Below are 115,343 nucleotides of genomic sequence, written 5' to 3' on the forward strand. Positions count from 1 at the left end.
ATTTATTTGGTTGGTTTCAACGTTGTTGAAACCCGCACTCTGGCTATGTTCATTTCGTTAAAAATGATTACCTTACATTGTTCAGTTTTCAAAGATCTGCTCGCTTAATCATCATTGCACTTCATGCATTTCAAATTTTCGATTCAGTCGCCGTCATCTCTGACGGTTTTTATATTGTAGCATCTTTAGTTTTTTATGTCAACAACTTTTTTACAAGTTATTTACAAGTTTTAAACATTGATACCACTCACAACACGCTGCCGCGTTGTGTTATCGTCAACTGACGACTTGACTATTCTAACAAAAATTCGGCGAGGCCGTCAACCCCTATTTTTAACTTTTTTTAGAAATTTGCGAGAAATTTATTTTGATGTATATTCGGCATATTTCTCTATTCACATTATATGCTCTTATATGCACTTATATATGGCATGAGTTATATATGCTTTATATGCTCATACACTCTACATACTCATATACTCTATGTATGCTATCTCCCTGCGAGGACAATATAAAGGCCCCCCCTGTGAATACAATATAAAAGGAGAGCCATGCCAAAGGACGGCTCTCCTCATAAATAACTACACCTGTACTTTCATCAATATAGTCTTCATTGCTATATGTCAATTAATAGCTTAATAATGTAATCTTACTGAATCGTAATACCATGAATTTCTTCAGCTAAACGTTTCAACGCTTCTACTGTACGAACACCCGGTGTAATTTCAGATAGTTTTACGCGAATAAAGTGATTGTTCTTAATCGCATTAATATCCTGTAACTGCGGATTGCTCTTTAATTTTTGGATTTTTGCTTGGAAGTCATCATCATTACGAATGGAAGTTCCGTAATCGGCGATAATGATATAATCTGGATTAGCTGCAATTACAGTTTCCCAAGAACCTTTTGCCCAAGTCTTGTCGACCCCTAAACCACTCATAACATTGTCGGCACCGATAAGTTTAAGGATGTTAGTCGTATACCCTTCAAAAGCAGTAAACGGTTGACCATCTTCCGAGTCATAGATAAATACGCGTTTGCGCGGTAAGTCTTTAATTTTACCTTGAACACCGGCTAACAAATCACGCTGTGATTTAACCCATGCTTCAGCTTTATCTTCTACGCCAAAGATTTTACCTAACATCAACATATCATTGAAGTTCGTTTCCAAATCAGCCTTAGTGGACAACATGGATTCAGGCACCCAAAGATTTACTTTTTGCGAGATTAGCTTTTCAGCCGGAATAGCTCGTTTGCTGAAGGAGTCAGGCCAACCGGTAGCAAAATCAGGTTTAGCTGCCATAAATACTTCATAGGCTGGCCACTTTTCTGCCAACACAGGCACTTTATCGTACTGTGCCTGTAATGGCGGATAGATTTCTTCCTCTTTAAAAGCAGTACCTACCATCTTATTTTCCAAGCCTAATTGCAACATCATTTCTGTTGTAGCCTGAGACATAGATACGGCACGTTTCGGCGATTCGGTCACTTTAAAATCTGTTGTTACACCATCATAAGTGCCTTGCCAACTGATGGCTTTACCTGCTCCTGCTGCTGCATCACTTACTTTATCACTACCGCAACCGGCAATACCGAGCACTCCTACTGCCACTGTCAATAAAGCTAACGCTTTCCACTTCTTTGTAAATTTCACAATTACACTTCCTTTCAAAAAACCAATAAAAAACAATGAACATGCAACGCATGCTGATTAATAATATAGATACAATATGCCGTCATGATGCTCACTATGGAACGGAACCTCAAACACCGATGACAACTGATCGACTTGCATCACCTTTGCCGGCTCACCGTAGTCCACAACCCGCCCGTTTTGCATGAGAATTACATAATCACAATAACGAGCCACTAAGTTTAAATCATGCAGCACTACAACTGTAGTCCCCTCAAATTGTTTTAAAATCTCCATAAGAGCAATTTTATATTTCATATCCAAATGATTGGTCGGCTCATCCAGCAATAATACTTCCGGTTGCTGTACCAATGCTTTGGCAATAAATACGCGTTGCCGTTCACCACCTGACAGATCACTTAAGCTAGTCTCCGCATAATGCGCGATACCTATTTGTTTCATCACATCGGCCACCATTTGATGGTCGGTGGTATTATAATTGCCGAATTGCGGTTTATACGGATAGCGCCCCATTAACACCAAATCTTTTACTAAAAAATCCTCCACCATGTTGCTTCGCAATTGCGACAACATGGCCACTTTTTGCGCATAGGCCCGCGCCGAATACTCTTCAATATACTTATCATCTAATCGAATAATCCCATGTGAAGGTTTTAAGCGTCCCAAATGAGCCAACAAAGTGGACTTGCCGCAACCGTTTGGACCGATGATACCTATAATTTTATTTTTGGGCAACATTAAGGAAATATGTTGCAACGTATCAGTCGTGCCATAACGAAATGATAAGTCTGAAATTGTAAAACTAGTTTTCATATCGATACCGTTTCATAATAATCCAAATAAATATAGGCGCCCCCAATAATGACGTTAAGACACCAATCGGAATTTCCTCCGGACTGTACAATGCCCGTGAAAACACATCAGCCCAAATCATTACAATCCCACCTATCAGGGTAGAACAGATGATGGTATGCCCATGTTTAGGGCCACCCATAATTCGAGCTAAATGTGGAATAATAAGCCCCACAAAACCTACTATGCCTACTTTGGCAACCAAGGTAGCAATGACAAAAGATGAACTTAACACAATGCCAAGCTGAATCTTTTTAATAGACAACCCCATTTGACTCGCTTCATTATTCCCCAACAATAAAATATCCAAATCATGGCGGAAAATAAAAATAGCCACTAAATACAATCCAACTACAACGGTCGAAAATGGCAAATCATTCCACTGAATACCGGCAAAACTGCCGAGCATCCAAAACATAGCGCTACGCACCTGTGCTTCATGCTTGGCACCGTAAATAATAATCATGGTTAAGGCGGAAAAAATACCGCTCATCCCCATACCGATTAAAATCAACTTAATAGGACTATTGCTTTTACCGACACAAATGAGCACCATTACAATTGATAAAGCAGCCCCGAAAAAAGCAAACAGGGGCACATTAAAACTGCCCAAAAAAGCCAAACCACCGGTAATAATCGCAAACACGGCGCCGGCACTGGCACCGGATGAAACACCAAGTACATACGGATCGGCTAATGCATTACGAGTTACTGTCTGCATCAATAAACCAACTAAAGCTAAACCGATACCCGTTATTATGGAATAAATCAAACGAGGTGCTCTGATCTCCCATAACATGGTATTCGTCATGTCAGAGATAACAACACCGGAAGCTTGAGCTGCGTGCAAACTATCACCGGAAACCAAGCCAAATTGATTTAGTACAGTCAACATATTTTGCCAAATGCTTGCAAGAACCGTTTGTAAAGGAATATATATAGCACCAAACTGAAATGCCAAAATAAATGACACAATAAGAAGTATCGCCAAAAGCCCTACTTTAACTAAAAATTTCATTGCGATGACCTTTTTATATAAAATTAGAAAATAAATATGCATCAAATTAATTTTTTTAGATATTATACCTAATTTGATAATAACAAAACATACTCAAGTTAACAAATAACCAAATGGAATATGTATGCATAAAAAAAGAGACGTTAATTATTTTATAGCAATTAAAGCCATATACCATTAACGTCTCTGGTGTTCCATATATTATTTATTTTCCCACAGCAAATGGTACAATTCTTCACCCATACTGTCAGGCGGAATCGAATCTACGGAAGTGTCAAAATAATATTCATCTTCAGCATACGGTGTTCCGTCAGAATAAAACGGTTTCACATCCAATGTTTGTATGGTGAAATTATTTCGATTCAAACGAACGCGTTCTAAGTAATACTCGCCATTCGGATTATTTACGCGAATCCATACCACTGCTTCTTTGTCATCTTTGACCACCGAGCTGTTATCTACAGAGTATTGCTCCCCATCATAGCTTTCCCCCAAATAATACCAGTCCGCTGCATTTACCTCAAATATGCCACCGAAATTTAATGCCCCTAACACACCTAATGCAAAAATTGCACTCTTCCAAAGTTTCATACACTCCACCCCTTTTTTCAAAAAACTATACACTAACAAAGAACCAAAATTATTCTCTACTCAATATAATATAGTAAAAAATCAACTCTATCAACTATTTTTATAAATTTTATCTTAAAAAGTGATCGCACATAATGTGTAGTTATAAAAAAAGAAGCCATAACTGCTATAAAGCTTAATGCTTTATATAGTTACAGCCTCTTAATCCTGCTAATTGTTATGTTTCTTAATAGTCAGCAATTATTTACCACTATTATTTCTTTAAACCTAATTCTTCTTCCTGTACATTCATTCGTTTAATTTCTTTTTTCAAAAGTTTGTCGTAAACAACATTACCGGTATCAACTTTTACAGCTTCTTCTTCCGGCTGTTTTTCACCCAAATTCAAAGAATCTTTAATATCGTTTAAACGTTCAGTTTTCTTTTCTAATAAATGTTCTTCTACTTTTTTAATTTCAGACATAAGAACGCCCCCCCATTTCATTAATAAAAAAGTATACTCGCTACCATAATAATAGCAACTTCTTCTATTTTTTTCAATATAAAAAATGTTATTTATTATCTCTTATGAATTAGATTTTTCATAACCCAATTGAATCAATGTCAATGTCATTTCATAAGATTTGTAAAATGAGTTTATTGGCAAAAATTCAAACCTAGAATGAAAATTATGAGCACCGGTGAAATAATTAGGCGTCAATATACCTTTTGTCGAAATAAAAGATCCATCTGTACCACCGCGCATAGCAATAGTTTTAGGTGTAATCCCTAAACGCGCCATAGCTTCATACACCTAATCGATTGCTTTTTTATTTTCATCCGTAATCGCCTCCGCTATATTGCCGTAAACATCACTTATTTCACAAGAAACCGTTGCTCGAGGATATTGCTGTTGAAGTTTTGCCGTATTTTTTCGATCAACTCTTTTTTTGCTTCGTATTTTACCTTATCATGGTCTCTGATATTCAGGGTCACAATGGCTGTTGATTGATTGGATTGAACACCTTTGCACCAAATATAACCTTCTTTGCCTTCAGTACATTCCGGAGTTTCCTCTCTATTAAACATATTAATAAAATCCACTGCCAGCAATGTGGGATTAACCAAAACACCTTTAGCACTCATAGGGTGGGCACTCACTCCATGAATTGTTACCGTAGCGGTTCCGGCATTAAATGTTTCATACACAATTTCTCCCAATTCACACGAATCAATCGTATAAGCAAAATCAACCGGAAACTTTTTGTAGTCTATATTTTTGGCACCAATTAATCCCACTTCTTCATCGGGCACAAATGCCACATATATATCACCATGATAGCGTGAAGGCTCTTTTATTAATGTATTCAAAGCAGTCATTATATTAGCAATAGCTGATTTATTATCTGCCCCCAAAACACTGGTTCCATCAGAAACAATGATATCCTGTCCTTCATACCGGGGCAATTCCGGATGTTCCGTCCGCTTCATTATAATACCGAGTGCTTCATTCAGGATAATGTCCCCACCATCATAATTACGTATAATTTGCGGATGCACTTCAGGTGATAAGCTCACATCCACCGTATCTACGTGTGCACAAAAACCGATTACCGGCACAGTCCCGCAAAACCATCAGGTAAATGAGCAGGCAAGCGTCCCGTGAGGACTGCTTTGCTACTGACATGTAAGTCCGTTAAGCCAAGCTCTTCACACTCTTCACGCAATAAATGAATCATATCCCATTGTGATTCTGTACTAGGTATTTGCTTACCGCCATTACCTTTACTTTGCGAAGGCACCTGAGCATATTTAAAAAACGTTCCACCAATTCATTTCTTTTTTCTGACATGAAATACCTCCTTAAAATATTTATCCCGAAGATACATAGTCAACCGTAAATTTCTTTTAGGATTTAAGTCATCAGTATATTAGTACTATACTATCAACCCGCCCAAATAGTGTCAACTGCATTACACATTTATCTTCTCTTACACAACAAAAACCGCAACTATCAGTGATATAAATATCATCTAATGTTGCGGTTTATTGATTTTGACTATTATAATTTTACGCCACGCGTTGATAGAAACGTTTCACATAGAAGTGATAAATAAACAATCCTATCAAAGCAATAGCTGCATTAAGTTGATACATCAGTTCAAAGCCAACCCAGCCTATGACTAAACTCAAAATAGCGGAGCCCAAACCTACGCCGATATCCAACGATAAAAAGTACGTTGCATTGGCTGCACCGGCACGTTCAGCGGCAGCAGCTTGCACGCCCAATGTCTGAAACGCCGGACTGATAGCACCGTAACCCAAGCCGATAATCGGAGCCGACGCAATAATCCACCAAGGCGTCGTGGCAAAGCTCAAAATGATGATACCGATGCCATAGAGAATAAATCCCGGATAAATTAATATATTCGCCCCTAAATGATCAAAAGCATGACCTACCCATGGTCGGGTTACCACTATGGTCAAAGCAAACAAGACGAAGAATATGCTGGCCATTGTGCCCTCGCCCATATTAGTCATCATAATCGGTACAAAGACCAATACACCGGAATAGGTAAAACTGATAAAAACACCGATAACAGCCCATGGCAAGGTAGTACGTTCAAAGAAACGATCAAAATTCCATGGTCGCTTTTTAGCCAATTGCGGCAACGCCAAGGAATCGTCTAACTGTTTGCGATTTGCCACATAAAAACTTAATAAGGCACAAAGACTTAAAAAGATAAAATAACCGTTCTTATCCCATAAATCAAGAATCGTCAGGCCGAGGAACGGCCCGATAACCATGGCCACATTCACGAATACCGAAAAATATCCGATGCCCTCCCCTTTACGATGTTTTGGCAATACCAAAACGGCCACGGCTGCCACGGCCGTTGTACCGATAGCAAAAATCATGCCGTGAAGCAAACGTAAAAAGAATATGAGATCCATGGACGTAGTAAAATTAAACGCAATCATGATCAGCAAAAAATACCCGTCGTAGAAAATAATACTTTGCGCTTATCAAAGCCATCAATAATTTCACCGGCGAACGGACGGCAAAGAATTGTACCGATTTGAAAGTATGTCATAGCCATACCAGCCTGAAAGGCCGTACCACCATATACACCGGTAATAATCAAAGGCAATCCGGCAATTAATATATACTGACTCATATAAAACAGACAGCTGCTCAAACCGCAGCCCAGAAATTCGGCGGACCAAATTTTACCTTGTTCAGGTTCTGCCACTTCATTAGCCCCTATTGTATGGTCGTCATTATATTCCCCATCATTACCCCTACGGTATGCATCATCTTTTTGCTCGTCGTATACCATAGACGACTCCTTTCTCTTTTTATTAAATCCTACACCAGCCAACATTAATTATTATTGACTCTGAAAACTTCAATATATATTACCGTGATTCTTTATATCACAACATTTTGTACCATTACTCTTATAATATCTTATTATCCGTTGGATCAATCCCATCACATGAATGAAATGAAAGATATATCGATTAATAGGTTAAATACAAACAATCTAAAAGTACAATATAAAACATACAATATAAAAACCACAAAGAAAACACAGTAGCCTCGAAAGACTACTGTGCTTTTAAACTGCGTATTTAATTATACTACTATTCGAACGTTACTGCCATAGTAATTATTCAAAGCACAACTACTTTGACAATACATTTAGCAGCAGCTCTTAATTAAGCCTTAGCTGTTGCGTTACGAATATCTTTCTTATTGCGACATTTCCAAATAGCCCATAAAGAGGTAGCTACGCAAATGGAAGAGTATGCACCGCTTACGAAACCGACGATCATGCAAAGAGCAAAGTTTTTAGTCGTATCGCCACCGAAGAAGTACAAAGAACAACAAGCAAACAATACGGTTGTCAATGTATAGCAACTGCGATGAATACTTTGCGCAATACTTGCATTCGCCAAATCGGCAAATGTATCGGAACGTTTATGAGTATGCGTGTTTTCACGAATACGGTCAAAGATAACTACCGATTCATTCATGGAGTAACCGATAACCGTCAAAATAGCGGCCAAGAAGGACGCATCAATTTCCAACTGGAAGAAGGAAAATACGCCAAGTACCATAATCAAATCATGGAAAATAGCAGCTAAGGAAGAGAAAGCGATTCGATATTCAAAGCGGAAAGAAATGTACGCTGCCAAAACAACGAACGCAATGGCCAAGTTAATAAGCGCATGTTCCGTAACTTCAGAGCCGATAACAGCCCCTACGGATTCCACACGTTTAACTTCATTATGGCCTACATTTTTATTTAAGCTTTCCACAATGGCTGCGCTTTCATTAGCATCGAGATTACGGGTACGAATAATAACATCCTTGCCGGACGTTTCGTTACTTTCCCCGGATAACTGAATGATGGCATTTTCCAAGTTGAACTGTTTCAAATCTTCACGTACTTGAGCTACCTGTACAGGTTGATCAAACATAACTTCTACGATTGTACCGCCGGTATAGTCGATACCGAAGTTAAAGCCACGCACAAAAATAGATACAAGACTGGCAATTACCAAGATAGAAGACAAAGTGAACCACCAACGATGGTGTTTAATAACGTCAAAACGCATTATTTTTTGCCTCCTTTCTTGTAAAGTTCCATAGTCGCGGTTGGCGACACATTAGCACCATACCAGAATGGATGATTGGTCAAATTACATTCAATCAACATCCTGAGTAAATAACGGCTTACGAATACGGCGGTAACCATACTGATGGCAACACCGAGACCAAGTGTGATAGCGAAACCGCGCACCGGACCTGAGCCGAGGATGAACAAGATTGCTGCCGTAATCATAACAGACATGTTCGCATCGACGATTGTCGCAAGAGCACGGCGGAAACCGGATTCCATAGACATGCGCAATGTTTTACCGATTTGAACTTCTTCTTTAAAACGTTCAAAGATAAGAATGTTCGCATCGACCGCGACACCCATGGAGAGGATAATACCGGCAATGCCCGGCAGCGTTAAGGTAGCCTGCAAGAAATGCAATACTGCCAATAACAGCAATACATAGATTAATAAGGCTGTAGTGGCTACGAAACCGGATACACGGTAAAGTACCAACATGAACGCTACGATAAGTCCGATACCTACGGCAAAAGCTGTTACCGATTTATCTTTGGAGTCCTGACCGAGCGTAGGACCTACGGTACGAACTTCCAATACATTAACTTTTACAGGCAACGCACCGGAACGCAGCAAGATAGCAAGATTTTTAGCTTCATCTAATGTCTTACTGCCTGTAATTACCGCTTTACCGCCGGTAATCGGTTCATTAACTACCGGATTAGTCAACTGTTCGCCGTCAAGATAAATACCGATGTGACGACCTACGTTCTGAGTTGTCAAATCGGCAAATTTCTTAGCTCCTTCATCGGTAAACTCAATAGCTACCATGAACTGCTTGTTCTGACCGATTTGTTCTTTCGCATCTTTTAAATCATTACCGGTTAAATGAACTACGCCGTTTTCATCCTTGAATTCCATAACCGCTGTTTTACCAATGGTTTTAATGGCTTGATCAGGATCTTTAACACCCGGTAATTCAATAATAATACGTTTTTTACCTTCACGCTGAATTAATGGTTCAGCCAAACCCATTTCATTGATACGACGTTCAAGAATCTGTCTGGCTCGTTCTACCGCATCATCAGTTACTTTATTCTCGCCTGCATCTTCAGCTTCAAGAACAATGTGAGTACCACCTTGTAAGTCAAGACCTTGTTTTATCGATTGTGCCAAAGGCCCGATAAAATAAATAAAGGCCGCAAAAATCAAGGCAATAACCGCAAGAAACTTTGCAAGTGCCTTCCCGTTCAAAAAAATTCCCCCTCCTTAAATCGCCAGGGCTTATAAAATGATTGCAGAAAAATTATATAAATGTAAGAACGCGCTCGTCGGTAATCAAACCGCCGAGTCGTTTATCATGTACTTCCATAGGAATTGTATCAGGCACAACTTGTATATCCCAAGCAACGCCCCATAAGCGTTCCCTGGCAACCTGCGCCAAAAACCGATCATAATAACCGGCTCCCATCCCCATGCGTCCCCCTTTTGTGTCAAAGGCTACACCAGGTACCAAGATTAAATCCAAGTCGGTCGGTGCAGCACATTCATAAGGTTCATTAGGAATGCGTATATGGAGAACACCCGTTTTTACATCGTCAAGGCGACGTAAACGTGCCGCCACCATTTCGGTCTTGGACACGCAAACCGGCACATATACCGTTTTGCCGTCCGCTAACGCCTGTGTAACTAAGGCATCAAGATTTGCTTCTTTCGGCATAGCTAAATAGGCCATAACGGATTGAGCTTTTTGATACGCCTCCGATTCAACAATGCGTTTGCACAAAGCATTAGCCCGCATTTTGCATTCTTCTTCAGACATGGCTTGGCGCCTTGCTTTAAAAGCAAGGCGCATTGTGTGCTTATCCATATTATTTTTCATCTTTGCCAAGCACATGAGCTACGCTGGAACGAGCCAATTTGATTTCAACTTTTTCTGCGATTTGAAGCATAATTGCATCGTCAGTCAAAGCATTAATCGTACCGTAAATACCACCGATAGTTACGATTTTCTGACCTTTTTTCAAACTGTTCAAAAGTTCGTTACGAGCTTTCTGTTGCTTTTTCTGCGGACGATATAAAAGGAAATAAAAAATTACAACCATTAATAATATCGGCCAACCGGCTTGAAATAACTGTTCTAAATCTGCCACTGTCTGTTCACCTCCATAAAAACATGTATATCTTTCAACGTCCTGTGTCCCCTATTTTTTGTAACCGGCCCAAAATTCATCACGAAAAGCCGGGAAACGGTCTTCCAAAATAGCAGCGCGCATTTGACGCATGAAATTCAATAAGAAATATAAATTATGGTACGACACCAAACGGAATGCCAAGATTTCTTCCGCTTTGTACAGATGTCTTATATAAGCCCGTGAATAGTTGCGACAAGTATAACATTCACAACCGTCTTCAAGCGGACCCCAATCATGAGCATATGTGGCATTTTTAATGACCACACGGCCGTTATGCGTCATAGCCATACCGTTACGAGCTACACGAGTCGGGAATACGCAGTCAAACATATCTACACCACGGGCTACACCTTCCACCAAGCAGTCCGGTGTACCTACGCCCATCAAATACCGTGCTTTATTTGTCGGCAATAACGGTGTGGTATGTTCCAAAATATCGTACATCAAATCATGCGGTTCCCCTACGGATAAACCGCCGATACTGTAACCGTCAAAATCCATGGCTACCAATTCCTTGGCACTGCGAGTTCGTAAATCTTTATACATACCGCCTTGAACAATACCGAACATGCCTTGCGTCGGCGATGTGTGGGCCTTGCAACAACGTTCCGCCCAACGCGTTGTGCGTGCCGTTGAACGATCGGCATATGCATAATCCGCCGGATACGGAATACATTCGTCAAATGCCATAGCTATATCAGCTCCTAATTGCTCCTGTACTTTTGTAGCAATTTCAGGCGATAAAAACTTTTTCGAACCGTCAATATGTGAACGGAAAGCTACCCCTTCTTCGGTAATTTTACGCAAATCACCGAGACTGAATACCTGGAAACCGCCGCTGTCGGTCAAAATACCGCCATCCCAATTCATAAAACGATGTAACCCGCCTGCTTCTTCTACGAGTTCGGGACCGGGACGCAAGAACAAGTGATAGGTATTGCTCAAAATAATCTGAGCACCCATTTCCTTCAATTCTTCCGGCGACATGGTTTTAACCGTTGCTTGTGTGCCTACGGGCATAAACATAGGTGTTTTAAATGTACCGTGAGGCGTATGTAAAAGCCCCGCCCGAGCACCGGTATGGGGACATTCTTTTTGTAATTCATAGGTAATAACCAAGCATATCCTCCTATCTAAATGCAACCTGTCAAGTACATATTATAACACAAATCAGTTAACGAATAAACATAGCATCGCCAAAGCTAAAGAAGCGATATCGTTCTTTAACAGCCTCTTGATAAGCGGCTAAACAATGCTCTCTGCCCGCCAAAGCACTGATAAGCATGAGCAAAGTGGATTGCGGTAAATGAAAATTCGTTATAAGCGCATCAACCATCTTATATTCATAACCCGGATAGATGAAGATTTGCGTCCAATCGTGACCGGCTTTTAAAACGCCGTTCTTCGTGGCTGATTCCAATGTTCGTACCGAAGTCGTTCCTACGGCTACGATACGTTTGCCGGCTGCTTTGGCATCATTAATAATTTTAGCGGTTTCCGCTGTTACCACGTAATACTCACTGTGCATTTCATGGTCTTCAATCGTTTCTTCGGAAACCGGACGGAATGTGCCAAGTCCTACATGTAAAGTAACAAAGGCCAAAGTAACGCCCTTAGCTTTTATGCGTTCCAATAATTCCGACGTAAAATGAAGTCCCGCAGTCGGAGCCGCAGCGGATCCTTTTTCACGAGCATAGACCGTCTGATACCGATCCTTATCTTCCAATTTTTCATGAATGTATGGCGGCAACGGCATTTCCCCGATTTCTTGGATAATATCATCAAAAACGCCTTGAGCCGTGAATTCAATAATTCGACCGCCAAAGCTGGTTTTATCAATAACTTTACCGGTTAAACGATCATCAAATACCAGTTCCTGACCAATCGGACATTTCTTGCCCGGTTTAACCAAACATTCCCATTTATTTTCACCGCATGGCGTTAAAAGCAAAACTTCAACTTTGCCGCCGCTGCCTCGACGATGTCCGTATAAACGAGCGGGAATGACTTTAGTATCGTTAAAAACTAAAACATCATTGTCGGTTAATTCATCAACAATATCGTAAAAATGTTCCTTGTGAGCCACTTCACCGGTCACCTTATCAAGAAGCATAAGGCGCGATGTATCTCGCGGTTCTACCGGATACTGAGCAATCAGTTCTTCCGGCAATTCATAATCAAAATCTGTTACCTTCATGGTAAAACTTCCTTCTTTCAAACTTAGTTTAATGCGTTTTATTTGTGCTGACACGTATTTGCACTTGCACATATTTATGCCGACACGTATCTGTGATTACACGTATTTAATATTTTATCAATACGCTTTATCGATAGTAACACCCGTATAATAGTGCATTAAAATCGTCTTGTAATAATCCTTAGCCGAGGCAGGTGCCTTAGCGGCCATGCCTTCAGCCCCCCACTGGGACAAGCCCAAACCGTGCCCCCAACCGTAGCCGCGAATCGAAACCGTATCGGTCGCTTTTTTAAATGTATGATAGGCTTTCGGATTTTTAAAACTATCGGCTGTAGACGGTGCATTTACATTGACGTAAAAATCAAATAAAGTTGATTTCAAACCGAAAATCTTCTTAATCGTATCGCCGGTCAAGGTAATTGTCTTTTTATCTCCCACAAAGTCAGCGGTCAAAACACGACCGGACACACCGCGATCCGTAAATTTCATTGGTCGTGCGCGTAACGTACTGAGCTTAATTTCTTTAAGAGTGCCTACATCTTTGCCGGCGGCCTTCAATTTAGTCTCCATTTCGGCACGTGTAAGCTTAACGGTCCAGGCAAAACTGTCACCGCTCTGTGCGTAATCGGTATAATCTTTAACACCGCGCAAATACGGTAAATTACTGCCCCATACATTTTCACTGTTTTCCGTATAACCGCCCGCATTTGAATGGAACACGGCCAAAATCGGTTCACCTTTATATTGGATAACCATACCTTTCGTGTCATCCACGGCTTTATTAGTACTGCTATATTCAGCGGCCTGGCCCCGATATGATTGGAAATTTGAATCCACCTCGGTATCATACGCTTTAGCCGCACTTTGTTTCATATTATATAAAGCATAAGTACGAGCTGCCACCGCCTGTGCTTTTATGGCTTCTTGCGGCCAGCTTGGGGATACTTCAACAGGTACTACCCCGTATAAATAGTCTTCCATAGTCACTTCGTTAATCAGCATCATACCGCCCGTTGCGGTAGGTACAATTTTAATGGCACCGCGATACGGTTTATTATTAATCGTAATCGTCCCCTCCGTATTGCCCTGCCAAGCTCTGACATAAGCAACGCTGTCGATAACTTTACCGTTCACCGTAACCTTATTGTTTTTAACGCCCATAGTGACGGTCTCATTGGCAGCAAACTTAGCAACCGGTGATTTATTACTCGTATAGACAGCCACCTGACCGTTACCGGCCACCGGCCAGGCATTGCTTCTGGTAGCCAATAATATGCGAATAGCCGGGACATTGGATTCTTGCGGTGTATAAAAAGCAGGTGCTTTCCCCGCCTTGGCAGCCACCGCCGTTGAATCCTTTGCTGAATTTACTGTCTTTTTATCATTCTTGCTTTCAGCTTTAGTCGTGATGGTCGTCGTTGGTTTACTGTCTTTTGCCGGCTTAGTAACAGTTGTTATTGCAGCTTTGCTGTCAGCACCTTCTTTGGTAACCGCAATCGGCGCCCCCCATACAGGCACTATAGACGACATGAGACAACTAAACACGGTAAGTAACAAAACACGATTTACAGCTTTTAATTTCATATATCCCCCTGATTGGCAGCATTGGCATTTGGATTAATAATACCCAAATGGTCGTAAGCTAACTGCGTAGCCATGCGCCCGCGACTGGTTCTGATTAAAAAACCCAATTGCATTAAATACGGTTCATACACATCTTCGATGGTATCCCGTTCTTCACTGGTGGCCGCCGCTATCGTATCGATACCGACCGGACCGCCGTTAAATTTCTCTATAATCGTTCGTAAAATAACGCGGTCTACCCGATCGAGCCCCAACTGATCAATATCAAGACGTTGCAAGGCATCATCGGCAATCACATTCGTAATTTCACCATTACCGAGCACCTGTGCCACATCACGTACCCGCTTCAACAAGCGGTTGGCAATACGCGGAGTCCCACGGGAACGGCGAGCAATTTCAGCTGCACCGGTAGCGGTAATCTTAGTATTCAAAACTTCGGCTGCCCGTTTAACAATAAATTCCAATTCATCTTGTTTGTAATATTCCAAATGATTGATAATGCCAAAACGATCGCGTAACGGACCCGATAAAGCACCAGCTTTGGTCGTGGCACCAACCAAGGTAAACGGTCTTAAATCGATGCGCACGGAACGGGCACTCGGCCCCTTGCCGACGATAATATCTAAGGAAAAGTCTTCCATAGCGGAATAGAGCACTTCTTCAACCGTACGGGATAAACGATGAATTTCATCGATAAACAAAACATCATGATCCTGCAAATTACTGAGCAACGCCGCCAAATCACCGGCACGCTCAATAGCGGGGCCCGATGTAATTCTGAAATTAACACCCATCTCATTGGCAATAATACCGGCTAACGTCGTTTTACCAAGGCCCGGCGGTCCGTATAACAAGACATGATCAAGCGCTTCTTGGCGCTCTTTAGCTGCCTGAATATACACTTTTAAGTTATTTTTTACATCCGTTTGGCCGATATATTCATGCAAATACCTTGGTCGTAAAGAAAATTGCCAAGTGTCGCCACTTTGCTCTTCCTTACCGACTACGCGCATTTGACTGTCAACCACACGTATTTCTTCTTTCATGACTACCTACCTTTTCCCAATTCAGACAATACATCGCGCAACAGCGTTGCTACATCGCGTTCACCATTATCCAATCGAGTGAGTATATCAATAAATTCCGACTCGCGATAGCCTAACGCCATTAAAGCTTCGGCCACTTCACCCTGTACACCGGTCTGTGAAACCGGTACCGCAGTATTAGCCACTGTCTGAGCAGACGGCGCGGTCGTAAATTTACCGATTTTATCTTTTAATTCAAGCACCAAACGCTCTGCCGACTTTTTACCGATTCCCGGCAACTTGGTAAGCGTACTCAATTCGCCGTTCATAATCGCCACTTTAATACCGTCAACCGATAAGCCGGATAAAATACCGAGCCCTACTTTAGGCCCGATACCGGATACAGAAATAAGTAAGATAAACAAATCATATTCATCCTGAGTGCCGAAGCCATACAATTGAATCGCATCTTCACGAACACTCATATATGTATATAGTAATGCTTCCTGTCCTTCCGTCAAGGCATCACGGGTAGTACCGGATATATATACGCGATAGCCTACGCCATGTACATCGATAAAACAGGAGCCTTGAAAAATTTGATTAACGATACCACGAAGAAAACCAATCATGGATTATTGCCTCCTAAAAAACTGTTTATATATTCACACTACAACTGCAGACGTCGTTTTAAATCATCACCATGCGAGCTGTGCGCCGTGCATATGGCAATAGCCAATGCATCCGCCGTATCATCGGGTTTTATTTTCTCACGAATCCCCAACATATTCATGGTCATATAAATAACCTGCTCCTTAGTGGCGCGGCCATAACCGACCACAGCTTGCTTAACCTGCAACGGCGTATATTCATAAATAGGAATCCGCCGTTGACTGGCTGCCAGCAAAATAACCCCGCGAGCCTGTCCGACGGCAATGGCGGTCGTTACATTGCGATTAAAAAACAATTGTTCCACGCCAAACTTATCCGGTTGATATTCTTCCAAGATATCACTTAAATCATTAAACAGTATTTCAAGTCGCATAGCATCCGTGTCCTGTGGCGTAGTTGTAATACACCCATACGCGACGGGTTGCAATCGACTGCCTTCTACATCAATGATGCCATAGCCGCAAATAGCCGTACCCGGGTCTATACCTATAATTCGCATAACATTCTCCTTCTCAATATATCTATCTTTTTATTATAGCATTTATAGAACTATAGACCAAACAGATTAGCGAATTAATTATTTCATCAGTCCGTACTTAATACGCTCAGCCAGCACGGTTAAAGCAGCGACTTACTTACTTTATTACATGCGTTCTTTAACTTTAGATACAAAAGCTTCAAACAAAGCATACATATCTTCGTGTTCACGCCACATATTTTCAGGATGCCATTGTACACCCACAACCGACGCATCGCTGTTTTCAATGCCTTCCACAATCCCATCAAGGCTTGTGGCCGTAGCTCTTAAAGTCGGCGCTACATCGCGAATTGCCTGATGATGTCGAGAATTAACCAGCGTATTTAGTCCTAAAACAGCATGTAAAAAACTGTCTTTAGCCAAGGTTATACTATGAGTCGGATATCCGCCGGGAGCTTCTTGTGAATGTTTAATATAGGAATTTTCACACTGCGTTTCAATATCCTGATATAAATTGCCGCCTAATGCCACATTAATAATCTGAGCCCCTTTGCAAATACCGAGTACCGGTTTACGCACCTTCACGGCCGCCTGAATCAACTCACGTTCAAATACATCTCGTTTATAATTGACCATGCCGATTTCACGATGCGGTTCTTCGCCGAATAAATGAGGATCTACATCAGGCCCGCCATGGATAATGAGTCCGTCATACAATTCAAAATAATCTTCACCGATAGCGTTTGGCACATCCGGCAATATAAACGGAATACAACCCAATACACTCAGTACCTCCACCAGATCACGCGATACATACGGTGCTCTTCGTAAATTGGTGCTGTTGGTAACATCCATAAAAGTGTCGGCCGTAATAGCAATACGTGGTTTCATAGCAGTCCCTCATTTCTAAATACCTAACTTTGGGCAAACAGGTAAATCAAGTCAACTTATTTACCAAGCGGCTTTAAAGCCTGCCGTCCGTAAAACGTTCATTACATACATTATACAAAAAAGGCCTATGAAATTTCCATATCTTCTTATGGTTTCCATAGACCTTGTTTTTCTAATTCTTTTATTGCCCGTTTTTCATCATCGGTGAGTTCCCGTTCCAATAAGTCCGGACGCAAACGTCGGGTACGCAATAAGGCCTGCTGTAATCGCCATGCGGCTATGTTTTTGTGATGACCGCTACGCAATACCTCGGGAACTTCCCAGTCTCTGAAAACCGGCGGTTTCGTATATTGCGGACCTTCTAAAATAGGTCGGTAAAACGAATCCTCCATAGCCCCCGAAGCGGCTCCCAACACACCGGGAATCATACGCGCTACCGCATCGGCCACAATCATAGCCGGCAGTTCACCGCCGGTGAGCACAAAATCGCCGATAGAGATTGTCTCATCAATCAAGTGTTCTTCCACACGATAATCAACACCTTCGTAATGACCGCAAATCAGCACTAACTGATCATAAGCAGCCAACTCACGCGCTTTTGCCTGATTAAAAGTCGTGCCCGTAGGTCCCAAAAAAATTATCCGTTTTTGAAGCTCTTTAGCCGGTTTGACATCTACAGCTTCAACGGATAATTTGTCCGTTTCACTTCCATCAACCGATTCAACAGTTTTTGCTGTTTTAGCCAATACATGCTCCACAGCTTCAAAAATGGGCGGTGCCATCATGAGCATACCGGCCCCGCCGCCATAAGGCGTATCATCCACTTGATTATGCTTATTATGAGCAAAATCGCGCGGATTTGTCACTTCCATAGCGAGACGTTCAGCTGCCATAGCCCGTTTAATTATGGAATGATTAAAAAAAGCAGCAAAGAACTCAGGGAATAAAGAAATAATGTCAATTCTCATGGTATCACATTATCCTTTCCGGCCCGAAGGCCACTTCACCCAAGTCTCGGCTGCTCTATTAAATCCATTCAGGCGGATCGGCAATAATCTTACCGCCTTCAATATCAATGTCTAAAATTACATGTTCCAAAACAGGTAATAATAAATCAGGCTGACCTTCTTGTTTTACTACATACACATCATTGGCCCCCGGCTGCAATACATCAGACACAGTCCCTAAGACATTGCCCTTCGTATCTTCAACGGTCAGACCGATGATATCAAAAATATAGTAACGGCCCTCCGGCAATTCCACCAATTCGTCACGAGGAACTTGGATTTCCTTGCGAGCCATCAATTCGGCGGCATTACGATCAGGCACTTCTTTAAAGGTGGCCAAAATAAATTGCTTATGATAACGAGCGGATGTGATATGGTATTCTTTACCATCAATGTAGCAGGCATCCATCGTTAAAAACCGATCGGGAAAATCGGTTTGCGGCATTATACGAAGATCACCCCGCACACCGTGCGGGGCAACGATAACACCTATGGTAATCAGCTCATTCCGATCCATTACTGGCGGAAGGCAACAATTTTGCCATCTTCGAGCAAAATTTCAGAACCCATTAAAGCATCGAGGTCATCCCCAACTTTAACTGTAATGGTCTGTTCCATAGTGCCCTGACTAATTTCAGAACCAAGTTCAAGCTTTTCCGCATCCTTTAATTTGGCTGCTACGTCCGCCTTAAAGTTTAAACGTTTCTGCTTTTCTTCTTCAATCTGCTGGCGTAGTTGAATAAGACCTTGTGCATCGATTTTAGCTTGTTCACTAAGTAAACGTTTAGCTTGAAATTCGATTTGCTGTAAGTCTTGATCAACAAGATCTAAACGCTGCTGAAGATCGGCAATAAGCTTAGCTTTGAGCCCTTCTGTAACTTTTGATTTAATCGCTACAGGAACGCGTACCGTCATTTCTTCCATGTTTTCTCACCCTTTAGACAATATCAACGGATATCTTTTTGTTTTCTTTGATAGCTGCTGCTTTTGCGACAGCTCGGATTGCTTTAGCAATTCTGCCCTGCTTTCCAATAACCTTACCCATGTCTTCCGGAGCAACGTGAACTTCATAGACTTCCACATCACCTTTTACGGTCACGGTAACAGAAACGGCTTCAGGCTGCTTAACCAATGACTTCGCAATTAATGTAATTAATTCTTTCATCACAGTATGCCTCTCTATGAATTACTTCTTAGCATCAGCAAATTTCTGCATAACACCGTGCTGTTTGAAAAGGGAACGAACAGTGTCGGTAGGTTGTGCACCATTACCTAACCAAGTCAAAGCTTTTTCTTCATCAATGTTGATAACAGCCGGGGTCTTAGTAGCATCGTACTGACCGATAGTGTCTACCGGACGACCTTCACGAGGAGCACGGGAATCGGCTACAACGATACGATAGAACGGAGCTTTTTTAGCGCCCAAGCGAGTTAAACGAATTTTTAACATGTATACTTCACCTCCTTGTCAGAATATCTTCTATGATCAACCCATAAACGGTAAGTTTGGCAGTTTAGGTAACATACCTTTTTTACCTTTACGCATAGATCCCATTTTTTTCATCATCTTCTGAGCTTCTTCAAATTGCTTAATCAAGCGATTTACATCCTGCACACGTGTACCGGAGCCCATGGCGATGCGTTTACGACGTGAGCCGTTCAATATTTTAGGATTCGTCTTTTCTTGCGGTGTCATCGATTGAATGATAGCCTCAATACGACGAATTTCTTTGCTGTCTAAATCTATATCTTTTAACTGATCTTTAACTTTACCCATGCCCGGAATCAATCCCAACAGATCTTGGAACTTACCCATTTTACGGACTTGGTTCATTTGTTTCAAGAAGTCATCCAAAGTGAATTCATTGCGCCGCATTTTGTCGGCCAATTCCTTCACTTCTTCCTCGTTTACCAGTTCCTTGGTTTTTTCAATCAAAGTACCCAAATCACCGAGGTCGAGGATACGGGATGCCATACCTTCCGGTCTGAATTCTTCGAGACCGTCCATTTTTTCACTGGTCCCCATGAATTTAATCGGACGACCGGTTACGGATTTAATAGATAATGCGGCACCGCCTTTGGCGTCACCGTCAAGTTTCGTCATTACTACGCCGTCAATGCCGAGACGTTCGTTAAATGTCTGTGCCGTCTGTACCGCATCCTGACCGATCATGGCATCCACAACGAGGAGGATTTCATGAGGTCGTACGGATTGTTTGATATTGACTAATTCCGTCATGAGGGTTTCGTCAATCGCCAAACGACCGGCCGTATCGATAATAACTACATCTTTAAGCATAGACGTGCTCGCCGCAATGGCGTCACGAGCTATATTTACAGGATTCGCCCCCGGCGTTTCATCGGCAAACACAGGAATATCTATCTGTTTACCAACGACCTGCAACTGCTTGATAGCGGCCGGACGATATACGTCAGCTGCCACCAACATAGGATGCTTACCTTTTTTACGCAAATAAACGGCTAATTTACCGGCAGTTGTTGTTTTACCGGCCCCTTGCAAACCAACGAGCATAATAATTGTCGGTGGTTTGGACGCAATCGCGATACCGCTCTGAACGCCGCCCAATAATTCGGTCAATTCGTCTTTAACAATTTTAATAACCGTTTGTACCGGGTTCAACGTACCGAATATTTCTTGACCAATGGCTTTTTCTTTAATGCTATTGATGAAGTCTTTAACTACGGCTAAGTTTACGTCCGCTTCAATCAAGGCTAAACGCACTTGACGCAGGGCTTGTTTCAGATCATCTTCGTCAATTTTGCCTTTACCTTTTAGGGATTTAAAAGCCTCTTCTAGTTTCTGGGTTAAATTGTCAAAAGCCATCCTACCCCTCCATCTGTGCAACTAATTGATATAATGTATTTGTAGAAGTGCGAAACTCATCGTTTGCGGCACTTGCTTTTAATCTGTCTAATTCATTGCGCATGGCACTCATCAAACGTTCCCGTTCTTCATACTGAGCTACCAGGTGCAGCTTGCTTTCATACATTTCCAACAATTGTCTGGCGCGTTGCATATTGTCATATACGGCTTGACGCGATACGCCCATTTCTTCAGCAATTTCGGCCAATGACATATCGTCTTCATGGTGCAACACCAAACATTGACGCTGACGCTCCGTCAAAAGAGCGCCATAGAAGTCCAACAGCAAGCTAATCAAAACGCGTTCTTCCATGTCAACTCACTCCTTCACGGTGTCAAGCTAAAAAACTTTACACGTTATTTTAACAAAAGCAGTATACCCTGTCAAGGACTTTTCCTTAACATCTGAAATTTATTGTTAATAACAGAAAAACACCACGATGCTCGCTTCATCGTGGTGCTTTTCTTTCTCGGTAGTGAATATTGAATTTTTACCTTTATTAGCGTACAATTTGCAGCGCTCGCTAATAAGGAGATTAGAAAATCAACTGAAAAACTGCTCGCTTCAGTCCCCCAGCTTCGTTCTCTACGGATAGTATATACCCACTTCCCGTATAAGTAAAATTGCCTCTTTTTATATCTGTTATTACTAAAAGAAATAATGTATTTAATTAAGTAGAACCTTAATCTATATTGATAAATAACGTTGTTTCAGACTTGTCATCTTCTTTTATGTTAACTGAAGGTCCAAAAAGATTGTTAACAAACAATGAAAAATCGAGGTTAACGTTAATTAACCTCGATTCAACAAGTTTAGCCTTTATGTAATTCAGCTTATAGTTAACTTATATGTGACTCATACTCAGTTTATATATAACTCAGATACAACTCACAGCCGATTAACTTAAATTTCATTGACTCAATTCAACTATCCTGCAATCAATTAAGTTTAGCTCTTTTTAACCGAAGGGCATTCGTAACAACCGTAACGGAACTGAAAGCCATTGCCGTACCGGCTACGATTGGTGTTAACATGCCGATAGCGGCCAATGGAATACCAAGACTGTTGAAAATAAGAGCCCAGAAGAGGTTCTGACGAATATTCGTCATAGTCTTGCGGCTTAGAGTTACGGACTGAACCAACGTGTTCAAATCATTACGAACAAGTACGATATCAGCTGCTTCAACAGCAATATCAGTACCGTTACCGATGGCAAAACCAATATCAGCCAAGGTCAAAGCAGGTGCGTCATTAATGCCGTCACCAACCATACCTACTACTTTACCGGCTTTACGTAATTCATCAATCTTACCGGATTTATCCTGCGGCAATACTTCCGCCATAACATGTTTAATACCAACTTTATCGGCAATGTATTGAGCGGTACGACGGTTATCACCGGTGAGCATCCAAACTTCAATGCCACGATCTTGTAAGGTTTTAATAACTTCCGGAACTTCCGGACGCACTTCATCTTCTACAGCCCACAAAGCTCTGATTTCACCGCCTACGGCTAAGAGCGATACGGAAGCGCCGCGTTCTTCTTCGGCAAGCACGGCTTTTTCAATCGTTTCATTCATATAACCTAAGGACTGCATCCAACGGCTGTGACCTAATTGAACCATCTGATTATCTACCACAGCTTCGAGGCCATGGCCTGGAACTTCTTTAAAACCGGTAACGTTCGGCAATACACCATTCCCCAATTCATTAGTACCGTAAGCTGCCATAGCTTTGGCAATAGGGTGAGTAGTCAAACCTTCGATAGCGGTCATGATACCCGTATTTTCTTTGGCATCACCGGCGAAGTTAACGGTTTTACTTACCATCAAAGTACCCTTAGTGATAGTACCGGTTTTATCCAATACGATGGCATCTAATTTGCCGGCACGTTCAAGGAATTCGGCACTCTTAATCAAAATGCCGTGTTCAGCACCCAAACCGGAACCTACCATGATAGAGGTTGGCGTTGCCAAACCTAACGCACATGGGCAAGCGATAACCAATACGGCTGTACCATGCATAAGAGCTACGCCCCAAGTGGCATCAAAACCAAAGTACCATACTAAGGAAGTTAATACAGCTAAAGCAATAACGGTCGGTACGAAGTAAGCGGCTACTACGTCGGCTACACGTTGAATGGAAGCTTTAGAAGTCTGCGCTGCTTCTACGACTTTAATAATCTGAGACAACATGGTATCGGAACCGATTTTTTCGGCACGCATTGTGAATACACCGGTTTCGTTAACGGTTGCACCGATAACTTTGCTGTCAACTGTTTTTTCAACCGGCAAGCTTTCACCGGTCAACAAGGATTCGTTAACAGCCGATTGACCTTCAATGACAACACCGTCTACCGGAACTTTTTCACCGGCACGAACTTGAAGAATATCGCCGACCTGAACTTCAGCGGTAGGAACGTCTACCCATTGGCCGTCACGCTGCACATGAGAAATACTTGGTGTTAAACCCATCAATTTTTCAAGAGCTTCAGATGTACGACCTTTAGCCACTTCTTCAAGAACCTTACCTAATAAGATAAAGGTAATCAACCAAGCGGACGTTTCAAAGTATAAATCGTGGCTGCCCACAGACATATTGTAAATGCTGAATAAGTAAGCTACCGTAGTACCTAAGGCAACCAACACATCCATAGTCAAGGAACCGCTCTTAATAGCACTCCAAGCACCTTTATAGAACACGAGGCCCGGACCGAACTGAGCAACAGTTGCCAATACAAGTTCTACCCACGCCGGTAACATAGGCCATCCGAAGAAATGGCTGCCCATCATGCTGACCATCATTGGGATAGCCATAACAGCGGCAATAATCATACGATACAATTGAGGTTTGTAATTTACTTTTTCAAGTTTTTGAACCCCTTCTTCAGCCAAGGTAGCACCAAAACCGATACCGGTGATAGCTTTAATTACGTCATCAGGGGTTACCTTGCTGTCATCCGTATAGGTAACACTGCCTTTACGGGTTAAAAGGTTAACCTTTACATCAGCCACACCATCCATACGGCTGACTACTTTTTCAACACGACCGACACAGGCTGCACAGTGCATGCCGGTAATGTCAAATTCATTACTCTTTTGACTCATATATAACACATCCTTTGTTCTCTGTCTCTAATACTGCATCTTCTTATCAGAAAATGGCGTTACAATCCATTTATTAATACTATAATTCATATATATTATTTATGTAACGATTTATATACGCCCATCAATTCGGTAATGGCATCATCTTCCTTGCCCTTTTTAATGGCGTCCACTACACATGAGCGGGAATGACTTTCTAACATTAGAAGACCAACTTGATATAAAGCCGCTCTTACGGCACCAATCTGTTGTAACACTTCCACACAATAACGATGATCGTCAATCATCTTTTCGATGCCCTCGACCTGGCCTTTAATACGACGTAAACGACGACTTAATTTTTCCATTTCCATATCTGTCAGCATCTTAATTCCTCCTTACCTCTATCTGAACAGTTACTCTTAAGTAGCTGTACTAACGGAATTCATCGGGGATTTTTATCTCCTCTCGGATACCCCATGGGGGTATCTCATCTGTATATTATGTTAAACCTTCTCATTAAAAACGTCAACAAGGGGGTATTGTTAAATCGGCGAAAATTACGTATCATAAAATAAACGAAAAACATTTGCCCGAATAAGGCTTTACAAGCGGTCTATACGCCGCTACACTATATTGAAAAACATTGTTTTGATAAACTCTATCAATCTTTTTTAAAGATTTTCTAACAGGGGGTATATATGAAATCCTATATTACGGTCGCCAAAGAGCATCGTATTGAATATATTGTCGAAAAATCCCGCTTTATCGCCACCGCTATTCCCTGCGAAACAGAAGAAGAAGCACAGGCCGGTATTGCCCGCATCAATAAAGAGTTTTGGGATGCCACACATAACTGCACGGCCTACGCCTTAGGTCCCGGTCAAGAACAGCAACGCTCCTCGGATAACGGTGAACCGTCCGGTACGGCCGGCAAACCGATGCTCGAAGTTTTGAAAAAAACAGGCATCACCAACACCTTAATCGTGGTGACTCGTTATTTCGGCGGTATTAAACTCGGTGCCGGCGGACTCATCAGAACTTATTCGCACAGTGCGGCGGAAGTTATTCACGACGCGCCGAAAACCTTATATGCACCACGACAAATCGTGTCACTTACTATCAACTACAGCTATTACGGTGCTATCGAGCGCTTCTTGCAGGAACAGAACTTTCACTACGAATCAGAATTTGCAGAACAAGTAAAACTATTGATTTACGTTGATCCCGATGAAGTCGCAGCCCTCGAAACAACCATGACCAACCTAACTAACGGTCAACAGGCTTGGGAACTGTTGGAAGCCAAAATGGTGGCTCTACCCTACACCGAATAAGCTGATATAACTATATACTCACCGGAATAGCCTTGCTTAACACAATACCCACCGGGGGTACTATATATGGCATTTATTACTCGTTTAAACAAGCTTATGTAGCTTTTATACCCACTGGGGTACTGACAAATATATCGTACCATAGTACAATATATATTAAACATATAGTAAAGTAGTACGCCCAAAACTACATGTCATGACAATCTAACTTGGAAACAGGGAGGATTCTCATGGACACATCATATTATTACAATTTCATTATCTTGGTACAAACAGGCAATATGACTCAGGCTGCCAACATTTTACACATCACACAACCGGCCCTGAGCAAACAGCTTAAATATTTGGAAGCCGAATTCGGTACGCCCCTCCTGCACATAAAACGCGGTCAACGAGGGGCTAATTTTCGTCTCACTGAAGCAGGTCGCATCTTCTATGAAAAAGCACAGCAACTTTGTGCCATTGAAGAAGCTGCTTACGAAGATGTAAAACGCTTAAATTCGGCCGTAGAAGGAACACTCCGCATCAGCTCGTCCGCATCACGTTCAACCGGACTAATACAGCAATATTTACAGGCTTTTTCACAAAAGCACCCGTCCGTACGCTACGAGATTTACGAAGGTCTCATGAGTGACGTCACGGAATCACTATTGAACGGACGCACGGAAATCGGTCTTTGCAACTCGCAAATGGTGGATACCAGTCGCTTTGATATCCTCTTTACCCAACCGGAATCACTCTACGCAGTCTTTCGCAATGATGTTTTTTGGAACAGTCAGGAAAAAGAAAGTCTTACGTGGGATGAGATTGCTCGTTGCCCACTGAGCCTATCCGGCGGATCGGTACGCATGCTCATGCAAAGTGCCAGTCGCCTTTTCAATAACCTGAATGTCATTTCCGTCACAACGACCAAAAGCTCAGCCATTGAATGGGCTCAACTCGGTCGCTCGGTGGCTATCATACCGATGGATACGCAGGAAAAAGTACATGGTCGCAAAATATCACGTATTCGCCTGCCCGAATTGTCTACCGGTTTTCACAAAAGTTTTATTATCGTGAAAGGTCATACGCCTTCCCTTGTGAGCAAACAATTCTTAGAGTTCTACCAAGGAATGATGTAAATAAATTAAAAAATGTAAAATTCCATAAATCTTTATATTTCTATATTTATAAAATTGAATATTGTCATATTTTATGATACACTAAGGGTAGTGGTACAGTAACCACTACCCCTTTTTAATATTTCATTTTGTTAATACGAAAAGGATAGATAACTATGAAAGAAATTTTAGGATTCCACTTAAATGGTTGCCCTTATTGCAAAAACGCATTCAAAGCCATCGACGAATTGAAAGCTGAAAATCCACAATACAAAGATATTAAAATTAACTGGGTAGAAGATCAGGATGCTCATGAATTATTCAAAACTCATCCGTATGAATACTATCCAAACCTTTGGTTCGACTTGGATAAACAGTATGAAGCTCATCCGGGCGAAACTTACGAAGAAACTAAGAGCTTGATCAAAGCTGTCTTCGACAAAGCTTTATAATCCTAAACCTATAACAACATATCGTTTAGTAAGCAAAATAAAAGAGTTCATCGGGTCATACGACTCAGTGAACTCTTTTTTGTGCCTTATCAGGCCGTTTTATTTAATTATAATAAATTACTTTTCCCTATAGCTTCTTTGTACCCTATCCTGACAACTAGGCAATTTCCTTCTTCAATTGATAAATCAAGAGCAGCATAATGAACCATACCGGCGTTACGAATAAAGCAACTCTCGTAGCCGGGTTAAAGGCCAAAGTTACGATAACAAAAGCAAAGAACGCCAATACCAAATAGTTCAAGAATGGGAACAACGGCATTTTAAAAATACTCTTAGCCGCCAAATCAGGACGTTTACGGATAAACTTCATGTGACAAATGGTGATGATACCCCAAATGTACAAGAAGCAGAATGTTGCCACACTCGATATAATAACGAATACACCTTCGGCCACAACATACTGTAAAGCAACAACCAAACAGATTACCAATACGGATAAGAACAAAGCATTGGCCGGTACCTGTTTGCTCGTCAAAATTTCAAGAATACCCGGTGCATGATTGCGCTTGGCTAACGAATAGAGTAAGCGACTGGTACTGAACACACCGCTGTTACAAGCAGACGCTGCCGATGTAAGGACTACAAAATTAACCATAGATGCCGCCCCCACAATGCCGACCGCCAAGAAAACTTCAACGAACGGACTGCGGTCCGGATTTACGGAATCCCATGGGAAAATGCTCATGATAACGCCAAGTGCTCCCACGTAGAACAAAATAATACGTACCGGAATACTGTTAATGGATTTAGGAATAACCTTCTGAGGATTTTCCGTTTCACCGGCTGTTAAGCCTACCAGTTCAATACCCGCAAAGGCAAACACAACCATTTGGAATGATTGGATAAAGCCGTCCATCCCTTTCGGGAACCAACCGCCATGACTCCATAAATTACTGAAACTGGCTACGCCTACCGAAGTCGGTTGACCGGTCAATATAAAATACAAACCTAACACGATGAGGGCGATGATGGCAATGACTTTAATACAGGCAAACCAAAACTCCAACTCACCGAATAATTTTACCGTCAACAGATTCATGAGCAGTAAAATTATGAGGGTTATAAGGCTTGGTATCCACGCTTCAATGGACGGGAACCAATACTTAACATAAATCCCTACGGCCGTGATATCGGCCATGGCTACGGAGATCCAACAGAACCAGTAGGTCCAGCCCGTAACAAAGGCTGTTTTCTCACCCATATAATCCTGCACAAATTCAATAAACGTGTGGTACTCCGTGTTCGATAAGAGTAACTCTCCAAGGGCTCGCATCATCAAAAAACAAATGATACCGGTAATGATGTAGGCAAATAAAATAGCCGGCCCCGTCAAGGCTATGGAATGGCCCGATCCCAAAAACAGACCTGTTCCGATAGCGCCCCCGATGGCAATCAACTGCACATGGCGGTTCTTAAGCCCCCTATTGAGGGTTTGCTCTTTTTCCAAGTCACTCACTCCTCTACCTATAATTTTTGTATTTTTATATTATAGCAATTATAGAGTGTCAATTCTATAGAGAATTATGAAAAATACAATATACATGGAAAAACAAACGGCTGTTAATGCATATTTAAAAGCATTAACAGCCGTTTTAAAATATCCGTTGAAGCTACAATGCCGATATCCGAAATAGTAGGTTCGGCTGCCGAAACACCGGCACAGTCGCAGTCAACCGACATACGACGAAGAACATTTAAAAAGACAATATGCTTACCGAAATGATCAACGATAGCTTTACCGAAATCGGCCATGCGTTCCATGAAATGATCTTTCAAAGGCATTTCACCCCAAGCCGCACCGTCCGGTGGCATTGCCCCTTCTAAATAGCCGTGAACCTGGCGTTTCCCTTCCTGCCCGGTAGCGCAACCGATGGCGATATTCTTTAATGATCCGCCGAATCCGCCCATGGCATGGCCTTTGAAGTGAGTCAATACAACTAAGGAATCATAATTATCTAAATTCTTACCTACGGTAACTGATTGTAAATGTTTACCGCCGCGAACCGGATAATCGACACCGCCGTCTTCATCAAGAATATCTACCGGACAAAAATCCCATCCGTTTACTTTTAAAGTTTCTCTATGACCTTCCGTAGTATAACGATCACCGCCATACATAGTATTCGTTTCAACAATTACACTGTCAGGCACATGCTGTTGAAATGCCTTGACCATTTTAGGCGGTAAAATATTAGGTCCGTGTTTTTCACCGGTATGAAGTTTTACCCCTACTTTACCGTAAATACCTTCATTAATACGATCGTAAAGAGCAATCAAATGCTCTGCATCAATATGTTTAGTAAAATATACTTTTGCCTTAGAACCTGCACTATTTGTCGTTGCCATTGCTATGTCTCCCTGATTATCTGCCTTAGTAAAATTAAGAACATTCAGTATTAAAAGTCCACCGGCCGTTATGCCGGCTAATTAAAAAAAGTCACGTCGTGAAATCTTCCCCATAGTCCCTCCTTATTATCCCGGCGATAATAAGCTCTCACTTATTGCTCGTATCTATTGATCAAAATGTCTATTTCAATAGCCTATATGTACATCATAGCACTTGGAGCAGACTTCAAGTCAATACAAAAAAAGAGCTTACTCAAATCTCATATGAGATCTGAGTAAGCTCTTTAATTATAAAATTTAATCACCTGAAGCACGTTATATTCGCATCATAGCAATTTAAATATAGAGTTTTCGTAATCTTATTTACGATCTTTTACTTCAGCTAAGATATCAGCCAAGAAGTCTTCCCATTTAACGGAACCTTTTTCACCTTCAACACGGCTGCGAACAGCTACAGTGCCTTCCTGTTCTTCTTTATCCCCTACTACGAGCATGTAAGGAACTTTTTCCATCTGAGCCTGGCGAATCTTGTAACCGATTTTTTCGTTACGATCATCAAGTTCTACACGAATGTAAGCTTTCTTGAAGGCTTTACGCAATTTTTCAGCATATTCAACATGTTTTTCGCTGATTGGTAAAATCTTAACCTGTACCGGAGCCAACCAAGTTGGGAATGCACCGGCATAATGTTCGATAAGGATACCGATGAAACGTTCCATGGAACCAAAGCAAGCACGGTGAATCATGATAGGTTGATGTTTCTGACCGTCTTCACCGACATATTCCATATGGAAACGTTCAGGCAAGTTCATATCCAATTGGATAGTACCACACTGCCAAGTACGGCCGAGGGAATCGCGGATATGGAAGTCTAATTTAGGACCGTAGAAGGCACCGTCACCTTCGTTGATCTGGTAAGGGATTTGTTTTTCTTCGATAGCTTCACGAAGTGCATTAGTTGCTGCTTCCCAAATAGCATCATCGCCCATGGCATTGTCAGGTTTAGTACTCAATTCAACAGTGTAAGTTAAACCGAACTGGCTGTAAATACGGTCAAACAATTCAATAACTTTAATCAATTCAGATTTAATCTGAGATGGCAACATGAATACATGCGCATCATCCTGAGTAAAGCTGCGAACACGGAACAAGCCATGTAACGCACCGGATAATTCATGACGGTGAACAAGACCAAGTTCAGCCATACGCATTGGGAAATCACGGTAAGAATGTAAATCATTTTGATATACCAGGATACTGCCCGGGCAGTTCATAGGTTTGATTGCATAATCTTCATCATCGATTACAGTAGTGTACATGTTTTCACGATAATGGAACCAGTGACCGGATTGTTCCCAAAGTTGACGGTTCAAAATGATTGGGGTACGAATTTCTTCGTAATCGAAATCATGGTGAACTTCACGCCAGAAGTTTTCCAATTCGTTGCGAAGGGCCATACCTTTTGGTAAGAAGAATGGGAAGCCCGGGCCCTGTTCTTTAAGCACGAATAAGCCCAATTCTTTGCCCAATTTACGATGATCGCGACGAGCTGCTTCTTCAAGAAGATGTAAGTATTCTTCAAGTTCTTCTTTCTTTTCAAAAGCAGTACCGTAAATACGTTGAAGCATTTTGTTCTTTTCATCACCGCGCCAGTAAGCACCTGCCAAGCTCTGCAATTTGAAAGCTTTTACTTTACCGGTGGATGCTACGTGAGGGCCGGCACAAAGGTCAACGAATTCGCCTTGACGATAAGTAGAGATTTCAGCGTCAGCCGGTAAATCTTCAATCAATTCTACTTTGTAGTTTTCATGTTTTTCTTTGAAGAATTTAAGAGCTTCATCGCGGGAGATAACTTCTTTTTCGATTGGGAAGTTAGCTTTTACGATTTTATTCATTTCCGCTTCGATTTTAGCCAAATCTTCAGGAACTAATACATGTTCCATATCGATATCATAATAGAAGCCGTTTTCAATAGCAGGTCCGATAGCTAATTGAGCATCCGGCCAAAGGCGTTTAATAGCCTGTGCCATAATATGAGAAGCACTGTGGCGCAAAGTATCCTTACCGCCCTGTTCGTTAAAAGTTAAGAAACTTACTTTAGAGCCGTCTTTTACTTCTTCACGTAAATCAGTTAATTCGCCGTCCACATCGGCTGCCAAAACTTTTTTAGCCAAGCTGTTGGATAATTCTTTAACAGCTTCCCCTAAAGTAGTGCCCGCTGCATAAGCGCGTTCACTGTTGTCAGGTAAAATGATTTTTACTTCACTCATGGTTATTCCTCCTTAGAAATCAGCTACACCGGCGGGACACGCTGTAACTGCACGCATATAAAAAAAGAGACCTCACTCCCGACAAGGGACGAAGGTCTCGTGGTTCCACCCTAGTTAGTCATCCACTCGGATAACTCACTTTATTGTCGATAACGCATACTCGCGGATCAGCATACTGTAGTTCAGCCAATCGGTTTGAAGGGGGTAATACTTTATCATGTGTAAGACGGTCACAGCCAAGCCGTCTCTCTCTGGAACACAGTGGATTAAATATCATATCCTTCGCTCTACCTGTTTCATTTGATGTATTCACTTTACACCATATTTTAGGTAATGTCAATACTAATTGTGTGCAATTTATAATAATTTTCAAAAATTTAATTTTACACAATTAAAATTTAGTGATTTCGTATACAAATAAAAAAGCCTATGTGGTCGGTGGCCACATAGGCTTACATAGATTTCACTTTATGATTCTAACGTACGTATAAGAGTATTAAACAGCCTCCACCAAGGTCAACTCAATAGGCAAACTGCTCAAAATTTCACGTACCAACGGTGCTGTATCGGGTGTACTGCGTACCATACAAATACCTTCAGTACGATCTACCGTAGTCATGACACCCAAATACTCATAACCTTCTAAAATGCGATTTACGTAATTGGTATGCTCCGGTGAAATCTTAAAATACACATAGGAGTCTTCCATCAATAATCCCCCTCGTTACAGACTTAAAGCCGAGAACGACTGAATGTACTGCCGCTAACGCAGTACAGTGACCCAAAACAGGCCGACCCTATCTTACGCTTTAACCTTGCAACGACGACGCATCATGGCATACTGTTCAAGCGGTGTATCGATATAAAGACGTACTTTCATCTGCGGATGCGGTGCTACCGTGATTTCGTTACCTTCTTCGTCAGTCATTTTTGTAATCACATGATGAACGAGTTCACCGTGCGGTTGACAAAATTCCACTTCATCGCCCACTTTAAAGTTGTTACGCTGTTCTAAGTAAGCGTAACCTTCTTCAGCATTATAACCTTCTACCAAACCGATAAAATCATGGGTCTGCGTATTACTGGATTCACCGTAGTTCTGAGCCGTTTCATCCGGTTTTTCCACGGAGAAACCTTCTGTATACGGACGATGAGAGATTTTTTCCAACTCTTCAATCCATTCCGGTTTTACTTCATAATGCTCAGGATCTGCCAAATAGCTGTCTACTGCTTCACGATATACTTTAGTTACCGTAGCGGCATAGTGAACACTCTTCATGCGGCCTTCGATTTTTAAGCTGTCAACGCCGGCTTCTACCAAATCAGGGATATATTTTAACAAGCAAAGGTCTTTGGAGTTAAAAATATAGGTACCGTGCTGATCTTCTTCAATCGGATAATATTCGCCCGGACGGTTTTCTTCCACCAAGGAATATTTCCAGCGGCAAGCCTGCGTACATTGACCGCGGTTGGCATCACGAGTTGTAAAATAGTTACTCAAGAGGCAACGGCCGGAGTACGAAATACACATAGCGCCGTGTACGAAAGCTTCGATTTCAATGTCAGCCGCTTCTTTCATAGTCTTGATGTCCGCAATACTTACTTCACGAGCCACAACTACACGGCTGGCCCCCTGTTCTTTCCAGAATTCAGTCGTCAAATAGTTGGTTGTATTGGCCTGCGTACTTACATGGCGTTCCAAATTAGGCGCCACACGTTTAGCCAATAAGAAAATCCCCAAATCGGCTACAATAATGGCATCCACATGAATGGATTCCAAGAATTTTAAGTAGTCTTCGAGGCCTACCAAATCTTCGTTGTGCGGAATAATATTACAAGTTACATAGATTTTTTTACCATGACTATGTGCAAATTCTACCGCTTCTTTTAATTCTTCATTGCTGAAGTTGGAGCTGCTGGCGCGCAAACCGAAAGATTGGCCTGCACAATAAACAGCATCGGCGCCATAACGAATGGCCATTTTTAATTTATCCATATTGCCGGCCGGCGACAATACTTCAATATGTCTGTTCATGTATTACTTATTACCTTTCCATATACTGACACTCATACCATCTCCCAAAGGGTAAATGGTCGTATTAAATTTTGTTTTATCTTCAACCATGTCCAAATATTCTCGCAAGCGTTTGACAATAGTTTTATAACGATGCGGAGCTTCTTTATCCCCGCGCACATAACCTCTAAATAGAACATTATCAGCCAAGATAACGGCCTGCGGTGCCAAATGCGGTTCAATGAGCTCAAGCTGCTTACCGTATTGCCCCTTTGGTCCGTCTAAAAATACCAAATCAAAGGTTCCTTCCAATTGAGTCAATACTTCATTAGCATCGCCCAAATGAAGGGTAATTTGATCTTTATACTTGGACTGTTTGATATAATATTGAGCCATACTATGACGTTTTTCATCAAGCTCGACAGATACAACTTCCGCATCGGGTGCCGCATGCTTAGCCAAAAGCAGCGTGGAATAGCCGATAGCTGTTCCCACTTCCAAAACCCGCGACGGCTGATACAAACCGATTAATTCTTCAAATAAATGAACTTCCGATTCACGCAAGATAGGTACTTTATTGAGCACCGCGTAAATCCGTTGCTCATTCAAAATTTCCTTCAATTCCATAACTTACACCACTATTCCCCATAAATAGATTCCACCACTTTTAAATGTTCTGCATATGTTTTAGTGAAGTGGTGATGACCCTCTTTATCTGCTACAAAGAATAAATAATCCGTACTTGGCGCATTAAGTACGGCTTCCATGGATTTCATACCCGGATTGGCAATCGGTCCCGGTGGTAAGCCTGCATGAATATACGTATTATACGGACTTGGAATCTGCGTATCTTCAATAGACAGATGAGATTTAGGGTAGCCTAAAATATATTGGATGCTGGCACAGGATTGAAGTGGCATGCCGATTTGTAAACGTTTTAAAAATACAGCGGCAATAATCGGGCGATCTTCGTCAAACAAGGCTTCTTTTTCTACTAAAGAAGCTAAGGTAATAAATTCAAAAATCGTCATATGTTTAGCTGCAATTTGTTCACGAATTGCCGGTGTTAACTGCTTATTCATTTCGCCGGCCATACGTTTTAAAATCTCCTGCGGCGTACTGCCTACAGGGATTTCATACGTGCTGGGGAACAAAAAACCTTCCACACGGTAGTCAACTTGTGCCGGTCCGTACATATATTGATACGGTACATAGGTCTTAGCCACTTCTAAAAAGGCTTCTTTAGGACCCAAACCGTCTTTTTCGAGTTCTGCGGCAATCTGCTGAATCGTATAGCCTTCCGGAATAGTGACTTTAATCGATTGCACCTTACCTTTTTGCAATAAAGAAATTACCTGACGCAAGCTGGCATTTTGCGGAATCTGATAATATCCCTGTTGCAATTTATCCATTAAACCGGTCAGCCTTAATGCCATACGAAATGTAGTCGGTGAACTGATAATGCCTTTTTCATAGAGCATATCACCGATTTCGGCGCCCGTTTGATCTTTATCAACAGTAAATACAACATTCTGTGGCGTACCGGCCACAGAGTTTGGTTTTAAATACACAGTAAGGATGGCGATGCAAAGGATAAGAACAACGGCTGCAACACCGATCCCTATCCACTTCACACGTCTACTCATAAATTAAAAACTCCTCATGAATCATGCTGTCAAAATCTGATTATAAACATACGAAAGAGGGGCTTGGCCCCTCTTCCCTTTTACCCTATACCTGATTATTCTTCGTCAAAGCTGTCTTCGTATATAGCCAATACTGCTTCAAACTCTTCTTCAGTCGGATCTACATACACGTCTTCGCCGTCTTCCGTATCAATACGAGTCACAATCGCTTGCGGCTCTTCATGACATTTGCACCCCGGTTCACAATCTTCCGATGGTAATTCAACTAATATGGCAAACCGTTTACCATCATAATTAATTTCTAAATCCGATTCATAATGAATTTCTTTGCCATCTTCATCAACAAACGTTACAATGGTCACTTCACCTTCATAACCTAAATCTACCATGGTATCCTCCTTATGACTTCTGTTTCAATATTCCATACGGGAAGCCATATGCCTCACCGTTACCGATAGAGTACCTGACCGTTGAGTTACACACTACAGTAAAACAATTGACCGATTAGCGTTATTTGGTCAAGCGACTGCGACTGTCCAAGTATCCTTGTAAAATAACAACCGCCGCCATTTTATCAATAACATCTTTACGCTTTTTACGACTCACATCAGCTGCAATCAGTGAACGCTCCGCCATAACGGTTGATAAGCGTTCGTCCCAAAATGTAACCGGTACATCAATGACTTCCTGCATTTTGGCGACAAACTCTTCCGTCTTAAGCGCGCGATCACCCTTGGTGCCGTTCATATTTTTGGGCATACCCACCACGATTTCTTCTACTTCATACTCCGTAATCAGTTCCTGTAATCGCGAAAAATCCCGTTCCAAGGAAGTGCGCCGAATAGTTTCGATACCTTGAGCCGTCATGTACAAAGCGTCACTGCACGCCACGCCGATAGTACGACTGCCCACATCTAACGACATAATACGCATTATAATTTCTTAGCCTTTACATATTCATTAACCAATTCTTCAATGAGCTCATCACGATCCAAACGACGAATCATGCTGCGCGCATTGTTGTAACTGGTAATGTAGGTAGGCTCGCCGGAGATAAGAAAACCTACTATTTGTTCCACCGGATTATATCCCTTTTCCTGTAAAGCGTGATATACATCACGTAATACTTCACCGGCGGAAGGAACATCATTTACTTTCTGAAACATCATAGTTTCATCTGATACACTCATGCTAAAGCCTCCTTTATAACAGTGATGCGTCTTAACCGATTAATTAAGCCCTCACCAACAGACTATTACTCTTGTATACTTCTATTTTACCATAGAAAGGATAGTTTCTTTACCTTTTTCTAAAGCAGTTTCTAAAGCACTTGGATTTTTACCGCCCGCTTGTGCCATATCAGGACGTCCGCCACCGTTACCGCCGGCTGCCTGAGCAGTGGCTTTAACAATATTACCGGCATGGAAACCGGCTTTAACGGCATCTTTAGTAGCCATGCAGACGAAGTTTACTTTATCATCATTGGCCATACCCAATAATACGATACCGGAACCGATTTTATCGCGAACCATATCAGCCGTGCTGCGAAGTTCATCCATATCGGCTGCTTTTACATCGGCCACAACGGCTTTAAAGGAATCGGCATCAAAAGCTGTATTCAATACAGCGTCAAGACCGCCGGACATCAATTCTTTACGAGCTGCTGCCAATTCATGTTCCAATTGTTTAGTTTCTTCAACGAGCTGTTGCGCACGAACTACGATATCTTCCGGTTTCGTTTTAAGAAGTGTTGCCACTTCACGAAGTTCAGCCTGTTCTTTTTGAGCTAACTGCAACGCTGCTTCGCCGGTTACTGCTTCGATACGACGTACGCCGGAACCGATACCGCCTTCCGACAAGATGCGGAATGTGCCGATAACGGCCGTATTTACTACATGGGAACCGCCACAAAGTTCGATACTGAAATCAGGTACCGTAACAACGCGTACGCGGTCGCCGTATTTTTCACCGAAAAGTGCCATGGCGCCTAATTTTTTAGCTTCATCCATGGACATTTCCTGAATGTTCAAGCTGACAGCTTTTAAGATTTCACCGTTTACCAAATCGGTGATTTGTTTCAATTCTTCCGCCGTTACCGGGGAGAAATGAGTAAAGTCAAAACGCAAACGATCCGGCATAACCAAAGAACCGGCCTGATTTACGTGATTGCCCAATACTTGTTTCAAAGCGGCATGCAACAAATGGGTAGCCGTATGGTTACGTGCCATAGCGAGACGACGGGTCGTATCTACTTCGAATTGAACCGTATCGCCTACCTGTAAATTACCTTCTACAATAGTACCTACATGATAAGTAGTACCTTCCGGCAATTTCTTGGTTGTATGAACTTCCATTTTCCCCATAGGGCCAACGATGAAGCCTGTATCGCCTAACTGACCGCCCCCTTCAGCGTGGAACGGTGTAGTGCGTACAATGAGGGTTACTTCCATGCCGTCGGATGCATTATCAAGGCGAGTGGCACCTTCACCGAGCATAAGAATTTCAGAAGAAGTAGCCGATTCATCATCGCTCAATTTTTCATCGCGAAGGAAAGTAATGTCCGGTGTAGCCACTTTAGCATCTACATCTTCACGAGCCGCACGAGCGCGGGCACGCTGTTCCGCCATAGCGCTTTCAAAACCGGCCATATCGATAGTAAGACCTGCTTCGCCGGCAATTTCTTCCGTAAGTTCCCAAGGGAATCCGTAAGTATCATATAATTTGAATACTTCGGCACCCGGAACATCCGTAGCGTCAGCTTCTTTTAATTCGTTAATCAAAGCACCGAGCATATCAAGGCCTTGAGCCAAAGTCTGATTGAAACGATCTTCTTCATTAGCTACAACACGTTTAATGAAGTCGTGTTTTTCAATAAGACCCGGTACGCCGGAACCTAAAATATCGATAACCACGTCAACCAAATCGGTTAAGAAACGTCCTTCAATACCGAGTAAACGACCGTGACGTACGGCACGACGCAAGATACGACGCAATACATAACCGCGACCTTCATTGGACGGTAAAACGCCGTCGCTGATGAGTACAGTAATAGCACGAGCGTGGTCGCCGATAACTTTAAGGGACACATCCGTATTGGCATCAGTGTGATACGTTACTTTGGCCATTTCAGCAGCTTTTTCAATGATAGGGAAAATTAAATCCGTTTCAAAGTTGCTTTCTTTATTCTGTAATACGGATGCCAAGCGTTCGAGGCCGGCACCGGTATCAATATTTTTCTTTTCGAGCGGTACATATTCACCGTCAGCGGTACGGTTAAATTGAGTGAATACGAGGTTCCAAATTTCAAGATAACGATCGCAATCGCAACCCGGTGCGCAATCAGGTTCGCCGCAACCGCGAGATTCGCCGAGATCGTAGAAAATTTCACTGTCAGGACCGCAAGGACCTTCCCCGATTTCCCAGAAGTTGTCTTCCAAACGGGTAATGTGGTCTTCCGGCATACCTACTTCTTTATGCCAAATATCATACGCTTCCTGATCATCAGGATATACGGTTACATATAAACGATTTTTGTCGAGTTTAATAACTTCGGTCAAAAATTCCCAAGCCCAATGGATGGCATCTTTTTTGAAATAATCGCCGAAAGAGAAGTTGCCGAGCATTTCAAAAAAAGTATGATGACGCGCCGTGCGGCCTACGTTTTCAATATCGCCGGTACGAATACATTTCTGGCATGTGGTTACACGCGTACGAGGCGGTACCAATTTACCCGTAAAAAACGGTTTTAACGGTGCCATGCCGGCGCCGATTAATAACAAAGAAGGATCGTTTTCCGGAATAAGCGAAAAACTGTCTAAGATTAAATGTTGTTTACTTTCAAAAAATTTTAAATAAGCCTGACGCAGCTCATTACCCTTCATGAGTTTCAGCCTCCTAAATAAATATGAATTCTCTTTATTATAAGCCTTATTGTCTATATTTGTCTATTTCAAATAACAAGGTTGTCTTATTTCTGCCCGCGAGCCACTGTAACCGCAAAGGTAACGGCATAACCGAGAATTGCCATAAGCACAATCGTACCGCCCGGTGCCAAGTCATATTTGAAGGCCCCGATCAGTCCCAGGCTGACACTGCCCAAGGAATAAAGCTCACTGATAAGAAGCGTCTGGCCAAAACCGCGGTGCCATAGATGGGCCGACGCCACGGGCACAATCATCAAGGCACCGATGAGCAAAATTCCCACAATCGTCATCCCCATAACGACCACCAAAGCCGTTAAAATGGCGAAGAGCATATTGATACGGCCCACCGCAATACCGGCAGTTACCGCAATCTGTTCGTCGAAAGCCGTAAAGAGTAATTTAGAATACATGAAGTACACCGTAACGGCCACCACCAAAGCTACAATGGCGATGGTTATAATGTCCGTACTCGTTACCGTTAAAATACTGCCGAAAAGAAAATTCAGAAGCCCTGTGCTCGGCATTTTTGTCATAGTAGCAAAAATAACGGCCAAGGCTAAACCGGTATAAAAGAACAAAGCCAAAATCATATCGGTATATTGGTTCTGACGGCGGCGCACCAACTCAATGCCGATAGCTGTAAGCACCGTCAAGGCAGCCGCCCCCAAAGGCGGATATACGGATAACAACGATGCCCCTGTAACACCCGCAAAGGCTACATGGCCGAGGCCTTCACTGAGTAGCGATTGCCGTTTGATAACAATAAAGGTACCGATTAAAGGACACATTAAAGCTACAATCAAACCGGCAATGAAAGCACGTTGCATAAATTCATAACTAAAAATCTCCACCGTTAACCTCCTATATGCCAAGCAAGCGGCGTGTTTTTATGACTCTTCAAAAAACCTTGGCTGTCGCCGTTATAACAAATATGGCGATCAATACAAATCACCTGGTCGGCCGCCTGACAAGCATCCACAATATCATGGGTAACCATAATAATCGTCATACCCTGATTGCACAAATTACGCAACAGTTGGAATATATGGGCACTGACTTGAAAATCAATACCACTCGTCGGTTCATCAAGAAGCAAATATTTAGGTCCTCTGGCCAGTGCTTGAGCAATCATAACTCGCTGTTGCTGACCGCCGCTTAAATCACCGATACGACGATGGGTAAATTCCGCCATGCCCACCTGAGCCAATGCCTGATGAGCCTTAGCCTTGCGTTCACTGTGCCCCATCCCCTGAATACGGAGCCCCAATTCCACAATTTCACCGCACGTAGCCGGAAACTGAGCGGCATTTTTATTATAAATTTGCGGCACCAAATGAAGAAGACCTTTCTGCTGTGCTTCCGCCACAGAATAACCGTCAATCGTAATCTGACCGTTCGCCGGCTTTAAAAGGCCTGCCACCAGACGTAAAAACGTTGTTTTGCCGGCTCCGTTGGGCCCTACTACCAAGGTAAAGTCACCTTCCGGAATTGTCAGCGACACATCACTTATAATCGTCTCATCTTCATAATTGAACGCTACTTTATCTACAATAATTTGCCCCATCGTAAAACCTCACTTTATAGGCTAAAAGAGGAGACATGAGCCTCCTCTTCAAAGTATCTTAACTTACATTACGCGCTTAGCACCGATATAGCGTTCGCCCCAATAGCTGTCATTAATGTTAGCTATAGCTACGCCGCTGCTCGAAGTAGCACTGATAAATTTACCGTCACCAATGTAAATCCCGGAATGGGATACACCCTGCTCATAGGTTTGGAAGAATACCAAATCACCGGGTTGCAAATTATGTTTCCCGATTTTCTGGCCTACCAAATATTGTTCATCCGCACTACGCGGCAAGGTAATACCCGACTTAGCGAATACATAACGCACATAACCGGAGCAGTCAAAACCTTGCGGTGTAGCACCGCCGAATACATACGGTACCCCACGATAACGTTCCGCTTCCGTTATAATCTCACGAACCGATTTTGGAACATCACCGGTTTTGGTGAAAATAAAATCCGGTGCAATAGGATCAAGTATACCGTCGGTCGGCGTCTTCGATTTTACAACAGCCGTATTTTTCTTAGCGACTGCTTCTACCTTAGCATTGCTATTGGATTTATTACCGTTCTTGTTGCTTTTCACCTTAACCGATTTAGTCGTTTTAGCAGGCTTAGTCGCATCTGTTGCGGTTGCGGTAGATTTTTTCTCTAACGTAGCCTTACGACCGGCTGCCATTTCCGCTGCGATTTTATCATCAGACATACGACCTAAACCGGCAACCACATGTTCATCAAGGTCTTTGCCCATTAACTTTTTGTAAGTAACGGCATCCAACACGCCGTTAACCGGCAAATTATTATCCTTTTGATACAGGCGTACTGCCCATTTCGTATTGGCATCATACTCACCGTTGAGTCGTGCATTATACCCGGCTGCAATCAACTTCTTCTGAATGGCCGGAATATCGCCGCCTTTAGCGCCATACGTATAACCGGTCGCACTTACCAATTGCGTGCTGACCATTAACATTACTGCCGCTGTGATGGCGACTCTTCTTTTAATTGATTTCATAGTACCATCCTCAAACTATTCTCTGAGTACCCATACTTCAACAGATTCTCCTTACGTCAAAACTGTCTTCTTATAATTATACCACAAATAGGTTGCAGATGACTATTACCTAGCCTCAGACAGCTATATTATTTATTCATCGCGCCTCGATCGGATGTATTATTATACCCCCGAGGCTTATTATCTCCGTCAACATTATAGCCGCCGCGGATCCAATATAACGGCCGATGCTTAACTTCTTCAAACACACGGCCCACATATTCACCGATAATGCCCAACCCGATGAGTTGAACACCGCCCAAAAAGAAAATGGCTACTCCCAAAGTGGCCCAACCGCTCACAGCAGAGTCGGTGAAAAAATGCACATATAAAATATGCAAAATCATCAGTAAGCTTAACAAACCGCAAAACAAACCGATGTAAAAAGCGGCACGAAGCGGCACTTTTGAAAAAGCCGCGATACCGTCCAAAGCAAAGTGCAACATTTTGCGCACGCTAAACTTCGATTTGCCCGCAAAACGCGGCGGTGCCACAAAATGGATCTCAGCTTGATTATAGCCGATATCACCTACAATACCGCGCAAAAAACGACCGTGCTCGCGAAAACGCAGCAAGGTATCCAATGCTTTACGATTCATTAAACGAAAATCAGAACCGCCTTCCACGATTGGCACATTGGCCATTATATTCATCAGTTTGTAATAATATTTCGATGTAAATGATTTAGCCCAGCTCGCATCTTCCGTAGAGTCACGAATCGTACGAACTACATCGTGCCCTTCTTCCCAAAGCCGAACTAAATCCGGAATCAATTCCGGCGGATGTTGCATATCACCGTCCATAGTAATGACCGCATCACCGGTAGCATAATCAAGACCGCAGGTCAAAGCCAATTGATGCCCGAAATTACGAGCCAACAAAAGGACTTTAACATTTTTATCTTCCTCAGCAATATGGCTGAGCATTGTTGCCGAATCATCGGACGAACCGTCGTCCACAAAAATTATCTCCTGGTCATAAGGTAGCGTGTTAAGCACTTCTTTGACCGAGTTGTAGAACTTCTTAATATTTGCCTCTTCGTTATACACGGGCACTACTACTGACAATAACATAGGCCGCCTCCGTTTCCTTAATTGCGCCTTTATTGTACTAAAATTCAGAATACTTGGCAAATAAACAAAGTATAAATTAAAAAGTTGAACCCTGCCGAAGCAGAGTTCAACCGATATTCTGCAAACTTATTTAAGCAAATGTTTCAAACTTAAAAACTGAAATCATACACTACATGACCGATAACGTTTTTAATCGGAACCGGCCCGATAAAACGGCTGTCACTGGAATGATTTCGATTATCCCCCATAACAAACACATGACCTTCAGGTACAACTACCGGTGCGGTCTGACTATATTGCATAGTAGGCTCTTTTGTGTACGGTTCTTCCAATTCCTTACCGTTACGCCATACATGGCCAGCTTTAAATTCCAAGGTATCGCCCGGTAAGCCGATAACACGTTTTACCCAAGCATCATGACGTTCCGCCGATTTACTGAAAATAGACATATAATTGGATACTACATCCGTTACATCGTCTTCCCAGGTACGCTCACGATTGACACGGCTGTCGATGATAACAATTTCACCGTACTGCGGCATATTACCGCGAATATGATCCCATTTGGATACCACCAAAAAATCACCGTTGTGTAACGTATCCTCCATGGATTCACCGGATACCCGGGTAATCTGCCCCAAGAATAAATGCACTACAATCGCAATTGCCAAAGCAATAATAATGGCATATAACCATTCGCCGATTTCATGTATAATCTGTTTCCCTATTGACTTTTCTTCTGCCATACAACCTTCCGATTTTCTTACCGCACTCATTGTTTTAAAACTCAAACGGCAATATGGTAACAACCTGTTCAGCTCGTTAGCCAAGTTTGCCTTATGCGCCGAAAATCGGACTCCTTTCTTCAAAGAACTGTGCCCATGATTTAGTGAATCGTCTTCTTACCGAATTGACCGCCAAATACATCATGCACGTCGGAAATAGTAATAAACGCATTTTCGTCATTTTCATATACCACATCTTTTAATTTGGTAATTTCTAAACGCGTCACTACTGAGTATAGCACTTTTTTCGGTTGTTTTGAATACCCACCTTCGCCAAAAAGGACCGTTACCCCACGACCGAGTCGTTTGGTAAGTACTTCACTGATTTCATCCGGATAGTCCGTAATAATCATAACGCCCTTGGATTCTTCAAGACCGGTAATGGTAATATCAATCATCTTATAGGCTACGAAGTACGCAATTAAGGAGTACATGGCACTGTTCCAACTGTATACGAAACCGGCTGCCCCCAAGATAAAGAGGTTAAAAAACATTACGATTTCGCCTACGGAAAAGCTGGTTTTCTTATCAAAAATAATCGCTACAATTTCAGTTCCGTCCAAAGAACCGCCGTTACGAATAATGATACCTACGCCCAAACCAAGAATGATACCGCCGAAAATAGACGCCAAGAACGGATCAATGGTAACCGGCGAAACATCATGCATGAATAGCGAAAATACGGAGATACACATTACCGAAAACAAGGTGGCAATGGTAAAGTTGCGCCCGATGAGGCGATAACCTACATAGAGAAACGGTATATTAATAACTACAACGAACAAACTGAATGATAAACCGGTCAACTCAGACGCCATCAATGATATACCGACAACACCACCGTCGATGATGCTGTTTGGAACGAGAAATACATCCAAACCGAAGGTATAAATGATAGCCCCTATAATCATCCAAATGTAACGAACTGCCATATCTTTCCAAGTTAATTTTTGTATACGCTTACCTGCTGCCATTGTCTATCCCCTTTCTTTTTTACCCAAAATATATTGCTCACCGATTATCCAAGCCGTAAAATCATCGACAGGTACCGGCGGATATAGCATCCCTTTAGGTACCAGCCGTTTCAAGCCGGTTGGCGGGTGAAACTCAAAATAACGTTTGCGCGCCGCTTCCGTCGTGTGGGCTTCTTCAGCCAACGAAACCGGCACCCCCTCGGTTTTGGCCAAGGTCTCCAAAATATGAAATACAAATTTATGATTCGTACCGTTGCCGCAAATTAATTCATTAACAGTCTTAAACTTATTAAGTAGAGCTTTTAAACCATCCGTTAATTCAGCGGTAGGCAAAATATCCTTAAATACCAACGTCGCCGCCGCGGCTGTCATAACGGCCACGCCGCTTTTCTCACGGCCCGGATCGACCGCCAATAATAAAGGTTCGGCAGCAGTGGCATTCAAAGTTTCATTCTGAACTTCATGTTTCAACTTTGTATCTTCCTGCATCTCAATCCTCCTTTACTATTCACTCCGTTGGCCGATCAACCAACAGTACCTAAAAGTTTTCGCAAAAAATGCTGTCGGTAGCTAAGCTATCGGCAGCATTCTATCTGTTCCATCATAGTAATCAAATCGATAACTCAGTTTATAAGCAATCCGACCATTACAATGTCTCGCATAAACTAAGGCTTTATTGCAAAAAAACATCATTGCTTTTCAAACGAATCTTTTCGATATAATTTATTATACCATATAAGTAACAAGGCTTAGTTACTAATTCTTATATAATCTATGCTTTTTTAGCATAATTAAAATCATTGAATCTCAAATTGCATTAATTTTATATACTATCAACACAACTCATTAATCCATAAATTACTCTTCAGCTGTTCGAACCGGTTCAATACGCAATTCTATTTGAATAGGACCGGTCGTATAGATATCTTCAACAGCAACCGCTTTCAAGCGAACCGGACCGCTTAAACGACTCAACTGACGAATAGCATCAAACAATTCGTCCCCCGGCAAAGATCCTACGTCACCGCTCAAAGGATCAGGTAAAATACCTTTTGCTTTGGCTTGAGCGTTTACATCTTTTAAGAAGGAAAGAACAGTAAATTGAGCATTGTCGCCGCCTTGAACATCAGCCGACCAAATCACATCGCCCTTATCATAAACCTTTTGATACGGATACGCATGAATTTCAGCCAAAGCCGCTTCACCGTAAATAATATTGGCTGCTGCCGTAACACGAATTGTCATCGGTTCCGTAGCACTGGCAACCTGTTTGGCCACTTCATCCAAATTACTGCGACTTACATAAATTACAGCACGGTTTTCATCAATGCCGAGGCGACGTAAAATCAAGCCGTTAGTATCATTTAAAATACTGCTGATTGCTTTGGCACTTTCCTCTTCCGACAACCCCGGACGAACTAAAGCACCGCTTAAAACTTCGCCGACACGGAACAGAACGGTCCCTTCACGTACATGGGTAATCCCATCTTCCAGCCGCTTAGTGGTAACTCGCAAATCTTCAATATGTTGTTCCAATTCCTGACGAGTATTTTCAAGGCTTTTAATATCTTTCGCCGATTGTGCCAAACGAGCATCAGCCTGACGATACGCATCCTGTACGGAAACCAGTTCTTCACTCATGGCATTACGAGCTGCCCGTGCTTCTTCCAACTCAGCCTGGGTAGCCTGTACGTCCTGACGCATTGAGTTTAACGCAACCGTCTTCTCACTCAATTCTTTCTTACCTGCTTCTAATTCTTTATTCTTAGCCGCTACATCACTATTAAGTTGATTCATTTCCGCTCTCAATTGTTCCATCCCAAAAAGAGCAATGCGGACATTTTCCGAAGCAATAGCCAACACGCCTAATGTAAATGCAGAAATTAAAATCCCTGTAACAATTGTCATAATAATAGATGTATGTTTAGGTCTGAGGCCGAAAATGGACATACGACGCTTACCGATTTTCGTACCTAATTTATCGCCAATGAAAGCAATGGCGCCGCCCATGATAGCAATAATTAAGATTATATTTAAACCGACCAACATGTCGAGCGCACTCCTTTCTGTCTTATAATCAAATCTGTTGTTGTATACTCAACCTTTATTTTATATAACGGTCTGCTACTTATTTAATTACATTTGCTAATGAGAAACTGAAACTTATAGGTTCCGTTTCTATTGTACTCTATTTTCAAGAAAAGAAAAAGTAAAGTCCATGAAAAAAATCGTCATTTTATAGTCTCGGGATTATCCGACAATAATCGGCAATAAACATGGTCTGTCATCACCTTATAAAAAATGACCTTGGCAAGCAGAGCTACCAAGGTCATTTATCGTTATAAAACTTATTTAGAAACTTTCCAGTTGAGCCATAAGCCCGCTATAATCCCCAACGTATCGGGAATAACTGCCGCTACAAGCGGCGGTAAGGCTCCGCCTTTACCGAGAGCGCCCGTGAATGTCATAATCCCGTAATACACGAAGATAATGATAACACTGAGACCGAAACCGATGGATGAGCTGGAGCGTTGCTTCTGAAGCCCTAAAGGAGCTCCCACCAAAGCGAATACAAAGCTGGCAATCGGAATGGTAAAGCGTTGATACATTTCCATTTCCCACTTCGTAGCCGTTACATAACTTGCATTTAACGCTTTTATTTGCTGACGCAATTCTTTAATCGTCATTTCTTGCGGATCACGCTGTTCCTGCGAAATCTGATCCGGATCTTTAGCTATCGGCAATACCTGGTCTTTAAAACGCATAGTACGTTCCACACCGTTGCCGTCAGCAGCCAAATCATAGATAACACCGTTGTGCATTACCCAATAGGTACCGTTCCAGGTAGCCGTATCGGCATGCTCAATCTGTGTGACTTCACCATTCGTGAAAAGCTGGGCCGTAACACCGTTAATGAGCTTAGTCGTTGAATCATATCGTTTGGCATACATAAGGGTACTGATATTGTCCCCTTCCATCGTTTTCAAAACAATATGCTCTTGAGCCGGCGGTTCTGCCTGTTTTTTAATCTCATTTCGAATAATATTCTGATACGCATGGTTTGACGCCGGGACTACATATTCGTTGAAGGCAATAGCGCCGATAGAAATAAAAAACGCCGCAATATATACCGGCATGGCCAAGCGCAAAAAGCTCATGCCACCGGCACGCATTACGATAATCTCACTAGTACCGCTCAAACGACCGAACGCCAAAAGTGAAGCCAAGAGTACCGCCATCGGGAACGTAAGCACCACAATACTCGGCAAAGCCAAAATAAAGGCTCTCGTTACCGACCATAAGGATGCCCCGTATTCTGTAATGTATTGTGCAATACGGAATAAGGTACCGGTCCCTACGAAGATACTGGTAAACGCGAAAATACCGAAGAGAAAGGGGCCTATAAAGCTTTTTAAAATATATTTATCTAATATTCGCATGTTCTTATATCACCAGCCCCTACATGTTAAAACTGTCACCTAAATAATGTTTACGCGCCACCGGACTGTTGGCAACTTCATCGGCCGAACCTTCTAAAAGAATCTTGCCATTGCTCAAAATATATGCTCGGTCAACGATGCCCAATGTTTCACGCACATTATGGTCCGTAATCAATACACCGATGCCACGGGCCTTCAAATGACGAATAATCGACTGAATATCGGCCACGGCAATCGGATCAACGCCGGCAAACGGTTCATCCAATAAGATAAAACGCGGTGCCAACGCAATACAACGAGCAATTTCAACACGACGACGTTCACCGCCGGATAATTGCATACCCGTGCGATGACGCACATGTTCAATATGGAACTCTTGTAGTAAGGACTCCACCGTTTCTGCAATCTCCGCCTTCGATTTAGTCGTTGTTTCCAACATGGCGCGGATATTGTCTTCCACAGAAAGGGAGCGAAATACGGATGCTTCCTGCGGCAAATAACCGATCCCCTGATCGGCTCGTTTATACATGGGCATCTTCGTAATATCTTTCTCCCCGATAGTGATTGTCCCTTTATTCGGTTTTTCGATTCCTACTATCATATAGAAGGTAGTTGTCTTACCGGCCCCGTTAGGACCCAGCAACCCCACAACTTCGCCTTCTTCTACGCGAACGCTGACACCATCCACAACATTGCGTCCCTTATAGGTTTTTACTAAATCTCGGGTTTCAATAAACATTCAAACGACTCCTTACTGCTGAGGCGTAATAATCAAAGTACTGCGCCCACCTACAGTTTGTACTGAATTATCCTGCATTTCTAATTTTAATTCCGGTGCATTAAGTACATTACCGTTTTGTACGGCATGTGCATTACCGGTTAAATAAGCGACACCGTCATTCTGCCCCGGAGTCTGCGTATACACTGCATTATCGGCGCTGGCATCCAAATTATGTTTAGCACTGTGCAAAGTTACATTACCTTCGGCGGTAGCGCGAATCTGGTTAAGCCAGCCTTGCACATAATCACCGGTCAATACGGCATCATCCATAACAAGTTTGGCATTGCCGCGCGACGTACCATACTCGGTTGTCGTGTTATACGTAACGGTATCACCGAATACCTGTTTAGTGTCTTTTTGTAAACGTACATTACCGGTAGCTTGCAACTGCTCATTGTTAGTACTGTGCAATGTCTGAGCCGATAAGGATGTATCGGTACCAATCATGCTGACACCACCGGTTAAATCAGCTTCCTGTGTCTTCGTGTTGTACCAACCTGCCTTGCCGGTCATCGTTTTATCTTCATTGATGATTACCACATTGCCGTTAGCTTTGGCAATCCCGCTGTTACCGTCATATTCCAAGGTGTCGGCGGTAATGGACATATTGGATGCAGCCGCCCAAACCGGCACGGCAAACCCTGCCACGATGGCTGCTACAGCCATAACTTTTGACAATTTCATGTGTGAAATCCTCCCATCACTTCTTTACTAATTTAGCATGACCCTTAGCCATGACTTTATTCAATACTACATCGGCTTCCAATTGATCGCCGGTTACCACAGCATCATTATTACTGAAGGTAAACGGTGTTTCAGATGTCAATTTTTTCGTCTTATTATCAAAAGAAATCGCTTCTGTGGTCAATTCCGTATCGCCACCGTCAGTACCTTTTACACCGCCGGCTAACTGCATTTTATTATGGTCACCCGTCATATAACCGCGCGGAGCCGTTACGACCAAAGTTTTATTGCCGTCATAAAAGGTACCTTTCATATTGGTCAGATAAATTTCTTTGGTTTTAGGATTCACTTTAATCTGTTCCGCCGAAACGGCCCAAGCTGTTTTGCCGTCTTGTTCTTCTGTGATGGTTGAGCCTTCAAAGGTCACTAAATTCCCCTTCGGTTGCGTCGGATCTTCCGGCGTTTCCGTATCACTGATTATAAATATCCAGATAAACGCCCCCACCAAAGCCAGTACGATAGCTATGCCTAAAATCGTTTTCTTATTTTTTAGCATGAACTGCGTCCCTCACCTTCAGTTTTTCCTCAATATCCACAATCTCATTTAATTTGGTATTCCAACGATGTTGGAACCACAACCATTCGGTAGGGTGCTGTCTGATAAAATCTTCCGTAACTCGTACGGTTGCTTCCGTCAGACGATAAATATCTTCCGCTTCATTCCCCGTATCTTCGTAGTAAAGCGGCGGTAATATTTCCACTACATGACCTACACCATTCGGTTTACGATATGTAAAAACAGGTACCACCGGTGCCTTAAACTTCTGAGCAAAGGTAGCCGGGCCGGTAACAGCCGACGACTCCTGGCCCAAAAATTCAACCGGCAAGCCCTGAATATAACCGTCCTGATCGGCTAAGAAGCCAAGCAGTTTTTTCTGTTTCATCGCTTTAACGGCACGAATCATTTCAGAACCGCCGCGAGCAAACACTTCAAGCCCTACCATTTCACGATATTCATTGAGTAATCGCGTAACTTGAGCATTCGGCTGTTTTTTAACAATTGTCGTAGACGGATAACCGCAAGCAGCCAATGCTGCGCCCATCCATTCCCAGTTGCCCACATGAGCCGTCAAAATAACGACCCCGCGTTGTTCAGCCAATGCTTTATCCAAATATTCCAAACCGTGCAATTCAATATGCTCGGCAATAAATTCCTTAGTTAAGTTAGGCATGTACAAAATTTCAAAAGCGGAACGGCCTAAATTTTTGAATAATTCACATAAAATTCGGTTTGCTTCCTCTTCCGAAACGTTCATACCTTTCATGACATTATAAATGCCGCGTTTCTTTTGTTTTTTGCCAAACAGCGAATATAAAGGCCCGATTGTTGCCCCTATCCGAAGTATCGTGCGATACGACAATTTACAAGTCAACGCACTTAAGCCTTTTAACAGTTTATATTGCCACTCATTTGACATACCGTACGTACCTCCTTTCGCTATTGTCCCTGACTATATATTTCATTCTTATAATCTTCAACCAATTCATCCCAACGGCCGTTTTCTTTAAAAATATGCTCAATAGCTTCACGAACGGCTCCATGACCGCCCAATTTTGAAGCTATAAATTTAGCAACAGCTTTTACTTCCGCTACACCGTTAGCCGGTGCCATAGGATACCCCACAGTGTGAAGTGCGCCCAAATCATTTAAATCATCGCCCATGTAGGCCATTTCTGAAGTTGAAATCCCCAACTCTTCGGCTAACTCATTGATAGCAGCCGTCTTATTATGACAGGCCATGCGGACAAAATCAAATTTTAATTCTTCCGTGCGACGCTCTACCATTTTAGAATAACGTCCCGTAATAACGGCTAATTTCAAACCGCCTCGCCGTGCTAAAGCAAGGCCCAAGCCGTCTTGGGAATTAAAGACTTTAATTTCATCTCCGGCAGCGGTATAAATAATACCGCCTTCGGTCATGACGCCATCTACATCTAATATTAAACAGCGTACTTTCATTATACAATACCTCGACGCAACAAGTCTGTAATATGTACAATACCTAAACATTGTTTATTTTCATCAACCACCGGTAATACCGTAATTGGTCGCGGCTGATTTTTTTCCATTAAGTGAAGCGCTTCCGCAGCGAGCTTATCTTTGGTAATGGTACGCGGCATAGTAGTCATCATGTCTTCCACCGGCCATTCCAAGAAATTGCTGCCCGCATCAAGACCGCGACGAATGTCACCATCCGTAACCAATCCGATTAATTGGCCTTCTTCATCAACCACATTGGTAGCACCGAGACCTTTTTCCGTCATGACAAATAAAGCATCACGCACGCTGGCCCCTTTATAAACTACCGGATTATCTTCACCGCTGTGCATAATATTTTCAACGGTTAAGAGTAATTTGCGCCCCAAAGAGCCACCCGGATGGAAAATAGCAAAGTTTTCCGGCGTAAATTTATGTCGATCCAAGAGACATACGGCTAACGCGTCACCCAAAGCCAACGCTACCGTTGTACTGGTCGTCGGAGCCAAACCGAGCGGACAAGCTTCCCGTTCTACTTCAACCAATAAAACAATGTCCGAATTTTTGGCCAAGGTGGAGTTATGTTTGCCTACTACACTGATTAACTTTGCTCCGATGCGCCGTAATGAAGGCAATAAACTAATCACTTCGCCGGTTTCACCGCTATTGGAAAAAGCCAGTACGATATCTTCCGAGGTAACCATACCGAGATCTCCGTGAACACCTTCACCGGGATGCAGAAACAAAGCCGGTGTGCCCGTGGATGCCAAAGTAGCCGCCACTTTACGGGCAATGTGACCGGATTTGCCCATACCGGTGCAAACCACGCGTCCATGAGAATTTAAAATCATATTCACCGCATCGATGAAATTACCGTCTAAAGTTGTGATTAATTTTTCAATAGCCTGTGCTTCTTCGTGAAGCACTTGAGCCGCTTGCTCCAAAACGTTCATGGATGTTCCATCCCCTCTATTCGTCAATTCGTCAATTCGTTAATTAACCTTTAACAATTTTGTCAATTGCTACTAAATCGCGCAACATAGCTTCTAAATCATCCAAACGAACCATGTTGGGACCATCGGATAATGCTTCTTCCGGATTGTCATGAACTTCCATGAAGAAACCGTCAACACCGGCACCGGCAGCTGCACGTGCTAAATTAGGCACAAATTCACGCTGACCGGATGAGCTGGTGCCGGCACCGCCAGGCAATTGTACGCTATGCGTAGCATCAAAAATAACAGGGTAACCAAAGCTGCGCATAATCGGGAAGGAACGCATATCAACAACAAGATTGTTGTAGCCGAAAGTAGCTCCGCGTTCCGTGAGCATCAAATTCTGATTGCCCGCTTCTTCCACTTTTTTAACAACATTGCTCATATCTTTCGGAGCCAAGAATTGACCTTTTTTAATGCTTACGGCTTTACCGGTTTTAGCGGCACCGTATACGAGGTCGGTCTGACGGCATAAGAAAGCCGGAATTTGCAAGATATCAAGAACTTCGGCAGCCGGTTCAATCTGTTCAATCGAATGAATGTCGCTGATGATTGGAACCTGTAATTCTTTTTTAATATGAGCTAAGATTTTAAGCCCTTCCACAAGACCCGGGCCGCGGAAAGAATTAAAGCTGGAGCGATTTGCTTTGTCAAACGAAGCTTTAAAGATATACGGAATGCCGACGCGTTCACAAATTTCTTTGGCACGACGACCGATATTCAGCGTACGTTCCGGATCTTCAATTACACAAGGGCCGGCCATCAAAAAGAGACCTTTGCCGCCACCGAGGGTTAAGTTGCCTACTTTAACTTCTTTCATGAATATCTCCTTATATAATACACGTTGAACTTAAAATTTATATGTAAAAACCGACGATTTCACGATTATTCAGCCTGTTTTTTAAAAATTTCATTAACAGCTGCCAAATCTTCCGGCGTATCAACACCGATAAAACGGGCATCGGTTTTTATAACTTGAATTGTTACCCCATTCTCCAGAGCTCGCAACTGTTCCAACGATTCGGTCAGTTCTGCCGGTGTCGGTGCCATTTTGGCAAACTCCAGAAGGAACTCACGGGTGTATGCATAAATGCCGATATGTTTAAGCGGTGCATTCACAAAGGCATTGCGAGGATACGGAATCAAGGAACGGGAAAAATACATAGCCTGCCCTTTTAGATTACAGATAACTTTTACAGCCGACGGTTCATTATACTCCGCTTCGTTAAGCGGTGCCCCGACAGTAGCCATCTTAAGAGCTTCATCCGTGCGGAACAAAGCGCCCAAACTATCGATTAAATCCGGTGCAATCAACGGTTCATCGCCCTGTACATTAATAATTACATCAATATCGGGTCTGGCCTCAGCTACTTCGGCCAATCGATCGGTACCGGTTAGATGATCAACCTTCGTCATAATGGCCGTGCCGCCAAATGCCTGTACCACATCAAATACACGGGCATCATCGGTGGCTACAATGACTTCATCGGGTACGGCTGCTTTTGCCACTTGTTCGTACACACGTTGAATCATCGGTTTACCGGCAATATCCGCCAATGGTTTGCCCGGCAAACGCGTTGATGCATATCGTGCCGGAATGACGCAAGCTATTTTCATAACGTATCCTTCTTTCCTAAACCTTTAATGTATGCTTTAAACTCTTCTTCGCCCTTGATAAATTCAATACCGATAGGGATAACAAATACAGGAATTTTTAAATCATGAACGGCTTGCATTTGACTTAATTTAACGGCATCCTTTTCTGTCGTTACGATAGCCGTAGCACCTTTGGCAAAAGCCGTACACCACATTTTTACCACATCATCGGTAGTATATTCGTGATGATCACCGAAATCAAGACTATCTAAGACTTCATATCCTAACGCGGTCAAGGTATGACGGAAAGATTCAGGACGACCGATACCGCTCACCGTCAAAAATTTATGCTGAACAACACCTGCCGCAGATGCTTGCGGATCTTCATTGCGTTCCCAAGAATCTAAAGTTTGCAGCCCCAACGGTTTGTGAATTGTCTCCATAATCGGCACATTCGGAGCCAATTGTTCAAGACGATGTTTAATCCCGAATAAAATATCAGCCGGCACCTGATCTGTTTTAGTCAATACAAACAAATCAGCTCGACGTAAACCGTCTAACGGTTCCCGCAAAAGGCCGCGCGGCAACACATGTTCGTAGCCGAACGGGTTGGCCGCATCAATCAGTACGATATCTAAATCACGAGCCAATTTACGATGCTGAAAGCCATCGTCCAATACAAGTATATCACTGCCAAGCGTAGTTGTCGCCAATTGAGCGGAGGCCACTCGTTCACGACCGATAACTACACTGGTATGCCCCAAGCCTTTGCCTAAGAGCCATGCTTCGTCACCGCTCACGGCAGGGGTTACTTCCAAACGGCCGCGGTGCGATACAACGATGGTATCCTGGTTGTCCTCAGCGCGGTAACCGCGACTAAGTACAGCCGGTGCCTTATTTAACGCTTCCAAAAATTGACAGATGTAGCGCACCATCGGCGTTTTACCCGTACCGCCGGCCGTAATATTGCCGACGCTGATAACGGGTACAGTCGCTCGCGTTACGCCTTCATATTTATCAAATTTTTGATTACGATAGGTCGCACCTTGGGCATATACCAGGCTTAGTAAACCGAGACCGCCTCTGGCTACATCAGCCAACGGCCCTTTTGCCCGGCCGCTCACCAACTCTTTAAACAGTTGTTCCCCTTTCATGAGCTCTTACCTCCTTTACCGTAAACCGCTATTTACGGAATGATGTGATAACTTTCAAATAATTTACGCAACTCTTCCGTATTGCGCTGAGTAGCTCCGCGATTTTCATAAATAATGTCCAGGCAATTTTTTCCCATCGTATCACGAAGTTCTTTATTTTTGCACAACATAAGCATTGTATCTGTTAACGTTTTGCCATCCTTAACCATGAGACAGGCTTTACGTGAACTTAAGAGTGAATAAATTTCTTTAAAATTGAACATATGCGGCCCAACCAGAATCGGTTTACCGTGAGCCGCCGGTTCCAAAATATTATGACCACCTGTTCGTACCAGCGAACCGCCTACAAATATAATATCGCCTAAACTGTAAAGACGTCCCAATTCGCCGATGGTATCGAGTACTACTACCGGCGTCTTTTCATGTACCGGTCCGGTCATTTCACTGCGACAAATAGATTTTAAGCCAAACTTCTCGGCCAGTGCTTTCACATCATTGCCGCGCATAATCTCACGTGGTGCAATTAATAAACGAGCTTCCGGATAAGCTTTCAAAATTTCATTAAAAGCATTCAAAACGGCATCTTCTTCACCACGATGAGTACTGCCTGCTACAATGATCGGATGGTTACGGCCAAAACCGAATTCATCCTGCAGCTTAAGTTTCTCCTCATCCGTTACCTGTGCATACGTCTGATCGTATTTTGTATTACCCGTTACGGTAATGCGTTCTTTGGCTGCCCCCAGATACTCAATATATTCCGCATCCAATTTAGATTGCATGCAGAAATATTGAATCGAAGCGAGCATTTCTTTAGTAAACGAACGAATCATCCAATAGCGTTTCATACTGCGATCGCTGATACGCCCATTTACCATCATCACTGGAATTTTTTCATTTTCCGCAATGCGCAAGAAGTTCGGCCAAATTTCAGTTTCAACCAATAAAATCGTAATCGGTTTAATGATATCAAGAATACGACGTGTCAAAAACGGCAAATCCAAAGGGAAAAAGATAATCCCTTCTGCTTCCGGAATAATGCGATACGCCATGGCATGACCGGTTGCGGTAACAACAGATACAACTACAACCGCTTCCGGAAATTTTTTCTTAATATCTTTAACAATCGGACTGGTTGCTACGATTTCACCAACCGAAGCGGCATGCACCCAAATGGCACGACGCCCTTCAATTTTACGCATCAAGGTGTCGGGCATGAAACCGGCACTCTGCCGAATACGCTCGTAGAACCCTTCTTCAAACGCCAGGCGATAGAGGATGACCGGTATCAAACCAATCCAATATATAATTAGTAATATGTTGTATACCCAATACATCCTTAGTGTCCTTTACTAGCAAATTGCACCGAATATAAATGTTGATAAAGACCGTTTTGAGCGAGTAAATCTTCATGAGTCCCCATTTCTTCAATATGGCCCTGACGCAAGACAATAATCTGATCCGCATTCTTGATGGTACTGAGGCGGTGAGCAATAACAAAAGCCGTGCGGCCCTTCATCAAACGCTCCAACGCTTCCTGTACTAACTTTTCGCTTTCCGTATCAAGTGCGGATGTAGCTTCATCTAAGATCAAAATCTTAGGATTCTTCAAAATAGCACGGGCAATAGCGATACGTTGTCGCTGACCGCCCGATAAAGAACTGCCGCGTTCACCCACCATAGTATCGAAACCATGCGGTAATTTTTCAATAAATTCCAACGCATTGGCCGCTTTAGCTGCCGCGTACACTTCTTCTTCCGTACCGTCTAAACGGCCGTATAAAATATTATCACGAATTGTCGAGTTAAATAACATCGTTTCCTGAGGCACCAAACCTACTTGTTCTCGCAACGAATTAAATGTCACATCGCGTACATCGATACCATCAATGCGCAATGTCCCCGAAGTTACATCATAAAAGCGCGGTAACAAATTGGCAATCGTTGTTTTACCGGCACCTGACGGACCTACAATGGCCACAACGCGGCCGGCCGGCACCGTAAGCGATACATCATTTAAAGCCATTTTTTCACCGTCATAGGAGAACGACACATGATCGAACTCAACCTGCCCTGCTAAATCAGGTAAGGCAACGGCATCTTTTTTCTCTTTAACTTCCGGTTCCGTATCCAAAATCTCAAACACACGGTCGCCGGCAGCCATAGCTTTTTGAATATTGCCGTATACTTGACTTAATCGCTTAACCGGGTTGGACAAGTTAATCGCATAAATCAAGAAAGCGATTAAAGACCCGGCGGAAATCGCACCGGTAACTACGGAATAACCGCCGTACCAGAGAATTACCGTTACCGCAATAGCGGCGGAAAATTCAACGAGCGGGCTCAACAAAGCGGATAACTTGGTAGCTTTCATAGCAGCCAGAAAATTGCGCTTATTTTCCTTTTCAAAACGTACAACTTCGTAATCTTCACGGGCAAAGGAGCGAACAACGCGAATCCCGGAAATAACTTCCTGCAAAAGCGACGTAATATCCGCTATACGGCCCTGTACTTCATGACCGGCAGAGCGTAAACGTTTGCCGAAAATATTGATAAGGCCAAGCACAATCGGCACGATAATCAGTGTTACCAAGGTGAGCTTCCAGTCGATAAGAATCATAGAAACCAAAGACCCCACCAACGTAACCCCTTCGGTAATGAAGGAAATCAGATTATCGACGATAGCCGTCTGTAAAGCCCCGACGTCATTTGTTAAATTACTCATGACTACGCCCGTCTTACGACGATCAAAATACGCTTGATCAAGACGTTGTAAATGTTTAAACAGGGCTTCGCGAATGTCGATGATAACGCGCTGACCGATATAGCTCATAGTGTAAGTCTGGCCGTAGGTGGCAAAGCCACGCACTAAGAATACCAATAAAATAGCAACCACGATGAGATTTAACATGGCCATATCTTTGGCTTGAAGCACGTCATCCACAACGTTTTTAATAAGCCAAGGCACTACTAAATAAGCAGCTGCCGCTAAAATCATACAAACAAGACCGAATACCAAGCGTCCGATATATGGTTTGATGTATACTAATAATCGTTTATAACTTCCCATTCATATCCTCCGAAACCTTATGACTCTCGCCGGCCACGGATGCTACCAATTGGGCCACCCGCTCCACTGCCCCGGCTCCGCCCAACGCTTCTTTAACGTGGTGCAAATCTTCAATCATGGTATTTCGTCTAGCCGAATCATCCAGCAGCGAATTCAATTGTGCTGCAATATTCACAGGTGTTACCTCGCCCTGCAATAATTCGGGAATCACTTCACGGCCCGCCACAATATTCGGCAAGCCCACATGAGTTAAATTAACCAATAATTTGCCAAGCATAAATGTTACCGGCGATAAACGGTACAGCAAAATGGTAGGCAACCCCATTAAAGCTGTTTCAAGCGTTGCCGTTCCCGACGCCGCCAAACATAAATCACAGCTTTGCATCAAGTCATAAGTATGATCTTCCGTTATGGTAACCGGCACCTTATATTTGACAATAATCGCATCTAATTCTTCTTTATCAATCGTATGCGCACGCGGCAAGTAAAATGCCAAATTGCTATGCTTTTGCATAACAAGCTCCGCACCTGCCAACATGCGGTCCAAAAGTCCCATTACTTCCTGCTTGCGACTTCCCGGCATGAGTAATATCCGTTTAGTATCAGCCGGCATATTGAAATAGGCTGTGCTTTCTTCATAGCTCATAGTCGGCTTCACAATATCTACCAACGGATTCCCCACAAATTCCACATCAACGCCAAACTCGCGATAGGCTTCCGCTTCAAACGGAAATATGGAGGCTACTTTCGTCACGGTTTTAGCAATATCTTTACCGCGACTGCGATGCCATGCCCAAATAGTAGGCGCAATATAATATACAACCGGAATTCCCAGGTCATGAGCCACTTTAGCCAGTTTCATATTAAAACCGGGATAATCTACACAGACCAACACATCCGGCTTTTCCCGTATCATAATTTCTTTTAAATAAGTTCTTAGTTTGAAAAAAGAAGGCAATGCCTTAACAATTTCCACAATGCCGATATAGCCGAGTTGTTTAATATCATAAACAATCTCAACACCGGCCGCAGCCATGAGCGAACCGCCCATACCGAGCATGGTTACTTCGGGATATAATTTTTTTAACGCACCGGCCACACTGGCTGCATGCGTATCGCCCGATGCTTCTCCGGCGGAAAACATGACTTTCATCAGAACCTCCAAGATATTAATTATTCTTCATCGGGACCGTCAACGGCACAGATGATTAATCCTTTTTCATTGGCCAGCTTAAGAACTTCTTCCTGTTCTACAAAGATTGTTCGCTCCGCTTCCATAGCCAAAATTTTACAATCACTGTCGAGCATGGATTTGATTGTCGTAAGGCCTACGGCCGGCACATCAAAGCGTACATCCTGGCGCGGCTTGGCCGTTTTTACAACCACCGCATTACCGCGTCCCAAGGCACCGCCACGCTTAATGCAGGCATCAGTACCTTCAATCGCTTCTATCGCCATGACCGCCATGTCTTTAACCACTACGGTCTGACCGATATCAAGTCCGCCCATTTGTTTTGCCACATCAAAACCGAAGAGGATATCCGCCATTTGTTCCTTGGACGGTTTGGCTTTCGTCAAAACGCCCGCCTTAGGCATAAGCGGTTTCATATAAACGGTCTGGTCTACTACGTTAATACCTTCTTTATGCAACTCTTCCACAATAGTCAGCATAATGGTATCATCTTTGCGATTACGCAATTTCGTCAACAACCGAATAGTGCGTAAATCCGGCATTACCAACCCTTTAAATAAAATCTCTTTTGTTACTTTGCCCAGCATAGTAACTTCCGTGATGCCTTCTTTATGAAGTGTTTTAAAGATTTTATCAATTTTAGCCACATTAATTTCATAAAACGCATCAGCTTCCGCTCTAAGTGCCGGTTCCGTGTCGGGAATAACAGCAATAACGACTACTTCATAGCCTTCCGATTGCGCTGCTCGTAAAAATTCTACCGGCAATTTACCTACGCCGGCCAGTAATCCGACTTTTGCCATCGTTTCCTCCCAGTTTTTTATAGACATAATATATTATATTATATCAAATTTCACCTTATTTTTGAACAAAAAGAGCCTTCCCTTTCAGGGTCAAACCACTCTTTTGACCCGTCAAGGCAAGACTCTTACTTTTTAATCACGACGAAGGCGCATAATGCCGCGGTCTGCATTGCGTAAGAAACGCAATAGGTTTTCAATTTCTACGGAAGAGTTTAATTGCATTTCCATTTCTTCAATCGCTCTGGATAAGCTGAAACCGGAACGATAAATAATGCGGAAAGCCTGTTTTAAATCATGACGTACTTCTTCAGAAATTCCGGCACGGGATAAACCTACCGAATTAAGGCCGATTACACGAGCAGGCTGGCCGTCGGCAATTACGTATGGCGGAATATCCTGTACTACTTTAGCCATACCGCCAACCATAGCATTACGACCGATTTTTACGAATTGATGAATTCCGGCGATACCACCGATAACAACACGATCTTCAACAATTACATGGCCCGCAAGCCCTGCACAATTACTCATAATTACATTATTGCCTACAATACAGTTATGAGCAACATGAGTGCATGCCTGGAACAGACAGTTATTGCCTACACGAGTTTCTTCGCCTTCACCGGTTGCACGACTGATGGTAACACATTCGCGAATGACTGTTTCATCACCGATATTACAAAAACTTTTTTCCCCTTTGAACTTCAAATCCTGCGGTTCCAAACCGACAGCGGCGCCGGGGTAAATTTCACAACGTTGTCCAATGGTAGTCCATCCGCCTACTACTACATTGGCGCCTATTTTGGTGCCGTCACCGATGGTTACATTTTCCCCAATCACGGCACCGGGGCCTATAATTACCCCTTTGCCGATTTTGGCGTCCGGATGTACCACCGCTGTGCTATGTATATTAGAGGTAGCATTTTCCATGCCTACTACTATCATCTATGTCACTCCTTGCTCTGTTGAGATTGCGACTATTACGCTATATGCTTGCTTTATTAATTACATAATCGTAATAAAACAAAATTTGTGAACTTTCATTTTAAAGGATTTTACAATCATTAACAGAGAAATTTTATAATATTCAAGAGAAAATGTACCAGTATCACATTTTCTCTTAAGTTTTTAGAATATTACTTTCTCACAAGTGCAAACATGTATTCGCCACTGGCTACTAATTTATCGCCAACGTAAGCTTTACCTTCTACCTTACCCATTTTGCCTTTGATTTTTACAACTTCCGCTTCCATACGAACTTGATCGCCCGGTTTTACAGGATGACGGAAACGTACTTTATCAATGCCCGTAAACATAGGTGTAAGACCGCGATTTTCTTCAGGATATAAAAGCGCAATACCGCCTACCTGAGCAATCGCTTCAGTCAACAATACACCCGGCATTACAGGATTTCCCGGGAAATGGCCTTGGAAGAACAACTCATTCATAGTTGCATTTTTAATGCCTACGGCACGTTTCATAGGTTCCAATTCAATAATACGATCAACCAATAATAGCGGGTATCGATGCGGTAAAATTTCCATAATGTCTTCAACTGTAAGAATCATCTTAATCCTCCTTCATTTCTTGCAAAATTTCACGGGCTAAGCGCGAATTTAATTCATGACTCGACTTTAACGCAATAATATGGCCTTTAATAGGACCTAGGAGAAATAAGTCCCCAAGAATATCCAAAATTTTATGCCGAACCAATTCATCATCAAAACGCGGAACCGATAAACATTTGGTATCATCATATACCAAAACATTATCTACATTGCCGCCCTTAGCCAATCCCATGGCTTGTAATTGCTTTAATTCACTCATAAAACCAATGGTGCGAGCCGGTGAAATTTCACGTTCAAACACGTCAGAATCTATATCAATATCCACTTGTTGTATTCCCAGCAGCGGATGATTGTTGACAGAAGTAAAAGTTACACGTAAACCGTCATACGGTACGATTAAAATATAGCGGTCGCCGTCATACACAGTATGAGCTTGTTTTACCGCATATACGCTACGTTCTGCGTCTAATTCTTTAACGCCTGCTGTCTGCATCAGATCTACAAACACAGCAGCACTGCCGTCTCCGATAGGAGGTTCCGGCGAATTCAATTCTACATAGCAATTATCTATGCTTAAACCATAAAAAGCCGCCAATAAATGTTCTACCGTAAACACTTTGGCTTCACCCGATTCCAAGGTGGTAGCCCGGTTCGTATTGGTAACATTGGACGGAGTTGCTTTTACTGAAGGATTCCCCGGTAAATCGGTGCGCACAAACACAATCCCTGTATCAGCTGCTGCCGGCCGTAATGTCATGGTCACCGGCAGACCGCTATGGAGTCCTGTGCCTTCATAGGCAATTTCTTTAACGAGGGTCTTTTGTTTAAGTACCATCAGACTCCTCCTTTCCTTGTCATAACCTGGGAACGATAAGAGTGACCCTTTTATTCTGTTGCACATACATTGCTAAGGTCACTCTCATAATACACTGTCTTTTATTATATACTATTCTCAAAAGACATGGCAAGTACGGCCTCAGTCTTTCATTGGGTCCGGTGGTACTTCCATTTTACCGCTATAATAACGACGTGTCCATTTCCAACGATTGTGGAGCCAGAACCAGTCTTCCGGATAGCGTCTGATATAGTCTTCTATCCATTCATTTAAACGAGTCAAAGTAACCGCCGTATCGCGTTTCTTATCATCCGTATGTTCCGCATAAAACGGCGGATGAACGGTTACAATATATTTTTCTTGGAACTCATCATAACGAATCGTTACCGGTATAATCGGTACATCCTGCATACGCCCCATCACGGCAGGACCTACCGGTGTTAATGTTTCATAACCGAAGAACGGAACCAACTGGCCTTGAGCGGCCGGATCCTGATCCATAATTAACCCGATCATTGAACCTTTCTGAAGTTCGCGAATCATTTCTCTCACACCGGTTTTATACGTTACATGCTGATGCATTAACGCTCGGTATTCATTAATAAATTTATCGGCATCGCCATTTTGTTTCATAGCAACCGATATTAACGGATAGCCTTCGGATGCCAAAATACCGCCCAGAAGTTCCCAGTTACTGCTGTGAATTGCCATAAGCACAGCACCTTTACCGCCTTCTTGTGCATCATCCAAATATTCACGGTCAACCCATTCGAACATCTCTTTGTATTTACCATCCTTAATCTCCGGATAGCGCAATACATCGATTATCATACGCCCGAATCGAGTTGTACTTTTTTTAGCTATTCGTCTTGCTTCTTTAGGGTCATCTGTAATATTGCAGAACAAAATCTGCCCTATTGCCAATTTGCGGCGTTTTGGCGGTAAAAACAGCCAAAAAATCTCGCCCAGCAAATAACCGATTCCATATTGTACACTATGAGGCATCGCACAGATAAACGCACTAAAAAGCTTCATAAACCTATACATATACTCTCCTATTTTGCCGCCAATTCTTCTTTTAAGGCAGCTAATTCTTTTTCTAAACGCTTAATTGTTTTGGCCATATCCGGTAAACGATTTTCATAAGCAGCCAATTTAAGCCATTCTTTATGAGGTCGTTGCGGATAGCCGGCATAAGTCCCATTGGACGGGATGTTGCCGGTAATGCCTGTTTTCCCCGCAAAGGTTACATTATCACCGATGGTAATATGACCGGTGCAACCCGTTTGGCCGGCAAAAATTACATGATTACCGCATTTGGTACTGCCTGCAATCCCCACTTGAGCAATGAGGAAGCAATCTTCGCCAATTTCAACATTATGACCCAAGTGTACCAAATTGTCAATCTTCGTACCGCGACGCACTAACGTGGAACCCATCGTTGCATTATCAATACAAGAGCAAGATCCTACTTCCACATCATCTTCAAGAATGACATTACCGACCTGAGGAATATGAGTATGCTTGCCTGCTTCAGTCGCAAAACCGAAGCCTTCACCGCCGATAACAGCTTTGGCGCGCAATACTACGCGTTTACCTAAAATACAGTTTTCATGGACAATAGCCCCGCTATATAAGGCCGAATCCTCACCAATACGTACATTATGCCCTACATACACATACGGATGCAAAACAACATTGTCCCCAATAACAGCATTATCATAAATAATACAGTAAGGACCTACCGTTACATTTTTACCTAAAGTAACATTCTTACCGATAATCGCCGTTTCATGAATACCGGTAGGAAATACTACCGGCGGATGAAATAACTGTAAAATCTGTGCAAAAGCGGCCTTAGCATTATGAACTACAATTTGAGGAATGTTCACATCGGCCAACGGTGCTTCTACAATGACAGCGCCTGCTTTGCTTTGCCCAACATGTTCACAATATTCGCCTATGGCAAATGAAATTGCCTGCGGTGCCGCTTGATCGAGACCACGTGTTTCCGTAATCTCAACGCTGCCATCACCCACTACTTTACCTTCTACACTTTTTGCCAGTTCCTCAACTGTATACTTCACCGTGAAAGTCTCCTCTCGCTGACCCTAGTAATCGTTTATTATTTGTTGTTGCTTGCAGCACCACTGTTAGCATTGGCATCGCTGCTTGCCGCACCGCTGTTTGCAGTCTGACCGGCATTAGCTGCTTTACCCATTTTGTTCAATACTTCATCAGTAATATCAACGCCACCGCTAATCAAAGCTTGTTTATCAACTACGGCTGTAAGATTTTTTTCTTTCGCAACAGCCTGTGCATTAGTATCAACTGCACTTTCGAAATCCTTAATCATAGCTTGCTGATAAGTCTGGAACTCCTGTTGTGCTTTCTGCTGATTCTGCATCATTGTGTTGGCATCTTGACCGGAACTTTGTTCCTGTGCCAAACGAGCATTAATTTCACTGATTTTAGCTTGTAATTTAGCTTGTGTATCCTGGCCTTTCTGGCTTTCAGTCTGAATCTTTTGCATATCTATGTAACCAATCTGTTCATTGGTACCGCAACCGGCAATCAAACCTACAGATACCATCATAGTTAAACCGGCTAATACACGTTTTACATTTTTATTCATTGTAAAAAACTCCTTTATTGAGCAACTGAATAAGATGCAATAATAGCATCCGTTACATCAATTGCATTTACATTTGAGACTTCATTAATAACTATTAAATCAAGATTTTTCTCCTTAGCCACCACCATCGCACGCATGCGTACATCTTCCAGGATAGCATCATGGAGCGCATCTACTTCACTTTTCTTAGCATTCAAACGAGAATCCCATGATGAATTCCACTCAGCCGGATTTGGCAAATTATTGGTAGCCAGAATCGAATCGGCTTTAGCTTTCATCATAGTATCGCGACGAGCAAGCAATTCTTTTTGCAAATTGGTGGCATAGTCATCCAATTCTTTCTGACCGGACGCACGAAGCGGTGCCAATTCGGCATCAACTTTCTGTTCCAATTCCTGCAAATTACCTTGTACGGATTGACTGCGTGAAGCCAGTAATTCTTTCAATTCCTGTTCCTTAGCGGCTCGTTCCGAGTCAACCGCCGCTTTTTGTTCTTCCGTTACCGCTATAGGTCCCGTATTGCTACTCAATTCCAACTGTAAATTGACAATACGCAAATCCGCTTCCGTCATTTCGGTTTTGACCTGACCGCGATATTTATTAATCAAAGCAATACGTTGCTTTTCATAAGCTATGTTCAATTCCTGCTCTTTAGCCTTAACCTTTGAAATCAATTCTGTATTCAGTAAATCTGTAATTTCCTTATCAGATCCCAAAGATTGTAAAGCCAACGCTTGTTCTTGTGATTTTACGGTCAAACTCTGTTGCTCACTTTTATATTGAGCGTCTAACTCCTCAAGCTCTTTTTTTGCCTTCATATACTCATCGTAAGACGGATTAAACTTAATGACATTTTCCATTTTAACAATGCCGATTTTAGGCATATTAGGAGCTTCAGCCGTCTTTTTATCATCCAAGCGATTGTGAATAAACAGGCCTAAAAGTAAGGCGACGATAACAACGATACCGACCGAAATCCAACGATACTGCGGTTTCATTGTACCGCCTCCTCTCTACCTTCCATACTACTCATACTCTCGGGTGGATTATTTCTGTTCACTTGAAGCAGTCGTGTTAGAGTTGCTGCTTAATTTCTTATCTACCTGATCGGTAATATCTACACCGCCGTATAATACATTCTGTTTATCCATAACGATGGACAAGCCTTTGGCATCGGCTACAGCTTTGGCAGCATCGCCAATTTGGCTATGGATGTTTTTCTGAATTTCCATCATTTTATTCTGAAGTTTACCTTGATATTCAGATGCTAAAGCGGCTTTTTGGCTATCGTCCATATTAGCGGATTTAGTATTGAATTCATCACTCAATTGTTTTCTGTAGTCAGTCAATTCTTTATTGGCTGCTACGCCTACAGCCGAAGTCGGCGTTACTAATTTATTCATATCGATAACACCGATATTACTGTTAGAATCGGATGCCATGCTTGGTGTAGCCATCTGCGTGTAAGCGATAGCGCCGATACCGAGTAAGAAAATTACGGCAATAAATAAGGATACATATTTCTTGTTTTTTTGGTTATTGATTAACCGCATCATAGGTAATATACCTTCTTTCTTTTTGAAAATAGTATGTAATAAAAGACAAATATGTTGCCCAAATCCGATTTTTAAATATAACCGATTAAGCGCAACCAATTATCGTCTTCATTAACCACATATTCTAAGGTCAAATAATTATTTAAGTCATAGGCCAAACCGAACTCGTTACGCTTGATTTCAAAATCGCGTTGAGCTCTTACATGCCATCGGGCACCGATGTCTTGCCGCAGCCACATACGACTGTATTTATCAGACAAATTATACTGATAGGCCATCGTGGTATCTTCGGTAAAATGATACGCATAGGACGGATAAAACGCCCACTTGTAATCATCGGGGAAGAAATTCGTTTCCAAGTACCAATCGCCTTTTCCTTGTTTGATTCCGGACCATAATTTGATACCCACATTATGGTCCGTTTCCGTACCCATATCCAGATACCCTTCGGCTCGCACAATATAACGTGATGAATCGACCTGAATCTTAAGGAGTAAATCGGTCCCCAACTGCAACGTAGGTTTCATAGTAATACCGAAACGTTGACTGGCCCGACTGTTGTCGAGTCCCTGTTGGATAAAATTGAGTAAATCACTTTCATGTCTTGCCACAAAAGCAACCGGCACGCCTTCAAGGCCGACCAGATAATCATCATAATATCGTTTGGTCGCATAGAATACCGTACTTGGCAAGGTGTTGGACGAGATTTCCGTACTGCCGTGACGAATCACCGCACCTTGCGGTATCAGGTAAACTTTAACCTTTGTCTGTATTCCCGGCGTTATCTCCACCTGAGGAATAAACTCAGGCAAAGCCCCTTCCAGCTCATTGCGAACCAATTGGCTCGTTACGGCTGACGCCCAATCTAAGGAATCGAGCGGTGCTCCCAAGAGAATTTGTTCAATCCGCGGTTCTACAAAAGCCACATCGCGAGCTACCATCTCTTGTGCTACCGGGGTTAAATTACCGTATTCTACCGAAACCGCTACCGATTGAATCGTCTGACCGTAAGGTCTGAGGCGCACATCTAAATGACTGTTGACGCCCGGCGTAATCTCCAGCGATTCTACCGTATAACCGTACAAAATTCGATCGATTATGTCGGTTGTAACTTTTTTATAGGTAGCTTCTCCGGCTGTCACCGCCTCCGTATCGGCTCCTACATAGAGCTTATCCGCCGCCGTTTGTACGGCAGCGGTCATGCGCTTGGCCAATACGGCCGGCAACGGCTGCCGACTACCTGAGAGCGTAACCGTTACCGATTCAACGGGCTCAGCCTGAGCAACTGCCGTCACAGCCGTCATGAAGCAGAGAGCGGCTGCAACTCGTAAGCCCTTATGTATCATAATTAGAACTGTCCGCCGAAGCTGAAGTGGAATTTGCTGTCATCTTTACTTACACCGTAATCAAGACGGATTGGTCCGATTGGTGTAGAAATACGAACACCGGCACCGACGGAAATATTAAAGGATTTATCATCTTCATACCAAGTTACATGCGGTGCATCCCAAGCATCACCCATATCGGTGAAGAGTACGCCCGTTACCTTATTGAAGATAGGTACACGGTATTCCAAGGTAGCGTTGTACATTTTCTTACCGCGGAACTGATCGTCTTCAAAACCACGTAAGGTATCGGCACCGCCCAAAGTATAGAGAGCACTATACGGTACATCACCCTGTGCCCAACCTAAACGAGCACGGAAAGCAAGCACCTGATTGCTACCGATGGCTTTATAGTTACGATATTCACCGGTGAATTTATAGTAATCGAAGTCACCGCCTAAACCGTGGCCGGCCCATTGAACGGTGGCCGAAGCACGTTTACCGCGCTTAGGATCGTAAATGTTATCGCGGGAGTCATATACTTTCTGCCAAGATACGCTGTTCGTACGACCGAAGTTGTTTTCAATATAGTTATCGTCTTTAAAGTTATATTTTCCGTTATCCCATTGATAGTTGCCATATTTTTCAGGGTTACTGCCTGGACCGGCATTTTCAGCATAGTTGTAACCGCTGTTTTCATCTTCGTCAAACTTCCAGCCGTCTTTACGCGATTCTAAAGTTACATAGTCACGCGTGTATTCGCCAGTCTGACGACCTAAGGACACGTTAATCCCTTTTTGTGTTTTTACATATTCGGAAATGTTGTCCCCGTTGGAGTTGTAGTCCGTATAAGTATCTTCACGGTCGAAGATACTTACACCTAGGGATGTACCCTTGCTGTCAATCCAAGGACGCAAGTAGGATACGGAGTAGTTTTTATAACCGGCCGTACCGCCAAATTCCCAGTGAACTTTGATTTTATCACCGGTACCGCGCAAGTTATCTTCACCAACTTCTACGATACCTACGAAACCGTCAGAATCGGAATAACCGGCACCTAAGGTAATAGTACCTGTTTTATGTTCCAATACGTCGATTTCGATAACTACTTTATCAGGTGTAGACCCTTCCAATAAACGTACGTTAACATCATCGAAGTAGCCTAAGTTATATACTTTTTCAACGGAACGACGAACGAGGAATTTATTGAACGGCTGACCTTTTTTCTGATTGAATTCACGAAGGATTACATAGTCTTTCGTCTTTTTATTACCATGTGGCACGATATCTTCTACTATACCTTCGGTAATGGAGATGTGAAGAACACCGTTTTGGTCAACAGCCATATCATTTACACGGGCCAAAATATAACCGTCACGATTATAGGCTGCGTTAATACCTTGAATACGTTCACCTACTTGAACCGTATTAAGAACCGTGTTTGGTTGTACGTTCAAATAGTTAACAAGCATTTCATTGCTGTAAACCGTGTTACCTTCGAATTGTACGGATTTTACAACCGGGTTAATCGTTACTTTATAAGCAACTTTAACACCTTCCGGTACTACTGTAATTACCGGATTAATTTCCGATAAGTAACCGCTGGAACCCAAAGCGGAAATATCTGCTTTAATAGCTTCAGGCGTCAAGGTATCGCCGATATGGCTTTTCAACAACGCCAAATATTCGCCCTGCACTTCAGCCGGTAAACCTTCAATTGAAAAACCGGTCATTACTTTGCCTTCATACGGTTTTAATTGTTCATCGGTAACGCTTGAAAAATAACGTGCATCAGGAGTGGTAATTGTGGTTTGCACACCGGCCGCCTGTTGTTGTTCCAAACGGGCACCTTCCCCTTTAGCAACGGTCAATACCGCCGAGTCGGTAGTAGCTAACGATGAATTGTCCAATTCTATACGTTTGGCTTCTTGTTCGTCAGATTTCTGTGCTTCTTCAATCCCGCCACGAGCCGCTGTAATGGCGTCTTGAGCCGCTTGATCTTGAGCACTTACCGCCGTAACGGCAGTCGTTGAATTCTGCGTAGTTGCTGTACTCATTTCATCCGCAGCCCACACGGTAGTACCGCTCAACGCGGCTACCACTGCTACAGCCAACATGTTCTTATAGGCTCTCTTATTCATCATTTACTACATCCTCCTAAAATAATGCCTTCATATTCATAAACACATTGTTCTATTGCTTTTATTGCTTAACAAAACTATTAATTATTTACAAAGATAATTGCTTTTAATCCCTATTGATCTTGTCCGCGCAGACTTCGTCCCCCTTCACGTACGGCATCTTGAATCTGTGAATTAGTGATTACCGGTGCCGGTGTCGTTTCGCCAGTTTGTGAATTTGGTGTAGCCGTCTGAACAGTAACTGCTTCAGTTGTAACTGTTGCAGCAGTGCTTCCCGATTCCGTCACTACCGCTTCCGCATTAGGAGCTGTATCCGCGGCAGTCGAACCCGGCGGAGCATTGACTGTCGGTTCCGCTTTATTTATCGCAGTTCCGGATGAATCAACTGTGGTTGCCGGAGTCTTGGTAACTGCCGGCATATTGTTATCCGGCACTTTAGAAACCGATTGTTCCTGTTGCTCCAATGTCGGTGTTGTCGGTTGTACATTTGCTTGATTTTGCCAAGCATAATAACAGCCGCCCAATAACAAAGCTAAACCTATGGCAATAGGCCAAAAGCCTATGCGTTGCCACAGCGTCGGTGCTTGCTTTTCATTAAGATGCTGCATTTCCGCTTGTGCCAACATAAGTTGTAATTGTCCTTTGGTAGCCGAATCATCCGCATAAGCTTGTTCAGCTTTATCAAGCCAGGTTTTGACGGAACGAATTCGTTTCTCCATATTGTCGCCAGTCTTATTCATAACGGCCTCCTTTCATACTTCTATATTCGTAAGAAAGGATGATTTTGTGAACCTTTTATATCACATTAATCTGCTTTATTATATCATATTTACGATTATTTATTAACAATTTCTTTCAATCTTCACTTCATTCAGCCTAAAACGATTGTTTTATTGTAAACGATTCGTATAGAAAACCAATGAACTAAAATCTATAACTATCCATCATTATCTTCAAAAGCAAAAAAGGTTGTAATCCGTTACAGCACTGCCATAACAGATTACAACCTTTGCAATTAATTCACCCATATAAAAATGCAGTTTTTACTCATTCCAGAACTTTCGCGTACGACCGAGCATACCGCGCAAGCGTTTAATTCCCTGGCGATGCAAACGATGAATATAGCTGTTGCTGGTATCCAGCTCACCGGCTACCGACGCAATCGAACGATCGGCCAAATAGACTTGTTCCATAACATGTCGTTCTTTACCCGGCAAACGTTCCAGCGCTTCTACAACAACCTGTTGAAAAGCTTTCGTTTCTACGGCTGATTCAATAGACGGCCCTTCATCAGGCAACTGCTCCCACCAGTATTCATCATCATCGGCAGAACCGGATAATACGGTGCCGCCCTTACCTTCCTTACGAAGATAATCCAAAATACGCCCGCGTACGCGATGGACCGCATATAACGAAAAGGCAACCCCCTTCGTATAATCAAAACGTTCTACCGCTTCAATAAGACCGACTGTGCCTTCCTGGACACAATCCATCACATCGGGAACAACCCAATAATACGCCATAGCCTCGCGGAAAACCAACGGCTGATAATGTTCAATGAGGGCCGTACGTGCCGACTCGTCATCCTGTTCCCGATACGCTTGCCATAAGGCATGTTCTTCTTCAGGTGTTAACAGTTTTATTTTTTCTAATTCCGCTAAATATGAGTTCAGCATGGCGACCCTCCTTTCTTACTTAAAATTCATAGCTCCACTGACCGCCGATATACGAATGGTCATTGCTGTTCATCCAGCCATTAACGCTGAAATGGTTATTAATGTCATACAAGAAACCGTAAGACTGTAAATCATTATTAATACCGGTACTGAATGTTACCATAAAATCAGGCAATAAATATTTACCGATTTCAATATTATAATAACTGTTCGTTTCTTCATTGATTGGTTCATTCGGATCCAACGAGCCCGTCGTGATGTTGATCAAATCAAGGCCGAGGGTATCTTTAAACGCACCTTCTACATAGCCCATCAAAGCGGAACGAACACCGGCTGCCAACAAAGCATTCACATCTTCGGAGGATACACTGCTGTCATTACCGGAACTGTATCCAAAAGTCAAGAGCGACACAATTTGACGTTGTTCCAGATGCGGATCGGATGTCAATTTCAAATCCATCTGCTCTACCGGGCCGTTTACTTCAAGATATACACGATACGAACGAACACGCGATTCAGCTTTTACCTGTAAAATCGGTAAGAAGTTGCCACGTACAAAATCGGTTTTCCCTTCCGTAATTTTAAACGTATTGTTCAAATATTTCAAGTTGCCTTCCACGACATGGAATTCACCGTCAATAAACGGATTCACAGTCGTACCGCCGATATGAGCGCCGCCCCCCAGCATAAAGTCATACAGACCGCCGCTGTAGAGACGAACTTTTTTACCTACATTAACGGTAAAGTCAAGACCGATTGGCGAACCGCCTTCCGTGCTCGTCAAAGATAACGGAATCGTCATCGTATCATTTTCCAAATCAAGATGCCCCACTACAGTCGGTAACCCGTCTTTAAGCATAACACCTACTTCACCGTTTAACGGTCCTTTAAAGAACTCATGTTCCACTTCGAGACCATTTAACTGAACAACGCCGGCATAATTCGTAAGTTCCAAGCCGTTCCAGCTGAATTCACCGGACAGCCCCGCATTACCTTTACCCATGGAGGCTCCGCCGATTAACTCGGCTTTTTGGCCTTTAAAAATAAGCTGAGCCGTTATATCGGCTAAATCTTTCTTAACGCCTTTAAATTTAACTAAACCATGATCGATACTAATCGTACCGTTTACCTGCGGTTGATCATAAGTACCGGTAATATGTAAAGCACCTTTCAGCGGCCCGGTTCCTTCGGTAACAGCCGGGAACATGAGCGGTAATACACCGAGATCCGCTTCATTCACATCAAATGTCAAATCCATTGCGGAGGAATCGCCCGGCGGTAAATAACCGGATTTATAAAACGCTGCCAACGGCACATCGCCGCGAAGTTTAGACTTATAATCACCGCGTTGACCGACTAACTGTTGTAAGTGAATAACTTTATTTTCCATCGTAGCCATCGCATAGAAACGATCGATGGCTACGCCGTTATAAGTGGCATCCATCAATTCCGCCGATAATTCCACGTGTGGATTTAAAGTTTCTCCGGTGACATTGGCAATAAAATGCAAATTACCGGAGGCCGGCACCTCTGACTTAAAGAGTGGCATTAAGGAGTCAATCGCCACATTATTGGCAGCAATCTGAATATCGCTTTGACCGTCCAAATCAGCTGTCCCTACCGCGGCCAACATGCCGTCGCCGATCAGCAACTGACCCTTGTGAATTGTTATTTTACGATCCTGCAAATCTACATCAAGATCGGCCGTGCCCCAAGGCTTACCGCCGATAACAATATCATCGATAGTGCCCTTTAAGCTCAAATCAGGATTTTTTAAAGTCCCGCCAAAATCAAGACGGCCGTTAATATGACCGGTTGTATCCGGCACATCCACTTTCGCCAATTTCAAGAAGTTACTTACTTCACCGTCCGAAATGGATGCATATCCGAACAAACGCTGATTACCGTCAAGTGTCATGCCGCCGTCGATGAGGAACTTGCCGTGTTCCCCTTCTTCAAAGGAAACATTCTGCAAATTGACAACCGTAGGGTCCGCATAAATGTTACCGGCCACATTGCGCAAAGACATACCGTTAACTTTAATGTCACTGGATCCCAACATGCCCTGAACAATCGGTTTATCAATCGTCCCCGTCAAAGTACCTTCTACGGTCATATACCCTTCGACATCGGCATAATCTTCAAGCCAAGGTCGCAAGTAGATAGTATCCCCCAGAAATTTAAAATCTAAATTGCCGTTTTGATAGCGACCGGCACCATAGAATGTAGCGCCGTAAGAAGAAGCGACCAAATCTCTGATACCAAAGAAGTCATTGGCATAGCAGAAACCAAAACGAACATCGGAGAATAATTTACCTTTAACCGAGCCGTCCCATGCGTGAACAAAGCCGCGAATCTGCGGATTATCTAAGGTCCCGTAGATTTCGGTACGTACATCGAGCCAGCCGGTAATCGGTAATTCCGGTGCAACAGTTCCGGCTATATTTTCAATACGAACGGTACTGGCCTGAGCATTCAACTGTAACGCTTGCGAAGGTCCCATATCAATAGTCCCGTTTAAGCTGTAATAACCGTGACCGTCTTGAACAAAACCGTTATTAATCGTCACTAATTTATTACTTACATCGGCTTCCACATAAGCATTGTCAAAACGGATATGTCCCACGTGACCACCGTCAGACGCTGCCACAGCCGTCACATTCGGATTATCAAGCGGCCCTGTTATACGACCGGTAACCGTCGCTTTACCGTCAAGCTGCTGTTTAGCATAAACACTGAACATATCGAGTGGCACATCTTTGGCATTAAATGCCAAATCAAGGTTATTCTGACTCACATTGCCATACGCACTAAAGAATCCGGAACCGATGGTTCCGTTAAGATAATTAATATAATAATTGCCGTCTGCGCCGGCAATCTGACCGGATAACGAATCGGTCGTAATAGAGTCATACCCGATACCATGCCCCTCAAACACTGCTGAAACAGTCGGTGAAGTACTCGTGCCCGTACCTTTAATATATGCTTTTCCGTTTACCGTTCCCACTAACGGCTGACCTGCGGCCTGCCCTACTAAGCCCAACGGAATATCGGTGCCTTCAAGCGATGCTTCATACGCTTCGGTCTTGGTATTATACGAACCGCGACCACTCGCCTCGCCGCCGTTCAAACTAAGCTGAATATTCGAAATATCTACTACATCATCTTGATAATCCAATGTAGCTATGCCTTTTTCCAACACATAACCGTCATAATTGACATTACTTGCTTCAACCGTCGCATTTACAACCGGCGCATCAGCGGTACCATATACATGAGCCACCGCACCGACAGTACCGGTAATGCCTTTATCGATGAGAGATTCTATCTGAATGTCTTGACCTCGCAACGTCAAATTAAATTCCGGCTTAGTCATGTCAGTAATGGCCACATTGCCATGAGCAAAGAGTTGTTGATCATTAACGGCCACCCGACCATCGGCAATCATAATATCCGTGCCGTTGAAGGTTACATGAGCGGCTCCTTGACGGATTGCATACGGAGCCGGACTTATGGAGTCATTTTGATAATCGGCAGCTAAGTTTTTAATATCAACCCCGCCTTCAAACGCAAACTGATTGTCATTACGACTGATTGTCAAGGCAATATTTTGGGCCGTGCCGCCCAATACTTTGGCATTTATATCAGCCGGAATCAAATCATTCACATAATCCAAGCGTAAACTGTCGGCTTTAACAAAAAGGCTGAAATCGGCAGAATCATCATTAGTATAAGAACCCTTAAGCGTAACGGCCTGCTTATCCACATTGGCCGACAAAGCACCGTCAATCTTAGGGTAATCGGCAAATTTAACAGCCCCGTTAATTGCTTCTACCGCCGTTTGGCGACCGTTTAACCAAGACAAAGTGGCTACACCGTCATTAACGATAATATTACCTCTGAATTCAAGCGGTTTATCACTGTCGCTCTTCTTTATGAGCGAAGTAATATTCCAGCTCCGATCAGCCTGCTCTACGGCATGCACCGTAGGATTATTGAGAGTTACCGTCTTAATTAAGCGCAGCGGTGCCGATTGGCCGAATGGTAATTTCACAGCCTCCATCATATCAAGCGACACTTCCGTACTCGGTACATCGGCCACAACTTTACCGTTTGTATCTTTAACAGATAAGTCACCGATATGAACGGTCCCATCCCAGCCGATTGTAAAAGATTTATAATCAGCCTGCCCATTAATTGCTGTATTCAATTGTTCTTGTACGATAGGTCCTACTATTTGCTCCCCTACAGGGCGCAATAGTTGTGCCCCGCCGAATGCTACAGCTAACACAACCGCAGCAGCGAGCCATTTACGCTGTCCCTTTTTCATTTAAAACTCCTCGCACAAAACAGTATCTTACAAACAAATTAAAAGTTATATCCACACACTGTACAATTAAAAATTATTTATTGGCTTTAGCCGCCTGATTGGCAACCAAAGTATTTAAAGTCTGGCTTGCATTAGCTTCATTAACGATTGGTGCCGCTGCGCCGATTGGTGTTTCCAAAGGTACACCCATAGCATTTTCTAAAGTGGCTACGGCAATATTGTAGTTGAACAAAGCGTCTACGTAGTTATTGCGAGCTGTTTCCAAGGATGTTTCCGCATCGAGTACATCAAGGTTGGTACCGACACCTGCACGATAACGCAAGGACGCAATACGGAAGTTTTCCTGACCTTGTTCTACCGCTACACGGGTACTGGAAATAGTCTGTTCAGCGGATTTCATATTTAAGTATGCCTGACGAACAGCCAAATTAATGCTATCCATAATCTGGTAGTTAGCTTCTTTATAACGTTCTAAATTTGCTTCCTGTACTTTGACGCTTTCGCTGGTAGTACCGCCATCCCAGAGGCTCCAAGACACAGCTGCACCGATTCGCCAACCATCATTCGACGTGCCGCCCCAGTTATCCCCCTGCCAAGCTTGCGAAGCTGTTGCACTTAAAGTCGGTAAGTAACCGGATTTAGCAGATTTAATTGCTTCTTCAGCCGCTTTAACAGCCATAGTGCTTTGAACGAGTTCGGCACGATGTAAGAGCGCATAAGCCTGTGCATCCGCCAAAGTTACCGGATACGGTGTATAACCGAGTGCATTATCGGCTGTTTCAACGCTGGTATTAACCGGCAAACCGATGGAATTATTAAGCGTAGCTTCTGCCAAGTTAGCGGAATTTTGAGCTTCTACGAGTGAAGTTTGAGCATTTGCTAAGGATGTTTGGGATGCCAATACATCGGATTTAGCTACGATGCCCACATTGTATTGCTGGTTAACGTTGGTTAAATGCCCTTCGTAATCGCGTACGGATTGTTGCGCAATGTTTACCTTATTGCGAGCCTGAATCAAGGAAAAATAATTTTTGGCAGCCGTCAATTTAGCTGTTTGACGAGCTTCTTCCAAGGCTGCATTATAGCCTTCACGGGAGTAACGTGCCGATTCGATGGCCGCTTCTGTTTTACCGCCGGTATAAATAGGTACGGCTAATTGGAACGTATTGCTCGCACTGGTACCGCTTCCTGTATCACCGCCGGAACGACCGCCGCTATACGCATAGCTGACAGTCGGATTTTTAGCCGCTGCGGCTACACTTACCTGTGCACGAGCTGTTTCATACTGCCATTCCGATTGTCTTACATCACGGTTATTAGCTAAGGCCAACTCTACCGTATGAGGTAATGTTAAGGATACTTTATCGCCGATTACATCATCTTTAACGATTCGATCAGCCAAAGTTTGCTGCGTAATAACTAAGGCTGCCTGCTGATATTTAGCAATTTTGGCATCATCATTGGTGCTTGCCGCAAAGACACCGGTAGCGGTTAAAGACATTGCAACAGCTAGAGAAAGAGCTTTTTTATTTATCATGGTATTACCTCCCAAAATTAAAAGACATATCGAACACCGTAGAAATTACCACCATTCGTTTCGCTAAACGGACGAATGAATTGAGCAACTGCATATACATCATCAAACAATCGAACTTCACTTCGAATTCGGTAACGCACATCATTTAAGTCCATAACAGCGGCCGATACTGTAAACGGACCGCCCAGACCATAGTCGACACCGATACCTACATCACCGTCAAATAAACCGCCGCGAACTGAAAAATTGTCCGCCACATATTTGCCGTATGTAAGTTCCAGCCGGCTGCCATCACCAATATTATTCGCTCCCAAGGTAAATAAACTTTGACCGAATTGCAAGCGAATATCTGCAGTCGGATTATATTTATTCTTCGTTGTATTATATAGAAGCTCCATATTGGCGCTGGCCTTAAAAGGGTACTTTTTTCCGGAATCACTGCTATCTACGTCTCCGCCGGTAAGACGATTTAACTTAGTAGTCAGTTGTGCCGTATTATGCAGCGTTTCTTTAATATCCTGACTGCTTTGCGGATCTGTCACAATCCCTTGCATGGATGTGGCCATGCTGTTTAAACTTTCGGTTGTGGTTTTTAAATTATCTAAAATAGTACGCATATCACGGGATGCCTGACCGTCACCATCCAAATTTTGTAAGGATGTATCCAACTGGCCTGTAATCGCCGTCATATTGCGGGTAATATCTGTCATATTAGCGGTAATCTCATTGATGTTACCTTGATTATCTGCCGCCATCTGATTAAAACGAGCCGTAAGCTCGGCAGTATTATTGGCAATAATTTCCGTAGAACGAAGAGCATTACGAAGCGACGTCTGTGTCTGCGCATCGCCGATAATATTATTAATGGATCCCAGCGTTTTATTAGCCTCTTCCATCAATACCGTTGCTTGGCGCATCGTTTTATCAATATCGCTCTGGCCGTCACCATGGACTATATCACCGTCTTTTAAGAATACTTGCGAATGGCCCGGTGTAATCTGAATAAATTTATCGCCCAAAATCCCGTCATTCGCCAAAACGAATTCGGAGTCCACCGGAATCTCCGTATCCTTTTTAATCTCCATCGTTAAGGTTACCCCTTTCGATGTAACTTCCATGGCGCTTACTCGCCCTACCGCCACGCCGGAATATTTAACCTGATTACCGGTCTTTAATCCCGTAACCGATTGAAAATCGCCTGTAATATGCATCCGCGGCGGTTCAAATAAATCCAAGCGCCCCAGAAAAATGATGCAGGCGGCAAATAAGCAAAGGCCGATAACGGTGAATAAACCCACCTTAGCCTCTGTATTAAACTTCATCTAATGTCTCCCCCTCACCGGCGGTCTCCATTATATCGCCGCCATGTATAAACTGCTGAACCAGCACATTCTTAGATTTTCTGAATTCTGCCGGACTCGAAACTTCAATAAATTTTCCCTTATCCAATAAGGCAATGCGATCGGCCACATAAAAAGCGGATTGCATATCATGCGTTACTACAATCGAGGTACAATGGAAATGCTTCTGCATACCGCGAATGAGTTTACTGATCGTTCCCGACGTAATCGGGTCAAGCCCCGAAGTCGGTTCATCATATAAAATAATACAAGGATTTAAAGCTATCGCCCTGGCCAGACTGATACGTTTTTTCATACCGCCCGACAATTCATTCGGCATGTACGCCCCCGTATCGGGTAAGCCTACCAAATCCAACTTCTCCTGTACAATGTCCTGAATGTCCGAATTGGTCAATTCAGTGTGCTGCCTCAGCCCGAAAGCTACGTTTTCAGCCACCGTCATGGAGTCGAAAAGGGCCGAATATTGGAAAACCATGCCCATCTTTTCACGGACCTTATTAAATTCGTCATCGCTTAAACCGACTACGTCGACGCCGTCTACCAAAATGCGCCCGCTATTGGGCCGTTGCAGCCCGATAATCAAACGCAAAATCGTACTCTTACCGGCACCGCTGCCCCCCAGCACGACCAAGGTTTCACCATCTTCAATTGTCAGATTTACATGGTCGAGGATAACCCTATCCGCATAGGCAACGACCACATCCTGTAATTCAATCATGAATCTTTGTCCTCAAGCTTACTCTCAATATTTTATGCTACTTTCATTATATTCTATTTATATTAAAAATTTATAACGTTTTATTAAAATAATGCCAATGATAAAAAGTAATTTAACACAAATACTAAAATAATGCTGGTTACTACCGAGCTCGTAGTAGCATTACCTACCGCTTCAGCCCCCATTTTAGTATACATGCCCTTGTACGAACCAACAAGAGCAATTACGGCACCAAACACACTGGCTTTGATTAAACCGTATGTCAAATCACTGGTAACCGCAAACAACTGAATCGAATCTGTATACGTCATGCCGGCCAGGCCTTTAAAAAGCGTAGCCACCACATAACCGCCGCCGATACCGATGAGCACCCCGTAAAAAGCCAAAATAGGTACCATAATCATACAGGCAATCACGCGCGGCACAACCAGGTAACCGATAGGATTTACGGCCATAACTCTGAGCGCATCAATCTGCTCCGTTACCTTCATGGTACCGAGTTCAGCCGTAATAGCGGCCCCTACACGCCCCGACAAAACAACACCGACGAGCACCGGTCCCAATTCGCGCCCCATAGCAATCGCCATGATGCCGCCAACCGTACCTTGCGCACCGTAACGAATCAAAATATCGGCTATTTGCAAAGTCATAACGGCCCCGGCAAATAATAAAGTTAAACTGATAATCGGCAAGGAATCTACCCCCAAATGGGCCATTTGAAAAATAACATGACGCCAATTGGCCTGCCGCAATTGTTTAATGGTTTGTCCGATTAATATAACTGCCTCACCGCAACGTGCCAACCAACGCAACACCTCGCGCCCCAGCGCTTCTAACCACTGCAACAGTTTACCTCCTCTTATTTCTCATATATAAAGTGTAGTACTATATTTTATTAATCAAGTAAGATTACTACCCCTCATTTTATCATAAAACTTCAGTTATTGTCATCAGTACCAACGATGAATATATTGAAATTTTACAATATTTTTGAAAAAATTTCTATTTTCACTTAAATAGTAACACAAAAAAGCGATGGACAAAACTGTCCATCGCTTACTATCGGCTAATATTGCATAATTTTTTATTAATTTACACTATCATTAGAATCATCGGCTGAATGATCCGGCGTATTTGTCGGAGCTTCGGGAGTCTTATCCGGACTGTTGGCCGGTGCTTCCGGAGTCTTTTTCACCGTATTGGCAGCTGTTTCAGTTTTAGCTGCTTTAGTCGATGATTCATCTTCTGCTTTAGCCTGTTCTTTTAATTTTTTGGCATGTTCACGAGCCAATCTTGCTTTTTCTTTATCCCGATCGGCCGGCGACATAATATTTAAGACAAACTGTCCGTCACCGCGAATAACATATTCCGTATTAATTTTAGCTTTATACGGTTCTTTGTTATCTTTATCGTCAATGCCCGGAATATTTTCCTTGGATTTGCCCTTCGGCACTGCTCCCGGAATCTTAGTTTCATCGGCTACATCAATCTTGGCACCCTTAGTATCCGCCTTGTCACTGTCTTCAACCATACTTACGCCGTCTTCCAAGATTTCAACCACAATCTGATTATTCGTATCCGTATTGCGCAATTCTTTATAGAATTCGTCAAAATCTTTATACGTCTTCAAACGACGAATAATTTCATCGGTCAAATTGTATTTTTGTTTTTCCAACAGGTAAGGTAACGGTACTACCCCGCCACCGCGTACTTCCAAGGTAACTTCACCATACGGTTGGTCCTTAGGCACGGTGAAGAAAATTTCCTTCGTCACCGGTTCTTCTCGGAACGGTTGTAATTTTACGTTAATAACAATGGTATCGCCCGGTGATGCAACAGCCGGCGATAAGGTGGCATCCGAAATCATAGCCGTTTTCTTATCTTTCGCTACCGACACTTCCACTTGAATACCGGCAATTTCATAATTGATAAAACGGTTATTCATCAACACGTCGATGATGTTATAAAATTCATCAACACTCTTGATGCCGATAGAGTCATTGGAGTAGAACATATTCGTCCGTTCCAACGGCGGAATATTGACATCACGAGGCTGAATTTTAAGTGTTAAGGTAGAGGTTCCTTCCCCGTTACGGTCCAATGTTTTGCTGAGGAAGTTGTATACCGCCGTAGCACTCAAAGTCGGTGTAAGCTCATCCGTTTCCACCACTTTGACACCTGCTTCACGAGTTCGGTTCATATCCAAGTCGTGAACGGTAATGGCCATCGGAATGCCGCTGATAATATGGCCCGATGTACCGGCAATTCCGGCGCCGCGATCTTCCGTAACCGCGCCTACTTCGGCTCCCATAGAGCCGAGTTTAAAGCCGGAGTCCACACTTTTTACGACCGTAAAAATAGACGCATTATGCATGAAGTACCCGACAGAACCACGTTTTAAAAACGGATGTCCGAAGGCTACCACTTTATCCTTGTCAACATAAGTAACCGTACCGATGGCTCCGAGTTTTAAATCTCCGTCCACCAATAAGGCTGCTACCGAACCGCCCGCTTTAAGCGGTTTGGCCACATCATCACCGTCAGCGGCCGCCGTATCGTAAGTACTGTACTCATATTCAGGCAACTTTTCTTTCATAAACTTAAGAGCCGATGGATCAAAGCCGTAAGCCATAAGCGGCATGCCCAACGGAATTAGCTGACTGTCGCGCCAAGGATTGGCCAAATTCTTTTCATACGGAATATTCCATAGCTTAACCATGTCTTCAATCGGCGTAATCATACCGATTGTACCGTCCGCAAAGCCCCAGCCGTAGGCAACGGCACCGACGAGCTTACCGTCAATATAAGCGGGGCTGCCACTCATACCATGTACGATACCGCCCGTTTCATCGATAACGGGACCAGAAAATTTCGCCAAAATTAAATCGCCTGAAGGGCCTCGATCTTTCATGACGCCCAAAACTTTCATATTAAAACTAGAGATATCATCCCCGGTTACTACTGTATCAACGTGTCCTTCCATGCCTGTATGCACATCGCTGACTGGCAGAAAATCAACTGCCTGAGCCGATGCGGCAACAGTGCAACAAAAGAAAAGCGCCAGTACACCTTTCATATACCGGCGTGATGAACGAAATGACTTCATTCATAGCTCCTCTCTATTACTATATGCCAACTGTTTCTAACGTATAACTTCGATTATTTACCGTCAACTACGGCTACAACTTGAGCACGTGTTACTTGGTCGCCGTTTTTAACCGATACATTCGTTACGACACCGTTAACGGTGGAACGAGCTGCCGGCATCGGTCCGGTCAAAGACTGTACTGTTACCAATACATCGCCTTCTTTAACAACGGTACCTACCGGTACTACCGAAACAACCTGACCGGTTAATACGGATTCTTGGTTGACATTGGCTGCGGAGGCCGTGAAAACAAAGCCGGTCGCTACGCTAACGCCGATAGCAGCCATTACTAAAAATTTCATATATTTTTTCATACGTAAATCCTCCTTTGACTAACGTCTATATCTATTATATCACGAATAAGCAAATTTATTGCTAAATCCGTAAATCATCGTGAAAAATAAATGACGCTTCATGAAAAGAAAATATCTTCAAATTTACTTTTACGGGAAAATTATGATTTCCCCGTAACGAGCCGGGCCCACAGTCGTCACATCACGATGAAGATAGGTTCCGTTAGCATATAAATCATTATCGCGATTATAACCTACATCAATGCCCGTAGTAGCACCGAATTGTGCCAACATCCGACCGCCTTGAGCCAAAGTAATACCGGAGGCCGCCCGATAATTACCGGATGCCAACAATACAATCAAGGTACCGTCCGGACGCACACCCAATAAAGTATGACCTCGATAGTTTTCACTATTACCGGCCGTTACCACTCCGTTGGCAAGGACGATATTTTTACTTTGAGCCAAGGTCGTACCGGCTGCACTGATTTTAACAATAGCCGGTACAATTTGCAAATTAACTACATCGCCGACGCGTAAGGCATCCAACACCGGTACCATAGTACCATGGGCCGATAACACAATATCCGCATTCGCCAACGGTGAATCATTGTTTCCCTTTGCTACAACTACATTGCGTCGCAAAGTTACCTCGGTGCCATACACATTAGTACCTGTTGATTTGCCATATGCCGAATTATAAGCAATCAGTTCGTTCGCACCGCGAGTCCGATTGATGCCGCTTATATTAAAAGTCTTATCGCCTTCCGTTAATTGCAACTTCGGTGTTTCAACACCCAAAGTATAACCCTGGTTCGGAATATAGCGCAATACCCCGACCGGTGATATCTGATAGCCCGGTACTGCGGGGATTTTATCGCCCGAAGCCAATTGCACGGTTCCCTCGGCTAAACCTTCACCACCGAGACCGGCCGATACATCAGCGGCATTCACCAAGCCTACCGAAACAGCACCGCTCGGCGTAACATCAGCCAGTGTGGACGCCGTATCACCGTCAGCTTTAATCTCAGCCGGCTCGGTCGGCGATACAGTGAGCGCATCTACTTTCACGCGCCCCGTATTGGTACTGGTATCCCATTTGGTATATACAACACCATCTTTGAGCGGTGTTGTCGTTCGCTGTTCATAATTATTAAACAAATCCAAAACAACCCGATCCGGATTTTGCAATGTAAACATATGATAACGTACCGGCTGATTAACATTGATGGCTACATCCAGACCATCGCCGGCATCAGCCAAACCTACGCCTTGTAAAACACCGCTGTTGCGATTGTTGTATTGCACCGGTCCGCTTGTGCGATTCGATGTGCCGGTAAAATGAATTTTTACCTGCTGTGCTTTTTCATTATAAATAGAACTCCAGCCATTCGGTAACCCTTGCATATCCAGGACAAGACGCGTATGACCCGCTTCATTGGTAGCTCGCACAGCCGTTAAATCCGATGCCTCCGTTATGCCACCTATCAGCCAACTCATTATCCCGACCATTAAAGCTGAACTGAGCTTCTTTTTACAGGCTTTCATAGTTCCCTCCTTTGAAAAATCTATAAACTATTATTATTATCTTAGTACCATTTTATCCATTATAACATATAAATTTATGAACTTCTTGAATTATTACGAGTTAAATAAAAAAAAGATTGCAAGCGACCTTGCCGCTCACAATCTTTTAATATTTTATATATGCATGAACGCAGAATATTGCACGTATTACACTTATTGCAATTCTTCAAGGCTGTCCTGCAAACGATCCATTTCACGTAAAGCTCGTCCGGTACCGACAATAACCGAATACCGCGGATTATCCACTAAATAAGCGGCCACGCCGATAGCCCGTGTAATGAGTCGGTCAAAACCGCTGATTAACGCTCCGCCGCCGGTTAAAATAATACCGTGATCACAAATCTCCGCCACCAATTCGGGCGGTGTTTTTTCAAGAATATCTTTGATACCTTCCAAAATCACATTAACCGGTTTCTCCAAGGCCTTCTGAACTTCCTTGGAACTTACCTTAATAGCTTGCGGCAAACCGCTTACTATATCTCGTCCCCGCACGGTAATTTCTTCAACCGGTGCTTTACGATCTACCGTACCGACTGCAATTTTTACTTCTTCCGCCGTACGATGACCGATTAATAATTTACGGCGTCGTTTGATATAACTGATGATAGCCTCGTCGAACTTATCGCCGCCCATGCGCAGCGATTTACTCACTACGACACCGGTCGTACAAAGCACCGCAATATCGGTAGTGCCGCCACCGACGTCAACCACGATAGCCCCGGCCGACGCAGCTTTGTCAAGGCCGGTTCCGAGTGCCGCCGCCAACGGTTCTTCAATAAGTACCGTTTTGCGGGCGCCCGTCTGTAATACAGCTTCAATAACCGCCCTCTTTTCAACCGGCGTAATACCCGAAGGTACACAAATAACGATACGCGGTTTAAATAAAGTAGAGGTCGGCAAGACACTCTTAATATAATAACGAAGCATGAACTCCGTCATGTCATAGTTATTGATAACACCATCCTGGAGCGGTCTGATAACTTCAATATCCGCCGGTGTACGTCCCAACATGATACGGGCATCTTCACCGACAGCCACCACTTCATGACTGTGAATATTCCAAGCTACATACGCCGGTTCGTCAAGCACAACACCCTTGCCCTTGATGTAAATCAATACGTTTGTCGTGCCCAAATCAATGCCTACATCATAGGCCCACCACAATGCCAAGCGTTCAAACGGCGAAACCCATTTATCGCCTTTTTTGGCAACTGTTTTAGGTGTGGTCGTAGCAATGGGCTGTGCGTTCCGTTTGCGACGTTCTTCACGTTTTTGCAAAACTTCGGCACGACTCACCTTTTTCTTACTCGTCCACCCGAACAATGTCAGCACCTAACCCTTTTAATTTGCCTACCAGGTTGTCGTAACCACGGTCGATGTGCGACAACTGGGTTACTTTCGTAACACCTTCCGCCGCCAATCCGGCACACACTAAAGCGGCTCCGGCACGCAAATCGGTAGCACGTACTTCGGTACCCTTCAATTTAGGTACACCGTCAACAATAGCACGTCGCTCTTCAATGCGAATCTGAGCACCCATTTTCTTTAATTCATCTACATGCATAAAGCGGTTTTCGAATACCGTTTCCATAACAGTACTCGTGCCCTTGGCGATAGTCGTGAACGCCATGAATTGAGCCTGCATATCGGTTGGGAACCCGGGATACGGCAAGGTTTTAATATCAACCGCTTTAACATTACCGTCGGAAATAACGCGGATACCGTCGACGTCTTCCTGAACCGTTACGCCCGCTTCTTTCAATTTCGCCACAACCGGTTTTAAATGCTCGGACAAAGCATTTTCTACATATACGTCACCGCCGGCCATAGCCGCTGCAATAAGATATGTACCTGCTTCGATACGATCCGGAATTACCGTATGAGTAGCGCCTTTTAATTCTTTAACACCTTGAATACGAATTACATTCGTACCGGCACCGCGAATATCGGCCCCCATACTATTTAAATAAGTTACTAAATCTACAATTTCAGGTTCTTCCGCAGCGTTTTCAATAATGGTTTTGCCTTCAGCCATGGAAGCCGCCATGATTACGTTTTCCGTAGCCCCCACGCTTGGGAAGTCGAGGTAAATCTGATTACCTTTAAGACCTTCGGGAGCTGACGCCAATACATAACCGTCGCCCATTTCAATAGTAGCTCCCAATGCTTCAAAAGCTTTTAAATGTAAATCAATCGGACGAGATCCGATAGCACAACCGCCCGGCAAAGAAATACGTGCTTCACGACGACGTGCCAATAAAGGTCCCATGACTAAAAACGACGCACGCATGCGACGAACTAATTCATAGGGAGCTTCTGTAGCTGTAATTTCAGAGGCATCAAAATGGATTTCCTGATTAGCTTCATCTTTGGTAACTTTAACGCCCAGCGCCGCAATTACCTCGCAAATCGTATGTACATCTTCCAAATGAGGCACTTCCACCAACCGACTCGGTGTTGATGCCAACATGGTGGCCGCAATAATCGGCAACACCGCATTTTTTGCGCTACTTACACGAACGCGACCATTCAACGGTTTACCACCGTTAATGACGAGCTTTTCCAACAATACTTCCTCCCATAATGCAATCTATGATTCTATAGTCTTATAGTTTCTTCTTTAAATTCTACCTTATAGTATACTTTAAAACAGGCGGTTCATCAAGTACCCGACCGGGTCGGATTGCCTATTTAACGCAATTATTTCAAGTGCAAAATGTACCGTTTGATTCACATTTATTAAAATACAGAAAATCGGATTAAATTCCGTCAAAGCAGAAAAAGACGGCTCCATATCTTACGATATAGAGCCGTTTTGTATACTCTTTTTGATTATGGCAATTTGCCGTTTACATGCATGTGAAAGCTTATTTTGCTTTCATGGATTTTAATTTGCGATCCAAGCGATGAATCGTATCTACGAAACGAACCGTACCGGTTTTATAACGCATTACAACGGATTCCGTGCGCGCACCGCCGGCAAAGTATTTAATACCGGACAAGATATTGCCCTCCGTAATGGCGGTAGCGGAGAAAATAACATCTTCCCCATGTACCAAATCATCAATGGTCAACACTTTATTTAAATCCGTAATACCCATAGCATGACAACGACGAACTTCTTCGTCATTTTCAGGCAACAAACGAGCTTGCATATCACCGCCCGTACATTTTAGGGCAGCCGCTGCCAAAACGCCTTCAGGCGCACCGCCGGTACCGATAACCATGTGGATACCGGAACCTTCAAGACCGCATTCCATAGCCGGATTTACGTCGCCGTCGGTGATCAAACGAATACGGGCACCGGCTTCGCGAGCTTCGCGCATAATGGCTTCATGACGCGGACGATCGAGCATAACAATAGTCATATCATCAATACCGCGTTCCATTTTTTCAGCTACACGACGTAAGTTTTCAGTCACGCTGGCATTCAAATCGATAACGCCCTTAGCACGAGGACCTACGCAAAGTTTTTGCATGTACATATCAGGAGCATGTAACAAACCGCCTTTAGGAGCGATTGCCAATACTGCGATAGCACCATTTTGACCTTTAGCAATCAGATTCGTACCTTCAATCGGATCCACCGCGATATCCACAGGTTCCCCGCCGGCACCTACTTCTTCACCGATGTAAAGCATAGGGGCTTCATCGATTTCCCCTTCCCCGATAACAACGGTACCCGAAATAGGTACTGTATCAAAGGTTTGACGCATAGCATCTACAGCGAGTTGATCGGCGCCGTCTTTTTCACCGCGACCAAGCAAACGACCACTGCGAAGCGCTGCCGCTTCTGTTACACGTACAAATTCCAAAGCTAATGTTCTATCCACAGTTTTTACCTCCTTAAAATGCCCTCTTACACAGCAGGGCAACACGATTCCTTAATTATTTGTTGGCTGCTTCCCAATCTGCTAAGAATCTGGTAAGACCTGCATCCGTTAAAGGATGTTTCATCGAGGCAGTTAACACCTTGTATGGCACCGTGGCAATATGAGCGCCCGCTTTCGCACACTGCGTCATATGCATTGGTGTGCGTACACTGGCGGCAATAATTTCAGCCTTAATGTCATGCATAATAAAGATTTCGGCAATATCTTCAATCAAAGTAATGCCGTCCATGCTCATATCATCGATACGACCTACGAAAGGACTTACGAAAGTAGCCCCTGCGCGTGCGGCCAATAAAGCCTGGTTAGCGGAGAAAATCAAAGTAACATTTGTTTTAATGCCTTCTTTGTGAAGTACGGAAACGGCTTTAAGACCTTCTTCCGTCATAGGTACTTTGATAACTACGTTTTTACCCAATTTAACGAGTTCATGAGCTTCTTTAACCATTTCAGGTGCCGTAGTTGCAATAACTTCAGCACTTACAGGACCGTCAACGAGTTCGGCAATCTGTTTGATTACTTCTTTAAGATCACGTTTTTCTTTAACGATCAAAGATGGGTTGGTTGTTACCCCGGCAATAAAGCCCATTTCATAAGCAGCTTTAATTTCATCGAAATTGGCAGTATCAATAAAAATTTTCATAAGAGCTCCTTTTTAAAAACACTGTAGAACGTTGAATTATATACAGTTCAGAAGCACTACCTCAAGTCGGCCGAAGCGTCATCTCAAATCAGACGAAACGCTACCTCGGTCAGCCGAAGCTCCCGGTCAATACGACTGCTCGGGTGCCTTCTGAAATTGCATAATGCACATAGAAGGTCTGACATTTGTCAGACCTCATGCCTTATACTTTTATTTTACAGGTTTAATTACTTCTGCACCACCCATATATGGCTGTAAAACTTTAGGAATGCGAACGGAACCGTCAGCTTCCTGATTGTTTTCCAAAATAGCGGCAACCGTACGACCTACAGCCAAACCGGAACCATTCAATGTATGAATGAATTCAGGTTTGCTCTTCGCATCGCGACGGAATTTGATATTACCGCGACGAGCTTGGAAATCGGTCATGTTGGAGCAAGACGAGATTTCACGATAGCAATCCTGAGCCGGCATCCAAACTTCTACGTCATATGTTTTAGCGGAACCGAAACCGATATCACCGGTGCAAAGAGTAATTACACGATGCGGTAATTCCAATAAACGCAATACTTCTTCCGCATTATCCGTCAAAGATTCGAGTTCCTGATAAGAAGTTTCAGGTGTAGCGAATTTTACCATTTCAACTTTGTTGAACTGATGCTGACGAATGAGACCGCGTGTATCACGACCGGCCGAGCCGGCTTCCGCACGGAAACAAGCGGTGAATGCCGTGTAGTATTTAGGCAATTCATTGGCGCTCAAAATTTCACCGGCATGGAAGTTAGTAAGAGTAACTTCAGCAGTCGGAATGAGGAAGTATTCTGTATTTTCTACTTTATACATATCTTCGGCAAATTTAGGTAATTGCCCTGTGTTGGTTAAAGTCTGACGAGTTACCATGTAAGGTGTCATCATTTCGGTATATCCCTGTTTTTCGGTGTGAAGATCAAGCATGAAGTTAATCAACGCACGTTCCAAGCGGGCTCCCAAACCTTTATAGAATGTGAAACGGGCACCACTTTCTTTGGCGGCACGTTCCCAGTCTAAAATATCGAGGCTTTCACCTAAGTCCCAGTGAGCCTGAATAGGGAAATCAAATTCACGAGGTTTGCCCCAACGACGCATTTCAGGGTTGTCATTTTCATCTTCCCCTACCGGTACGGATGCATCGCACATATTAGGCAACATGAGGGCAATGTTTTGGAGTGAAGATTCAGTTTCACGAATTTTGCCGTCAAGCTCAGCAATCTTGTCGCCCACTTTCTGCATTTCCGCAATCTTGTCGTCCGCATTTTCTTTATTGCGTTTTAACGCACTGATTTCTGCGGTTACTGAGTTGCGCTGTGCTTTTAATTGTTCTACTTCTTGAATTAAATCCTTGCGCAAATCATACAATTTGGCAAAGTTTTCCAAATCGCCGGTGGTATGGCGATTGTCCAAGTTTTGCTGTACTGCTTCCAGATTTTCTCTAACGAAACGTAAATCTAACATATCCATAACCTCTTACTTAAAATGCGTGCCCAATGGCACAATGTATTATTAATTACACTTAATCATACCACATCTGCACAGTTTTTGCCATGAAAAAAGCCGGTATCAGTTAAACTGTTACCGACTTTTTATTATTTATTTACATTATGTCTTAATTTACTGGGACTATGCCGTTATTCTTTATCTGCTCTTTCAGCTTCTTCAGCACCGGCTGCTTTCGCATCTGTTTCCGGTTTCATGAGTGGGAATAACAATACATCACGAATGGAAGCGGAATCAGTTAAGAACATAACGAGACGGTCGATACCGATGCCGAGGCCGGCTGTTGGCGGTAAACCGTATTCCAAAGCGGTTACGAAGTCTTCATCCATACGATGCGCTTCGTCATCACCGGCTGCACGTTCCTGTAACTGTTTTTCAAAACGTTGACGCTGATCGATAGGATCGTTCAACTCGGAATAACCGTTAGCCAATTCACGACCGTAAACGAATGCTTCGAAACGTTCGGTAGTCAATGGTTTTTCACGGTTCTGTTTAGCCAATGGAGAAATTTCCAACGGATGACCGTAAACGATGGTCGGTTCAATCAAGTTTTCTTCTACATAGTCTTCGAAGCAAAGGTTGATGATTTTACCGATACCGTCACGTTCCGTATATTCCACATTCAAGCGATCCGCAATAGCACGTGCTTCTTCAATAGTTTCAACAGCGTCGAAATCTTCGCCTGTATATTTCTTGATGCCTTCCTGCATGGTAATGCGATTCCAAGGCGGAGTCAAATCAATTTCAGTGCCCTGGTAGTTGATTTTAGTCGTACCGAGAACTTCCTGAGCACAGTAAGCCACGATATTTTCAGTCAACATAATGGCATCTTCGAAATTACCATAAGCCTGGTAAGATTCCATCATGGTGAATTCAGGATTATGGCGATTATCGATACCTTCGTTACGGAAGGAACGGTTAATTTCAAATACGCGTTCCAAACCGCCTACGATAAGGCGTTTTAAGTGTAATTCAGGGGAAATACGCATGTAAATATCGATATCAAGCGCATTATGATGCGTAATGAACGGACGAGCCGCAGCACCACCCGGAATCGCGTGAAGCATTGGTGTTTCCACTTCCATGAACTGGTGAGCATTCATATACTGACGCATTTTAGCCACAATTTGGGTACGTTTGATAAAAGTATCGCGCACTTCCGGATTTACAATCAAATCCACATAGCGTTGACGATAACGAAGTTCCGTATCCTTTAAACCGTGCCATTTTTCAGGTAACGGACGCAAAGATTTGGAAAGCAATGTAAGTTTATTAACTTTAATGGTGATTTCGCCCATATGCGTGCGGAATACATGGCCTTCAATGCCTACGATGTCGCCCATGTCAAGCATTTTGACATGTTTATAATCATCTTCACCTAAAATATCTTTACGCAAATAAATCTGAATATCACCGGTTAAATCACGAATATTGGCAAATGCCGTTTTACCGTGGGATCGAATCGTCATAAGACGACCGGCTACGGTTACCGGCTGATCTTCAAAATCACGGAAGTTATCTTTTATTGTTGCCGCATGCTGCTGTACCACAAAACGCTGGCCAAAAGGATACACTCCGTCCGCCTCGTATTGCGCAAGTTTTTCGCGACGAATTAACATTTGATCGTTTAATTCCTGTTGTTGTTCTTGTACTGTAGTCGCTTTTTCTTCGCTCACTTACATGGCCTCCTAACTCTATCTGCTCAAAAACGGTCTTACTTATAGTATAACAGTTTTGAGAACTTTTATGGGTATATTTTATGGGCGGTACCTTATTAACCGGCTCCGGCCCTATTAGCTGATCGCTAAAATTTTAAAAGTAGCCACACCGTCCGGTGTATTTACTTCAACGGTAGCACCTTTTTTCTTGCCGAGAATAGCACTGCCTACCGGCGATTCATTGGAAATGCGGTTGTTGAACGGATCCGCTTCGGAAGAACCGACGATTACATAATCCAATTCTTCATCGTATTCCTGATCTAACAATTTAACTTTACTGCCCACGGAAACAACGTTTTTACGGGTTTTTTCGTCAATGATTTTAGCCGTGTTGATTTTATTTTCTAATTCAATGATATGACCTTCGATAAAAGCCTGTTCATTTTTTGCATCATCATATTCAGAGTTTTCACTGATGTCGCCATATTCAATAGCGGTTTTAATACGTTGCGCTACTTCGATACGACGAACCGATTTAAAATACGCTAATTCTTCTTCAAGTTTTTTAAGACCTTCTGCTGTTAACAGTGTTTCTTTAACTTCTGCCATATTAGGACTCCTCTTTCAATAGTTGTTCAGCTATAAAGAAAAAGTGTCATACACTGACACCTTTGCTTTACATCACATATATTTACGTATTAAAACGTAATTTACGTAATATTATAACAATAATTTTAATGCATTGTCAATTTAACTGCCGTGCAAATTTACTAGATAGATAATTCGGATGCATAGGTTGCAATCGCCTCTTTAAAGGCTTTTTCCGTGTACAATGTATTGATTCGATTACGCCATTTGGCGGCTTCCGGCAAGCCTTTAATATACCAGCCCGCATGCGTACGAATTTCACGAACACCTAAAGCCGTTCCCTTATACTTGCACAATAGTTCAAAATGACGCAATAACATATTTAAACGTTCACGTGCCGATGGTTTCGGCACTAACGTACCGTTTTCCAAGTATTGATTCACTTCGTTAAAAATCCACGGATTTCCTTGAGCACCGCGACCGATGAGGACGGCATCACAGCCCGTTTCATCAAGCATGGCTTTAGCGGATAGAGCATCCACAATATCGCCGTTACCGAGCACGGGAATCGCAAGAGCTGCTTTAACGTCTTTAATATAGGACCAGTCAGCCTCTCCCATGTACATCTGCTCACGGGTACGACCGTGAACGGCGACAGCCGCTACACCGACCGATTCGATTCGTTTGGCAAAATCGAGTACATTTTTAGATGTATCATCCCAGCCGAGTCGCATTTTAACCGTAACCGGCACAGCTACGGCTTTTACCGCTGCTTCCGCCACACGAGCCGCCAAATCGGGCGTTTTCATCAACGCGGAACCGTCACCGGAGGATACCACTTTTTTAACCGGGCAGCCCATATTGATATCTACAATATCGGCCCCGGCTCGTTCTACCACTTGGGACGCCAAGGCTATCGCCTCGGGATCGGAGCCGAAAATTTGCATCGATACGGGATGTTCAACCTCTTCCATAAAGAGCAAATCCTTCGTGTGCTCATTTTCGTATTTAATCCCCATGGCACTTACCATTTCAGTACACACCAAAGCTGCCCCCTGCTCTTTCGCCAAGAGCCGGTACGCAATATCGCTGACCCCCGCCATAGGAGCCAGCACAGCCCGACCTTTAATCGGTACATTACCGATATACCAGGTCGAATTATTTATTTCTTTCATACAACAATCGTAATCCTTCTAGGGTCAACATCGGCTCAATATAATCAATTACGTCTGTTTCCGCATTGATTAAATGAGCTAAACCGCCGGTAGCGATGACCTTAACGCCTTCCGGCATTTCTTTTTTCATGCGGGCCACGATGCCTTCCACCTGACCTACATAACCGAATAAGACACCGGACTGCATGGAAGTTACCGTGCTCTTACAGATAACCTGGCCCGGATTTTTCACTTCAATACGCGGCAATTTTGCGGCTCGTTGGAAGAGTGCTTCCGCCGAAATCTGCACGCCCGGTGCAATGGCACCGCCGATATAATCGCCGTTTGCCAAAATAGCACAATACGTCGTAGCCGTACCGAAATCGATAACAATCAACGGTCCGCCGTATTTTTCATAAGCCGACACGGCATTCACAATACGGTCTGCCCCTACTTCGCGAGGATTATCGTATTTAATCGCCATACCTGTTTTGGTACCCGGCCCTACAATGATAGGTTTAACATTAAAATAGCGCAAGCAAACGCGCTCCAATGTAGGCATCAACGGCGGTACTACCGATGAAATAATGATTGCCTCAATGTCGTTAATATTCACTTGGCGATCGTGAAAAAATAAATTCATCAACAATACGCCGTATTCGTCGGTCGTACGCACACGGTCTGTAGAAATGCGCCAATGACCGACCAACTCTTTCTTCTTATATACGCCGAGAACAATATTTGTATTACCTACATCAACCACTAATAACATGTTTATGTCAGCCTCCTACTTTATGTGCTGGTCGTATGGATACGTCACCGGCCACCACTCGTTCTACGGAGCCATCAGCACGTTCTATCATAAGATTACCGTCACGATCAAGGTCGACGGCTTTACCTTCATACGTATTCCCCGGTGCACGAACTTCTACGTCTTTACCCAAGGTAATACTAAATTCTTTCCATTCTGCCAAAGTGCTGTCAAAACCTTCCGCCAACACTTTATTATACTGCTTTTCCATCTCTTCTAAAATAACATTCAGAGCTTCACGACGGTCAACTTCGACGCCTTCCATGGCAAACGACGTGGCTACGTCTTTAATAAATTCAGGTAATTCGTCCTGCGTACTGCCCGTATTGATGCCGATGCCCATAACAATATAAGCAATAGCTTCCATGGTGCCGTTCATTTCGGTCAAAATACCTACTAATTTACGACCATTTACCAAAATATCATTCGGCCACTTGATACCGGCCGTGTTAAGACCTAAACGACGAAACGCCTTAATGAGAGCTACTGCTGCCATAAGGGTACATTTAGGAGCTTCAATCGGCAAAAATGACGGACGCAATACGATACTGAACCAAAGACCTTTACCGTATGGCGAGAACCACCCGCGGTTTAATCGGCCGCGACCGGCTACCTGTTCTTCCGCTACCACCACAGTGCCTTCCGGAGCCCCTTTAGCAGCCAATTCACGAGCTACAGAGTTACTGGATTCAACACTTGGAACATAATGATAATTGCGACCGAAAGTTTTCGTTGTCAAAACCGATTCCATTTCAAGCGGACTCATGAGGTCCGGTTCATTCACCAAGCGATACCCTTTTTTAGTGAATGATTCAATAGTATACCCTTTTTTACGCAATGCTTCAATATGTTTCCAAATAGCTGTACGTGAAACTTCACAACGTTCCGACATGCGTTGGCCCGAAACAAATTCACCTTTATTCTCACGAAGCAGCTCCAAAATTGCATCCCTCATCCTAATCGATGCCTCCTTTATGAAAAAGGGCCGCCTAACCGGCGGCCCTATGCCAATCGGTGTATACCGATTATTATTTATTTGCGTCAGTTGTGTCGCCGTTCGATGCACCGGATTTACCTTCAGATTCGGTAGCAATCGCATCGGGAACGATAATTCCCGCTGCTTCCAACGCACTCTTAGCGCCATTTCCTTCCACTGTATTTGGGTCCGTAATGGTTCCGTATTTATACAAATTCTCGATTTGAGTATGATCGATAGTTTCTTCTTCCAAGAGTACATTCGCCATATTATGCAAGAACTCAATATTATCGGATAACAATTTCATTACGTCATTGTAAGCTTCTAAAACGATTTTATGCATTTCCGCATCAATTTTTTCAGCTACGGCTTCACCATAGTTACGTTCATGTCCTAAGCTGCGGCCTAAGAACACCTGTTCCTGATGTTCACCGAATACGAGTGGTCCCAATTCTTCACTCATACCGAGACGAGTAATCATATGACGTACGATGTTGGTAACTTGTTGTAAGTCACCGGAAGCACCGCTACTGATTTCTTTCAATACGAGAGATTCGGCACAACGACCGCCCAAGGCTACACGAATACGTGCAAGCATCTGAGATTTTGTCATATAATTCTGTTCTTCTACAGGTAACATCATTGTGTAACCGCCGGCACGACCGCGCGGAATAATTGTTACTTTGTGTACCGGATCGGCATCAGGCAACAAATGTGCCACAATCGCATGACCCGATTCATGATACGCCGTCAAGCGACGTTCTTTATCGCTTACTACATGGCTGCGGCGTTCCGGACCGTAACTTACCTTTTCACTGGCTTCTTCAAGATCGGCCATGGTAACTTGTTTACGATTCTGACGAGCTGCCAATAAAGCGGCTTCATTCAACAAGTTGCTCAAATCGGCACCGGTGAAACCGGGTGTCTTTTTGGCAATGGTTTGTAAATTTACATCCTCAGCCAACGGTTTGTTGCGAGCATGTACTTTTAAGATAGCTTCACGACCGCGTAAATCCGGTTTATCAACCGTAACCTGACGGTCAAAACGACCCGGACGAAGTAAAGCCGGATCCAAGATATCAGGTCGGTTAGTCGCTGCGATGGTAATGATACCTTCGTTAGCGCCGAAACCGTCCATTTCAACGAGTAATTGGTTCAAGGTCTGTTCGCGTTCATCATGACCGCCGCCGAGACCGGCACCACGTTGACGACCTACCGCATCAATTTCGTCGATGAAAATGATACAAGGCGCATTTTTCTTAGCCTGACCGAAGAGGTCACGTACACGGGATGCACCGACCCCGACGAACATTTCTACGAAGTCGGAACCGCTGATACTGAAGAACGGTACGCCCGCTTCACCAGCTACGGCACGAGCCAATAAAGTTTTACCTGTGCCCGGAGGTCCGAATAAAAGCACCCCTTTAGGAATTTTAGCACCAATGGCATTAAATTTGCCCGGATTGCGCAAGAATTCTACAACTTCTTCCAATTCCTGTTTTGCTTCATCCGCACCGGCCACATCTTTAAATGTTACATTAACTTTGCCTTCACCCTGCATTTTGGCACGGCTTTTGCCAAAGTTCATAACACGACCGCCGCTGCCTTGTGTCTGCTGCATGATAAAGAACCAAACACCAATCAACAAGAAGATTGGCAATACAGAGCTCAATAAGCCCATCCACCAAGAAGGTTGTTCCGGTGGTTTTGCAGTGATTTGCACTTCATTTGTAGTCAGCTGATTCATTAAAGTAGGATCGGTTGGTGCGTAAGTGCTGAACTCAGTACCGTTCTTAAGCTTACCTACAATGGCATGGTTATCCGTGATGGTAATGCTGTCTACTTTCTTCTGTGTTACATGCTGTAAAAAGCTGGTGTAACTAATCTCTGACTTTGCCGTATTTGTACTGGAGAACGAATTGATAACCGTAGCCGCCGCCACAATAATCAAAATGTACAACAGTGCATTTTTCATAAAACGACCCAATCTATTACCCCTTTCAAAAATGTCTCAATATGATTTATTTATCACTACTATATCGAAAAAATATATTCTGACAAACATATTACCATATTTTAGATTAACATACAATGTATTTATCAGATACATTGACTATAGTCATTCATTATTTAGTCGTATACACTTCTTCTTTGAGTACGCCGATATATGGCAAATTGCGATATTTTTCAGCATAATCAAGGCCGTAACCAACCACAAAGTAATCGGGAACCACAAACCCCTGATAATCCACATGCACATCGACCGTGCGACGATCAGGTTTGTTAAGCAAGGCCACCAAGCGAACACTCTTCGCATTGCGGGATTTTAAGTTTTCCAATAAATAATGAAGCGTATTCCCCGTATCCACAATATCTTCTACAACGATAACGTGCTTACCTTCCACCGGTTTGTCCAAGTCTTTTAAAATGCGAACTACACCGCTGCTTTCAGTGCTGTTGCCGTAACTGGAACAGGAGATGAAATCCAAAGCCACATTGCCTTCGATGGCTCTCGCCAAATCGGCAAAAAATACTACGGCGCCTTTTAATACGCACACGAGAACTACGTCCTCGCCTTTATAATCAGCAGAAATTTGTTTACCCAATTCGGCAACACGTTCCCGCAAGGCTTCTTCAGTGATTAATACTTCCTTAATGGAATCCAACATTTACTTCTCCTCCTCGATAGAACAAGCCCAATATTCAGTCGTTTGCTCATCCCACACAATTGTGGTCGTCTTCGGCTTCACTGTTTGAAATACTACTTTATCGCCGCACACAAACCATAAAGCATCACGCTCCTCAGTCGCCACTTTACAATCTATAAGCCAGTCTTTTAACTTTTTGTGCCCCCATATACGGCCGTCACGCCGTCGAAGCACTATGCGGTCGCCCGGTTGTCTGTGCCGAATCACCGGCCCTTTCGGTGCCAGATAACGCGGAATCAACAGATTTTCACCGGTCTGTAAAGGCATCGGCTCCTCTGCCGGCCCCGACCAAGACAAAGCACGCAAACCCGTCACTTGAAAACGGTGCGTTATCAAATCAGTTACTACTAAACGTCCAATTTGTATTATATCATATTGTGCCGCAACCTTCACCTGTGAACACATAAATAGTTTTCTTTTTTGTCCCTTTATCACTTGCCGCAGTTCTTCAACATGAGCCGAACTAAACGTATTGCCCGTGTCAAAAAGGCCGAAAATATAACGCCATAAGCGATAAAACAGAGCATCAGGCAAAGAGGCCACTTCATGACGTTTTAACTCCAAATACGGCGTACCGTCGGCAGCCTTTTTAAAAACAGAACACAGTTCGTTAAATCTTCGCTCTGTTTCGGCCGTAAGATACGTTTCATCGGCGCTCACATGCTCACCCAAGCGTGCCAGCACGGCCACGATATTGGGGTTAAACTGCTGCAATAACGGCAAGACTTCAAGGCGCAAGCGGTTGCGCATATAAATCGGTTCATCATTTGTCGCATCAAGTGCAAACGGCAGGCCCGATTCCTTGACATAGCCTAAAATATCGTTTTTCGTGACGCCTAAAAACGGACGCCATATATCGCCCGCAAGCACCTGCATGCCCTGTAAACCGGCCGTGCCGCTGCCGCGTATCAAATGAGCTAAAATTGTTTCCGCCTGGTCATTTTCATGATGAGCCGTAACTATATATTCATAGCCCTCACTGCGACATATCTTTCTAAAAAATTCATAACGCAAACGACGGCTCACCGTTTCAACAGACTCACCGGATGCCTTTGCTTCAACCCCGGCATCAATCACCAACGGATAGAAAGCTAAGCCATAGTCCGCCGCATACTGCTTAACCATTCTGAGTTCCGCTTTACTTTCAGGTCGTAAGGAATGATCTACACAGGCCACACCGATTGACAAAGCGCTTTCCGTTTCCAAGCCCTTATTCGTAATCAGCCAGTGTAGCAAAGCCATCGAATCAGGACCGCCGGAGCAGGCTACCAATACCTTACTGCCACCGGGCACCATTCCCCGTTTTTTTTCAAAAGCAGCTACTTTAGCTTCAAAAACACTTTTAAATTTACCATCCGTATTGTTTGAGCCCGTCATCGCCATGTGTACACCTCCTTACGCCTCACTAAATCGTTTAGCTCACTAAACTGTTTAGTACAAAATATATTCTGTACTTCTGTTTATTATACCAATATTTATTTTACCAATCGTTGTTGCATGCCTTCCATGCCGTCACGCTCACTCACAATGACATGGGGAATTTCATGCCAATCCATGAAAGATGTTAAAATTTCGGCACCCGCCACAATAATATCCGCTCTCGTGGCCGGTAACCCGGGTACCTGTAAACGTTCTTCCGCCGACATATAGCGAAGTTCCAAGATCATCCCTTCAATTACGGCCCGAGTCAATTGATGCCCCTGAATAAGTCCCGGATTATATTCCGTCATTTTTAAATACATGGCCGCCAAAGTCGTGGCCGTACCGCCTACCGCAATAAACTCACCGAACAGACCTTCAATCAGCAACGGATCAAACCAAGGACGAGTTTCCTGCCATACTTCTTGCGGCCCTTCATCGGAACGGTCTTTAAGACGCACCGCCCCAATCGGATAGGAACGATTCCAATAAGCACCATCCTTTGTACCTAACGCAATTTCCGTACTGCCGCCGCCGATATCGATTAACCCGAAATGGCGATCATCTCCGGGGAATGAGCTGATAGCACCGGCAAAACCGAGTGCCGCTTCCTCTTCGCCGGTAATAACATTCGGTTCCATCGGACAAACCGCTGTCGCTTTGGCCATAAATTCCTTACCGTTAGCCGCTTCACGAACGGCACTGGTAGCCACACCTACGACACGCATAGCACCGTAATTTTCAATGAGAGTTTTAATTTCAGTCAACGCTGCTAAACTGCGTTCCATAGACTCTTCCGTTAATTGGCCGTCAGCAGCGCGTTTACCCAGCCGTGTGGTCCACAAACGTTTCGGTTCATTGTGCCAGGTCTCACCGTCATAGGTACCAAGCAATAAACGTAAAGAATTGGAGCCTAAATCAACAATCGCCGCTTTTAATACTGTATCTGCCATAATTTCCTCCTAAAACAAAAAGATGATGCGAAGCTTCGCATCATCTCACTGCTTAATCTCTGCGACCTCCACGACCGCCACGTTTGGATTCCGTATTACGTTTTAAATCCGTCAATCGTTCTTCGCTGTCTTTTAAGAAGCGACTCATCTTATCTTCAAAGGACATACCGCCGCTTTTGCGTTCAAAAGAATTACGGCGATTGCCATCGTGAGCACTGCGAGCATGCCCGTCATGTTGACGAGGGCGGAATTCTCTTTCTCTAGGTTCACGATTGTCAGTTTTTGGCGCTCTTGGCGCAGCTTCCGGCTTAGGTAATGTTTGCTTAATGGATAAGCTGATCTTACCTTTTTCATCCACACTCAAAACTTTAACCTTAACTGTGTCTGCTTCTTTAATAAAATCCGAAATATTTTCCACATATTCATTCGCTACTTCTGAAATGTGCACCAAACCCGTTTGTTTGTTACCTAAGTCTACAAACGCACCAAATTTCGTGATCCCCGTAACAGTGCCCTCAAGAACACTACCGACTTCAATGGCCATGCTAACCCAATGTCCTCCTAAACTACTAATAAAACGTTGTGCCGTAATACATGCACACTAAATTAATTATATAGGTGTATGAAAAACCTTGTCAACTGATATTTCACGAATGTATCGGCTTGCATGACAATAAGCAAATCCCCTGTCAGATTACTGTCTGCTGTGCCGATTATCGCTCGTACAGTCTACTTCACATACGGTACTTCGCCCGGTTTGACAAGCCCCAATTCGTCACGAGCCACATCTTCAATCGCTTGCGGATCCTGCAAACGCTGTTTATCCTGCTCTAACGCTTCATTACTCTTCTTTAATTCTTCAATTTGAATTTGCAATTGATGTTGCTGCTGTTTAATAGCATAAATATCATACATCGTTCGCAAAATAAAAATAGCCCCTAACGCAACAACAAGAATCTGTAACCACATTATTATTTTACTGCGTTTCGGGCGCTCCTGTCGTCCCCTCACGGGGCTTCGTTTTATCTCCTCTGCCATAGTCCGGTTCCTCATCGTCTTGCACTGTCTAAATGAGCCTATTATAACACCAATATCGAAGTCCTTCAATGAAATGTTGGTCATCAGACAACTTGACTTTACTACCACTCCAATCATTACAGACCCTTACGTCATAAATCAACGCTTCCGGTTCGGCTTTATGCGTCTGCCAATGCCGCTATTCTCGATTCAATCGACTCCCCATGATACCTGAACTGAGGATATAATTCCGAAAGCGGTATCAATACAAAAGCGCGCTCCCACAAATAAGGATGCGGAATTTGAAGTCGTTCGGTTTGAACGTTCACTATATCACCGGTTTCGGTTTCCGCCCACACAATATCCAGATCAAGGGTACGCGGCCCCCAATGAATAAGACGTTCCCGACCAGCTGCCTTTTCCAAAGCCTGCATAACATCCAACAAAGCTTCCGGTTCCAAGGTAGTTACAACCTTGCAGGCACCGTTTAAAAACGGGCCCTGATTAGTATTCCCCCAAGGTTCCGTCTCAAGCCATTTTGAAGTCGTCACGGAATCAATCGCCTCATGACGACGTAAACCTTCAACCGCATCAGTTAAGTATTTTTCACGATCGCCCAAATTAGAGCCCAGGCTGAGATAATATATATACTTCATCAAGCAGCCTCTCTACATTTGACCGCGTGTAATCGTTATTTCCGCATAATCGAGCATGCCCGGAATCGGCACGGCCGGTTTACGAATTGCTACGGCGAGGCCGATAATACCGCGATAATTGTTCCACAATTCATCGGCAATCAAAGTGCCCACTTTTTCCAATAATTTCTGCGGTTCACCCGTGACGATGCGTTCCACCGTATTATATACGTCCACATAGTTAATAGAATCTGCCAAATCATCGGACTGACCGGCTTTGGTCAAATCTATCAAAATTGTGACATCCACAAAAAAACGCTGCCCCTGACTGTTTTCCGATTCCAAGTTCCCATGATACCCGAAAAAGCCCATGTTTTTTAATACAATCTTATCCATTAGAACTCTCCTCTCAGCAAGGCATCTGCAACAGTTAACGCTTTTTTGTGCATATCTACATTGTGCACGCGTACCATGTCAATTCCTTGGATTAAGCCGGTAATACAAGCGGCTACAGTGCCTTCATCCCGTTGATCGGGCGGGCAATCGTTCAACATAGCGCCAATAAAACGCTTGCGACTAGGTGCCAAGAGCACCGGATATTCATAAGCCGTCAATTCACCGAGACGTTGCATAACTTCAATATTCTGAGCTCCGGTTTTACCGAAACCGATACCGGGATCCAACCAGATATTTTGTGGCTGAACGCCCTCTTTTAAGGCAATATCAACAGAAGCGAAGAAAAAAGCCTTCATATCTTCGATAATATCACCATAGTTCGTATCATTCTGATTGTGCATGATAATAACCGGCACCTTATGCTTAGCTGCTACGGCTGCAATATCGGGGTCGTAGCGCAAGCCCCAAATATCATTGAGAATGTGAGCACCATGAGACAATGCACAATCGGCTGTTTCCGCACGATAGGTATCAATGGACACAGGCATCTTCGTTGCTTCCAAAACAGGCCCCAACAAAGCTTCCATGCGGTTGATTTCTTCCTGCACGGAAATATGCGTATGACCCGGTCTTGTGGATTCCACGCCGAGATCGATTAAATCGGCACCTTGTGATTCCATTTCACGGGCATAAGCAATAGCCGCATCCGGTGTATTATATTTACCGCCATCGGAGAACGAATCGGGGGTACCGTTTAAAATTCCCATGATCAAAGTGCTGTTATTGAGCACCAATGTTCTGCCGTCATTCCATTTATAACTGCGTCGTTTGAACATCCGTTGAACCTCCTAAAATAGTCAATGCTTCTTCCCGAAGCTGTCCCGTCCGGCTTAAAACACCGCGACATTCCATGGTCACAACGGCCGTTCCTTGTTGTAACTCGCCTTTAATAAGCATACATAAATGCGTTGCTTTAATGCGTACCATCACGCCTTCAGCCTCTAAATCGTTTTCCAGCGCCGTGGCAATTTCACGCGTCATGCGTTCCTGCAACTGCGGGCGACGGGCAAACAGATTAACCAAATCGCTGAGCTTACTGAGTCCGGCTACGCGACCGTCCTTCGGCTGATACACAATGTCGGCGGTGCCGAAAAAAGGCATCAAATGATGTTCACATACAGAATAAAACGGGATACTCGTTACCGCTACCAAGCCTTTGTAGTCGGTAGGAAAAATATCCCCCCATATATCGGCACTGGATTTATTCATACCGACAAACAGCTCTTCATATAAACCGGCTACACGCTGCGGCGTATTCTCCATATCAGCCGCTTTTAAATCAATCCCCAAGGCTGTTAAAAACTGTGCCACACCCTCACTGGCCTGTTCTTTCATGACAAAATCTCCTATACGATTTTAGTCGTCCACGATTCAACATTCCATTCGTCCGTAATCCATGAGCGATAAAATTCAGGTTCATGACTGACTACTAAAATCGTTCCTTTAAAACGACGTAGCGCATCGGCCAACTCTTCCTTAGCGGCTACGTCCAAATGATTCGTCGGTTCGTCCAAAACCAACACATTATACGGCTCCTGCATCAATTTGCAGAGTCGTACTTTCGCATTCTCACCACCCGATAAGACGCGCATCTGACTCGTAATATGCTCATTTGTGAGCCCGCAACGGGCAAGAGCTGCGCGCACTTCCGCATTCGTCATGGCGGGATATGCATTCCAAATATAATCAAGTGCCGTCATATCATTATGGGCACTGTCTTCCTGTTCAAAATAGCCAACCTGTAAAAAGTCGCCTCGTTCAACCTCACCGGCAAACGATTTAATTAAGCCCAATAAAGTCTTAAGAAGCGTCGTCTTACCGAGCCCGTTAACACCGCGCACGGCAATTTTCTGACCGCGTTCCAAGACAACATCCACCGGCTTCGTAAGCGCCGAGTCATAGCCCAACACTAAATCTTTGGCACTTACCACAAAACGGCTTGGCGTACGCCCTTCTTTAAAACCGAACGACACCTCCAAATGAACCTTCGGTTTTTCCAAAATTTCCATCTTCTCCAAACGCTTAGCACGGGAATTAGCCATACCGCGTGTAGCCACACGAGCTTTATTACGCTGAATGAAATCTTCCATACGGGCAATTTCCTGTTGCTGGCGCTCGTAAGCTTTAATCGCTTGGGCACGCTGCACTTCATAAGCCGCCAGGAACTGTTCATAGTTCCCTGTATAGCGGGTTAACTGCGCCTGCTCGATGTGATAAATCACATTGACTACGGAATTCAAAAACTCCATGTCATGAGAGATGAGAATAAAAGCATTTTCATAGTTTTGCAAATAATTCTGTAGCCATGCAATATGCTCTACGTCCAAATAGTTGGTCGGTTCGTCTAAAAGCAAAATCGTCGGTTTTTGCAATAAAAGCTTCGTCAAAAGTACCTTCGTACGCTGGCCGCCGCTCAGTTCGTTAACGAGACGGTCAAGACCGATGTCAACGAGGCCGAGACCTTGGGCGGTACGCTCGATGGTGGCATCAGTTTCGTAAAAACCGCGGTGTTCCAACTCTTCCTGCCACTCACCGGTTTTCTCCATGAGCTCATTCATACGCTCTTCGTCACAATCGGTCATCTCCATATACGCCGCCTGCAACTCTTTATCCAACTCGAATAAATCGCTAAACGCATCACGCAGTACATCGCGTATGGTTTGCCCTTCTGCCAATACGCTGTGCTGATCCAAATAGCCTACCGTGCCCTTATTAGACCACGCCACGGTGCCCTCGTCCGGCAAAATCTTACCGGTTATGATATTTAAAAACGTAGACTTACCTTCGCCATTAGCGCCGATTAAACCTACATGTTCACCTTTTAATAGTCGAAACGACGCATCATCCAAAATTTGACGGGCGCCGAAGCCATGCGTCACATGTGACACAGTTAGTACACTCATCAGTCATCTCCCAACCGTATATCTAATGTAAAAGCCATCTAAAAAAGACGGCTTAATTTAATCATATATATTTTACCTTTATTTTACAGCTCTGTCAAAATCGCGACCATAGCGCCACCAGTACCGAAGGGCTGTGATGGCCATAATATGAGCACCTTTTTGAATCATGGCAAGCCCTTCCGGCGAACCGGCTCGGGCTGCAAATTCCGGCGTATGAAGTCCCATATCTTCACCGATAGCCAAGGTGAGCTGCACCGTCGGCACCACATGCGACACATTACCCATATCGGTACTGCCTTCCGCCACATTATCAGGAAGGATCGTCGGTGTAGCCCCCCACTCCGTCATAACGGCTTGGGCCAAATCACGCCATGTTTTATCTTCCCGCAAATCTTTAAAAAGCGGTTCATAATGACGCATTGCCACTTTCGCGCCTTGTGCTTTGGCAATCTCTTCAGCCTTAGATCTGACGGCCGGCAGTACAATATCTTCTAAAAATTCCACCGTATGAGCCCGTACGGTCATGTGCAGCACAGCTTCCGCCGGAATCATATTGGGGGCTTCGCCGGCCTCGGTAAATATCTGCCCGATTACCACTTCATCGCCCCACTGATCTTTTAATGCATTAACGGCCGTATATAATTCAACGGCACAAGTCAGAGCATTGATACCGTGGTCTTCTAAATCCGCCACATGAGCCGACCGCCCGATAAATTTTACTTCCAACGGATGACTGGCCAACGAAGAACCACCCAATTCATTCACATCCGCCGGATGTGTCAATAAAGCACCGGCATAGCCGTTAAAAACGCCGGCGTTGGCCATGAATACCTTACCGCCAACCGTTTCTTCCGCCGGACAGCCGAAGAAGGTAGTTAACGCTTCCGGCACAGCCGCCGCAAAACCAATGGCAGCCCCCACGCTCATGGCGGCAATCAAATTATGACCGCAACCGTGACCGAGTCCCGGCAAGGCGTCATATTCACCGAGAAACGCCATTTTAAAGAAACTATCCATATTGCCCTTATCGGCTTTAAGAGACGTGGCCAATTCCGGAATCGTGCCGTCACTCACATCGGTTTTAACTGTAAAGGCCTTGTTCTTCAATACCTTCGTAATCGCCGCTACCGCCTTATGTTCCGTCAGCCCCACTTCGGGATTATCATGTAAATAAGCCGACAAATCGATAAGCGATTGTTCCATGGCCTTAACAGCCTCATGGATACGAGCTTCACGGGCAGCCAAAGAATCCGCATATGTATTAAGGACCGCAACAGACTCTGTAGTAACGTCCGCAACAACATCTGTATTACCGTTCATAACATCAGCTGTATTAACTTCTTTAACAAGGCCGACAGTAACAGCTGTATCAGCATCAACTGGCATATCATTCAGCTTTTCTGTCTCAGCCAACGCGGCCTCGCAATACGGGAATAACACCAATGTATTGGAAATTGCCCTAAAACTTACATAGCTTCCCAATGGCAAGGCTTGATGCGGCGTACCATGACCGGTCGGCACATAGCAAACAAAAGGTTCCGGTGCCGCTTCATCACGTTCAGCCATCATATAATCCATCACATGAGCACCGATTTCATAGTCCGGTTCATCTTCGTCCTCACAGTCCGTAAAAGTACCGAGAGCTACTCCCTTAACACGGCTCAATACGCCCTGACGGCGCAACTGTTGTAACATGCGGTCAATCTTATACGGCGGTTCACCAATATCTTCCAAAAGTAACACCGCATCATCCCAGTCTTCGGGATTCGGTGCGTACGGCGTGCCGCCCAAACTGCATAGAATCGCCAAGTTACCGCCTATAAGGCGACCTTCTTCCATATTGGCACCGATAAAACCGCGCGGCGGAGCCGGCAACGGCTCTACAACCGTTGTTTTACCTTCCAATAAATCAAAAAGATGAGCAACATCCTTTTCACGGCCCGGTTTTAACCAATCCACACCCATCGGCCCGTGATAAGTCACCAAGCGACTGTAACGCCCGATGGCCGTATGCAATGCCGTACAATCACTGTAACCGACAAACGGTTTCTGTGACTTACGAATACCTTCATAATCCAATAAATCAAGATAACGAACCGTGCCGTAACCGCCACGCAAAGCAATAACGGCATCGCAGCTGTCATCCGTCATAAATGCATTAAATTCCGCCGCCTGTTCTTCCGGCGTACCGCCGTAAAGTCCGTGACGGTAACAGGATGCTCCGAATACAGACTTATAACCGTGTTCCTTCACCAAAGCTTCGAGAGCTTCCAAATTTTCTTCCGTAGCCGAAGCGGGGGCCGTAAACGCCAATGTCATCCCCGGTTGTAACCGTTTTGGCAAAATCCAATCCATCACTGCTTCTCCTATCCACTATTCATTGAATATAGCCAATGCATTTAATCATTGGCTATACTCGTCAGCTATACACTTTCACTTATTTACGAAAGGCATGTTTAAATTCAATGGTCCCTAAACTCGACCAGAAATAACCGCCAATCGTGTCACGTACCACATACGGCGTAGTGGTGAAATAAATCGGCATAACCACGGTATCATCAAAAATCATACGTTCCGCTTCATGCATGAGTTCATTACGCAACTTCACATCCGTCGTATTATGAATTCTGTCTATCAACGCATTATAGGCTTCACTGTGATATTGAGCGTCATTAGCCGAATCATAGAAAACATCGAGGAATGTTTGCGGATCTGCATAGTCACCAATCCACGATGCACGAGCCACCTGATAATGACCTTCCTCTCGATTAGCCATAAATACTTTCGTTTCCTGATTCTGCAATTCCACCGTGGCCCCCAATTCATTTTGCCAAATGGCTTGAACCGCTTCGGCAATCGCCTTATGCATTTCATTCGTATTATACAAAATCGTTACGGTAGGCAGCGGTTTATTCGGTCCGTAGCCGGCCTCAGCCAATAACTTTTTAGCCTCCGCTACATTATAGGCAACCAAATTACCACCTTCCGCTCTAAAATCCTGACCGGTTGACTCATCGGTCAGCCCCGGCGGCACAAAGGCATAGGCCGGCGTTTTACCGCCATGCACAATGGTATCAACAATGACCTTGCGATCAATAAGCATAGAAAAAGCTTTACGTACGAGCGGATTATCAAACGGCGGTGCCGTCACATTAAACACATAGTAATATGTCCCCAAAGACGGTGCTACTTTAAAAAGCCCCAGTTTTGTCAAACGTTCCTGGTCGGCTACCGGCGGTTCTACCATTATATCAGCCGCTCCCCCTTCTACAAGGGTGAGACGCGTACTCTGCGATTCACTGATCGGCCATTCCATCGCTTTTAATTTAACGGCCACCGCATCCCAATAGTTTTCATTTTTCACAAACTGCAATTCCGCACTATGCTGCCATTTTACAAGTTTAAACGGACCGTTGCCGATAAGCGTTGCCGCGGAAGTCGCCCATGTATCGGGTGCTTTCGAGACAATATCTTCACGCACCGGATAATACGCATGAAATGCCGTCAAACCCAAAAAGTACGGAGCCGGTGATTCCAAAGTAACGACCAAAGTATGGTCATCCACGGCCTTAACCCCTACATCATCAGCCTGAGCTTTCTCTGTATTATACGCCTCGCCGTTTTTCAAAGCATACAGCATAAACGCATTATTGGCTGCCACTTCCGGATTTAAAGCCCGCTTCCAAGCATACTCGAAATCATGAGCCGTTACCGGTTTACCGTCGGACCAGGTAGCTTCCGGCCGAAGATAAAATGTATAGGTCAACCCGTCCGGCGATATAGTCCATGACTTGGCCACAGCCGGTTCCGGTACATCTTTGGCATTTAGCCGTGTAAGCCCTTCAAAAACAGCCAGCTCTACGGTAGATTCCGGTAAGGTCGAAGACTTGGCCGGATCCAACGTGGACGGCTCCTGCTCTAAGGCATAGCGCAAGGTATCGGGTGGAATCGACTCACCGCCGCGGCTGCACCCCGCCACGAGCACAAGGCCGGTTAACAAAATTAGCAATACACTGTACATCACATATTTTTTCATACGCGACTCCTCATATTGCCGACTAAGGCAATTTATTTTCTAAAAAATCTTTAATACAGCGCCCCATGCGGGCACCGAGCAAAATACCTTCCGTATTGGGTACTTTGGAAATAAACACAATAATACTAAATGTGCCTTTAACCAGCGGCAACAAACCACCGTCATGTTCCACATCATCAAGGACGCCGGTTTTGTGGTGAAACACCACATCTTCGCCCCAGTAAAACGGTAATTTATCGCGAAACTGCTGACGTCCCAACAGTTGCCACATTTCGCGGCCTAACGGGCCCGTTTCCCGTTGACTGTAAATATACTCATATAGAGTCATCAAGTCGAGTACGGTCATTACGTTTTCACGGCCCTCTGCTCTCGCCTTGCTATCCATCATATAGCGATTTAAACGCGTATCATGCAGTCCCAACGACTTAGCAAATTCATTGACATAGTCCATACCGAGCTTGGTAATCAGTAAATTAGTCGCCCAATTATCGCTGAGCACCATCATGAGTCGGCATAGTTCCAAATAAGAAAAACGATGATTCGACTCCAGCTCCTGCAAAGCACCGCCGCCCAAAACTTTGGGGGTCTCCGATAACTTTACGGTCATATCCAATGCCAAATCGCCGTCCGCTACCTTAGCAAATAATGCAGCCATGATAAGGACTTTTATCATGCTGGCACTGGCATGTACCGTCGTAAGCCCGCGCCCGGCAATCTCCGCCATAGCCCGTTCATCATCAAGACGAGCCACCAAATAAGAAATCTGTCCATCCGGGGCCGTTTCTTTAATTAAATGATCTAATTCTATGCCAAGACCTCTGCCGGCCAGAATTTTTTCCATACCACAAACCTCCTAACGCCGCCAACAAGCTACTTTACGTCCTTCACGCAACACTAACGGCGGTTTTGCTTCCCGGCACTGCGCCATTACTTCCGGACAACGCGATGCAAACGGACAGCCCGTAATCGTACTAAGCAGGCTCGGCACTTCACCGCTCAGCACCGGACCGATGCTCATATGCGGTGCCAGCGGCGCATTCAATTGAATAAGTGCTTGGGTATAGGGATGAAGCGGATTTTCGTAAACGGCCTTAGTCGGACCTTCTTCCACAACACCGCCCAAATACATGACGGCAATCCGCTGACTGATATAACGCACCATATTTAAATCGTGAGAAATAAACACATAACTGATTTTTCGTTCCGCTTGCAAATGTTCCAAAAGCGACACAATCTGCACCTGAATTGAAACGTCCAAAGCCGAAATCGGTTCATCGCAAATAATACACTGCGGTTCGCTGATAAGGGCACGGCCTATACCGATACGCTGGCGCTGGCCGCCGCTGAATTCATGCGGATACCGCTCACCTTGTGCCCTGGTAAGACCGACTTGTTCCAATATGTCATCCACTTTGGCCATTTTGTCGGCATGACTTAACGACACATGACCGGTTGTGCGCACCGTTAAAGGTTCCAACAAACTTTGCCGCACCGTCATACGCGGATTTAACGAGGCATAGGGGTCCTGGAATACCATTTGAATATGCTGCAATACATGATCTTGATCGGCTGCACTTTCAATCTCACGATTTGCTACCACAATGCGGCCCGAAGTTTTCGGATATAAACCCATTAAAGTGCGCCCGAACGTAGATTTACCGCAACCGGACTCACCCACGAGCCCCAATGTTTCGCCGGCGGCCTGTGATAAGGATACACCTTCCAAAGCACGTACCAACTGGCTTTGATGTTTTAAAAAACCGCGTCGAACGGTAAAATGCTTAGTTAAATCATGGGTTTCCCAGATATTCATGATTTCACCGTCCCTTCTGTGTTGACTGCCACTTGTTCCGTCGCTTCAACACCATCGATTAAAGTGCCTTTTTTCACGGCACATGGTGTTATTTTAGATTTTGACAACCAACAGCGTAAATTATTTTCCAACTCAGGCATCTCACGAGCACAAATTCGCATAGCTTTCGGGCAACGCGGATGAAATGAACAGCCCATCGGCAAACTATATAAATCCGGCGGTTGGCCGCCGATTGCCTGTAATTTTTCAGTGGCACTGGTCGGTAACGATCTTAAAAGGCCCTGTAAATACGGATGTTTAGGTCTGGCCAACAATTTTTCTACCGGACCTTCTTCTAATACTTGGCCGGCATACATAACGGACATGGTATCACACATTTGCGCAATAACACGCAAATTATGCGAGATAATAATTAATCCCATGTGCTCTTTTTTAACCAGCTCTTTTAATAATAATAAGATTTGGGCTTCCGTTGTTACGTCCAAGGCTGTCGTCGGTTCATCGGCCAAGAGTAAACGGGGTTTGCCGGCTAACGCCATAGCAATGACAACGCGCTGACGCATGCCCCCGCTCAATTCATGGGGATATTGCGTTAAACGTCGTTCCGGATCGGAAATGCCGACCTTCTGTAATAAATAGGCCGCTTCCCCTTTTACATCACGCAACGTTTCACTGCTCCGCTCAGCTCGAAGTTTAATCGCTTCGGTCAACTGCGTACCGATAGATAAAATCGGGTTTAGTGCCGTCATAGGATCCTGGAATACCATAGCCACTTCAGAACCGCATAAGGCACGCCATAAAGATTCTTTAAAAGTAGTACAATCCATGTCGGCCACCTGAAGCTTATCGGCTTTAACAGAAGTAATATCTCTTGGCAAAAGTCCCATTAAGGCCTGCAAAGTAACGGATTTGCCGCAGCCCGACTCACCGACAATACCGAGTACTTCACCGGCTTCCAATTTAAGGGATACACCGCGTACGACCTCTACATCACCGGCAAAGGTATGAAAGGTTACGCTCAAATTTTCCAAATTAACTAAACTCATCGCTTCACCTCTCCTTTCGGGTCTAACGCATTACGAAGACCATCCCCAAAGAACGTAAAGCCAAGCATGGTAATGGCAATGGCCAAAGCCGGTGCCACCAACTGGAACGGATACGAACGAATGGAATTAATACCTTCCGCCGCCAAGACGCCCCAACTAGCCATCGGTGCACTGACACCAAGTCCGATGAAACTCAAGAACGCTTCCGTAAAAATCGCTTCCGGTATAGCCAAGGTCATGGTAATAATAATCGGTCCCACACAATTCGGTAACATGTGACGGAACAAAATGCGCGAAGCCGGCACGCCCATAGAACGAGCGGCCAACACATATTCTTCGTTTTTGAGAGTCACAATGCGACTGCGCACAATACGAGCCATGGTGAGCCAATAAGCAATACCCAAGGCTATAAAAATAGACGTCAACCCCGGTGATAAAACCACCATGAGCAAAATTACATATAAAAGGAGTGGAATACCGTATAAAATATCGATAAAGCTCATCATCAGGCGGTCTGTTTTGCCGCCGAAGAAACCGGCCACACCGCCGTAAATAACCCCGATAACAAGATTGATGGCCGCTGCCACAAAGCCGACCGCCAAGGAAATACGGGCACCATACACAACACGTACATATAAATCACGGCCCAAGGTATCAGTACCGAACCAATGCGCCGCCGACGGAGCCTGATTCGCCTCCGCCAAATTCTGATCCGCATAGGCATACGGTGACAGCCAAGGCCCCACAATGGCAAGCAACAACATACATATAATGATAAACAAGCCGAACAGGGCCAGTTTATTTTCTTTTAACCGATGCCATGCATTCGGACGCGGACGATATACAATATCGGCAGGCGGATCGACTGCCACGCCATGAGTGCGTAACGGTAAAAAATCGTCGGTTAACTTCATGACGCATCCTCCTCTTCCATGGTAACGCGCGGATCCACCAACGGATACAGTAAATCCACCAATAAGTTAAAGCCTACCACCAAAGCGCTGTAGAAAATGGTAACCCCGAGAATAACCGTATAGTCACGATTATAGATGGATGTTACGAAATATTTACCCAACCCCGGAATAGCAAAAATCGTTTCCACAATGAAGCTGCCGGTAAGGAGTGCGGCCGCCAACGGTCCCAAATACGTTAAGACCGGTAAAATCGCATTGCCAAGAGCATGCTTCATAATGATATCCCAATTGGACAAACCTTTGGCACGTGCTGTTTTGATATATTCCTGCTGCAACACATCAAGCATGGTGGAACGCGTCAAACGGGCGATAAACGCCATCGGTTGAG

113 protein-coding genes (1 of these 113 running past the window's edge) are annotated in these 115,343 nt (G+C 43.8%); 3 read left to right on the forward strand and 110 right to left on the reverse strand.

The genetic code is table 11. The features are described from left to right. Positions 1 to 649 precede the first annotated feature (649 nt). From EO126_RS05580 to EO126_RS05710, 29 genes are all read right to left on the reverse strand, one after another. Positions 650 to 1,657, reverse strand: coding sequence for an ABC transporter substrate-binding protein (locus EO126_RS05580; RefSeq protein WP_374111562.1), 1,008 nt, complete (start codon positions 1,655 to 1,657; stop codon positions 650 to 652). A 54-nt stretch (positions 1,658 to 1,711) separates the two neighbouring features. Next, on the reverse strand, positions 1,712 to 2,467 hold the full coding sequence (locus EO126_RS05585) for an ABC transporter ATP-binding protein (RefSeq protein ID WP_127007919.1): 756 nt from the start codon (positions 2,465 to 2,467) through the stop codon (positions 1,712 to 1,714). Then, complete coding sequence (locus tag EO126_RS05590; protein WP_006556477.1) at positions 2,457 to 3,524, reverse strand: FecCD family ABC transporter permease; 1,068 nt, start codon at positions 3,522 to 3,524, stop codon at positions 2,457 to 2,459. The genes EO126_RS05585 and EO126_RS05590 overlap by 11 nt, the downstream gene beginning before the upstream one ends. 201 nt (positions 3,525 to 3,725) lie before the next feature. Further along, positions 3,726 to 4,115, reverse strand: a complete 390-nt coding sequence (locus EO126_RS05595) for a hypothetical protein (RefSeq protein ID WP_127007921.1) — start codon at positions 4,113 to 4,115, stop codon at positions 3,726 to 3,728. Positions 4,116 to 4,368: 253 nt separating this feature from the next. Continuing rightward, the gene (locus EO126_RS05600) at positions 4,369 to 4,578 is read right to left on the reverse strand and encodes a hypothetical protein (RefSeq protein WP_006556475.1); all 210 of its coding nucleotides are present in this window, start codon (positions 4,576 to 4,578) and stop codon (positions 4,369 to 4,371) included. A 102-nt stretch (positions 4,579 to 4,680) separates the two neighbouring features. After that, positions 4,681 to 4,896, reverse strand: coding sequence for a hypothetical protein (locus EO126_RS10805; RefSeq protein WP_006556474.1), 216 nt, complete (start codon positions 4,894 to 4,896; stop codon positions 4,681 to 4,683). 74 nt (positions 4,897 to 4,970) lie between these two features. Continuing rightward, positions 4,971 to 5,714 carry a peptidase T gene (locus EO126_RS10810; protein WP_006556473.1) on the reverse strand — a complete coding sequence of 248 codons (744 nt, stop codon included), beginning with the start codon at positions 5,712 to 5,714 and terminating at the stop codon, positions 4,971 to 4,973. 450 nt (positions 5,715 to 6,164) lie between these two features. Further along, on the reverse strand, positions 6,165 to 7,076 hold the full coding sequence (locus EO126_RS05610; protein WP_225723681.1) for an MFS transporter: 912 nt from the start codon (positions 7,074 to 7,076) through the stop codon (positions 6,165 to 6,167). Between the two features lie 2 nt (positions 7,077 to 7,078). Continuing rightward, positions 7,079 to 7,435 carry an MFS transporter gene (locus EO126_RS10930; RefSeq protein WP_225723680.1) on the reverse strand — a complete coding sequence of 119 codons (357 nt, stop codon included), beginning with the start codon at positions 7,433 to 7,435 and terminating at the stop codon, positions 7,079 to 7,081. A gap of 382 nt (positions 7,436 to 7,817) precedes the next feature. Beyond that, the gene (secF, locus tag EO126_RS05615; protein ID WP_127007923.1) at positions 7,818 to 8,720 is read right to left on the reverse strand and encodes a protein translocase subunit SecF; all 903 of its coding nucleotides are present in this window, start codon (positions 8,718 to 8,720) and stop codon (positions 7,818 to 7,820) included. After that, positions 8,720 to 9,976 carry a protein translocase subunit SecD gene (gene secD, locus EO126_RS05620; protein WP_006556468.1) on the reverse strand — a complete coding sequence of 419 codons (1,257 nt, stop codon included), beginning with the start codon at positions 9,974 to 9,976 and terminating at the stop codon, positions 8,720 to 8,722. Before secD ends, secF begins: the two co-directional genes overlap by 1 nt. 52 nt (positions 9,977 to 10,028) lie before the next feature. Next, complete coding sequence (locus EO126_RS05625; RefSeq protein WP_225723679.1) at positions 10,029 to 10,592, reverse strand: 5-formyltetrahydrofolate cyclo-ligase; 564 nt, start codon at positions 10,590 to 10,592, stop codon at positions 10,029 to 10,031. 1 nt (position 10,593) lies between these two features. Then, positions 10,594 to 10,875, reverse strand: coding sequence for a preprotein translocase subunit YajC (yajC, locus tag EO126_RS05630; RefSeq protein WP_006556466.1), 282 nt, complete (start codon positions 10,873 to 10,875; stop codon positions 10,594 to 10,596). Positions 10,876 to 10,926: 51 nt separating this feature from the next. Further along, positions 10,927 to 12,036: a tRNA guanosine(34) transglycosylase Tgt gene (tgt, locus tag EO126_RS05635; protein WP_006556465.1), complete on the reverse strand. Its 1,110-nt coding sequence runs from the start codon at positions 12,034 to 12,036 to the stop codon at positions 10,927 to 10,929. Positions 12,037 to 12,091: 55 nt separating this feature from the next. Further along, the gene (queA, locus tag EO126_RS05640) at positions 12,092 to 13,114 is read right to left on the reverse strand and encodes a tRNA preQ1(34) S-adenosylmethionine ribosyltransferase-isomerase QueA (protein ID WP_127007925.1); all 1,023 of its coding nucleotides are present in this window, start codon (positions 13,112 to 13,114) and stop codon (positions 12,092 to 12,094) included. 117 nt (positions 13,115 to 13,231) lie between these two features. Beyond that, positions 13,232 to 14,698: a SpoIID/LytB domain-containing protein gene (locus EO126_RS05645; protein ID WP_006556463.1), complete on the reverse strand. Its 1,467-nt coding sequence runs from the start codon at positions 14,696 to 14,698 to the stop codon at positions 13,232 to 13,234. Continuing rightward, on the reverse strand, positions 14,695 to 15,711 hold the full coding sequence (ruvB, locus tag EO126_RS05650; RefSeq protein WP_040771276.1) for a Holliday junction branch migration DNA helicase RuvB: 1,017 nt from the start codon (positions 15,709 to 15,711) through the stop codon (positions 14,695 to 14,697). The genes EO126_RS05645 and ruvB overlap by 4 nt, the downstream gene beginning before the upstream one ends. A gap of 35 nt (positions 15,712 to 15,746) precedes the next feature. Further along, entirely contained in the window at positions 15,747 to 16,355 is a 609-nt protein-coding gene (gene ruvA, locus EO126_RS05655; RefSeq protein WP_006556461.1) for a Holliday junction branch migration protein RuvA, read from the reverse strand. A 38-nt stretch (positions 16,356 to 16,393) separates the two neighbouring features. Beyond that, entirely contained in the window at positions 16,394 to 16,894 is a 501-nt protein-coding gene (ruvC, locus tag EO126_RS05660; protein ID WP_006556460.1) for a crossover junction endodeoxyribonuclease RuvC, read from the reverse strand. Between the two features lie 144 nt (positions 16,895 to 17,038). After that, positions 17,039 to 17,764, reverse strand: coding sequence for a gamma-glutamyl-gamma-aminobutyrate hydrolase (locus EO126_RS05665; RefSeq protein WP_006556459.1), 726 nt, complete (start codon positions 17,762 to 17,764; stop codon positions 17,039 to 17,041). Between the two features lie 146 nt (positions 17,765 to 17,910). After that, on the reverse strand, positions 17,911 to 18,732 hold the full coding sequence (gene trmD / locus EO126_RS05670; protein WP_127007927.1) for a tRNA (guanosine(37)-N1)-methyltransferase TrmD: 822 nt from the start codon (positions 18,730 to 18,732) through the stop codon (positions 17,911 to 17,913). Between the two features lie 58 nt (positions 18,733 to 18,790). Continuing rightward, positions 18,791 to 19,288: a ribosome maturation factor RimM gene (rimM, locus tag EO126_RS05675; protein ID WP_006556457.1), complete on the reverse strand. Its 498-nt coding sequence runs from the start codon at positions 19,286 to 19,288 to the stop codon at positions 18,791 to 18,793. Next, positions 19,288 to 19,695: a YlqD family protein gene (locus EO126_RS05680; RefSeq protein ID WP_006556456.1), complete on the reverse strand. Its 408-nt coding sequence runs from the start codon at positions 19,693 to 19,695 to the stop codon at positions 19,288 to 19,290. The genes rimM and EO126_RS05680 overlap by 1 nt, the downstream gene beginning before the upstream one ends. A 13-nt stretch (positions 19,696 to 19,708) precedes the next feature. Continuing rightward, the gene (locus EO126_RS05685; RefSeq protein ID WP_006556455.1) at positions 19,709 to 19,936 is read right to left on the reverse strand and encodes a KH domain-containing protein; all 228 of its coding nucleotides are present in this window, start codon (positions 19,934 to 19,936) and stop codon (positions 19,709 to 19,711) included. A gap of 21 nt (positions 19,937 to 19,957) precedes the next feature. Next, on the reverse strand, positions 19,958 to 20,221 hold the full coding sequence (gene rpsP / locus EO126_RS05690) for a 30S ribosomal protein S16 (RefSeq protein ID WP_006556454.1): 264 nt from the start codon (positions 20,219 to 20,221) through the stop codon (positions 19,958 to 19,960). A 36-nt stretch (positions 20,222 to 20,257) separates the two neighbouring features. Beyond that, a complete protein-coding gene (gene ffh / locus EO126_RS05695; RefSeq protein WP_006556453.1) occupies positions 20,258 to 21,616 on the reverse strand; it encodes a signal recognition particle protein in 1,359 nt (452 codons plus the stop codon). A 1-nt stretch (position 21,617) separates the two neighbouring features. Further along, entirely contained in the window at positions 21,618 to 21,968 is a 351-nt protein-coding gene (locus EO126_RS05700; RefSeq protein ID WP_127007928.1) for a putative DNA-binding protein, read from the reverse strand. 626 nt (positions 21,969 to 22,594) lie between these two features. After that, positions 22,595 to 24,763, reverse strand: a complete 2,169-nt coding sequence (locus tag EO126_RS05705) for a heavy metal translocating P-type ATPase (RefSeq protein WP_127007930.1) — start codon at positions 24,761 to 24,763, stop codon at positions 22,595 to 22,597. A gap of 95 nt (positions 24,764 to 24,858) precedes the next feature. Continuing rightward, positions 24,859 to 25,128, reverse strand: a complete 270-nt coding sequence (locus tag EO126_RS05710; protein WP_006556450.1) for a metal-sensitive transcriptional regulator — start codon at positions 25,126 to 25,128, stop codon at positions 24,859 to 24,861. Between the two features lie 315 nt (positions 25,129 to 25,443). Here EO126_RS05710 and EO126_RS05715 point away from each other — a divergent pair, with 315 nt between their 5' ends. From EO126_RS05715 to EO126_RS05725, 3 genes are all read left to right on the forward strand, one after another. Further along, entirely contained in the window at positions 25,444 to 26,076 is a 633-nt protein-coding gene (locus EO126_RS05715; RefSeq protein WP_006556449.1) for a YigZ family protein, read from the forward strand. Between the two features lie 230 nt (positions 26,077 to 26,306). Next, positions 26,307 to 27,197 (forward strand): LysR family transcriptional regulator, encoded by an 891-nt coding sequence (locus EO126_RS05720; protein WP_006556448.1) that lies wholly within the window; start codon positions 26,307 to 26,309, stop codon positions 27,195 to 27,197. A 155-nt stretch (positions 27,198 to 27,352) separates the two neighbouring features. Further along, a complete protein-coding gene (locus tag EO126_RS05725; RefSeq protein WP_006556447.1) occupies positions 27,353 to 27,628 on the forward strand; it encodes a thioredoxin domain-containing protein in 276 nt (91 codons plus the stop codon). 157 nt (positions 27,629 to 27,785) lie between these two features. Here the strand turns inward: EO126_RS05725 and EO126_RS05730 are convergent, their stop codons facing one another. From EO126_RS05730 to EO126_RS06135, 81 genes are all read right to left on the reverse strand, one after another. Then, positions 27,786 to 29,135 carry an amino acid permease gene (locus EO126_RS05730; RefSeq protein ID WP_127007932.1) on the reverse strand — a complete coding sequence of 450 codons (1,350 nt, stop codon included), beginning with the start codon at positions 29,133 to 29,135 and terminating at the stop codon, positions 27,786 to 27,788. Between the two features lie 113 nt (positions 29,136 to 29,248). Next, positions 29,249 to 30,034: a DUF362 domain-containing protein gene (locus EO126_RS05735; protein ID WP_127007934.1), complete on the reverse strand. Its 786-nt coding sequence runs from the start codon at positions 30,032 to 30,034 to the stop codon at positions 29,249 to 29,251. Positions 30,035 to 30,393: 359 nt separating this feature from the next. Beyond that, on the reverse strand, positions 30,394 to 32,304 hold the full coding sequence (gene thrS / locus EO126_RS05740) for a threonine--tRNA ligase (RefSeq protein WP_127007936.1): 1,911 nt from the start codon (positions 32,302 to 32,304) through the stop codon (positions 30,394 to 30,396). 496 nt (positions 32,305 to 32,800) lie between these two features. Then, positions 32,801 to 33,013: a DUF4911 domain-containing protein gene (locus tag EO126_RS05745; protein ID WP_006556443.1), complete on the reverse strand. Its 213-nt coding sequence runs from the start codon at positions 33,011 to 33,013 to the stop codon at positions 32,801 to 32,803. 93 nt (positions 33,014 to 33,106) lie between these two features. After that, entirely contained in the window at positions 33,107 to 34,339 is a 1,233-nt protein-coding gene (locus EO126_RS05750) for a peptidase U32 family protein (protein ID WP_006556442.1), read from the reverse strand. 3 nt (positions 34,340 to 34,342) lie between these two features. Continuing rightward, positions 34,343 to 34,945, reverse strand: coding sequence for an O-methyltransferase (locus tag EO126_RS05755; RefSeq protein WP_006556441.1), 603 nt, complete (start codon positions 34,943 to 34,945; stop codon positions 34,343 to 34,345). An 11-nt stretch (positions 34,946 to 34,956) separates the two neighbouring features. After that, the gene (gene mltG, locus EO126_RS05760) at positions 34,957 to 35,964 is read right to left on the reverse strand and encodes an endolytic transglycosylase MltG (protein WP_006556440.1); all 1,008 of its coding nucleotides are present in this window, start codon (positions 35,962 to 35,964) and stop codon (positions 34,957 to 34,959) included. Between the two features lie 95 nt (positions 35,965 to 36,059). Beyond that, positions 36,060 to 36,353, reverse strand: a complete 294-nt coding sequence (locus tag EO126_RS05765) for a DUF1292 domain-containing protein (RefSeq protein WP_006556439.1) — start codon at positions 36,351 to 36,353, stop codon at positions 36,060 to 36,062. 121 nt (positions 36,354 to 36,474) lie between these two features. Further along, complete coding sequence (ruvX, locus tag EO126_RS05770) at positions 36,475 to 36,897, reverse strand: Holliday junction resolvase RuvX (RefSeq protein WP_006556438.1); 423 nt, start codon at positions 36,895 to 36,897, stop codon at positions 36,475 to 36,477. Further along, positions 36,897 to 37,154 carry an IreB family regulatory phosphoprotein gene (locus tag EO126_RS05775; RefSeq protein ID WP_006556437.1) on the reverse strand — a complete coding sequence of 86 codons (258 nt, stop codon included), beginning with the start codon at positions 37,152 to 37,154 and terminating at the stop codon, positions 36,897 to 36,899. The genes ruvX and EO126_RS05775 overlap by 1 nt, the downstream gene beginning before the upstream one ends. 81 nt (positions 37,155 to 37,235) lie before the next feature. Then, positions 37,236 to 39,845, reverse strand: coding sequence for an alanine--tRNA ligase (alaS, locus tag EO126_RS05780; RefSeq protein WP_006556436.1), 2,610 nt, complete (start codon positions 39,843 to 39,845; stop codon positions 37,236 to 37,238). Positions 39,846 to 39,931: 86 nt separating this feature from the next. Further along, on the reverse strand, positions 39,932 to 40,738 hold the full coding sequence (locus EO126_RS05785) for a metal ABC transporter permease (RefSeq protein ID WP_006556435.1): 807 nt from the start codon (positions 40,736 to 40,738) through the stop codon (positions 39,932 to 39,934). A gap of 2 nt (positions 40,739 to 40,740) precedes the next feature. Then, positions 40,741 to 41,451 (reverse strand): metal ABC transporter ATP-binding protein, encoded by a 711-nt coding sequence (locus tag EO126_RS05790; protein WP_006556434.1) that lies wholly within the window; start codon positions 41,449 to 41,451, stop codon positions 40,741 to 40,743. A gap of 63 nt (positions 41,452 to 41,514) precedes the next feature. After that, entirely contained in the window at positions 41,515 to 42,468 is a 954-nt protein-coding gene (locus tag EO126_RS05795) for a C40 family peptidase (RefSeq protein WP_006556433.1), read from the reverse strand. A gap of 128 nt (positions 42,469 to 42,596) precedes the next feature. After that, on the reverse strand, positions 42,597 to 43,580 hold the full coding sequence (locus tag EO126_RS05800) for a glycosyltransferase family 2 protein (protein WP_006556432.1): 984 nt from the start codon (positions 43,578 to 43,580) through the stop codon (positions 42,597 to 42,599). 149 nt (positions 43,581 to 43,729) lie between these two features. Beyond that, complete coding sequence (lepB, locus tag EO126_RS05805; RefSeq protein ID WP_006556431.1) at positions 43,730 to 44,326, reverse strand: signal peptidase I; 597 nt, start codon at positions 44,324 to 44,326, stop codon at positions 43,730 to 43,732. A gap of 140 nt (positions 44,327 to 44,466) precedes the next feature. Continuing rightward, positions 44,467 to 45,339, reverse strand: coding sequence for a YitT family protein (locus tag EO126_RS05810; protein ID WP_006556430.1), 873 nt, complete (start codon positions 45,337 to 45,339; stop codon positions 44,467 to 44,469). A 3-nt stretch (positions 45,340 to 45,342) separates the two neighbouring features. After that, positions 45,343 to 45,828: a hypothetical protein gene (locus EO126_RS05815; protein ID WP_006556429.1), complete on the reverse strand. Its 486-nt coding sequence runs from the start codon at positions 45,826 to 45,828 to the stop codon at positions 45,343 to 45,345. A gap of 369 nt (positions 45,829 to 46,197) precedes the next feature. After that, positions 46,198 to 47,388, reverse strand: coding sequence for a DUF3084 domain-containing protein (locus EO126_RS05820; RefSeq protein WP_006556428.1), 1,191 nt, complete (start codon positions 47,386 to 47,388; stop codon positions 46,198 to 46,200). 299 nt (positions 47,389 to 47,687) lie between these two features. Then, positions 47,688 to 48,779, reverse strand: a complete 1,092-nt coding sequence (locus EO126_RS05825) for an LptF/LptG family permease (protein WP_006556427.1) — start codon at positions 48,777 to 48,779, stop codon at positions 47,688 to 47,690. A gap of 19 nt (positions 48,780 to 48,798) precedes the next feature. Next, a complete protein-coding gene (lptB, locus tag EO126_RS05830; RefSeq protein ID WP_006556426.1) occupies positions 48,799 to 49,518 on the reverse strand; it encodes an LPS export ABC transporter ATP-binding protein in 720 nt (239 codons plus the stop codon). A 12-nt stretch (positions 49,519 to 49,530) separates the two neighbouring features. Next, positions 49,531 to 50,244 (reverse strand): LptA/OstA family protein, encoded by a 714-nt coding sequence (locus EO126_RS05835; RefSeq protein WP_006556425.1) that lies wholly within the window; start codon positions 50,242 to 50,244, stop codon positions 49,531 to 49,533. 16 nt (positions 50,245 to 50,260) lie between these two features. Further along, positions 50,261 to 50,800 carry an LPS export ABC transporter periplasmic protein LptC gene (lptC, locus tag EO126_RS05840; protein WP_006556424.1) on the reverse strand — a complete coding sequence of 180 codons (540 nt, stop codon included), beginning with the start codon at positions 50,798 to 50,800 and terminating at the stop codon, positions 50,261 to 50,263. Next, complete coding sequence (locus tag EO126_RS05845) at positions 50,787 to 51,722, reverse strand: lysophospholipid acyltransferase family protein (RefSeq protein WP_006556423.1); 936 nt, start codon at positions 51,720 to 51,722, stop codon at positions 50,787 to 50,789. Before EO126_RS05845 ends, lptC begins: the two co-directional genes overlap by 14 nt. 20 nt (positions 51,723 to 51,742) lie before the next feature. Continuing rightward, positions 51,743 to 52,264 (reverse strand): KdsC family phosphatase, encoded by a 522-nt coding sequence (locus tag EO126_RS05850; RefSeq protein ID WP_006556422.1) that lies wholly within the window; start codon positions 52,262 to 52,264, stop codon positions 51,743 to 51,745. Further along, the gene (locus tag EO126_RS05855) at positions 52,264 to 53,235 is read right to left on the reverse strand and encodes a KpsF/GutQ family sugar-phosphate isomerase (RefSeq protein ID WP_006556421.1); all 972 of its coding nucleotides are present in this window, start codon (positions 53,233 to 53,235) and stop codon (positions 52,264 to 52,266) included. Before EO126_RS05855 ends, EO126_RS05850 begins: the two co-directional genes overlap by 1 nt. Before the next feature lie 43 nt (positions 53,236 to 53,278). Then, positions 53,279 to 54,097 (reverse strand): 3-deoxy-8-phosphooctulonate synthase, encoded by an 819-nt coding sequence (gene kdsA, locus EO126_RS05860; protein WP_006556420.1) that lies wholly within the window; start codon positions 54,095 to 54,097, stop codon positions 53,279 to 53,281. Between the two features lie 65 nt (positions 54,098 to 54,162). Beyond that, on the reverse strand, positions 54,163 to 54,894 hold the full coding sequence (gene kdsB, locus EO126_RS05865; RefSeq protein WP_006556419.1) for a 3-deoxy-manno-octulosonate cytidylyltransferase: 732 nt from the start codon (positions 54,892 to 54,894) through the stop codon (positions 54,163 to 54,165). Beyond that, positions 54,891 to 56,027 (reverse strand): tetraacyldisaccharide 4'-kinase, encoded by a 1,137-nt coding sequence (gene lpxK / locus EO126_RS05870; protein ID WP_006556418.1) that lies wholly within the window; start codon positions 56,025 to 56,027, stop codon positions 54,891 to 54,893. Before lpxK ends, kdsB begins: the two co-directional genes overlap by 4 nt. A gap of 32 nt (positions 56,028 to 56,059) precedes the next feature. Further along, positions 56,060 to 57,364 (reverse strand): 3-deoxy-D-manno-octulosonic acid transferase, encoded by a 1,305-nt coding sequence (locus EO126_RS05875; protein WP_127007938.1) that lies wholly within the window; start codon positions 57,362 to 57,364, stop codon positions 56,060 to 56,062. A 2-nt stretch (positions 57,365 to 57,366) separates the two neighbouring features. Continuing rightward, positions 57,367 to 59,097, reverse strand: a complete 1,731-nt coding sequence (gene msbA, locus EO126_RS05880) for a lipid A export permease/ATP-binding protein MsbA (RefSeq protein WP_127007940.1) — start codon at positions 59,095 to 59,097, stop codon at positions 57,367 to 57,369. After that, complete coding sequence (gene lpxB / locus EO126_RS05885; protein WP_006556415.1) at positions 59,084 to 60,250, reverse strand: lipid-A-disaccharide synthase; 1,167 nt, start codon at positions 60,248 to 60,250, stop codon at positions 59,084 to 59,086. The genes msbA and lpxB overlap by 14 nt, the downstream gene beginning before the upstream one ends. 20 nt (positions 60,251 to 60,270) lie before the next feature. Further along, a complete protein-coding gene (locus EO126_RS05890) occupies positions 60,271 to 61,092 on the reverse strand; it encodes an LpxI family protein (protein WP_006556414.1) in 822 nt (273 codons plus the stop codon). Between the two features lie 132 nt (positions 61,093 to 61,224). Next, positions 61,225 to 62,037, reverse strand: coding sequence for an acyl-ACP--UDP-N-acetylglucosamine O-acyltransferase (gene lpxA, locus EO126_RS05895; RefSeq protein WP_127007942.1), 813 nt, complete (start codon positions 62,035 to 62,037; stop codon positions 61,225 to 61,227). A gap of 191 nt (positions 62,038 to 62,228) precedes the next feature. Further along, on the reverse strand, positions 62,229 to 62,660 hold the full coding sequence (fabZ, locus tag EO126_RS05900) for a 3-hydroxyacyl-ACP dehydratase FabZ (RefSeq protein WP_006556412.1): 432 nt from the start codon (positions 62,658 to 62,660) through the stop codon (positions 62,229 to 62,231). A 1-nt stretch (position 62,661) separates the two neighbouring features. Further along, entirely contained in the window at positions 62,662 to 63,495 is an 834-nt protein-coding gene (gene lpxC / locus EO126_RS05905; protein WP_006556411.1) for a UDP-3-O-acyl-N-acetylglucosamine deacetylase, read from the reverse strand. Positions 63,496 to 63,636: 141 nt separating this feature from the next. Further along, the gene (locus EO126_RS05910) at positions 63,637 to 64,542 is read right to left on the reverse strand and encodes a lysophospholipid acyltransferase family protein (RefSeq protein ID WP_006556410.1); all 906 of its coding nucleotides are present in this window, start codon (positions 64,540 to 64,542) and stop codon (positions 63,637 to 63,639) included. Positions 64,543 to 64,550: 8 nt separating this feature from the next. After that, positions 64,551 to 65,582, reverse strand: coding sequence for a UDP-3-O-(3-hydroxymyristoyl)glucosamine N-acyltransferase (lpxD, locus tag EO126_RS05915; protein ID WP_006556409.1), 1,032 nt, complete (start codon positions 65,580 to 65,582; stop codon positions 64,551 to 64,553). Between the two features lie 38 nt (positions 65,583 to 65,620). Continuing rightward, entirely contained in the window at positions 65,621 to 66,130 is a 510-nt protein-coding gene (locus EO126_RS05920; protein WP_006556408.1) for an OmpH/Skp family outer membrane protein, read from the reverse strand. A 14-nt stretch (positions 66,131 to 66,144) separates the two neighbouring features. Then, positions 66,145 to 67,128, reverse strand: a complete 984-nt coding sequence (locus EO126_RS05925; protein ID WP_006556407.1) for a hypothetical protein — start codon at positions 67,126 to 67,128, stop codon at positions 66,145 to 66,147. 48 nt (positions 67,129 to 67,176) lie between these two features. After that, a complete protein-coding gene (locus EO126_RS05930; protein WP_006556406.1) occupies positions 67,177 to 67,686 on the reverse strand; it encodes an OmpH family outer membrane protein in 510 nt (169 codons plus the stop codon). A 71-nt stretch (positions 67,687 to 67,757) separates the two neighbouring features. Next, positions 67,758 to 69,032, reverse strand: a complete 1,275-nt coding sequence (locus tag EO126_RS05935) for a hypothetical protein (RefSeq protein ID WP_006556405.1) — start codon at positions 69,030 to 69,032, stop codon at positions 67,758 to 67,760. 2 nt (positions 69,033 to 69,034) lie between these two features. After that, positions 69,035 to 71,155: a BamA/OMP85 family outer membrane protein gene (locus EO126_RS05940; protein WP_006556404.1), complete on the reverse strand. Its 2,121-nt coding sequence runs from the start codon at positions 71,153 to 71,155 to the stop codon at positions 69,035 to 69,037. Positions 71,156 to 71,265: 110 nt separating this feature from the next. Then, positions 71,266 to 71,892 (reverse strand): RodZ family helix-turn-helix domain-containing protein, encoded by a 627-nt coding sequence (locus EO126_RS05945; protein ID WP_006556403.1) that lies wholly within the window; start codon positions 71,890 to 71,892, stop codon positions 71,266 to 71,268. A 303-nt stretch (positions 71,893 to 72,195) separates the two neighbouring features. Then, on the reverse strand, positions 72,196 to 72,828 hold the full coding sequence (locus tag EO126_RS05950; RefSeq protein WP_006556402.1) for a sigma-70 family RNA polymerase sigma factor: 633 nt from the start codon (positions 72,826 to 72,828) through the stop codon (positions 72,196 to 72,198). Positions 72,829 to 72,847: 19 nt separating this feature from the next. Continuing rightward, a complete protein-coding gene (locus EO126_RS05955) occupies positions 72,848 to 77,158 on the reverse strand; it encodes a translocation/assembly module TamB domain-containing protein (RefSeq protein WP_127007944.1) in 4,311 nt (1,436 codons plus the stop codon). Positions 77,159 to 77,231: 73 nt separating this feature from the next. After that, positions 77,232 to 78,695: a TolC family protein gene (locus EO126_RS05960; RefSeq protein WP_006556400.1), complete on the reverse strand. Its 1,464-nt coding sequence runs from the start codon at positions 78,693 to 78,695 to the stop codon at positions 77,232 to 77,234. Positions 78,696 to 78,712: 17 nt separating this feature from the next. Then, positions 78,713 to 80,017, reverse strand: coding sequence for an MlaD family protein (locus EO126_RS05965; protein WP_006556399.1), 1,305 nt, complete (start codon positions 80,015 to 80,017; stop codon positions 78,713 to 78,715). Next, entirely contained in the window at positions 80,007 to 80,774 is a 768-nt protein-coding gene (locus tag EO126_RS05970; RefSeq protein ID WP_006556398.1) for an ABC transporter ATP-binding protein, read from the reverse strand. Before EO126_RS05970 ends, EO126_RS05965 begins: the two co-directional genes overlap by 11 nt. Positions 80,775 to 80,857: 83 nt before the next feature. Next, complete coding sequence (locus EO126_RS05975; RefSeq protein WP_006556397.1) at positions 80,858 to 81,619, reverse strand: MlaE family ABC transporter permease; 762 nt, start codon at positions 81,617 to 81,619, stop codon at positions 80,858 to 80,860. A 242-nt stretch (positions 81,620 to 81,861) separates the two neighbouring features. After that, the gene (locus EO126_RS05980) at positions 81,862 to 83,880 is read right to left on the reverse strand and encodes a SpoIVB peptidase S55 domain-containing protein (protein ID WP_127007946.1); all 2,019 of its coding nucleotides are present in this window, start codon (positions 83,878 to 83,880) and stop codon (positions 81,862 to 81,864) included. A gap of 53 nt (positions 83,881 to 83,933) precedes the next feature. Beyond that, the gene (locus tag EO126_RS05985; protein WP_006556395.1) at positions 83,934 to 84,236 is read right to left on the reverse strand and encodes a hypothetical protein; all 303 of its coding nucleotides are present in this window, start codon (positions 84,234 to 84,236) and stop codon (positions 83,934 to 83,936) included. 129 nt (positions 84,237 to 84,365) lie between these two features. Then, positions 84,366 to 85,763, reverse strand: a complete 1,398-nt coding sequence (locus tag EO126_RS05990; protein ID WP_127007948.1) for an AMIN domain-containing protein — start codon at positions 85,761 to 85,763, stop codon at positions 84,366 to 84,368. Positions 85,764 to 85,955: 192 nt separating this feature from the next. Next, positions 85,956 to 87,134, reverse strand: a complete 1,179-nt coding sequence (gene mreB, locus EO126_RS05995) for a rod shape-determining protein (protein WP_275938037.1) — start codon at positions 87,132 to 87,134, stop codon at positions 85,956 to 85,958. Further along, positions 87,106 to 88,368, reverse strand: a complete 1,263-nt coding sequence (murA, locus tag EO126_RS06000; protein ID WP_127007950.1) for a UDP-N-acetylglucosamine 1-carboxyvinyltransferase — start codon at positions 88,366 to 88,368, stop codon at positions 87,106 to 87,108. The genes mreB and murA overlap by 29 nt, the downstream gene beginning before the upstream one ends. A 301-nt stretch (positions 88,369 to 88,669) precedes the next feature. Continuing rightward, a complete protein-coding gene (gene glpX, locus EO126_RS06005) occupies positions 88,670 to 89,635 on the reverse strand; it encodes a class II fructose-bisphosphatase (protein WP_006556391.1) in 966 nt (321 codons plus the stop codon). A 55-nt stretch (positions 89,636 to 89,690) separates the two neighbouring features. Next, a complete protein-coding gene (gene fsa, locus EO126_RS06010) occupies positions 89,691 to 90,335 on the reverse strand; it encodes a fructose-6-phosphate aldolase (RefSeq protein ID WP_127007952.1) in 645 nt (214 codons plus the stop codon). A gap of 210 nt (positions 90,336 to 90,545) precedes the next feature. Next, positions 90,546 to 91,826, reverse strand: coding sequence for a serine--tRNA ligase (gene serS, locus EO126_RS06015; protein WP_127007954.1), 1,281 nt, complete (start codon positions 91,824 to 91,826; stop codon positions 90,546 to 90,548). 173 nt (positions 91,827 to 91,999) lie between these two features. Further along, positions 92,000 to 93,544: a lysine--tRNA ligase gene (gene lysS / locus EO126_RS06020; RefSeq protein ID WP_127007956.1), complete on the reverse strand. Its 1,545-nt coding sequence runs from the start codon at positions 93,542 to 93,544 to the stop codon at positions 92,000 to 92,002. A 117-nt stretch (positions 93,545 to 93,661) separates the two neighbouring features. Continuing rightward, positions 93,662 to 94,135: a transcription elongation factor GreA gene (greA, locus tag EO126_RS06025; RefSeq protein ID WP_006556387.1), complete on the reverse strand. Its 474-nt coding sequence runs from the start codon at positions 94,133 to 94,135 to the stop codon at positions 93,662 to 93,664. A 161-nt stretch (positions 94,136 to 94,296) separates the two neighbouring features. Then, positions 94,297 to 95,289 (reverse strand): tRNA dihydrouridine synthase DusB, encoded by a 993-nt coding sequence (dusB, locus tag EO126_RS06030; protein ID WP_006556386.1) that lies wholly within the window; start codon positions 95,287 to 95,289, stop codon positions 94,297 to 94,299. After that, entirely contained in the window at positions 95,273 to 96,040 is a 768-nt protein-coding gene (locus EO126_RS06035; RefSeq protein ID WP_006556385.1) for a type III pantothenate kinase, read from the reverse strand. The genes dusB and EO126_RS06035 overlap by 17 nt, the downstream gene beginning before the upstream one ends. Positions 96,041 to 96,047: 7 nt before the next feature. Continuing rightward, on the reverse strand, positions 96,048 to 97,034 hold the full coding sequence (locus EO126_RS06040; RefSeq protein ID WP_127007958.1) for a biotin--[acetyl-CoA-carboxylase] ligase: 987 nt from the start codon (positions 97,032 to 97,034) through the stop codon (positions 96,048 to 96,050). 73 nt (positions 97,035 to 97,107) lie between these two features. Continuing rightward, positions 97,108 to 99,042, reverse strand: coding sequence for an ATP-dependent zinc metalloprotease FtsH (gene ftsH, locus EO126_RS06045; RefSeq protein WP_192496428.1), 1,935 nt, complete (start codon positions 99,040 to 99,042; stop codon positions 97,108 to 97,110). Between the two features lie 139 nt (positions 99,043 to 99,181). Further along, positions 99,182 to 99,724, reverse strand: coding sequence for a hypoxanthine phosphoribosyltransferase (gene hpt / locus EO126_RS06050; RefSeq protein WP_006556382.1), 543 nt, complete (start codon positions 99,722 to 99,724; stop codon positions 99,182 to 99,184). After that, positions 99,725 to 101,146, reverse strand: coding sequence for a tRNA lysidine(34) synthetase TilS (gene tilS, locus EO126_RS06055; protein ID WP_127007960.1), 1,422 nt, complete (start codon positions 101,144 to 101,146; stop codon positions 99,725 to 99,727). Between the two features lie 92 nt (positions 101,147 to 101,238). Further along, on the reverse strand, positions 101,239 to 102,135 hold the full coding sequence (locus tag EO126_RS06060) for a Ppx/GppA phosphatase family protein (protein ID WP_127007962.1): 897 nt from the start codon (positions 102,133 to 102,135) through the stop codon (positions 101,239 to 101,241). 52 nt (positions 102,136 to 102,187) lie between these two features. Next, positions 102,188 to 102,679: a S1 domain-containing RNA-binding protein gene (locus EO126_RS06065; RefSeq protein WP_006556379.1), complete on the reverse strand. Its 492-nt coding sequence runs from the start codon at positions 102,677 to 102,679 to the stop codon at positions 102,188 to 102,190. A gap of 185 nt (positions 102,680 to 102,864) precedes the next feature. Next, the gene (locus EO126_RS06070) at positions 102,865 to 103,173 is read right to left on the reverse strand and encodes an FtsB family cell division protein (RefSeq protein WP_127007964.1); all 309 of its coding nucleotides are present in this window, start codon (positions 103,171 to 103,173) and stop codon (positions 102,865 to 102,867) included. A 158-nt stretch (positions 103,174 to 103,331) separates the two neighbouring features. Beyond that, entirely contained in the window at positions 103,332 to 103,808 is a 477-nt protein-coding gene (gene folK, locus EO126_RS06075; RefSeq protein ID WP_127007966.1) for a 2-amino-4-hydroxy-6-hydroxymethyldihydropteridine diphosphokinase, read from the reverse strand. Between the two features lie 12 nt (positions 103,809 to 103,820). Then, entirely contained in the window at positions 103,821 to 104,183 is a 363-nt protein-coding gene (gene folB, locus EO126_RS06080) for a dihydroneopterin aldolase (RefSeq protein WP_127007968.1), read from the reverse strand. After that, the gene (gene folP / locus EO126_RS06085) at positions 104,183 to 105,019 is read right to left on the reverse strand and encodes a dihydropteroate synthase (RefSeq protein WP_127007970.1); all 837 of its coding nucleotides are present in this window, start codon (positions 105,017 to 105,019) and stop codon (positions 104,183 to 104,185) included. The genes folB and folP overlap by 1 nt, the downstream gene beginning before the upstream one ends. Then, the gene (gene folE / locus EO126_RS06090; protein ID WP_127007972.1) at positions 104,997 to 105,578 is read right to left on the reverse strand and encodes a GTP cyclohydrolase I; all 582 of its coding nucleotides are present in this window, start codon (positions 105,576 to 105,578) and stop codon (positions 104,997 to 104,999) included. The genes folP and folE overlap by 23 nt, the downstream gene beginning before the upstream one ends. Positions 105,579 to 105,589: 11 nt before the next feature. Then, entirely contained in the window at positions 105,590 to 107,146 is a 1,557-nt protein-coding gene (locus EO126_RS06095; RefSeq protein ID WP_127007974.1) for an ABC-F family ATP-binding cassette domain-containing protein, read from the reverse strand. A gap of 78 nt (positions 107,147 to 107,224) precedes the next feature. Continuing rightward, positions 107,225 to 109,501, reverse strand: coding sequence for an amidohydrolase (locus EO126_RS10935; RefSeq protein ID WP_225723677.1), 2,277 nt, complete (start codon positions 109,499 to 109,501; stop codon positions 107,225 to 107,227). An 82-nt stretch (positions 109,502 to 109,583) separates the two neighbouring features. Beyond that, positions 109,584 to 111,182 (reverse strand): peptide ABC transporter substrate-binding protein, encoded by a 1,599-nt coding sequence (locus EO126_RS06110; protein ID WP_127007976.1) that lies wholly within the window; start codon positions 111,180 to 111,182, stop codon positions 109,584 to 109,586. A gap of 22 nt (positions 111,183 to 111,204) precedes the next feature. Next, positions 111,205 to 112,023, reverse strand: a complete 819-nt coding sequence (locus EO126_RS06115; RefSeq protein ID WP_127007978.1) for a serine hydrolase — start codon at positions 112,021 to 112,023, stop codon at positions 111,205 to 111,207. A 12-nt stretch (positions 112,024 to 112,035) separates the two neighbouring features. Then, complete coding sequence (locus tag EO126_RS06120) at positions 112,036 to 112,995, reverse strand: ABC transporter ATP-binding protein (RefSeq protein WP_225723676.1); 960 nt, start codon at positions 112,993 to 112,995, stop codon at positions 112,036 to 112,038. Continuing rightward, entirely contained in the window at positions 112,992 to 114,041 is a 1,050-nt protein-coding gene (locus tag EO126_RS06125; protein ID WP_127007982.1) for an ABC transporter ATP-binding protein, read from the reverse strand. Before EO126_RS06125 ends, EO126_RS06120 begins: the two co-directional genes overlap by 4 nt. Then, the gene (locus tag EO126_RS06130; protein WP_127007984.1) at positions 114,038 to 114,955 is read right to left on the reverse strand and encodes an ABC transporter permease; all 918 of its coding nucleotides are present in this window, start codon (positions 114,953 to 114,955) and stop codon (positions 114,038 to 114,040) included. Before EO126_RS06130 ends, EO126_RS06125 begins: the two co-directional genes overlap by 4 nt. Beyond that, on the reverse strand, positions 114,952 to 115,343 hold the final stretch of the coding sequence (locus EO126_RS06135) for an ABC transporter permease (protein ID WP_006556366.1). 541 nt of this gene lie beyond the right edge of the window; 392 of the gene's 933 nt are visible here — the last part of the coding sequence; its start codon lies off the right edge, out of view — the gene reads right to left on this strand; the stop codon is at positions 114,952 to 114,954. The genes EO126_RS06130 and EO126_RS06135 overlap by 4 nt, the downstream gene beginning before the upstream one ends.

This window comes from Veillonella seminalis (assembly GCF_003992065.1).
Taxonomy (GTDB): Bacteria; Bacillota; Negativicutes; order Veillonellales; family Veillonellaceae; genus Veillonella_A; species Veillonella_A seminalis.

Bases quoted from the DNA above. Each gene is read 5' to 3' on its own strand.
- msbA (WP_127007940.1), bottom strand. From the start codon at position 59,097: ATGGGAAGTTATAAACGATTATTAGTATACATCAAACCATATATCGGA.
- lpxK (WP_006556418.1), bottom strand. From the start codon at position 56,027: ATGAAAGGGGAACAACTGTTTAAAGAGTTGGTGAGCGGCCGGGCAAAA.
- EO126_RS05705 (WP_127007930.1), bottom strand. From the start codon at position 24,763: ATGAGTCAAAAGAGTAATGAATTTGACATTACCGGCATGCACTGTGCA.
- EO126_RS05790 (WP_006556434.1), bottom strand. From the start codon at position 41,451: ATGGGGCAAATTATTGTAGATAAAGTAGCGTTCAATTATGAAGATGAG.
- EO126_RS05725 (WP_006556447.1), top strand. From the start codon at position 27,353: ATGAAAGAAATTTTAGGATTCCACTTAAATGGTTGCCCTTATTGCAAA.
- rpsP (WP_006556454.1), bottom strand. From the start codon at position 20,221: ATGTTAAAAATTCGTTTAACTCGCTTGGGCGCTAAAAAAGCTCCGTTC.
- lpxC (WP_006556411.1), bottom strand. From the start codon at position 63,495: ATGGTACTTAAACAAAAGACCCTCGTTAAAGAAATTGCCTATGAAGGC.
- folB (WP_127007968.1), bottom strand. From the start codon at position 104,183: ATGGATAAGATTGTATTAAAAAACATGGGCTTTTTCGGGTATCATGGG.
- tilS (WP_127007960.1), bottom strand. From the start codon at position 101,146: ATGGCGATGACGGGCTCAAACAATACGGATGGTAAATTTAAAAGTGTT.
- EO126_RS06120 (WP_225723676.1), bottom strand. From the start codon at position 112,995: ATGAATATCTGGGAAACCCATGATTTAACTAAGCATTTTACCGTTCGA.
- EO126_RS05600 (WP_006556475.1), bottom strand. From the start codon at position 4,578: ATGTCTGAAATTAAAAAAGTAGAAGAACATTTATTAGAAAAGAAAACT.
- EO126_RS05950 (WP_006556402.1), bottom strand. From the start codon at position 72,828: ATGCTGAACTCATATTTAGCGGAATTAGAAAAAATAAAACTGTTAACA.
- EO126_RS06060 (WP_127007962.1), bottom strand. From the start codon at position 102,135: ATGGCAGATACAGTATTAAAAGCGGCGATTGTTGATTTAGGCTCCAAT.
- EO126_RS05875 (WP_127007938.1), bottom strand. From the start codon at position 57,364: ATGTATTGGGTATACAACATATTACTAATTATATATTGGATTGGTTTG.
- EO126_RS05930 (WP_006556406.1), bottom strand. From the start codon at position 67,686: ATGATGCGGTTAATCAATAACCAAAAAAACAAGAAATATGTATCCTTA.
- EO126_RS06065 (WP_006556379.1), bottom strand. From the start codon at position 102,679: ATGGCCATTGAAGTCGGTAGTGTTCTTGAGGGCACTGTTACGGGGATC.
- dusB (WP_006556386.1), bottom strand. From the start codon at position 95,289: ATGAAAGAAATAAATAATTCGACCTGGTATATCGGTAATGTACCGATT.
- EO126_RS06125 (WP_127007982.1), bottom strand. From the start codon at position 114,041: ATGAGTTTAGTTAATTTGGAAAATTTGAGCGTAACCTTTCATACCTTT.
- EO126_RS05685 (WP_006556455.1), bottom strand. From the start codon at position 19,936: ATGAAAGAATTAATTACATTAATTGCGAAGTCATTGGTTAAGCAGCCT.
- EO126_RS06110 (WP_127007976.1), bottom strand. From the start codon at position 111,182: ATGAAAAAATATGTGATGTACAGTGTATTGCTAATTTTGTTAACCGGC.
- folK (WP_127007966.1), bottom strand. From the start codon at position 103,808: ATGAAGTATATATATTATCTCAGCCTGGGCTCTAATTTGGGCGATCGT.
- EO126_RS05795 (WP_006556433.1), bottom strand. From the start codon at position 42,468: ATGAAATCAATTAAAAGAAGAGTCGCCATCACAGCGGCAGTAATGTTA.
- EO126_RS05590 (WP_006556477.1), bottom strand. From the start codon at position 3,524: ATGAAATTTTTAGTTAAAGTAGGGCTTTTGGCGATACTTCTTATTGTG.
- EO126_RS05825 (WP_006556427.1), bottom strand. From the start codon at position 48,779: ATGCGAATATTAGATAAATATATTTTAAAAAGCTTTATAGGCCCCTTT.
- EO126_RS05925 (WP_006556407.1), bottom strand. From the start codon at position 67,128: ATGAAACCGCAGTATCGTTGGATTTCGGTCGGTATCGTTGTTATCGTC.
- EO126_RS06095 (WP_127007974.1), bottom strand. From the start codon at position 107,146: ATGAGTGTACTAACTGTGTCACATGTGACGCATGGCTTCGGCGCCCGT.
- kdsA (WP_006556420.1), bottom strand. From the start codon at position 54,097: ATGAAAGAAGTTAAAGTAGGCAACTTAACCCTCGGTGGCGGCAAAGGT.
- EO126_RS05940 (WP_006556404.1), bottom strand. From the start codon at position 71,155: ATGATGAATAAGAGAGCCTATAAGAACATGTTGGCTGTAGCAGTGGTA.
- EO126_RS10930 (WP_225723680.1), bottom strand. From the start codon at position 7,435: ATGGTATACGACGAGCAAAAAGATGATGCATACCGTAGGGGTAATGAT.
- lptB (WP_006556426.1), bottom strand. From the start codon at position 49,518: ATGTTTATTGAAACCCGAGATTTAGTAAAAACCTATAAGGGACGCAAT.
- folP (WP_127007970.1), bottom strand. From the start codon at position 105,019: ATGTTCAAACGACGCAGTTATAAATGGAATGACGGCAGAACATTGGTG.
- EO126_RS05920 (WP_006556408.1), bottom strand. From the start codon at position 66,130: ATGAATAAAAATGTAAAACGTGTATTAGCCGGTTTAACTATGATGGTA.
- EO126_RS10935 (WP_225723677.1), bottom strand. From the start codon at position 109,501: ATGGATTGGATTTTGCCAAAACGGTTACAACCGGGGATGACATTGGCG.
- folE (WP_127007972.1), bottom strand. From the start codon at position 105,578: ATGAAAGAACAGGCCAGTGAGGGTGTGGCACAGTTTTTAACAGCCTTG.
- lptC (WP_006556424.1), bottom strand. From the start codon at position 50,800: ATGCTAAAAAATAAGAAAACGATTTTAGGCATAGCTATCGTACTGGCT.
- EO126_RS05745 (WP_006556443.1), bottom strand. From the start codon at position 33,013: ATGGAAGACTCCTATGTGTATTTTAAGATTTCACCGGAGCATACCAAT.
- EO126_RS06115 (WP_127007978.1), bottom strand. From the start codon at position 112,023: ATGGAAAAAATTCTGGCCGGCAGAGGTCTTGGCATAGAATTAGATCAT.
- EO126_RS05735 (WP_127007934.1), bottom strand. From the start codon at position 30,034: ATGGCAACGACAAATAGTGCAGGTTCTAAGGCAAAAGTATATTTTACT.
- EO126_RS05595 (WP_127007921.1), bottom strand. From the start codon at position 4,115: ATGAAACTTTGGAAGAGTGCAATTTTTGCATTAGGTGTGTTAGGGGCA.
- EO126_RS05855 (WP_006556421.1), bottom strand. From the start codon at position 53,235: ATGAACGTTTTGGAGCAAGCGGCTCAAGTGCTTCACGAAGAAGCACAG.
- lepB (WP_006556431.1), bottom strand. From the start codon at position 44,326: ATGGCAGAAGAAAAGTCAATAGGGAAACAGATTATACATGAAATCGGC.
- serS (WP_127007954.1), bottom strand. From the start codon at position 91,826: ATGTTAGATTTACGTTTCGTTAGAGAAAATCTGGAAGCAGTACAGCAA.
- EO126_RS05700 (WP_127007928.1), bottom strand. From the start codon at position 21,968: ATGGAAGAACGCGTTTTGATTAGCTTGCTGTTGGACTTCTATGGCGCT.
- EO126_RS05755 (WP_006556441.1), bottom strand. From the start codon at position 34,945: ATGGAATTGAAGGAAATTTTGAATGAGCAACGGATTTACGCGGTGCTC.
- EO126_RS05935 (WP_006556405.1), bottom strand. From the start codon at position 69,032: ATGATACATAAGGGCTTACGAGTTGCAGCCGCTCTCTGCTTCATGACG.
- kdsB (WP_006556419.1), bottom strand. From the start codon at position 54,894: ATGAAAATAGCTTGCGTCATTCCGGCACGATATGCATCAACGCGTTTG.
- fabZ (WP_006556412.1), bottom strand. From the start codon at position 62,660: ATGATTCTTACAGTTGAAGACATTATGGAAATTTTACCGCATCGATAC.
- EO126_RS05820 (WP_006556428.1), bottom strand. From the start codon at position 47,388: ATGTTGGTCGGTTTAAATATAATCTTAATTATTGCTATCATGGGCGGC.
- secF (WP_127007923.1), bottom strand. From the start codon at position 8,720: ATGCGTTTTGACGTTATTAAACACCATCGTTGGTGGTTCACTTTGTCT.
- thrS (WP_127007936.1), bottom strand. From the start codon at position 32,304: ATGAGTGAAGTAAAAATCATTTTACCTGACAACAGTGAACGCGCTTAT.
- greA (WP_006556387.1), bottom strand. From the start codon at position 94,135: ATGGCAGAAGTTAAAGAAACACTGTTAACAGCAGAAGGTCTTAAAAAA.
- ruvB (WP_040771276.1), bottom strand. From the start codon at position 15,711: ATGCGCGTAGTCGGTAAGGAAGAGCAAAGTGGCGACACTTGGCAATTT.
- mltG (WP_006556440.1), bottom strand. From the start codon at position 35,964: ATGAGTAGACGTGTGAAGTGGATAGGGATCGGTGTTGCAGCCGTTGTT.
- EO126_RS05910 (WP_006556410.1), bottom strand. From the start codon at position 64,542: ATGTATAGGTTTATGAAGCTTTTTAGTGCGTTTATCTGTGCGATGCCT.
- EO126_RS05890 (WP_006556414.1), bottom strand. From the start codon at position 61,092: ATGGCAAAAGTCGGATTACTGGCCGGCGTAGGTAAATTGCCGGTAGAA.
- EO126_RS05645 (WP_006556463.1), bottom strand. From the start codon at position 14,698: ATGAAATTAAAAGCTGTAAATCGTGTTTTGTTACTTACCGTGTTTAGT.
- EO126_RS05585 (WP_127007919.1), bottom strand. From the start codon at position 2,467: ATGAAAACTAGTTTTACAATTTCAGACTTATCATTTCGTTATGGCACG.
- EO126_RS05985 (WP_006556395.1), bottom strand. From the start codon at position 84,236: ATGAAAAAATATATGAAATTTTTAGTAATGGCTGCTATCGGCGTTAGC.
- EO126_RS05810 (WP_006556430.1), bottom strand. From the start codon at position 45,339: ATGGCAGCAGGTAAGCGTATACAAAAATTAACTTGGAAAGATATGGCA.
- EO126_RS05765 (WP_006556439.1), bottom strand. From the start codon at position 36,353: ATGGTAGATTTAGGTTATGAAGGTGAAGTGACCATTGTAACGTTTGTT.
- EO126_RS06070 (WP_127007964.1), bottom strand. From the start codon at position 103,173: ATGGCAGAGGAGATAAAACGAAGCCCCGTGAGGGGACGACAGGAGCGC.
- EO126_RS05710 (WP_006556450.1), bottom strand. From the start codon at position 25,128: ATGCTGACAGATATGGAAATGGAAAAATTAAGTCGTCGTTTACGTCGT.
- EO126_RS05980 (WP_127007946.1), bottom strand. From the start codon at position 83,880: ATGAAGTCATTTCGTTCATCACGCCGGTATATGAAAGGTGTACTGGCG.
- EO126_RS05965 (WP_006556399.1), bottom strand. From the start codon at position 80,017: ATGAAGTTTAATACAGAGGCTAAGGTGGGTTTATTCACCGTTATCGGC.
- EO126_RS05850 (WP_006556422.1), bottom strand. From the start codon at position 52,264: ATGAAAGTACGCTGTTTAATATTAGATGTAGATGGCGTCATGACCGAA.
- EO126_RS05610 (WP_225723681.1), bottom strand. From the start codon at position 7,076: ATGATTGCGTTTAATTTTACTACGTCCATGGATCTCATATTCTTTTTA.
- EO126_RS05955 (WP_127007944.1), bottom strand. From the start codon at position 77,158: ATGAAAAAGGGACAGCGTAAATGGCTCGCTGCTGCGGTTGTGTTAGCT.
- EO126_RS05775 (WP_006556437.1), bottom strand. From the start codon at position 37,154: ATGAGTGTATCAGATGAAACTATGATGTTTCAGAAAGTAAATGATGTT.
- alaS (WP_006556436.1), bottom strand. From the start codon at position 39,845: ATGAAGGGTAATGAGCTGCGTCAGGCTTATTTAAAATTTTTTGAAAGT.
- EO126_RS10805 (WP_006556474.1), bottom strand. From the start codon at position 4,896: ATGGCGCGTTTAGGGATTACACCTAAAACTATTGCTATGCGCGGTGGT.
- EO126_RS05665 (WP_006556459.1), bottom strand. From the start codon at position 17,764: ATGAAACCACGTATTGCTATTACGGCCGACACTTTTATGGATGTTACC.
- EO126_RS06035 (WP_006556385.1), bottom strand. From the start codon at position 96,040: ATGTTATTAGTGGTTGATGTAGGTAATACAAATATTGTTCTCGGCGTA.
- fsa (WP_127007952.1), bottom strand. From the start codon at position 90,335: ATGAAAATTTTTATTGATACTGCCAATTTCGATGAAATTAAAGCTGCT.
- queA (WP_127007925.1), bottom strand. From the start codon at position 13,114: ATGAAGGTAACAGATTTTGATTATGAATTGCCGGAAGAACTGATTGCT.
- ruvA (WP_006556461.1), bottom strand. From the start codon at position 16,355: ATGATTGGTTTTCTTCGTGGTATCGTTAATCAAATTTTTCAAGGCTCC.
- ruvC (WP_006556460.1), bottom strand. From the start codon at position 16,894: ATGCGAATTATAGGTATAGACCCGGGTACGGCTATTTGCGGCTATGGC.
- EO126_RS05800 (WP_006556432.1), bottom strand. From the start codon at position 43,580: ATGTTATTGTCAGTAGTAGTGCCCGTGTATAACGAAGAGGCAAATATT.
- EO126_RS05680 (WP_006556456.1), bottom strand. From the start codon at position 19,695: ATGGAAGAAATGACGGTACGCGTTCCTGTAGCGATTAAATCAAAAGTT.
- lpxA (WP_127007942.1), bottom strand. From the start codon at position 62,037: ATGATAGTAGTAGGCATGGAAAATGCTACCTCTAATATACATAGCACA.
- EO126_RS05835 (WP_006556425.1), bottom strand. From the start codon at position 50,244: ATGAAATTGTCAAAAGTTATGGCTGTAGCAGCCATCGTGGCAGGGTTT.
- ffh (WP_006556453.1), bottom strand. From the start codon at position 21,616: ATGGCTTTTGACAATTTAACCCAGAAACTAGAAGAGGCTTTTAAATCC.
- EO126_RS05750 (WP_006556442.1), bottom strand. From the start codon at position 34,339: ATGAACAGACATATTGAAGTATTGTCGCCGGCCGGCAATATGGATAAA.
- rimM (WP_006556457.1), bottom strand. From the start codon at position 19,288: ATGGATCGGAATGAGCTGATTACCATAGGTGTTATCGTTGCCCCGCAC.
- EO126_RS05625 (WP_225723679.1), bottom strand. From the start codon at position 10,592: ATGGATAAGCACACAATGCGCCTTGCTTTTAAAGCAAGGCGCCAAGCC.
- EO126_RS06040 (WP_127007958.1), bottom strand. From the start codon at position 97,034: ATGAGGGATGCAATTTTGGAGCTGCTTCGTGAGAATAAAGGTGAATTT.
- EO126_RS05715 (WP_006556449.1), top strand. From the start codon at position 25,444: ATGAAATCCTATATTACGGTCGCCAAAGAGCATCGTATTGAATATATT.
- EO126_RS05815 (WP_006556429.1), bottom strand. From the start codon at position 45,828: ATGCAGGAAGATACAAAGTTGAAACATGAAGTTCAGAATGAAACTTTG.
- EO126_RS05960 (WP_006556400.1), bottom strand. From the start codon at position 78,695: ATGATAAATAAAAAAGCTCTTTCTCTAGCTGTTGCAATGTCTTTAACC.
- EO126_RS05720 (WP_006556448.1), top strand. From the start codon at position 26,307: ATGGACACATCATATTATTACAATTTCATTATCTTGGTACAAACAGGC.
- ruvX (WP_006556438.1), bottom strand. From the start codon at position 36,897: ATGCGTATTATGTCGTTAGATGTGGGCAGTCGTACTATCGGCGTGGCG.
- lpxB (WP_006556415.1), bottom strand. From the start codon at position 60,250: ATGAAAGTCATGTTTTCCGCCGGAGAAGCATCGGGCGATACGCATGCA.
- trmD (WP_127007927.1), bottom strand. From the start codon at position 18,732: ATGAGAATTGACATTATTTCTTTATTCCCTGAGTTCTTTGCTGCTTTT.
- hpt (WP_006556382.1), bottom strand. From the start codon at position 99,724: ATGTTGGATTCCATTAAGGAAGTATTAATCACTGAAGAAGCCTTGCGG.
- EO126_RS05845 (WP_006556423.1), bottom strand. From the start codon at position 51,722: ATGTCAAATGAGTGGCAATATAAACTGTTAAAAGGCTTAAGTGCGTTG.
- EO126_RS05970 (WP_006556398.1), bottom strand. From the start codon at position 80,774: ATGATTGAATTACAGGATGTGGTCGTTGCCTATGCGGATAGGGTTATC.
- EO126_RS05945 (WP_006556403.1), bottom strand. From the start codon at position 71,892: ATGAATAAGACTGGCGACAATATGGAGAAACGAATTCGTTCCGTCAAA.
- EO126_RS05990 (WP_127007948.1), bottom strand. From the start codon at position 85,763: ATGAAAGCCTGTAAAAAGAAGCTCAGTTCAGCTTTAATGGTCGGGATA.
- EO126_RS06130 (WP_127007984.1), bottom strand. From the start codon at position 114,955: ATGAAGTTAACCGACGATTTTTTACCGTTACGCACTCATGGCGTGGCA.